At 48.9% G+C, this 86,154-nt stretch carries 70 protein-coding genes, 1 tRNA gene and 1 other RNA gene; 30 read left to right on the top strand and 42 right to left on the bottom strand.

Annotated features, from left to right (window positions below; translation table 11 throughout):
• From AC4GL5_RS06010 to AC4GL5_RS06045, 8 genes are all read right to left on the bottom strand, one after another.
• Window positions 1–1,038: Ig-like domain-containing protein (locus AC4GL5_RS06010; RefSeq protein ID WP_490381889.1), on the bottom strand; the 1,038-nt coding region annotated here is incomplete at its 3' end.
• 97 nt (window positions 1,039–1,135) lie between these two features.
• Window positions 1,136–2,524, bottom strand: a complete 1,389-nt coding sequence (locus tag AC4GL5_RS06015; protein ID WP_490381890.1) for an HlyD family type I secretion periplasmic adaptor subunit — start codon at window positions 2,522–2,524, stop codon at window positions 1,136–1,138.
• On the bottom strand, window positions 2,524–6,426 hold the full coding sequence (locus AC4GL5_RS06020; RefSeq protein ID WP_490381891.1) for a peptidase domain-containing ABC transporter: 3,903 nt from the start codon (window positions 6,424–6,426) through the stop codon (window positions 2,524–2,526). The genes AC4GL5_RS06015 and AC4GL5_RS06020 overlap by 1 nt, the downstream gene beginning before the upstream one ends.
• Window positions 6,423–8,066: a helix-turn-helix domain-containing protein gene (locus tag AC4GL5_RS06025; RefSeq protein ID WP_490381892.1), complete on the bottom strand. Its 1,644-nt coding sequence runs from the start codon at window positions 8,064–8,066 to the stop codon at window positions 6,423–6,425. The genes AC4GL5_RS06020 and AC4GL5_RS06025 overlap by 4 nt, the downstream gene beginning before the upstream one ends.
• A gap of 31 nt (window positions 8,067–8,097) precedes the next feature.
• Complete coding sequence (locus AC4GL5_RS06030) at window positions 8,098–10,524, bottom strand: efflux transporter outer membrane subunit (protein ID WP_490381893.1); 2,427 nt, start codon at window positions 10,522–10,524, stop codon at window positions 8,098–8,100.
• Window positions 10,525–10,896: 372 nt separating this feature from the next.
• Entirely contained in the window at window positions 10,897–13,398 is a 2,502-nt protein-coding gene (locus AC4GL5_RS06035; protein ID WP_490381894.1) for a putative bifunctional diguanylate cyclase/phosphodiesterase, read from the bottom strand.
• A 38-nt stretch (window positions 13,399–13,436) separates the two neighbouring features.
• A complete protein-coding gene (locus AC4GL5_RS06040) occupies window positions 13,437–14,414 on the bottom strand; it encodes a substrate-binding domain-containing protein (RefSeq protein WP_490381895.1) in 978 nt (325 codons plus the stop codon).
• Window positions 14,415–14,527: 113 nt separating this feature from the next.
• On the bottom strand, window positions 14,528–14,926 hold the full coding sequence (locus tag AC4GL5_RS06045; RefSeq protein WP_490381896.1) for a hypothetical protein: 399 nt from the start codon (window positions 14,924–14,926) through the stop codon (window positions 14,528–14,530).
• Window positions 14,927–15,200: 274 nt separating this feature from the next.
• Between AC4GL5_RS06045 and AC4GL5_RS06050 the strand changes: the two genes are divergently transcribed.
• The 5 genes from AC4GL5_RS06050 to AC4GL5_RS06070 all read left to right on the top strand — a co-directional run bounded on the left by AC4GL5_RS06050 (window position 15,201) and on the right by AC4GL5_RS06070 (window position 19,996).
• Complete coding sequence (locus AC4GL5_RS06050; protein ID WP_490381897.1) at window positions 15,201–15,905, top strand: TetR/AcrR family transcriptional regulator; 705 nt, start codon at window positions 15,201–15,203, stop codon at window positions 15,903–15,905.
• Complete coding sequence (locus tag AC4GL5_RS06055) at window positions 15,905–16,873, top strand: HlyD family secretion protein (protein WP_490381898.1); 969 nt, start codon at window positions 15,905–15,907, stop codon at window positions 16,871–16,873. Before AC4GL5_RS06050 ends, AC4GL5_RS06055 begins: the two co-directional genes overlap by 1 nt.
• Complete coding sequence (locus tag AC4GL5_RS06060) at window positions 16,870–17,823, top strand: ABC transporter ATP-binding protein (protein WP_490381899.1); 954 nt, start codon at window positions 16,870–16,872, stop codon at window positions 17,821–17,823. Before AC4GL5_RS06055 ends, AC4GL5_RS06060 begins: the two co-directional genes overlap by 4 nt.
• On the top strand, window positions 17,813–18,979 hold the full coding sequence (locus AC4GL5_RS06065; protein WP_490381900.1) for an ABC transporter permease: 1,167 nt from the start codon (window positions 17,813–17,815) through the stop codon (window positions 18,977–18,979). The genes AC4GL5_RS06060 and AC4GL5_RS06065 overlap by 11 nt, the downstream gene beginning before the upstream one ends.
• A gap of 99 nt (window positions 18,980–19,078) precedes the next feature.
• Window positions 19,079–19,996 carry a LysR family transcriptional regulator gene (locus tag AC4GL5_RS06070; protein ID WP_490381901.1) on the top strand — a complete coding sequence of 306 codons (918 nt, stop codon included), beginning with the start codon at window positions 19,079–19,081 and terminating at the stop codon, window positions 19,994–19,996.
• Window positions 19,997–20,447: 451 nt separating this feature from the next.
• Here the strand turns inward: AC4GL5_RS06070 and AC4GL5_RS06075 are convergent, their stop codons facing one another.
• The 11 genes from AC4GL5_RS06075 to glnT form a co-directional block, all read right to left on the bottom strand.
• A complete protein-coding gene (locus AC4GL5_RS06075; protein WP_490381902.1) occupies window positions 20,448–22,313 on the bottom strand; it encodes a methyl-accepting chemotaxis protein in 1,866 nt (621 codons plus the stop codon).
• A 290-nt stretch (window positions 22,314–22,603) separates the two neighbouring features.
• Window positions 22,604–23,302, bottom strand: coding sequence for a sarcosine oxidase subunit gamma (locus tag AC4GL5_RS06080; RefSeq protein ID WP_490381903.1), 699 nt, complete (start codon window positions 23,300–23,302; stop codon window positions 22,604–22,606).
• Window positions 23,303–23,304: 2 nt separating this feature from the next.
• The gene (locus AC4GL5_RS06085) at window positions 23,305–26,313 is read right to left on the bottom strand and encodes an FAD-dependent oxidoreductase (protein ID WP_490381904.1); all 3,009 of its coding nucleotides are present in this window, start codon (window positions 26,311–26,313) and stop codon (window positions 23,305–23,307) included.
• The gene (locus tag AC4GL5_RS06090; protein WP_490381905.1) at window positions 26,310–26,621 is read right to left on the bottom strand and encodes a sarcosine oxidase subunit delta; all 312 of its coding nucleotides are present in this window, start codon (window positions 26,619–26,621) and stop codon (window positions 26,310–26,312) included. The genes AC4GL5_RS06085 and AC4GL5_RS06090 overlap by 4 nt, the downstream gene beginning before the upstream one ends.
• A 51-nt stretch (window positions 26,622–26,672) precedes the next feature.
• Window positions 26,673–27,929: an FAD-dependent oxidoreductase gene (locus AC4GL5_RS06095; RefSeq protein ID WP_490381906.1), complete on the bottom strand. Its 1,257-nt coding sequence runs from the start codon at window positions 27,927–27,929 to the stop codon at window positions 26,673–26,675.
• A 72-nt stretch (window positions 27,930–28,001) separates the two neighbouring features.
• Window positions 28,002–28,862, bottom strand: coding sequence for a bifunctional methylenetetrahydrofolate dehydrogenase/methenyltetrahydrofolate cyclohydrolase FolD (gene folD / locus AC4GL5_RS06100; RefSeq protein ID WP_490381907.1), 861 nt, complete (start codon window positions 28,860–28,862; stop codon window positions 28,002–28,004).
• Between the two features lie 11 nt (window positions 28,863–28,873).
• On the bottom strand, window positions 28,874–29,752 hold the full coding sequence (gene purU / locus AC4GL5_RS06105; RefSeq protein ID WP_490381908.1) for a formyltetrahydrofolate deformylase: 879 nt from the start codon (window positions 29,750–29,752) through the stop codon (window positions 28,874–28,876).
• 137 nt (window positions 29,753–29,889) lie between these two features.
• Window positions 29,890–31,221 carry an FMN-binding glutamate synthase family protein gene (locus AC4GL5_RS06110; protein ID WP_490381909.1) on the bottom strand — a complete coding sequence of 444 codons (1,332 nt, stop codon included), beginning with the start codon at window positions 31,219–31,221 and terminating at the stop codon, window positions 29,890–29,892.
• A gap of 24 nt (window positions 31,222–31,245) precedes the next feature.
• Window positions 31,246–31,929: a protein glxC gene (locus AC4GL5_RS06115; protein ID WP_490381910.1), complete on the bottom strand. Its 684-nt coding sequence runs from the start codon at window positions 31,927–31,929 to the stop codon at window positions 31,246–31,248.
• A 40-nt stretch (window positions 31,930–31,969) separates the two neighbouring features.
• On the bottom strand, window positions 31,970–32,866 hold the full coding sequence (locus AC4GL5_RS06120; RefSeq protein WP_490381911.1) for a class II glutamine amidotransferase: 897 nt from the start codon (window positions 32,864–32,866) through the stop codon (window positions 31,970–31,972).
• A gap of 155 nt (window positions 32,867–33,021) precedes the next feature.
• On the bottom strand, window positions 33,022–34,353 hold the full coding sequence (glnT, locus tag AC4GL5_RS06125; protein ID WP_490381912.1) for a type III glutamate--ammonia ligase: 1,332 nt from the start codon (window positions 34,351–34,353) through the stop codon (window positions 33,022–33,024).
• Between the two features lie 296 nt (window positions 34,354–34,649).
• Between glnT and AC4GL5_RS06130 the strand changes: the two genes are divergently transcribed.
• Entirely contained in the window at window positions 34,650–35,240 is a 591-nt protein-coding gene (locus tag AC4GL5_RS06130; protein WP_490381913.1) for a helix-turn-helix domain-containing protein, read from the top strand.
• A gap of 126 nt (window positions 35,241–35,366) precedes the next feature.
• On the opposite strand, the gene amt is transcribed toward AC4GL5_RS06130, so the two are convergent.
• Window positions 35,367–36,620 (bottom strand): ammonium transporter, encoded by a 1,254-nt coding sequence (amt, locus tag AC4GL5_RS06135; protein WP_490381914.1) that lies wholly within the window; start codon window positions 36,618–36,620, stop codon window positions 35,367–35,369.
• 9 nt (window positions 36,621–36,629) lie between these two features.
• On the bottom strand, window positions 36,630–36,968 hold the full coding sequence (locus AC4GL5_RS06140) for a P-II family nitrogen regulator (RefSeq protein ID WP_490381915.1): 339 nt from the start codon (window positions 36,966–36,968) through the stop codon (window positions 36,630–36,632).
• Between the two features lie 192 nt (window positions 36,969–37,160).
• On the opposite strand from AC4GL5_RS06140, the gene AC4GL5_RS06145 reads away from it, so the two are divergent.
• The 4 genes from AC4GL5_RS06145 (at window position 37,161) to AC4GL5_RS06160 (ending at window position 40,547) form a co-directional block, all read left to right on the top strand.
• Window positions 37,161–38,090: a response regulator gene (locus AC4GL5_RS06145; protein ID WP_490381916.1), complete on the top strand. Its 930-nt coding sequence runs from the start codon at window positions 37,161–37,163 to the stop codon at window positions 38,088–38,090.
• Complete coding sequence (locus tag AC4GL5_RS06150; protein ID WP_490381917.1) at window positions 38,074–39,375, top strand: ATP-binding protein; 1,302 nt, start codon at window positions 38,074–38,076, stop codon at window positions 39,373–39,375. Before AC4GL5_RS06145 ends, AC4GL5_RS06150 begins: the two co-directional genes overlap by 17 nt.
• Before the next feature lie 89 nt (window positions 39,376–39,464).
• Entirely contained in the window at window positions 39,465–39,800 is a 336-nt protein-coding gene (locus tag AC4GL5_RS06155) for a YgiW/YdeI family stress tolerance OB fold protein (protein ID WP_490381918.1), read from the top strand.
• Between the two features lie 45 nt (window positions 39,801–39,845).
• Complete coding sequence (locus tag AC4GL5_RS06160; protein ID WP_490381919.1) at window positions 39,846–40,547, top strand: AcfA family outer membrane beta-barrel protein; 702 nt, start codon at window positions 39,846–39,848, stop codon at window positions 40,545–40,547.
• 57 nt (window positions 40,548–40,604) lie between these two features.
• Here the strand turns inward: AC4GL5_RS06160 and yghU are convergent, their stop codons facing one another.
• Entirely contained in the window at window positions 40,605–41,474 is an 870-nt protein-coding gene (gene yghU, locus AC4GL5_RS06165; protein WP_490381920.1) for a glutathione-dependent disulfide-bond oxidoreductase, read from the bottom strand.
• Between the two features lie 29 nt (window positions 41,475–41,503).
• Complete coding sequence (locus AC4GL5_RS06170) at window positions 41,504–42,586, bottom strand: alkene reductase (RefSeq protein ID WP_490381921.1); 1,083 nt, start codon at window positions 42,584–42,586, stop codon at window positions 41,504–41,506.
• A 301-nt stretch (window positions 42,587–42,887) separates the two neighbouring features.
• Here AC4GL5_RS06170 and AC4GL5_RS06175 point away from each other — a divergent pair, with 301 nt between their 5' ends.
• The 3 genes from AC4GL5_RS06175 (at window position 42,888) to AC4GL5_RS06185 (ending at window position 46,097) form a co-directional block, all read left to right on the top strand.
• A complete protein-coding gene (locus AC4GL5_RS06175; protein WP_490381922.1) occupies window positions 42,888–43,742 on the top strand; it encodes an alpha/beta fold hydrolase in 855 nt (284 codons plus the stop codon).
• A gap of 211 nt (window positions 43,743–43,953) precedes the next feature.
• Window positions 43,954–44,817 (top strand): HDOD domain-containing protein, encoded by an 864-nt coding sequence (locus AC4GL5_RS06180; RefSeq protein ID WP_490381923.1) that lies wholly within the window; start codon window positions 43,954–43,956, stop codon window positions 44,815–44,817.
• Between the two features lie 119 nt (window positions 44,818–44,936).
• Window positions 44,937–46,097 (top strand): amidohydrolase, encoded by a 1,161-nt coding sequence (locus AC4GL5_RS06185; RefSeq protein WP_490381924.1) that lies wholly within the window; start codon window positions 44,937–44,939, stop codon window positions 46,095–46,097.
• A gap of 113 nt (window positions 46,098–46,210) precedes the next feature.
• Here the strand turns inward: AC4GL5_RS06185 and ffs are convergent.
• Window positions 46,211–46,307, bottom strand: an RNA gene (gene ffs / locus AC4GL5_RS06190) — signal recognition particle sRNA small type.
• Window positions 46,308–46,561: 254 nt separating this feature from the next.
• Here ffs and AC4GL5_RS06195 point away from each other — a divergent pair.
• The 4 genes from AC4GL5_RS06195 to AC4GL5_RS06210 all read left to right on the top strand — a co-directional run bounded on the left by AC4GL5_RS06195 (window position 46,562) and on the right by AC4GL5_RS06210 (window position 50,713).
• Complete coding sequence (locus AC4GL5_RS06195) at window positions 46,562–47,704, top strand: GGDEF domain-containing protein (protein WP_490381925.1); 1,143 nt, start codon at window positions 46,562–46,564, stop codon at window positions 47,702–47,704.
• 258 nt (window positions 47,705–47,962) lie between these two features.
• Window positions 47,963–48,427 carry an ATP-dependent zinc protease family protein gene (locus AC4GL5_RS06200; protein WP_490381926.1) on the top strand — a complete coding sequence of 155 codons (465 nt, stop codon included), beginning with the start codon at window positions 47,963–47,965 and terminating at the stop codon, window positions 48,425–48,427.
• Window positions 48,428–48,616: 189 nt separating this feature from the next.
• Entirely contained in the window at window positions 48,617–49,522 is a 906-nt protein-coding gene (rimK, locus tag AC4GL5_RS06205; protein ID WP_490381927.1) for a 30S ribosomal protein S6--L-glutamate ligase, read from the top strand.
• Between the two features lie 126 nt (window positions 49,523–49,648).
• Window positions 49,649–50,713 carry a succinylglutamate desuccinylase/aspartoacylase family protein gene (locus tag AC4GL5_RS06210; protein WP_490381928.1) on the top strand — a complete coding sequence of 355 codons (1,065 nt, stop codon included), beginning with the start codon at window positions 49,649–49,651 and terminating at the stop codon, window positions 50,711–50,713.
• A gap of 78 nt (window positions 50,714–50,791) precedes the next feature.
• Here AC4GL5_RS06210 and AC4GL5_RS06215 read toward each other — a convergent pair whose 3' ends face one another.
• Complete coding sequence (locus AC4GL5_RS06215) at window positions 50,792–51,271, bottom strand: YbjN domain-containing protein (protein ID WP_490381929.1); 480 nt, start codon at window positions 51,269–51,271, stop codon at window positions 50,792–50,794.
• A 443-nt stretch (window positions 51,272–51,714) separates the two neighbouring features.
• On the opposite strand from AC4GL5_RS06215, the gene AC4GL5_RS06220 reads away from it, so the two are divergent.
• The 3 genes from AC4GL5_RS06220 (at window position 51,715) to AC4GL5_RS06230 (ending at window position 55,082) form a co-directional block, all read left to right on the top strand.
• On the top strand, window positions 51,715–52,734 hold the full coding sequence (locus tag AC4GL5_RS06220) for a Bug family tripartite tricarboxylate transporter substrate binding protein (RefSeq protein WP_490381930.1): 1,020 nt from the start codon (window positions 51,715–51,717) through the stop codon (window positions 52,732–52,734).
• Window positions 52,735–52,954: 220 nt separating this feature from the next.
• Window positions 52,955–53,524, top strand: a complete 570-nt coding sequence (locus AC4GL5_RS06225) for a tripartite tricarboxylate transporter TctB family protein (protein ID WP_490381931.1) — start codon at window positions 52,955–52,957, stop codon at window positions 53,522–53,524.
• A 4-nt stretch (window positions 53,525–53,528) separates the two neighbouring features.
• Window positions 53,529–55,082, top strand: coding sequence for a tripartite tricarboxylate transporter permease (locus tag AC4GL5_RS06230; protein WP_490381932.1), 1,554 nt, complete (start codon window positions 53,529–53,531; stop codon window positions 55,080–55,082).
• A gap of 248 nt (window positions 55,083–55,330) precedes the next feature.
• Here the strand turns inward: AC4GL5_RS06230 and AC4GL5_RS06235 are convergent, their stop codons facing one another.
• The 3 genes from AC4GL5_RS06235 to nhaD form a co-directional block, all read right to left on the bottom strand.
• Window positions 55,331–56,113 (bottom strand): response regulator, encoded by a 783-nt coding sequence (locus tag AC4GL5_RS06235; protein WP_490381933.1) that lies wholly within the window; start codon window positions 56,111–56,113, stop codon window positions 55,331–55,333.
• 134 nt (window positions 56,114–56,247) lie between these two features.
• Complete coding sequence (locus AC4GL5_RS06240) at window positions 56,248–57,924, bottom strand: ATP-binding protein (protein WP_490381934.1); 1,677 nt, start codon at window positions 57,922–57,924, stop codon at window positions 56,248–56,250.
• 137 nt (window positions 57,925–58,061) lie between these two features.
• Window positions 58,062–59,312 carry a sodium:proton antiporter NhaD gene (gene nhaD / locus AC4GL5_RS06245; RefSeq protein WP_490381935.1) on the bottom strand — a complete coding sequence of 417 codons (1,251 nt, stop codon included), beginning with the start codon at window positions 59,310–59,312 and terminating at the stop codon, window positions 58,062–58,064.
• Between the two features lie 339 nt (window positions 59,313–59,651).
• Between nhaD and AC4GL5_RS06250 the strand changes: the two genes are divergently transcribed.
• From AC4GL5_RS06250 to AC4GL5_RS06260, 3 genes are all read left to right on the top strand, one after another.
• Window positions 59,652–61,211: a protein adenylyltransferase SelO gene (locus AC4GL5_RS06250; protein WP_490381936.1), complete on the top strand. Its 1,560-nt coding sequence runs from the start codon at window positions 59,652–59,654 to the stop codon at window positions 61,209–61,211.
• Between the two features lie 189 nt (window positions 61,212–61,400).
• Window positions 61,401–62,003 carry a CBS domain-containing protein gene (locus AC4GL5_RS06255; RefSeq protein ID WP_490381937.1) on the top strand — a complete coding sequence of 201 codons (603 nt, stop codon included), beginning with the start codon at window positions 61,401–61,403 and terminating at the stop codon, window positions 62,001–62,003.
• Window positions 62,003–64,663 carry an EAL domain-containing protein gene (locus AC4GL5_RS06260; protein WP_490381956.1) on the top strand — a complete coding sequence of 887 codons (2,661 nt, stop codon included), beginning with the start codon at window positions 62,003–62,005 and terminating at the stop codon, window positions 64,661–64,663. The genes AC4GL5_RS06255 and AC4GL5_RS06260 overlap by 1 nt, the downstream gene beginning before the upstream one ends.
• Before the next feature lie 84 nt (window positions 64,664–64,747).
• Here AC4GL5_RS06260 and AC4GL5_RS06265 read toward each other — a convergent pair whose 3' ends face one another.
• Window positions 64,748–66,859 (bottom strand): methyl-accepting chemotaxis protein, encoded by a 2,112-nt coding sequence (locus AC4GL5_RS06265; protein ID WP_490381938.1) that lies wholly within the window; start codon window positions 66,857–66,859, stop codon window positions 64,748–64,750.
• 428 nt (window positions 66,860–67,287) lie between these two features.
• On the opposite strand from AC4GL5_RS06265, the gene AC4GL5_RS06270 reads away from it, so the two are divergent.
• Window positions 67,288–68,148, top strand: coding sequence for a cupin-like domain-containing protein (locus tag AC4GL5_RS06270; protein WP_490381939.1), 861 nt, complete (start codon window positions 67,288–67,290; stop codon window positions 68,146–68,148).
• On the opposite strand, the gene AC4GL5_RS06275 is transcribed toward AC4GL5_RS06270, so the two are convergent.
• The 5 genes from AC4GL5_RS06275 to AC4GL5_RS06295 are packed head-to-tail and all read right to left on the bottom strand — an operon-like array spanning window position 68,145 to window position 74,544.
• Window positions 68,145–68,918 carry a lysophospholipid acyltransferase family protein gene (locus AC4GL5_RS06275; protein WP_490381940.1) on the bottom strand — a complete coding sequence of 258 codons (774 nt, stop codon included), beginning with the start codon at window positions 68,916–68,918 and terminating at the stop codon, window positions 68,145–68,147. The genes AC4GL5_RS06270 and AC4GL5_RS06275 overlap by 4 nt on opposite strands.
• Window position 68,919: 1 nt before the next feature.
• On the bottom strand, window positions 68,920–70,173 hold the full coding sequence (locus tag AC4GL5_RS06280; RefSeq protein ID WP_490381941.1) for a hypothetical protein: 1,254 nt from the start codon (window positions 70,171–70,173) through the stop codon (window positions 68,920–68,922).
• Entirely contained in the window at window positions 70,170–72,923 is a 2,754-nt protein-coding gene (locus tag AC4GL5_RS06285) for an MMPL family transporter (protein WP_490381942.1), read from the bottom strand. The genes AC4GL5_RS06280 and AC4GL5_RS06285 overlap by 4 nt, the downstream gene beginning before the upstream one ends.
• Before the next feature lie 37 nt (window positions 72,924–72,960).
• Window positions 72,961–73,767 (bottom strand): outer membrane lipoprotein-sorting protein, encoded by an 807-nt coding sequence (locus AC4GL5_RS06290; RefSeq protein ID WP_490381943.1) that lies wholly within the window; start codon window positions 73,765–73,767, stop codon window positions 72,961–72,963.
• A 9-nt stretch (window positions 73,768–73,776) separates the two neighbouring features.
• Entirely contained in the window at window positions 73,777–74,544 is a 768-nt protein-coding gene (locus AC4GL5_RS06295) for a GNAT family N-acetyltransferase (protein WP_490381944.1), read from the bottom strand.
• A gap of 233 nt (window positions 74,545–74,777) precedes the next feature.
• Here AC4GL5_RS06295 and AC4GL5_RS06300 point away from each other — a divergent pair, with 233 nt between their 5' ends.
• The 3 genes from AC4GL5_RS06300 to AC4GL5_RS06310 are packed head-to-tail and all read left to right on the top strand — an operon-like array spanning window position 74,778 to window position 77,530.
• Window positions 74,778–75,050: a phosphopantetheine-binding protein gene (locus AC4GL5_RS06300; protein ID WP_490381945.1), complete on the top strand. Its 273-nt coding sequence runs from the start codon at window positions 74,778–74,780 to the stop codon at window positions 75,048–75,050.
• 4 nt (window positions 75,051–75,054) lie between these two features.
• Window positions 75,055–76,287 (top strand): beta-ketoacyl-[acyl-carrier-protein] synthase family protein, encoded by a 1,233-nt coding sequence (locus AC4GL5_RS06305; protein WP_490381946.1) that lies wholly within the window; start codon window positions 75,055–75,057, stop codon window positions 76,285–76,287.
• Window positions 76,241–77,530: a class I SAM-dependent methyltransferase gene (locus AC4GL5_RS06310; RefSeq protein WP_490381947.1), complete on the top strand. Its 1,290-nt coding sequence runs from the start codon at window positions 76,241–76,243 to the stop codon at window positions 77,528–77,530. The genes AC4GL5_RS06305 and AC4GL5_RS06310 overlap by 47 nt, the downstream gene beginning before the upstream one ends.
• A gap of 55 nt (window positions 77,531–77,585) precedes the next feature.
• Here the strand turns inward: AC4GL5_RS06310 and AC4GL5_RS06315 are convergent.
• From AC4GL5_RS06315 to AC4GL5_RS06325, 3 genes are all read right to left on the bottom strand, one after another.
• Window positions 77,586–77,673: transfer RNA gene (locus AC4GL5_RS06315), tRNA-Ser, on the bottom strand.
• A gap of 162 nt (window positions 77,674–77,835) precedes the next feature.
• On the bottom strand, window positions 77,836–78,288 hold the full coding sequence (locus tag AC4GL5_RS06320) for a YiiD C-terminal domain-containing protein (protein WP_490381948.1): 453 nt from the start codon (window positions 78,286–78,288) through the stop codon (window positions 77,836–77,838).
• Between the two features lie 66 nt (window positions 78,289–78,354).
• Window positions 78,355–78,915: a nitroreductase family protein gene (locus tag AC4GL5_RS06325; protein WP_490381949.1), complete on the bottom strand. Its 561-nt coding sequence runs from the start codon at window positions 78,913–78,915 to the stop codon at window positions 78,355–78,357.
• 199 nt (window positions 78,916–79,114) lie between these two features.
• Between AC4GL5_RS06325 and AC4GL5_RS06330 the strand changes: the two genes are divergently transcribed.
• Entirely contained in the window at window positions 79,115–79,987 is an 873-nt protein-coding gene (locus tag AC4GL5_RS06330) for a hypothetical protein (protein ID WP_490381950.1), read from the top strand.
• A 92-nt stretch (window positions 79,988–80,079) separates the two neighbouring features.
• On the opposite strand, the gene queF is transcribed toward AC4GL5_RS06330, so the two are convergent.
• From queF to AC4GL5_RS06345, 3 genes are read right to left on the bottom strand one after another with little or no spacing between them, the layout of a single operon-like run.
• Window positions 80,080–80,952, bottom strand: coding sequence for an NADPH-dependent 7-cyano-7-deazaguanine reductase QueF (gene queF / locus AC4GL5_RS06335; RefSeq protein WP_490381951.1), 873 nt, complete (start codon window positions 80,950–80,952; stop codon window positions 80,080–80,082).
• Window positions 80,953–80,954: 2 nt separating this feature from the next.
• Complete coding sequence (locus AC4GL5_RS06340) at window positions 80,955–81,728, bottom strand: ABC transporter permease (RefSeq protein ID WP_490381952.1); 774 nt, start codon at window positions 81,726–81,728, stop codon at window positions 80,955–80,957.
• A complete protein-coding gene (locus tag AC4GL5_RS06345) occupies window positions 81,729–82,706 on the bottom strand; it encodes an ABC transporter ATP-binding protein (RefSeq protein WP_490381957.1) in 978 nt (325 codons plus the stop codon).
• 674 nt (window positions 82,707–83,380) lie between these two features.
• Between AC4GL5_RS06345 and AC4GL5_RS06350 the strand changes: the two genes are divergently transcribed.
• Together AC4GL5_RS06350 and AC4GL5_RS06355 are read left to right on the top strand one after the other, a co-directional pair.
• Window positions 83,381–83,782 (top strand): hypothetical protein, encoded by a 402-nt coding sequence (locus AC4GL5_RS06350; RefSeq protein WP_490381953.1) that lies wholly within the window; start codon window positions 83,381–83,383, stop codon window positions 83,780–83,782.
• Between the two features lie 76 nt (window positions 83,783–83,858).
• The gene (locus tag AC4GL5_RS06355; protein ID WP_490381954.1) at window positions 83,859–84,587 is read left to right on the top strand and encodes a hypothetical protein; all 729 of its coding nucleotides are present in this window, start codon (window positions 83,859–83,861) and stop codon (window positions 84,585–84,587) included.
• Between the two features lie 201 nt (window positions 84,588–84,788).
• On the opposite strand, the gene AC4GL5_RS06360 is transcribed toward AC4GL5_RS06355, so the two are convergent.
• Window positions 84,789–85,334, bottom strand: coding sequence for a transposase (locus AC4GL5_RS06360; RefSeq protein ID WP_490381958.1), 546 nt, complete (start codon window positions 85,332–85,334; stop codon window positions 84,789–84,791).
• Window positions 85,335–85,458: 124 nt separating this feature from the next.
• The gene (locus AC4GL5_RS06365) at window positions 85,459–85,650 is read right to left on the bottom strand and encodes a helix-turn-helix domain-containing protein (protein WP_490381955.1); all 192 of its coding nucleotides are present in this window, start codon (window positions 85,648–85,650) and stop codon (window positions 85,459–85,461) included.
• Window positions 85,651–86,154 lie beyond the last annotated feature (504 nt).

Raw genomic sequence — 86,154 nt, forward strand, 5'->3', positions numbered from 1 at the left:
GTCACCGACTTGAACATCGCCACCGACAGTACCCGTAATAGTCGTATCAACTTGCCCTGCTTCCTGAGCATTCAGAACGTCATCACCGGCAATTACATCAATCGTGATACTGGCTTCAATCTCAGTATCGACAGAGATATCACGATCCGCTTCTGCCGTGGCTGTATTGCCCGCCGCATCGGTTGCTGTTACCGAGGCATCAATAGAATTATCGGCTTCCAGATCATCAGTTTTGACATCAATGCTATAGACCAACTCTCCGGCATCATTTTCGAATACATCACCAGTATAGGTGTTGCCATTGACCGTTAAAGTGACTTCGTCACCGACTTGAACATCGCCACCGACAGTACCCGTAATAGTCGTATCAACTTGCTCTGCCTCCTGAGCATTCAGAACATCATCACCTGCAATCACATCAATCGTGATAGATGCACTAACATCGATTTCGTCAGGTGTTTGCTCCTCAGGGACATTCAACTCGGGTTCCGGTGTCCGAGGGGTTTCCGGGTTGTCCGGGCCACCTTCTGGTTGGCTTTCAGCGGTCGCTTGCGGACTTAATGACTGCAAAGGCTCAACAAAGTCATTGATTGCAGCATTCGAGGTTCCATCAGGATTTTCTATAGAAAAGTCTGCTGGCTGGCTATCAGTATTTCGAATTGAGTCATCATTCTGTTGGAGGGATTGCTGACGGCCATTACTCTGATCTACTGGATCCAAGAGAGAACCTTCACTTTCTGATCGTTCCTCATCCTGAAGATTAAAACGCTCCTCTTCTCTCAGATTCCCGTGGCCATAACGAGTCTGATCAAGATAAATCCGATCGGATACCGAGGCTTGAATATTTTCATTGCCTGAATCCTGGGCCTTACCGCCAACTGATGCATTGTCTATACGCTGCTCTTTTTCAGCAGTATCTTCAGATCTACTGAGCACTGTAGCTTCATCAAACAGTAACGCCTCATCAGATATTCCATTATCTTGAGCTGCTCCCTTATTATCCAGGGACTCATTTGCTTTTCCGTTTTGCTCAGCCATAACCGTACGCTCCTGACAGATCCGTAGAAAACTTTCATTGCAATCAGTTTATTTGGACCAGAGCAAACTTACATCTGGTCAAAAGTTATATGTAGAATCATCGTTCATTAAAACTATTGGATAGCCCTTTAGTAATTGGATCAGCCAAGTACGCAAGAAGCGTTTTATCCCCGGTGAGAATATCAGCAGAAACAACCATCCCAGGCATTAGCGGAAAACGTTGACTCTCCTCGCCCAAGTAGTTTTTTTCCAGCGTGACCCACCCCTTAAAATAAGGTTCTTCTTTTTCATCCAGAGTACTGAAAGCAGACACACGATCCAGCGTACCCTGAGCGTATCCGTAGCGGGCAAAGTCATAACTACTGACTTTCAGTTTAACGGGCTGCCCTGCATGTACATAACCGATGTCATCAGGAGATATACGCACCTCAGCCTGTAGCTCAACCTCATCCGGTACAATCTGCATAAGAACCGATCCAGGCTGAATGACTTGGCCAGAGTTATTGACTTCAAGATTAAAAACCAAGCCACTGGCTGGTGCTCTTATCCAGAGCTCATCAAGGCGGCCTTTAATTTTAAAGTACTCTTCTTTGGTTTCTGCAATCTGACTCTTAAGCTGATCTAGCTGATCCAATGGTTCCTGCAGCATCTGATTCTGAGTTTCATAGTAACGGCTTTTGAACTCTCCTAACTCCTGCTGAATCAGATTAATCTCTTTGAGAATCCTTTGCTCTTCACCGCGGGCTGTAACTGCAGCTCTCTCAGTTTCAAGCAATGTTATCCGTGTAATCAGACGTTTTTGAGCCATCCCTTCCCGCATAGCCAACATTTCATCAGTAAGCTTACGGTGTTCTCGTGCAGACTCTAAAGATTTACTCAGCTGATCAAGACGCGACTCACGTTGCTGTATCTGTCTCTCAAGAACATCAAGCGTCGATTCGCGAACACGAATCTGATTCTTTAGTTGTTGCTTCTGAACCGCAACCATAGCAGGGTAGTCATCAGCGTATTCGGCAAAATCTGGTTCTCTCTCAACAACAAAAGCATCCTGACGTTCTTCTCGAAGCTTTAGAGAGGCCAAGCGAGCCTCAACCTGACGCAGGTCAAGCAGTACCCGAGAATCATCCAGCTTAACCAGAATATCCCCCTCTTTAACCATTGCCCGCTCCTCAACCAACACTTCAGAGACGGTTCCTCCACTTAAGTGTTGAACAACCTTTATCTGCCCGGTAGGGATCACTTCACCAGGGGCTGAGGTTACTTCTGTCAGCTCCGTCATTGAGGCCCAGGCAACGAAGCCAATAACCATAAGAATGATGAGATAAAGAACAGGTTTCGCGTAAGACGGTATTAGCTCATCTTCGACCTGAATCGTTTCGGATAACAGACGACGCTGACGGGAGCCAAGAGAGACATCCGCACCCTGAATGCCGACGTAAGTGCCTACCTGAATATCGGTATCTTTCTGTTTTGGGTTAACTGACATTAACTTAATCCCGCCATAATTTTTTCTTCAACCTCGGCATAACTGCCACGCGCTGTAATCGCACCACTTTCCATATACAAAATATGATCAGCTGTTTTCAAATGACTTGGCCTTGGAGTCACAAATACCAGAGTGACACGCCCCCGCCACCAATTGATGCAGCGTACCAGGGCCTCTTCACCAGCTTCGTCCATACCGTTGCCAGGCTCATCAAGTAAAACAATTGGAGCCGGCTTAAGCAGGGTTCTGGCTAAAGAAAGGCGCTGTCGAAAACCATTGGACATCTGATCTGAGCTACTGTTGGAAATTCGGGTATGAATGCCTCGCTCCATGAGCTCAACATCCTTGGCAAGACCAGCCATCTCTATTGCCCACAACATCTCCTCTTCTGTTGCAGCGGCATGGACAAACCTCAGATTCTGAGCAACCGTCCCATAAAAAATATCGCATGTCTGAGGCATATAACTGATAAGGGAACGCAGATAATCTGCTGCTACCTGCCGCGTATCTATCGCATCAATACGAATCGAACCTGCCTGAGGGGAGTAAAGGCGCGAAATCAAGCCTAGCAATGTTGACTTTCCGGCTCCATCCGGTCCTGTTATTCCCAACACCTTGCCAGGAGGTACTTTAAAAGTAACGCCCAACAAAACCGGGTCCAAGTGTGATGCATAACGGAAAGATACCCGGTTAAAATCCAGAGCGCCTTTATTGATAAAGCGATTCGCTTCCGGATTGTGGCCATCTGTTTCCTGAGCCAGCTTCATTAGCTGGTTCACTTGGAAAATATTGGTTGAAATCCGCGACCAGCTGGTTAGTGCCGTAAACAAATTCTGAAGCGGCGCGATCAGACGCCAGGTCAAAATCATAGTCGCCATTATCGTCCCCGGAGAGACCGCTCCAAGAATTACCATATAAGCGGTTGAAACCAGAACCGCTAACCCTGTCAAACTGCCAATTAAATGAGAAACAGCAGAAATCTTAAGCTGCGCCTGTTGCTCACGGAATCCTGCATGAGCAGCTGTACCACTAAGATCCCGAAAACGGCGCATCCAGACGTTTTGCCCCCCTAAAGTGCGCAGCGCACGCATTTTGCCAAGAGCTTCATCAATCAGCTCACTCTTCTTACCTGATGCATCCGAAGCATTGTCTCCTGCCCGATCAACAATGGGGCGTGACAAAAGTAACAGTACAAGAAAGAGCGCGATTGAGACTAACATCACAACCCCGGCCCAAGGGTTAATTAAAAAGATGACCAACAAAAGAATAGCACTGGCAGGCAGATCAAAAGTCAACGTCACCAAAGGCCCTAAAAACAAATCCCTCAATCGCTCAAGACTTTTGACACGACTAATCTGTCGACTAACAGAAACCCCATTCAATGACGATGTCGGTAACCGCAGAACACGTTCAAAAATAGCCCCTCCCAAGACATACTCAATACGACCGCCAATATAGGCAAGCAACTTGCCTCGCAAGGTATTCAGGAACCAGCCCAGACTGATCGCTAGAAAAACACCGATCAGCAGAAAACCTCCCATTGCCAGATCTCCAGTTGGCAAGACAGTATCAAATACCGAGCGCACAAAGAGAGAAGGCGCTACCGCCAGAATCGTACTAAGCACTGTTACCACAAACACAAGGCTAAGATGTTTACGGAATTTCCAGAATAACTCTCGCACCCAAGGGCGTTTGGATTCTTCGCCTTGAGACGGAATTGGCTGAAAAACATAGATATCGCCTTTGCCTGCGGGCAGTTTTTCAACAGTTTCCTCCTGGCCCGTTTCACTGTTAAAAACCCGAAAACCCCCGCTGGAAAGGACTTCCAATATCACTTTTGCAGGTTGATGCTCAGGCATAAAAATACAGGGCAACAAGCGTACATCGAATTTTTTAAAAGAGTTCCCATAGTGGCGGGCTCGATACCCCAAGTTTGCCATGGACCCAAAGAAGTAAGAGAGGTCAATGTGATCCACTAAATGTGGTAACGCTTGCGCAAATTCACGAGTACTGCCACTCCAACCCATATAGCGCACAAGAGGTAGCAGACAACGAGAAAGATCAGACTCGTTGAATACTCGTGTGCCAATCACAGATTCAAGGGAAACATCTATGGCCGGGCGACCCTCTTTTCGATTGTCATCAGCAATTTTAGAAAAGACAAACTCACCATCGTCTGCTACCAAGCGACCATCCTGAATCCGATAAATCAGATCTGCCAGCTTCACCATAGAAGGGCGATTCGCAACAATTATCATGGTAAGCTCGCCCTTTCGCGAGGCTAGGTATTGACGAAGTTTTTTATCACCTTCAAAGTCCAGAGCACTGTTGGCCTCATCAAACAGAATAATATCGGGGTCAAATGCCATAGCACGGGTAATCGCGATCAGCTGCCGAACACCCATAGGAAGAATTTCGCTTGCATTCTCCCCCAATGGCGTCTGATAGCCTTGTTTCATACCAGCCACAACCTGATCCAGACCTATCTCCTCGGAGATCTGCAGAGCTCTTGCCTCGCGGGAAGGCTCAAACATTGTCAGGTTTTCCAGTATTGATCCAACAAACACTGCACCTTCTTGAGGCAACAACGCAATTTTCTGACGGACTGTCTCTGACTGGAAATCGGTGATAGGCTCTCCATCCACGAGAATAGTGCCCGAATCAGGCTTTTCAATGCCATTCATCAGGGTTAACAAAGTACTTTTACCGCTTCCGCTACCTCCTCGGATGGCAACGCACTGACCCTTTTGGATGCTAATATTCAGGTCTTTAAAGAGATAGCTTCTATCTGCGGAACTATTATTCTCCAGAGTAATATTCTGCAGTTTCAATCCTTGGTTTACATCAGTCAGTGGCGATAAACCCAGCTCATGCTCACCAGGCATCGAAAGCACATCCGTTAGCCTACGGTCACCTGCGATAAAAGCCTGATAGCGCATCCATGTACCCAAACCTTTCTGCAAAGGTTGCAGTGCTCTCACCGAGAGCATCATGCAAGCTGCCAGAGCACCCACACTCATATCCCCATCTAACACAAGCACTGCGCCAAAGAAAATCACCAACACGATCATAATCTGGGACATCACGCTACCTAGCGTGCTGGCAAAATTATTACCAAAAAACAACCGCTCTCCCTGGTCGGCGCTATTTTCTTTCAGGCGCTCATAGCGCCGTTGCATAATGCTTTCTAAAGACATCGTTTTAACAGATAAAACGCCCGACAATACCTCTGTTAAAAAGCTGATGCGGCGCTCATCATTCAGGTCCCGAAGCATAATCTGCTGATACATCCAGCGACCAAAAAAGATTACGGCCAGCAAAAATAGCGCCATCAAAGCCATAGGGACCAATACCAAGTTGCCCGCAATCAACCAGATCACACCTAAGAAAACAAACACAAAAGGAAGATCTAGCAATATCAGTAGAGCACTTCCTGAGTAAATATCGGCTACTTTGGAAACCGTTTGCATTTTCTCGCCATAAGCGCCTGGCTCTTCTTTATTAAAAAGCTGCATCGGAATCTGAAAAAACTTATTCAATACCTGCATGCTAGCTCGGTGTTTAAATCGCGCCCCTAGCCAATTGGTAACTGTCGCATTGATGCCTTTCAAAACCTCTTCCAGGATCATCATAAGCACGATACCGATCGTGAGAACAACAAGAGTATCGACCGACTGGTTTTTTAACACTCGGTCAAAAATCTGAAGCATTCCAAGCGGTAAAGCTAATGCCAGCAAGTTTGTCATCAAGGAAGTCAACACGATAACAGGAATAAGGCGCCGCACATCTCGAGATGCCAAAACCTTTCGCAATGAGCGAATCCCTTTAACATCGATCTTCGGAATGAAACGTTTTTCCTGAGAACCTACCCTAGAGAAAGGTTTGCTTTGATTGTTACTCATGAATATCTACTTGCAGCGATGGATGGTGAATGAGGTTTAAACAGATAGTGCACAACATCTTTAACTAAGGGATGTTTAAATGATGCAAGACGATCATTGATGGACAGAACGCCTAACTTTTCAGCACGTTTTAGAGCAGATTCAATGTAAGCTTCAGAATCCTGCATCAGCTCAGAAAGGCGCTCAACGGATACAGCACTTTCATGAGCTGCGACACAATACAAAAGCTTCCAGTCCACTTTAAATTTATCGATACGGGAAGCTACTGTAATCAGCATTGCCAAAGAGATAGTATTTGCCTTACCTAACGAAAGCTCCCGGGCAAAAAGAGGTATCCCCCGACACCGCTCTAAAACATCGCGGCTAACATCCTCTTGATCGAAAAAAACAACCAGATCAGATTCACTTAACCGTTGAAGATGCAACCGTTTTACATGCAGCTCTACAGAACAGTCCAGAGAGAAATCCAATGGTTGGCGCCCGCTGACCAATACTTGCACAGGCATTGTCAGTCGATTTATGAAGGCAGTGATATCGGCCTTACCCTCAACCGAAAAGTGATGTGCATCTTCTACAATCATCAGTTGGACTGATCGCTCACGCACAAGCGATTCCACATCTTTCCAAAGGTCAAAATGACGATAATCAGCACAATCTAAGAATCCCGTAGGCAACACTCTGATATAAAGCAAAGATATGTGAGAGGCTTCTGCACAGCGCCCCGCCTCCCGGCAAAGCCGGGATTTCCCCATGCCATTCTCCCCTTCCAGCAATAGGATACGATACTGCCCATCCAAAAGCTGCCTGATAATCATCAGCTCCTCATCTCGCCCAACTAAAGGCGATGCGTCTGGAGAGTTCCAAGCATTCAGGCGAACCAATTCTGTAAACCTAACCTGTTCCGGTAAATCATTGGACATTGTCAGGTCAAAGGCTCGCATAACGCCTTTGACTGGCTGATCCAGAAACAAACAACCCGGGGCAGCTGCATCCCTCAATTCATGCCCCCATGCCAAAACATGGCTACCGACATTTTCGCCAGACCAGCCACCAAAACGGTTCTGACTGACACGAACCAAACCTGCCACAAGAGCACCCTTTATAATAGTGTCATCTGTTTGCTGATATTCATCTGCAACATAATCGGTCATCACCTCATAAAGGTGGCTGGCAACCAGAGTAGCCATGCGCATATCTTGCTCAGAAGAGCGCTTCAAGCCAAAAATAAGGTCGCCTTCTCCCGGTTCGAGGCTGATAAAAAGAGCATTACAATCGAAAGCCTTTTCCGAAAGGCAAGTATGAAAAAACTTAAGCACCGTTCGGGTAAAGCGGCCATTAAGCTTCACGCTTAAAACAATACAAGGGCGCATTGCCATAAGTGTTTCACCGTGAAAGGACTGATCCCCCTCTTGATCTTTAAAACCCGCCAGTCTGGCAACAGCCATCGTACGATTTTTAACGTCCAGCTTTTTAAAAATCGACACTAAATGCTGCTTTACAGTCCCAATACTGATACCAAGCTCACGGGCGATATCCTTATTCACTTTGCCTTGCTGCATAAGTTGCAGAATCTGCTGCTGACGCGGTGTAAGATCTTTTAACGTCTTGCTGTGCTCTTGGGCCTGAATCTTATCCGTCATAGTGCACCCACTCCATGATTCTGCATAATGCCTACTCCATGACTGGCAGAGATATCAACTGGCCCGCCCAGCGAACCTGAATACTATTTTTCGTTATCGATTCTATAATACCCTTGCCGTAAAGACGGTCACCCTCTCGATGATAGTAGACCTGACCACTTGGACCTCCCCATCTTAAGCGAGCAAAAAGCCGCCCTTGCGCGCCCTCTTCAACGCCTTCAACGCGGTATATCGGACGAAGTAAATAGTCCCGGCGATCAAAACTAACAATGGCCCGATTAGGATTTACACTCTTCAATTTACCTTCGTAAGCCAGACGATCACCAACATCAAAACGCCAAATACGGTGTGAACGATTACCAATTAACCAAGCACTACTACCCTCAATTTTAAGTAACGAATAAAGCCGCCCCAGCGCTATGCTATCCGAATTGCGAAGAGTAGCCTTCTCCGCCTCACGCTCAGCAGCATGGCGTTTTGCCAGTATTGATTCGCCTTCATCATATGACCGCCTCTCAACCTCATCGACATCAAATAATGCCACATACTCAAAGTTCTCTTCCGGGCTATAGACGACACAGCGCTGCTGTTGCTTTCTTAACTGCTGGCACCAATTCTGGGCCTCTGCTTTGTTACTGAACCCAGCAAAATTCACTGAGTACCAAACCGCATCAGTTACCTTCGGCCGTTCATCTTCTTTCCCTAGGCTTACACCAATTTTTTCCACCAAAACTCTGTCAGCCGGTTTCAGGGTTTCATAACGTCTTGGAAGATCACGCAGCAAAGCATCAATAGCAAAATAGTCATAAACTCCAGTAAGCTTCACCAACCAGGGATCATCCGTCAGAGGCTCTGGATCATTTAACCAACCTGTCTGAAGGTAACGTCGCTTAACAACTGTCTCTGGGGAGAGGATATCAGCATCCGCTGCGTCAGGTTTCTGCTGATAAACAGCTTGCTCTTGACTGATTTCTCGATAAGGGATTCCCCCACCCAGAGCAGAATAAAAGTCAACGTAAGCTTGGTAATACTCAAGCTCCAGTTGATACAGACTATCTTGGCGATCCTGGTAAGACTGCATAGAATCCAAATAAGTCAGAAAGTCGATACCGCCCACCGAGTAAGATTCAAAACCGAAATCTTGGGCAATTTTTGCCGCCTTAGCCGATTCACGCTGCATATCAAGGCGCTCACCACTGTATTCCAGTTCAGTTACAGCACTACGTGCCGCCAGCAATCCATTCATCACAGTATCGACATAGGACTCAACCAGCTCATTTCGAACAGCCTGTGCATAACGCACCTCTTGCTCCAAAGAACCGCCATCAAAAATGGTAGCACTCAGTGTCGCTAAGGCACTCCAGATAAGGGTGTTCGGCTGAAAAAGCTCGGCAGGATTATCAGAGCCTGTACTAAGATCAGCCGCTAACGTGAGACCTGGCAATAAAGCTTTGCGGGCAACATCAAGGTCAGCATCAGCAGCCAGCATACCGGATTCAATTGCACGTATGTCTGGGCGCCGCAACACATAGGCGGTAGAAACATTACTGATACTTGAAGGAAAAGAAATGCTATTAAGGCCATCTTCCGTTAGGTGAAGACCCCCTGGCGCAACACCGATCAGGCGAGCAAGTTCAAAAACAAGCTTATCCCGGTCTTTAAGAAGTGTAGGGAGCCGTACCTTTGAATTGTAAACTGCTGATCGCTGGATCTGCATCTCAACAACGGTAGCATCTCCTTGATCATAACGATCCTCCATGCCTAGTAGCATAGAAGTCAGCACCTTCTCAGTTTCCTTGGTATTGCGAATGCGGTCATTCAGGGACAGATATTGAAAGTAACGCTTGGAGATCTGAGAAACCAACTCCAGCAGGCGGGCATCATACTGGAACACAGCCTGCTTCAGCTTCAGCTGTGCCGAATTAGCCAGTGATGCATTTTGCCCCCAAAGGTCAGGGCTGTAGCGGCCACTCAAACCAATTTCAAACTCTTCACTGGTTTTAACATTACCACCGACAGGAACGGTACCCAACCCTCCTTCAGGGCCTTCTGCGCTATAACCAGCAGTTGCAGTTAAGCTTGGCATCGAACTGGCGCCGGCCTGAAGCGCTCGAGCTTTAGCCTGGACCACTCGTTGAGCTGCAATCTGAAGCAATTGACTATTAGTAATAGCCCGGTCAATCAGCCACTCTAACTCTTTATTGCCGGTATATCGCCACCAGAAATTAAAGGCAGTATCGTCAGGAACACTTATTGAAGGAGACTTTCTGGCAAAACGAGCATCATTTTCAACCGAAGACACATCATCTGCCAGCTCCGGTACAGCAACAATATCATCACTCAGTTCGTCCGGTGCACTGGCACAGCCTGCCATCACCAGAAAAAGAAAGAGTAAACAGCTACGTACGATCACTAACCAACCCCAAAACGTTTGATAAACGTGGTTCACAATCTGCATTTATATACCTGCCATCCGTTGCAGCCCCCCTATCCAGGAAGACATTCCCGGAATACTTATCTTTGATCTAGCAAAATGCGCACCAGTTGAAATCCAAAGAAAAAACTTAAAAACAATCAGTTAAATCAACCAGAAAACTAAAGGCGAAAAAAAGAGGCAAAACCTGCCCCACCAAAAAAGTCCTGTTAGTATATGCCCTAGAAGCTGATTTGTTAACAAATGTAACAAAAGGATGAAGAAAGCTGAACACCCCTATTCTGACCAAATACAACAAGAGGGCCGGATTAGCTTATAAGAAAAAGAGGGAAGTACAGCCTGAACCCGTAAACTCGTTAACAGAAAGCGTTCAGGTCCAGGCTGGCAAGTAGAGCATTAAAGATCGCTATTGAAGAGAAGCACATTGTCAGCGCAATTTTCGCGACAGTAGCCTAACAGGCCATCAAAGGTCAGGGGTTTTGAGAAGTAGTAGCCCTGAATCTCTTCACAGGCTTCAGCAGAAAGAAATGCCAGCTGGTCTGCAGTCTCTACACCTTCTGCGGTCAATGCCAACTTAAAGTTCTTGGCAAGACTGACAATAGCGCGAGCCAATGCAACGCTGTTATTGTCGAAAGGCAAACCATCAACAAAAGACTTGTCGATTTTAAGTCGGGTTACCGGCAAATTTTGTAGGGTATTCATCGCTGAGTAACCTGTGCCAAAGTCATCAATGGCCAAGCGCACCCCTCGCTCGCGGAAGTATTTCAGACGCTTACAGGCAATTTCCGGCTGCTGCGCAATATAACTTTCAGTAATCTCAAGCTCCAGTGCGTGGGCATCAATGGCAGTCTCTTTAAGGACACGATCCACAACCAATGGAAAATCATCACTATCCAGCTGAATGCTTGAAACATTGATACTGATGTGATCCAACTGAATCCCTGCGCGGGACAAGCGCATATAATCCCGACAGCCCTGCTCTAAAACCCACTCGCCGAGCGGAATAATCAGCCCAAGCTCTTCCGCAAGGGGGATAAAACGTGCCGGTGATACCAGCCCCATCTCCGGATGGTGCCATCGGATCAGAGCTTCAACAGCAACAATTTTTCCGGTAAAAGCAGACACTTTAGGTTGGTAATACAGCTCAAACTCAGACTTATCGACCAGGGCTTGCCTTAGAGCAGCGGTTAGCTCTGCTTTATCTTCCATCTGAGCAGCCAGCTCTTTGGAGAAGAACGAAAAATTGTTACGGCCATTTTCTTTGGCCTTATACATCGCTAGGTCAGCATATTTTGTCAGCGTAATACTGTCGCAACCGTCTTCCGGAAAAAGGGTAATACCGATACTGGCAGAGATAGTAATCTGTTGACCATCCACATCAAAAGGATGATCAAATAAGGCGATAATGCGGCGTGCTACCGATTCAGCATCTTCGGCTGAAGCCAGATTCTCAATCAGAAGATTAAACTCATCACCACCAATACGCGCCAGGGTCTCATGAGTTGACAGAGCAGGCTGCAGCCGACAAGCGACTGCCTGCAGCAATTTATCGCCAACATCATGCCCCTGAATATCATTCACCTGCTTGAACTGATCCAAGTCGATAAAAAGAACGGCTGCCGAGCGCTGCAAACGGTCAGCCTTCTGCAGAGCCTGATCCAAAAACCGTGACCAGAAACGACGATTAGCTAACCCCGTCAAAACATCATGATCAGAAAGATATTCCAGCTCTTTCTGAGACTTTTCCAGCGACCGTTCACGCTCACGCACGGTCTGTGCTAACGCATTAATGCTTTCCGATACTTCCTGCAGCTCATCCTGGCTTTCCAACACTTTTGTTGGAGAGTAATCCCGCTGCTGAATCTTACCAATCTGTGACATCAAAGCCTGCAAGGGCTGGCGAAGCCGCCTGACGATAATGAAGCGAATCCAGAACAAAGCAAAAAGAACCGCCAGGAGCAACAGAAACAAAAGATGCAACCGGTTCTGGCCCAGAACTTTTGTCAGCTGATCCCGCTCCATACTGACATTGAAAAAGACACGATCATTAATAGCGTCTAAATAGGTACTGCTGTAGTAATTATCAGAAGCCTCAAAAATTGAAAACCGGGGATGACCATTTCGGAGCGCACGAACCTTCTCAACACCAATCGGTGGCTTATCCGACAGAGATATATCCAGGTTCATATTCACCGACAAAGTCTGGAAGTAATCCTTGTCTAGAACACGAGACATCTCAATATGAGCAGCAGAAGAACCACCGTCAGAATCCGATAGCCTGAGATGAGACTTGATAACCAGTCCCTGCTCTGTCCGGTGTAGTGTTAATTGAGTGCCCTCCTCAATGGCTTCATCGGGATAGTAGTCCACATGCTGATAGGCGATGCCGTCAGTCGCCATACTGGAAAGCGGCACAACAGCGTATTCACTCTCATCTTCATAGCGCCGGAGCAGAACAGGCTTACCCTCAACATAAGAGACGATGTTCAGGTGATAACCACGGCTGTCACGGGCAACATACGACATCACATCCAGGTTATGACCATAAAGCACAATATCATCATTAAAAGAGAGTTTGACTTTATTCAGCAGCTCTTTGGCCAGTGCCTTTTTCTCTTCATCCAAAAGAAAACTATTGTACTGATCCCGATCTTCATAAAGATTAATCAGGCTTACCGAGGCAAGAGCCAACTCATCCTCATGCAGAAAAGCCACCCCCTCACGCAAACTTGATTCAATCTGCCCCAGGTTAAAGTTGAGCCGTTCAAAGCCATAGTTCATTCGGGTTCGGGCATTTTCCAGAAAACTGGTTCGCAGAAAACTATCAAAATAGATCCCCAGACCGGAGATCACCAGAACCGTTAATAAAGCCACCCAAAGAGCAAAACGAGTTGCCAAACCTTTGTTTCGGAATAATTCAACTAGAGAGATCATTGTCAGAATATCGGCTTCACTTGGTTAACATTGTCCTGAGTCACCAGAGTATCTACAGGGATATTGATACGATAGGGCAACGGCTTGCCGCTCTTCAGATCCAGTACAGCCTTTGCTGCCGCTATTCCTCCCAGAGGAAAACGAACAGAGCCCGTCTGATCACCGTTAAGAATTGCCTCACGAGCTTCACGGGTAAAATCACACCCAACAGAGATAATCGATGCCGGATCTATATCGCGACGAGATAATACCGCCCGAATGCCACTGAGCATACTGTCGCTTTCTGAAAAGATGGCATCCACCCGAATCCCCTCTGCCAAAAGTTTTTCCATTTCAAGCAAAGCATCTTTACGCAAATAGTTACCTGTGCGTTTTATCACTTTGATATCAGGATACTGTGTTACCACGTCCATAAAACCCTTAGTTCGATCATAAGTTACATCAGCAGCTTTCAGCCCTTCCATTAAAAGTACCTGCCCTTTACCGCCGAGCTCTTCAGCAATAAAGCGACCTGCCATACGGCCAACAAGCACATTGTCAGAATTGAGAAAACTGGTAAAGCGGGAGGTCTCAACCCCACGGTCAAGAATGAGGACTTTAATACCTCTTTCATGCGCTTTTTCAATCACAGGCACAACCAAACGCGCATCATTGGTACCCACAATCAGGACGTCCACCTGCTGATGAATAAACTGGTTGATATGATGAATCAACAGAGGGGTTTTGCCCAGAGCATCAGAGTAGAAAAACTGAATATCATGGTGCCTCGACAGCTCATGCTTTACTTCCATCAACTGCGCGCGGCGAAAATCATCTTTTAAATTATCCTGAGCAAAGGCCACGACATAAGGAGTGTGTTTTCCGGGGAGCAGACCAGAAGAGGCTATATCGACCGAAGCATACGACACCTGCATCACTGACTGGAAAGCCAATGCCACCAGCATCCAAAACACAGTTATTAATGGACGTTCAGATGCCACAGAACTCTCCTTATGTCACTTTCAGCCAGTCTGGCTAATCAATGTTGTGAATAAAAAACTTATATCTTTTAAATTTTTTAATGGGATCAGAGGCTGGCTTTGTATCGACAGGATCAGCGGCTTTTATTGTACTTGCTATAAAGACTATCCACGGTGTGATCAAAAAGATCTTTGATAAGCGCTTTGGCTTGCTCAATTGTGACTGTGTCAAAATCTTTGCGCACAGATTTACGACCGATAAACCCCAGAAAGCCGCTTTTTTGTACGACCTCCATGTCTAAAAAAGCCTGATCTTTTTCAACCGGAGTTAACTGAAAACTGGCATGTTTGTCGCCTTCATCTCTGAAAAAGTAGAAACCACCGCCTTCGCCCAATTCTTCTGTCTTTTCAATTTCCAAAGCCCATGGATACTGGTCAATAACCTCAAAAGCATCACGAAAACTCTTTAGTTCACGATGCTTGTTGACCATCTCATCACTACCTTCGCGCAAGCTATATTCCACAACAATCATAAAGACTCCCTTATTACCTTTGTTATAAACCATGTCAGCTCACAATAACGGCTAATAAGCTTGGGATACCCGCTCGTGCAATACAAAGCTGCCACATGCTACCCAGCAAACCGTCTTTAAAATAGAGTTAAAACTCAAACAAACAACACAGGCAACAAAATTAAACAAATTCCTCGCTTGAAGAAACATTGAGGAATAAAGTTGATGCCAAATCTGCCCCGCAGCGACTAGGATATTCATCAACAGATGAATACCCGCCTCAGGATGCAACGTCATGACAAAGGAAAAATCGTCAAATCCAATGACGCCCCCAAGAAAAAAACAGGGTCCCGGTCGTCCTTCACAACCCTCTGAAGCCCGACAACAACTGCTGAATGCCGGGTTGAAGCTTTTTACCGAGCAGGGCTATAAGCCAGTCTCTACCCGCATGATCGCCCGGGAAGCAGGTGTCGATGCTGCCATGATCCGCTATTACTTCGGATCAAAAGTCGGCCTGTTTGAAACCATTATCCGGGAGACCTTCACACCGATTATCGATCAGTTCCGCTATCCGGAAACTTCAAACCAAGACATGCAGCAACCACTCTCTGGTGAAGAACTGATGCAACAGCTTATGACCACTTACTATCAGGTGATGAGCCGTAATCCCGGACTACCAAGACTCGTTTTCCAGATTCTGCACCAACAGGACAGTGAAGCTTATCCTGTCTTCTATAAAACCACGCAGGAATTGGTTTACTACTCCCGCAAGTGGATTACGGATGTTCTCGTTGCCAGCGATATGCTCAGAGAAGATATTGACCCTGCCCGCGCCCAGTTCAGCTTTATCAGTCTTATGATTTTTCCATTAATCGCGCCACCAGTTATCAGTCAGCAGTTGGGAATCAGTCATTCTCCCGAGACCATCTCAGAGCACATCAAGCACACCAGCAAGCTGCTTACTCAGGGCATGCTGAAGCCAACCGGGAGGAAAGAGTGATGAAAAGAAAGCAAGTCATAAAACCCTGCACATTACTTATCAGCCTGCTGCTTCTGCCCTTGCTCAGCGCTTGTCAGGAAAGCGGTGAAAGAATCTATGGCGTTGTAGAACGTCATTCCGCCACCCTGTCTGCCCCCGCCAGTGAAAAGATCACCCAAATTCTGAAGTCTGAGGGTGACTCAATCACAGCAGGAGAAACCTTACTGCAACTGGATACCATCCAAACAAGCTTTCAGATTCAGCAGCGAAAAGCCGAACTACAACAGGCCGAAGCTCAACTTAGTCTTCTGCAGAATGGCTATCGTCCGGAGACACGGGAACAGGCAGCCGCGACACTCGCTGCAGCTAAAGCCCGCTATCAATCCGCCCTGAAAACCCTGAAACGTACCCGCGAGCTCTATCGGGATAAGATGGTGAATGATGCCGAACTGGATACCGCTGAAACTCAGACCCGGGTTGAAAAAGCTCAGGTGGAAAGCGCTCAATCCAAACTGAACGAACTCAAATCCGGCTTCCGCAATGAAGAGATTGAACAGGCAACCGCTGCAGTAACCGCCGCCAAAGCCCGTCTTGAGAGTGCGCAGTATCAGCTTGACCAACTGACGGTAAAAAGTGAAATCTCAGGCACCGTGGATCAGCTGCCCTGGCAAACCGGCGACAGAGTCGGTGCAGGCACTCTGCTGGCCAGTGTTCTGGATAACAGTAAACCCTATGTCAGAGCTTACTTACCTCAGAACCTGCTGGATAAAGTTACTCTTGGTACAGAACTTCAACTACAAAGCGGAGAAGAACCGAACCAACAGTATCGGGGACAAATCCGCATGATCCATAAACAACCGGCTTTCACCCCCTTTTATGCACTGAACGAAGCCAACCGTTCACGACTGATGGTGCTGGTGGATATCGACTTGCTGGATCAGGCGAAAAACCTGCCAACCGGACTAGCGTTGGAAGTGATACTGCCATGATGCCGGATCAGAAAACCAACGCCTCCAATTCTTCTGAGTACGCTATTTACACACAGGGCATGAGCAAGGCCTTTGGCGATAAACCTGCGGTGTCTGATCTGAACCTAAGCATTCCCAAAGGCAGTATTTACGGTTTTCTGGGGCCAAACGGCTGTGGCAAATCCACCTCAATCCGCATGCTGACCGGCCTGTTACGGCCCACCGAAGGGGAGATTCAGGTGCTTGGTGAAACCCTGCCCGGTGCAGAGGAATCCTTGCGTCTGCGCATCGGCTATATGACTCAGAAGTTTTCCCTATACGACAACCTGACGGTGAAAGAGAACCTGAACTTTGTCAGCCAGATCTACGGCATTCCGCGCAAAGCAGCCCGACAGCGCATCGAAGAACTGCTGACGGTTTACGATCTCACCGGCCAGCATAAGCAGATGGCAGGTTCCATGAGTGGCGGTCAGAAGCAGCGGCTGGCACTGGCAGCGGCCACCCTGCATAAACCTGAACTCTTATTTCTGGATGAACCGACATCTGCGGTAGACCCGGAGAACCGACGGGAATTCTGGGAGCGCCTGTTTGACCTGTCCAATGCCGGCACCACCATTCTGGTGTCCACTCACTATATGGATGAAGCGGAACGCTGCCACGGCTTGGCAATCCTTGAAAACGGCATTAAACGCGCCGACGGATCACCGGAACAGCTCATGGATAACATGGGAGCCGTGGTGATCGAGGTATCCGGTCATGACCTGAGAAGTCTGAAGACTCAACTCACCGAACAGGAAGAGGTGATCTCAGCGGCCCAGATAGGCACCCGCCTTCGGGTTCTGGTCAGACAGGAGCTGAACGATCCGGAACACTGGCTCAGCCAGCAGACCGGGCCGCGCAGCCTGAACCGCGTCCACCCCAGCCTTGAAGATGTTTTTGTCAGCTGCACCGGAGGCCGCCATGTGGGTTAAAACACTCAAGGGTTCCGCGACCAGAGTCTTCGCCGTGCTCTGGAAAGAGCTGCGCCAGCTCTCCCGGGATCGCATGACCTTTGGCATGATCGTGATGATTCCCCTCGTCCAGCTCATGCTGTTTGGCTTTGCCATCAACACCGATGCCCGCAACCTTCCTTCGGGGATCGTGGATAAGAGTAATACTCAGGCCAGCCGCATGCTGATTCAGGCCACAGAAGCCACACAGGTTGTGCGTTTTAGCCATATTTTTGATGACCTGCAGCAGGCGGAAGCCGCCATTACCGCCGGTACCGTCAAAGCGGTACTCTATCTGCCACCGGATCTCTCAACCCGCCTGAGCCAACACCCGGCCAGCGGTGCGAAAAACCCATCACCACAGCCGATAGGCGAGTGGCTGGTGGATGGCTCCGACACCGTGGTGGCCGCCAGTATCAAAGGTCTGAGACAGCTTCCTTTGAGCAGCATCCGGGAACTGCCACAAATAGCAACATCCCCCTCAGCCGCCATCCCCGCAGACACCTTTGCCGTGGCACTTTACTTCAACCCGGAGCAGCGCTCGGTGGTCAATATTATTCCCGGTTTGCTGGGGGTCATTCTCACCATGACCATGGTGCTGTTCACCTCGGCCGCCATTGTGCGGGAGCGGGAACAGGGCAATATGGAGTTTCTGATTACCACACCGGTTAAACCGCTGGAGCTGATGCTGGGTAAAATCGCCCCCTATGTGTTGGTAGGCTTTATCCAGACCGGCTTAATTCTGACCGCAGGCCGCCTGCTGTTTGATCTTCCTGTTCGTGGCAGCCTGTTGGATCTGGGAGCGGCCTCTCTGCTCTTTATCTGCGCCAGCCTGACACTGGGGCTGGTGATCTCCACTATCGCCAAAACACAGCTGCAGGCGATGCAGATGACCGTTTTCATCCTGCTGCCCTCCATTTTGCTATCCGGCTTTATGTTTCCCTACGAAGCGATGCCGGAGGCGGCACAATGGATTGCGGAAGCTCTGCCCGCCACTCACTTTATGCGTATGAGCCGGGGTATTATTCTGCGGGATGCCGGTGTCATGGATCTGCAACCGGATGCGCTCTGGCTACTGGGGTTTACCGCCCTTGGGCTTGTCGTCGCTTCCCGTCGCTTCTCTAAACATTTGGATTAAAACTGCTAGAATGCCTGCTGCGCCGTTATCCGGTGCTTAAACATCTCTCTTAAACAATTCTCTTAAATAATTCTCCAAGCGGCAAAGCGGGCAAACAGCGTGTTAAAAGATCTGAACCTGAAACACCTCTATTACTTCTGGGTTATCGCAGAGACCGGCTCTATCGCCCGGGCCAGTGATCAGCTGGATCTTGCTCCGCAAACTCTAAGTGGCCAGCTCTCCGCCTTTGAAGCCAAAACCGGCGCACTGTTCAGCCGCAAAGGCCGGGGGCTGAAACTGACCCCGCTCGGGGAAAGAGTCAGAGAGTACGCCAACAAAATTTTTGCTCTGGCAGGCGAGCTGGATCAGGTGCTACGTCATCCCAACGATGACCAGCCGATTAAGTTCTCGGTGGGTTTTGCCGCGTCCGTACACAAGATGATCGCGTATCGTCTGATTCAACCGGCACTGAACTGCGGTCAACCACTGCAACTTAAGGTTGTCAGTGGTGATCTGCCGGATCTGCTGCGCAGCCTGAAACGTCAGACACTGGATCTGGTGATCAGCGACCAGCCGATCACACAGGAGATGTCTGCCGGTGTCGGGGATCTGCACCCTAAGCACCTGCTCAGTTCACACCTGTCGATGTTTGCCGCCCCAAGGCTGGCCTGGAGTCTTCGCCGGGGCTTCCCCCATTCACTGGATGGCCACCCGCTACTGACCAACGACACCGATACTCAGTGGTTCTCGGAACTCTCGTTTTGGCTGAAACAGCAGAATATTGATATGAAGGTTCAGGCCGAGATTAACGACAGTGCACTGATCAAGATTTTTGCCCGGGAAGGTATGGGCGTTTTTACCGCCCCCACCGTCATTGTCGATGAGGTGTGCCGGCAATATCTGGTGGAAGAAGCCGGTGAGATTCAGTCCGTGTCCGTCAGTCACTATGCCGTGACCCGAACACCGGACCCGATGCATCCCGGTATCAAAGCGGTGCTGGCAGCCGCCAAACCAGCGCCGGGTGATAAAAACCTGTAATTTTTTTACTGCCAAAGATCCCGGAGACCTCAAGGTAAGGACAGCAGATCCACAAAAATCAGAAGGTTTTGCCAGTCAGGAGGGCGTAAACGGGTAAAACCGACCAATCATCGAAAAAAACAGACAATAAAAACGAAAAAACCTGTTTTTCCAGATAATTTAATCCGTCATTCTTACGGCGTTGCTGAAGCGGAAAGCGCTTTTGCTTTTAACGAGCAACAGTCTGATTTCGCAATCTGAGGTAACACAGCAAGGCACAGATCCTTCTCGCCCGCCCGCGTTACAGCTCATCTGAGCTGTTTATATGGGGATTTGTGCCTTGCTTTACCTCAGAATGAAAGCCAACTCTTAACAGACTGGTTTTCGCTTCATTCTGGATCAACAATCCCCAACCTTTATCTCTCAAGTGTTTTTCCCCATAACTGCATCTGACTTTCCCGGTTAATACCGACTATTTATAGTGTTCTACTGGCTTAGCTTCTATTTCGAATTTTGCACAATGTTTCTGATACATCAGTTCTAACTCGGCCTCTCCATTCAGGTTGCCCGGCTCATCTTTATATCCGGCACTGCCCTGCACAGGCTTACCCTGCCAGCGTTGCTCAATCTGATTCCGCTCCGGACGGCGACTAAACCAGTCAATAAATCGATTAGCCTGTGCCAATAAACGATACCCGGACGCAGAAGCCGATACTGCCATGGTGTAATAAAAAGGCTGTAGCTCTGCATGTCCCGGCAAAATCTCAATTTTCCCATACCAGGGGCTCTCTGGGTTTTCACAAGCCCAGTAGTAGATGGGCAGATCCACACCAAAGGCATCCACAATACCGTCTGCCAGACAATTATGAATACGGGACTGATCTGAGTAGGCGATCAGATTCTCCAGTGTGATTTTTCCACCCGGTTTCTTCGCATTGGCACTCCAGCGCAAGCTGTTATCTTCCAAAACCTGAATTGCCGCAGGGTCATTAATCACACCCAGTACCTTGCCATTCAGATCATCCAGTGTCCTGATACGGTCATCACCTTTCCGTCGGGCCAGTACAAAATGCAGATAGGTATAGGCATTGGAATAAGCAACATTGCCATACTCTGCCGAAGGCGGCAGCGCACTGATGACGATATCCGCCGGCGGTTCACCAAAGCTTTTTCCGGCACTCAACAGCTCAGTGCACATATCCCAGGGCGCCTCGATAAATTCACACTTAACCCCGAGATAATCCGCAAAGGCCTGGGCATAATCCACATCCAGCCCCTTCAGGGGTTCACCAAGACGCTCCCGGAAGGATAACCCGACAAAATTAGGCTCAATCGCGACCCTTAACGTGCCTCGCTGTAAGATATCATCCAGTTGATCATGACCAGGGTCTGGTACCAGATAGAGTTTCTGGCTGATCCGGTCAAAAGCATTCACTGCCTGACCGATCTCACCACTGATCAAATCTATTTTATCCAACCCCTGAGTCATCTCTCCGGCTACACTACTGATATGCTGGCTTTTATCGTTAATTCGTTCCATCGCCCCGGAACTCAGCTCCAGTGTTTCAAAGATCACACCTGTATTTTCCATTACGGTACTGATTTGCTGCTCAATAGACTGGAACAGAGTTGTCAGCTGACTGCTGGAATGTTGTATCGTTTCGACAAATTCAGATAATCGCGTCATATTGCTGACACGGACCTGATTCAGCTCATCATTAACCGAGGTAAAATCTAATTGGGAGGCTGCTTCCTGGACCCGCTCCATGGTAACGGAGGCTAAACGACGCACTTCATCCGCTACGACAGCAAACCCCCGTCCCTGCTCACCAGCTCTTGCCGCCTCGATGGACGCATTAAGTGCCAGTAAATTTATGCCCTTTCCAATATCCTCAATGCCATTGAGTACCGAAGTCACACTACTGGCCTTGGCTTCAAGGGCCGACGAGATCTGTCCAAGGGTACCGTTGAGGGTTTCATTAACCTGATGAACCTCATCATCCATAAGGCTCTGCATTGTATGTACGGTGCTATTTGATCGGTTCAGATGGTCTTTAGCCTGGTTCAGCTCGTCATCAAGCTTATTCGCCCGCTGGCTGACTTCTGACAGAAAACTTTCCTGAGCCTCCAGCGCCCGGAAAACCTGATGGGAAAGTAAAGAGGTGTGCTCGCTCACTAGCTGTACCGCACGGTAAAAGCGCTTATTTCTCTGTTCATGCTCTGATTCTGGGGTAGTCAAACCTGTGTCACCCCCTGATTCTTCCACGACCTGCAACGCCAGCTCTGCTCCATCGTTCCGGGAAAAAGATTTCAATACAGATCCGAGTCTATTCTTCATATTCTGCGTCCTATATAAGCGTTAGGTCAGGCCTGGCAACCCATTATGGATCAGGACCAATAACGGTTACGCAATAGCTATGCCAGCAACAAAAGGCGCAAATTATTGCGTTTATAAGGCATAACGGGCTTTTTAAGCCCAGGATTGCTAAAAAAATGCGCGCCACAGTTTTGCGACGCACCAATGATGAGCAGATAAAATTCAGAGGCTAAAACAGAGGAATAAGGTGCTGAAGACGTACCGGTCCCGGAGCCAGATTATTGATCCAAATCCGGGACACTGTTGAGTTTTTAAAGCAGTGCCTCAATACCGCAAAGGCCGCCACGAAACTCCGTGACCGCGTCCTGCAAGACCGAAAGCAGATACTCACCGGAAGTCGCATCACTGAGAATTGAGAAACACGACAGCTCCCTGATCCTGTGATGAACAACAATACAATTGGTTCGTGCAACAGAGGTCTGAGCCACCGCTCCCAAGGGGAAGGCTTTTTCCCGCAGATCCACCGCACAAAGCTTCGCCATCACCTGAGCGACATGCTCACCGGCCAGCACAAACCAGCTATGACTGTCTTCACAGAACAGGGGATAACAGCGTTCAGGTGTTTCCTTATGCAGCCGGGGCATTTCTGCGACCAGCGCTCCCCGGTCATTCAGGCTCCCCAGCAGCCAGAACTCACTGGGACTGAGTCGAACAGCCAGCTCACCGGTCGGCTGCATAAGCGCCTGGTTTGGGGTGTCCGGTAACCGGATCCCCTGTTCATCCAGAAAACCCTCAGCCCCTTTACCCCGATACCCCACACGGGAGATCAGCGTTAAATCCACGATACCCGCGGATTGAATTCGGGCTAAATCACCGGCATCGGCCTGAGCCAGCACAGAGCCCCCCATTGCGGTGGCAACTTCAGATGCACCGGAAACCGAGCGATAATGCAACGAACGAACAGCGGACATCTGAGAGGCAGAATCCGTTGATAAATATTGAGTGCTCATGTTTAAACCTCCTGCCGGGCTTGTTCCGGATCGTAAAAAGGTAAGGCTGCGACTTCCGCCATCACAACAGCTCCGCCATCAACACGAATCGGGAAGACCGAACCCACTTCAGACTGCTCAACCGCCACATAAGCCATACCGATAATGGCATTAACCGTTGGCGAGTATTCGCAGGACGTAACGTTGCCCGTAATCTCAGCATCAGCACCCGCACCAGACAGAACAATATGTCCCTCTTCCGGCTTCCGGTTCTGTGCCACAAGCTCTTTTGGCAGAACAAAACCCACCAGTTTTCGGGTTTGAGGGCGTTTCATCACAATATCGACCGCCCGGCAGCCGTTGAAGTAAGGCTTCTTCTTGCTGACCGCCCAACCCAAAGCAACCTCTCCGGGATGACTCATACCATCGGTATCCTGCCCGATGATGATGTGTCCTTTCTCCAGACGTAGCAGACGCTGGGTCTCGACACCAAAGGGACGGATATCAAATGGCTGTCCGGCGTCCATCAGCAGATCCCAGAGGACCTCACCAAAGCGGGCGGGAACGTGTAGCTCATACCCCAACTCACCAACAAAACCGACCCGTAGCATACGAACCGGAATTTTCTGCTCGCTGTCCGGAATAACCAGAAAGCCTTCCCGGCAGGCCAGGTAAGGGAAACCTTCCGGACTCAGATCCTGATCCGTCAGACGTTCCAGCACCTTACGGCTATCCGGGCCAGCCAGGTTGACGGCAGCATAGGCTGAACTGACATTCGTAATATCAACATCCAACTGCCATTGCGTGTTCCAGAAGGTCATCAGGCGATAGACCGTATCAACCCCTGTCGTCGTTGCCGTAACGTAGAAGTGATCCTCATCAAAGCGACAGGCTACGCCATCATCAATCACCACGCCCTGATCATTGGTCAATACGGCATAGCGGGTTTTACCCACGGGCTGTTTCAGAAAACCGAAGGTGTAGATGCGATTCATCAGCTCTGCGGCATCCGGCCCGCGCAACTCAATGCCCCCTAAAGTGGAAACATCGATCAGCCCTACTTTCTGACGCACATGACTGGACTCATTTTCGATGCAGGCATTACGGATCTGTCGGGCTTTCGGCAACAGCGGGCTGGCCTCACTGCCCTGCAGCCTCTGATCAGCTGCCGGATAAAAAGCCGGACGCATCCAGAGACCTGCCGGAATAATCTTCGCTCCCATCTCAAGATGACGATGATGCATTGCCGTCTGGCGATAAGGGTCAAAACCACGACCGGCCATGTAAGCCAGTTTTTCAGGAGTCAGAGGAGGTCTTGCGGTTGTAACACCGGTTTCGGATACCGTTCGCTGAGTTGCTTTGGCTACCAAACGCGCAGTCGGCAGTGCCGAGTGCCGACCCTGACTGGGGCCCATACCAACGGTTGAAAATCGTTTCACCAACTGAACATCGCGATAGCCCATTCGGGTCGCGTTGATAATATCTTTAGCCTGCAGATCTTCATCAAAATCGACAAAATCTTTGCCCTTAGGGTGCTTAAAGATCGGCCAGTGGAAATTCACCTTCTTGTGGCACTCAACGACAGGTACCGGCTCTGATGCCAGCTCCAGCGCATTAAGCGCCTGAATGGCTGCGCGCTCACCATCCCGCATGACCGATGCCAGAGAGTAGATACCGTTCACAGAGCCTGCGATATGCAGATTTTCCGGCAGATTTTTCAGTGAGAATGCCGCCCGCTCATCACTGTAAGAGAGCTGACCACCCGCCTGACACAGTAACTGATAGGCGGGCATATACCCGGCAGACATGCAGAGCAGATCGCAGGGAATAATTTCGTAATCGCTACCCACTTCACCGGGAGAGGTAATGGTACGTAGCTCAACAGACTTCAGGTGCAGATCACCTTTTGCTTCATAAACCGTCTGACTGAAGCGAACATCCACACCCATGCTCACCAACTGACGGACCAGATCCTGTTCTGCGGCTGAAAGTTCAGATTCCTGACGCATATCCGCCACGGCACAGACCTTAACCTGTTGTTGCTTGAGCGTCAGGGCCGTCAGATAGCCATCTTCATTGCCGGTCAGTACCACAGCCCGCTCACCGGGTTTCACCGCGTAGAGCTTCATCATGCGCATGGCAGCACTGGACAACACAACCCCCGGCAGATCATTACCCCGAAAAACCACATGTTGCTCATAAGCACCGGTCGCCATCACGCACTGTTTGGCACGAACCTTATAAAGACGCTTGGCCTTAAGCACCGGTAGCCAGTTATCCATAAACCAGGCATTACACGTCGCCTCGGTCATCACGGAGATATTAGGATGCTGTTCGACGCGGGCAACCAGATCCTGGCGCAGCTGTTCCGGATTGTCGCAGCCACTGAACTCGGAATAGGTCAAGGCACCACCCAGAACAGGATTCTCTTCCAGCAACAGAACATCCGCTCCGTTGTCTGCAGCCTTCAAAGCGGCAGAGAGCCCTGCCGGGCCGGAACCGACCACAACCAGATCATGGTGCAAAAAGGCTTTGTCGTAGTACTCCGGCTTAAACGAGAGATCTGCAACCCCCAGCCCTGCCTTAACCCGGATCTGTTTTTCCCACCAATCCCAAACGCCTTTTGGCTTGTAAAAAGCGCGGTAGTAAAAACCCACCGGCATAAAGCGGCCAAAGTGGTTCAGAATAGCGTCTTTGTCTTTTTTAAGACTACCGTTTACATTTTGCCCGCCAATGCTGATGCCGTTGCTGGCCAGATGGCGATCAGCCAGTACGTTAGGCTCATCCGGTAGCTGAACCAGACTGTTGGCATCATGTCCGGACAGCGTCAGAGGCCCTCGGGGACGATGATATTTAAATGAACGCGACCAGACCCACTGACGATTGGCCAAAAGAGCACTACCTAAAGTATCGCCTTTAACACCAAGGATACGCTCACCTTCAAACTCAAACTCGACGCTCTGCTGACGATCCAGCATCAACCCCATAGGTTCCGGTAAACGAGGACGGGAAACCGCTGCTTGCCTGCTCATGATGTTACCTCCGCGCTTGATTCACCCATGCCAAAGGCAGGTGTGCTGATCTCAGAAGCCAACTCGCTGGGGTCATAAGTTTTAATAATCTGATCACTGGTACGATCACGCTCAGCCACAAACCAATAACCGGACGCACTGTGATACCACCACTCACGAACAACACCGGTACCGTTATAGCTGTAAAAAGTATGCTCAGCCCATTCCTGATCGGGGGCCTCCAGTGCAGGCAACGGAGTGACCTCTCCACCAAAAATAAATTCATTGATATTTCTAAGCCCGTTCAAAGGGCACGTCATGAGTTTCATAATCTATCCCCGACTCTCCATAATTCATTTCGCCGTTCGACCACAAAGCCATCAGTGAGAGGCTGCGGTAGCGCCCATTTCATTGACCTGTCTGAAGTCGTTAAAACGATCCGCTCCGAAGGGCTTAATCAATGAGGGTGTTTTGCCTGTAGCGACCAGTTCCGCCATGGTCTGACCGCAGATAGGTGTCGACTTAAAGCCCCAGGTGCCCCAACCCGCATCCAGGTAGTAATTCTTCACCGGGCTTTCCCCCATAATCGGGCTGTAATCTGAGGTCATATCCGTCAGGCCCGTCCACTGACGCATCAGCTTCAGGTTGGCCATAAACGGGAATAGCTCGACAGCATGGGCCAGTAGCTGCTCTTTCAGCTCAAGGGTTGATCGGCTGTTGTAAAGCGGATAAGGGTCAGAACCGCCACCAAACACCAGCTCCCCACGCCCCGTTTGCTGGACATAACAATGAAATGCCGGAGAACTGACCAGAGGATCAAGGAAAGGCTTAACAGGCTGAGTCACCATTGCCTGCAGCGGATACGTCACAATCGGCAGGCGGAAACCCGCTTTCTCAGCCATCAAAGAGCTGTGACCGGCCACGGCCTGAACCGCCACGCCGCACTCTATGGTGTGCTCGGCACTGCCCTGACGAACTTTCACGCCTTTGACGGCACCCTCTTCAACCAGCACATCGGTTACTTCCGTCAACTGGTGCAGTTCAACGCCCCGTTGGGTAGCACCTTTCGCATATCCCCAGGCCACGGCATCATGACGGGCCGTCGCTCCATCCATATGCCAGAGTCCAGCCAAAACCGGCTGGTGACCCGGATTCATATTCAGGGTCGGTACCAGTTCACGAATCTCCTGTGGGCCGATCAGTTCGGTCTTACCACCGAAGTGTTTATTCACTTCGGTTCGCTGACGAAAGCCACGAATAGCCGCATCGGTATGCGCCAGCGTCAGCTGACCCCGCTTGGAATACATGATGTTGAAATCAAATTCGTTGGACAGATCCTGAAACAGTTTTACCGACTCACTGTAAAACTTAACCCCATCGGAGGTGAGATAGTTGGAACGGATCACCGCGGTATTTCGGGCTGTGTTACCACCCCCCAGGTATCCTTTTTCCAGAACCGCTACATTGGTAATGCCGTGATACTTGGCAAGGTAATAAGCGGTCGCAACACCATGGCCACCTCCGCCAATAATCACAACGTCATAGCGTTTTTTCAGCGAGGTTGGCGGGGGTAGGTCGGCATCTTTCTCAAAAGGAAAGTCACCGTTAAGACCGTATTTTAGAAGTGCAAAAGGCATAAACCTTCTCCTGTCTCATCAGATCAACTGATGCAATATGTTTCACCTGGCTGCTGGCGGGCGGCCAACCACTTACGACTGTTGCTGTCTTGCGGCGATCAGAGTGTTCTTCATCAGGCAGGCAATCGTCATAGGACCGACGCCTCCGGGCACCGGGGTAATGGCATGAGCAAGCGCTTCAACGGCGGTATAGTCCACATCACCGACCAGCTTGCGCTTACCATCACGCTCGATGACATTGATCCCCACATCGATGACGGTGGCACCGGGCTTAACCCATTCAGGGCCGATCATTTCAGGGATACCGACTGCCGCGACAAGAATATCGGCCTGCTGTGCCAGTTTTTCCGGCTCAGGCGTGCGCGAATGCACAACCGTCACGGTGCAGTTCGCCTTCAGTAACAGAGCGGCCATCGGTTTGCCGACAATATTGGAGCGGCCGACCACCACCGCATGCTTTCCGGATAGGTCACCCAGTGTTTTATTCAGCATGATCATGCAACCCTGAGGTGTGCAGGGCACCAGAGAGTCTTTACCAACACTCAAGGCCCCGACATTTTCCGGGTGGAAGCCATCCACATCTTTAGCGGATGAGATCGCAGCAATCACCTGCTCTTCATCCAGATGAGCGGGCAAAGGGAGCTGTACCAGAATGCCATGCACCTCAGGGTCAGCATTCAGCGCATCGATCAGGCTATTCAGAGTGTCCTGAGTCGTTTCAGCAGGCAGACGGTGTTCAATGGAGTTAATACCTGACTCGGTAGCACGGGCGATTTTGTTACGCACATAAACCTGACTGGCAGGGTCGTCTCCCACAAGTACAACCGCCAGACCCGGCTTGAGGCCAAAGGTCTGATGGAATGCTGCTGCATCCTCTGCGACCTCTTCCAGCACCTGAGCGGAGATCACTTTTCCGTCAATTCGTGTCGCCATGATCTCCCCTCCTACTTGAAGACAACCGTCTTGTTGCCATCCACAAAGACACGATGCTCGGTATGCAGTTTCACCGCCCGGGCCAAAGCAACCGTCTCGGTGTCACGGCCTGCCGTAGTCAGCATTTCCGGCCCCATGGTGTGGTCTACCGTTTGCACTGACTGCTCAATAATCGGACCTTCATCCAGATCAGCGGTGACATAATGCGCCGTAGCACCAATCAGCTTTACGCCACGGTCATAGGCCTGATAGTAAGGTCGCGCACCTTTAAAGCCCGGCAGGAAGGAGTGGTGAATATTGATCGCCTGGCCAGCCAGATGCCCACAGAGATTGTCAGAAAGGATCTGCATATAGCGGGCAAGAATGACCAGTTCAGAATCGGTCTCTTTAACGATATCCAGCAGCGCTTCTTCCTGTTGTGACTTGTTCTCTTTCGTCACCGGTAAATGTACAAAACGGATACCCTCACGCTCGGCCATCGGACGGAGATCCTGATGGTTCGACACAACAGCGGTGATCTCGATATTCAGATCGCCTTTGTTTTTGCGATACAAGAGATCACTCAGACAATGATCCGCCTTAGAAACCATAATCACCGTTTTGACCGGCGCGCAGGCATTGTGCAGCGTCCACTCCATATCAAGGCGCTTGGCCACCTCGGCAAAACCCTCTTCAATACTTTTTCCGGTATCTTCGGCTGAGCCTTCTCCCTGAAAATGAAAACGTGTACGCATAAAGAATTTGCCACTGTCCTGATCATCAAACTGCGATTGCTCGCTGATGTAACAGCCCTGCTTGGTCAGATAACCCGCAACATCGGCCACAATGCCGCTTCCAGCCGGGCAGGTTGTTCGTAGGATGTATTCGGTTTTGTTCGTTGCATGAGGCATTTTCAAAATCCTGTTTACTTTTTTCAGGGTGCAGAAACCCGCAAAGCGAAATGCTTTGAATAAAAAAACTGTTCTGGTGTTAAATTGTGCCGGAGCTACCGAAGCAGCTCCGGTCGGATAAGGATCAGACGATCGGTTTAGAAAGACTGCCCCGGAATCCAGCTGGTCCCCGCCAGAGGAACACGCGCCATAGCCGCGGCTTCTACGTTCAGTGCCACCAGATCTTCCGGTTCCAGATTTCTCAGGTCATTCTTGCCGCAGGCCCGTGCCAGGGTTTGTGCTTCCATGGTCAGAACCCGCAGGTAATTCGCCAGGCGACGACCACCTTCAACCGGGTCAAGACGCTTGCTCAACTCAGGATCCTGAGTGGAGATACCCGCAGGGTCTTTACCTTCATGGTAATCATCGTAGTAACCCGCAGCAGAGCCGATCTTTTTAAATTCGGCATCCCATTTAGGGTGGTTACAACCCAATGCCACCAGGGCTGCCGTGCCGATTGCCACAGCATCAGCCCCCAGCGCCATCGCCTTAGCCACATCAGCGCCATTGCGGATACCGCCGGACACGATAAGCTGAACTTTGCGGTGCATCCCCATCTCCTGAAGCGCCTGTACCGCCTGAGGAATAGCCGCCATCGTCGGAATACCCACGTGCTCGATAAAGACTTCCTGAGTAGCAGCCGTACCGCCCTGCATCCCATCGACTACGATCACATCTGCCCCGGCTTTAACCGCCAGTTTGACGTCGTAGTAGGTACGGGTTGCGCCCACTTTGATGTAAATAGGCACCTGCCAGTCGGTGATTTCACGCAGCTCCTGAATCTTAATCGCCAGATCATCCGGCCCGGTCCAATCCGGGTGACGACAAGCGGAACGCTGATCAACTCCCATTGGCAGTGTGCGCATTTGCGCAACACGATCGGTAATCTTCTGCCCCAGCAGCATGCCGCCGCCACCCGGTTTAGCACCCTGTCCCAGGACAACTTCAATGGCATCAGCCTTGCGCAGGTCATCCGGGTTCATACCGTAGCGGGATGGCAGATACTGATAGACCAGTTTAGTGGACTGTCCTCGCTCTTCCGGGGTCATACCACCATCACCTGTGGTCGTTGAGGTGCCAACAGCGGAAGCCCCCCGGCCCAGTGCTTCTTTAGCATTCGCCGACAATGCGCCAAAGCTCATACCCGCAATCGTGACCGGGGTTTCGATCACAATAGGTTTTTTGGCAAAACGGGTACCTAACGTCACTTGGGTGTTGCACTTCTCACGGTAACCCTCAAGCGGGTAACGGGACATGGAAGCACCCAGAAACAGCAAATCGTCAAAATGCGGCACTTTGCGTTTAGCACCAAAACCACGGATGTCGTAGATGCCACTTTCCGCAGCACGGCGGATTTCAGTCATGGTCGCCGCATCAAAGGTTGCTGACTCACGCAGACCAGCTTTTACGTTCAGATCTTGTTCACTCATCTTCTTATCCTCGTATCTGCGAAATCAGTAGGCGCTGACGTTATCGACTTTGAAGTTATACAGCTGACGGGCAGAGCCATAGCGCTTAAAATCTGCGGGATCTTCATCCATACCTGCGCGGTTCAGCAGATCGGCCAGGTAGTCCAGATGCTCCTGGCGCATCTCTTTTTCGATACAATCGGCACCCAGCGAGGCCACACTGCCTTTCACGAAAATTTTGGTTTCATAAAGAGAATCACCCAGCGCGTCTCCGGCATCACCACAGACCACCAGCGCGCCAGCCTGCGCCATAAAGCAGCTCATGTGGCCCACATCACCACCGACAACAATCTCGGCACCTTTCATGGAGATACCGCAACGGGCGCCAGCATCACCTTCAATCACCAGCAAACCACCATGGGCAGTTGCACCGGCAGACTGGGACGCCTGACCTTTAACGCGAACGATGCCGGACATCATGTTTTCTGCCACGCCCTGACCGGCGTTACCATGAACGACCACATGGGCTTTTTTATTCATACCCGCGCAGTAGTAACCCGCATGTCCCTCAATATCGACACTGAGCGCAGCATCCAGACCGCAGGCGATATTGTGGTCGCCCTTGGCACCGGTGATCTTCCATTCACGCTCAGTACACTCGCCGGACTGCTCATGCAGAGCCTGATTTACTTCGCGCAGCGAGTTTGTTGCCAAATCAAGTGTTTTCATAATCCAGTTTCCTCGTATTTAACCGTGTCAGCCGATGCGCTTAGCTGCGTTCCCAAACGTAAATTTTGGCCGCTTCCGGCTCCCAAACTTTCGCCTTTTCAATGCCCGGTAGCGTGGTCAGGGCCTGATATTCGGAGGCCATTGCCACGTAGTCGTCAGTTTCAGCCAGAACCGCTGGCTTGCAGGCAATCGGGTCACGTACCACAGCAAAACCGTCCCGTGTACCAATGGTGAAGGTAAAGAAACCATCCAGCTCCTGCAGGGCGTTCTCCAGAGCCTGTTTCAGGGTGTCGCCCTGCTGCAGTCGATGCATCAGATAACCGGCAGCCACTTCAGAGTCATTTTCTGTTTCAAAATGAATGCCCTGTCGCTTCAGCTCCAGACGCAGACGGTTGTGGTTAGAAAGGGAACCGTTGTGCACCAGACACAGGTCTTCACCGGTTGAAAACGGGTGAGAACCCGCCATAGTGACCGCGGATTCAGTCGCCATACGGGTATGACCGATGATGTGCGTGCCCTGCATCCCCTTAAGGCTGAAGTTCTCTGCGATCACTTCCGGCAGGCCGACCTCTTTCAGGATCTCAATAGAGTGGCCAGCACTCAGAATCAGCACTTCAGGCGTATGGGTTTCAATAAAGACTGTCGCTTTGTCGGCATCACAGTGCATTTTGAACACGGCGACGGTGTCATTCTGAAACCAGCTGACCTCAGCATTCAGCTCAGCACGTACCTTCTCGGCCAGCGCTTCCCAGTTGTAGTTCACATCTTCATGGCGCAGGGTCAGTTTGGTGCCATCAGCAACCTCATCACCATAAATCGCAAAACCGGCACTGTCGGGGCCACGGTCGGTCATCGCGATCAGCATGGGTTCAAACAGGGCGCCCAGCTGGCTTTCCAACGCGGGGTTCTTCAGGTAGAGACCTACGATTCCACACATCGCATCATCCTCACTTCAAAAAAGAGTCATAAAAAGTCATATCAAAGAGACAACATCCGACTCGCCCGCTGATATCAGGTCGAGCGAAGCCGTTCCGCTTAAAACAGTCTTAAGCGGGCTCTATCCATTGGAAAATAGGTAAAACTCAGATCAGATCAGAAGAACTCACCGTAACGGGCAACTTCCCAGTCACTGACATGGCGGCAGTAATCGATCCACTCATCTCGTTTCAGGCTGATAAATTCGGCCATCAGGTCTTTGCCCAAGGCCTCAGTCAACACAGTGTCTGCCTCTAGGGCATCCACTGCCTCACCCAGATTTTGGGGCAGAATCTCAATACCTTTCTCGGCCAGATCCTGGTTGCTCATGACGTAGAGGTTTTCATTCACCGGATCTCCGGCTTCCAACTCACGTTCAATACCATCCATACCGGCTGCAATCAGTGCCGCGTGTACCAGGTATGGGTTACAGCCGGAGTCCGGCAGTCGGAATTCAAGGCGACCGTAAGGGATACGCACCATGGCAGAACGGTTGTTATCGCCGTAGCAGATATAGGCCGGAGCCCAGGTGGCTCCGGATGCGGAGCCGCCCACAACCAGTCGTTTATAAGAGTTCACCGTAGGTGCAGAGATGGCACACAGCGCCTTGGCGTGGTGAAGCAAGCCGGCGGTGAAGTGATAGGCCATTTTCGATAGCCCCATACCGTGCTTGTCGCTGTCATCCCCGAACAGGTTTTTGCCACTCTCATCACAGATGGAAAGGTGGAAATGCATACCGTTACCTGTGCGGTCGGATGCGGGTTTCGGCATAAAGGAGCACACCATACCCAGGTCGTTGGCAATCTCACCGGCAGCCATACGCACAAAGGTGAAACGATCTGCCGAGGTTAGTGCATCGCTATAGGTGTAGTTGATCTCAAACTGGCCGTTGGCGTCTTCATGATCGATCTGATAAACATCCATATCGACTTTCTGCAGGCTATCAACCAGTTTTTCCAGAAACTCACGGGAGCGGGATAATCCCTTATAGTCGTAACAAGGTTTAGTCAGCGTATCGGTATCGTCTACCGGCCCGAGGGAGCCATCGCTGTTACGTTTAAACAGTGAAAATTCAGGCTCCAGACCGGTATTCAGTGTCCAGCCGCGACTGCTCAATCGTTTCAGTTGCTGCTTGAGTACAACACGACTGTCATAGGGATAAGGCTTACCCTCCACATAACCATCACAGGCGATTCGGGCGTAACCCGGCTGCCAGGGAACAATACTCAGGCTGCTCAGGTCGCCACGGGCCAGAAAGTCCGGGCCGTGCGGCTCCATCCCTAAACCCCATACAGCGAAACCAGCGAAGCCAGCGCCCTTTTCAACGACATCCATCAAACAATGGGCTGGCACGGATTTCGTTTTGGCAACGCCATGAATATCAACAAACTGTGCAAGCACATACTTGATGTCATTCTCGTCACAGAAACGCTCTACATCTATCGGCATCGGGTCACTCCTAAATCGTTTAGGTTTCTTACCTTCCCGTCAGGCGATTTAATTTCCCTTCAGGAATATTTATTTACATACAAGAAAGCAACCGTCATGCCAGAAAATTTCCTAGCAGGAATATTTTATTCTCAAAATAACTAACCCTTTGATTTTTATACAGAAGTGAAAATATATTTCCTGCCAAGAATACTGATTACGAAAAGTACAAGGTATAATGCACCAGTTGTTATTGGGGAAACTGCAGGCATTACGCGCAAATCCAGTGCACCGCCGCATTAAATTGGAGCAAAAAAATGGATCAGAACCGCACTGAGGAGTTCAGTCTCGATCAGTACATCGGCATGGTGGTTAAGAAAGCCCGAGTTGAACAGGGACTTAAAATTACCGATGTCGCCCGTATCTCCAATATCAGTCAGGGTATGATCAGCAAAATTGAGAATGCCCAGGTATCCACCAGCCTCGAGACCCTGAATCGATTGTGCAACGCCATTGGGCTGTCAATCTCAACGTTGTTTACTGACTACAACCGCCCGGAAGGCAGCGCTCAGTTCACAAAAGCGGGTGAAGGGTTAGAGGTTGTGCGACGGGGAACCGATAAGGGTCATAACTACCAGCTGCTAACGTATCAACGTGGTGGAAAGAAAAACTTTGAGGCATTTCTAATTACGATGGATGATCTGGCAGAGGTTTTTCCAACCTTCTCTCACCCGGGTCAGGAGTTTGTTTATCTTCTTTCAGGTCGTCTTCAATACCGTCATGGCAATCACCTGTATGAGATGAGCGCCGGTGACAGCCTCACCTTTGACGCAGAAGTTCCTCATGGACCGGAGCAGCTTTACGATGTACCGCTTCAGCTACTGTCGATCATCAATTACTCAGAATAAATAGGTAGGAAGTGATAGCAACCGGCTGACAGAAACAAAAAAGCGCTTACCTGGCTCTGATAAAACCGGTAAGCGCAATGGGTAAAGCATCGGAGGGTCTTTCTAGTTATTGCAAGACATTAAAAATTACTTGTCGTTAGTGAATTCCGGATAGGCTGCCATGCCACATTCGTGAACATCCATGCCTTCCATCTCTTCTTCATCACTCACACGAAGTCCCATGATCAGTTTGATAACCATTAGGGTTACGATCGTGGCACCAAACATCCAGCCGAACACAACAACCGTTCCAATCAACTGATTCATAAAGGTTGCATCAGGATTACTGATCAGCACCGCAAAGATGCCCCAGATACCTGCCGATCCGTGCACGGAGATAGCCCCAACCGGATCATCCAGCTTCAGCTTATCCAGTAACAGAACAGAGCCCACCACAACCAAACCGCCTACAGCACCAATTAAGGTCGCCATAGCAGCAGAAGGCATCAGAGGTTCCGCTGTAATAGCAACCAGCCCCGCCAGTGCGCCGTTGATCGTCATCGTCAGATCTGTCTTACCAAACAGGAATCGCGCCAGAAGTGCGGCTGCAACCATACCCGCAGCCGCAGCGGCATTGGTATTCACAAAGACTTTAGCGACCGCATTAGCTTCTTCAACATTGGCAATTTTCAGCTCTGAACCGCCGTTGAAACCGAACCAGCCCATCCAGAGAATAAACATACCTAAGGTCGCCATCGGCAGGTTAGCCCCAGGGATCGCAACAGGTTTACCCTCTTTCGTGTAGCGGCCTTTACGCGGACCAACCATAATCACCGCAGCCAGGGCTGCAGAGGCACCCGCCATATGAACCACGACAGAACCGGCAAAATCCTGAAAACCCATCTCATCCAGGAAACCACCACCCCATTTCCAGTAACCTTCAACCGGATAGATCACAGCAACCATCACAATGGCAAAAATAAGGAAAGGCCAAAGACGCATACGTTCAGCTACAGCACCGGACACAATCGACATGGTGGCTGCGGCAAAAACGGCCTGAAATATGAAATCAGACATGCTGGAGTAATACGGCGCACCTTCAGCACCCGATACCACATCAGCGGTTGCGTTATCCGCCCCCAGGAAGAAATCAATCCCCGGAATGACAGAAGAAACCGGGTTAGCCGGATACATAATGTTGTAGCCAACAAACAGGTAAACAATACAGGCGATGCCGTAGAGCAGTGCATTCTTGTTCAGAATCTCTACCGTATTCTTACTTCTTACTAAACCAGCTTCCAGCATGGCAAAACCAGCGGCCATCCACATCACCAAAGCAGCGCTTATTAAGAAATAAAACGTATCCAGGGCGTAACCAATTTCAATGACTAAGTTATCCATTTTTCACTCCTAAAGTGCCTGCTCGCCTGTTTCACCGGTACGAATCCGGACAGCCCGCTCGATATCTAAAACAAAAATCTTGCCGTCACCGACTTTGCCGCTGCTGCAGCTTTTTGTGATGGCTTCAAGCACCTGGTCAACAAAGTCATCTTTGACCGCAACTTCAATTTTCACTTTCGCCTGAAACTCCACGCTGTACTCTGCGCCCCGGTAAAGCTCGGTATGGCCTTTTTGTCGCCCATAACCATGAACCTCTGTGGTGGTAAGGCCGTTCACGCCCAGCTCTTGTAACGCTTCCCGTGCATCGTTCAATGCATGGGGTCTGATTACTGCACTCACTAGCTTCATAACATCCCCTTTCTTTTTGAGAAAATATATTTCTTACAAGGAATATTGAAGAATTGTGCCACGTTTAGGAAACCGCAATACTTTCAGAGAGTTAAAAGCAAAAAGCTTGAAAAGCGCCCACAGAAAGCCATGGCGCTCGCACCATGAAAGAACAGACGAAGCAGTAGGGTGCACCATAAGAAATGACCCGTTTTGGATACGGAGGCTGAACGAAACATAGAAAGGAAGGAAGGTCATTCAAGCCAAAAACTGAGGTTAAGACCCTGCAGTCTTAATCTCAGTCATCCGGTAAACCCGGAAGCTTTAAAAGGTCAGCCCCTCTCTGAAAAAGGCCTGCCAATGGTTAATAAAAAATTAAGTTATTATCGATACAATACAGGACAGGCTTTCAAGCTATCTTTTTCATTCTTTCTACACCATTGGCTTAACATGCACTTGTTATTGATTGAAGACGACCTACCTTTGGGCAGTGCGCTCATTAGGCTCCTTAAAAGCAGCTACCGGGTTGAGTGGGTTAGATCTCTGTCTGATGCAAAAAACCACCTTTTAGCCCAGGATTACGATCTTATCCTTCTTGACCTGGGCCTACCTGATGGCGACGGCATCACTTTTCTACAATCTATCCGCCAAAACTCAAACACAACTCCGGTTCTAATCCTAACGGCCAGGGATAGTCTTGATGACAAGGTGCTGGGACTGGATATGGGAGCCGATGATTACATGGTTAAGCCTTTTGAACCTGACGAACTTCTTGCTCGCCTGAGAGCACAACTGAGAAGGCTTGCGGGCCAGGCATCACAACTTATCATCTCAGGTAACCTTACTCTGGACCCGGTTCAGAATAGGTTCTGTCTTGATGAATGCCCAATCAGACTCCCGAAGAAAGAACATGAAATTCTAAGCGTTCTGATTCATGCCGGCGCCCAGCCTGTGAGTCGATCTAAACTCATGCAACAGCTTTACAGTCTCGGCAGTGAGGCAGAATCCAATACATTAGATGTTTATATCCACGCACTAAGAAAGATATTGGGCAAAGAACGTATCGAAACTATAAGAGGCTATGGCTTCCGACTAAAAGAGCCCTCAGATGAAAAAGAGCCTTTAGATGAAAAAGAGTATTAAGCTCAAACAGTTGGCTCTGATTCTGGGCCTAAGCATGTTGATAACAGCTGTGACAAGCATTGTCGTTACCTGGCTTGCCGTTGATGATGAGTTAAGCGAACTTCTGTACGAGGATATTCGTCAACAAACAGAGCTACTGTCACGCATGCTTCACCGAGGCCATATCGAACCTGATGAATTAAAACAGTTTCTGAGTGAATCTTTTATTGATGATGACGAAGACACTTTTCTGATCTCTGTCGAACATATCAAAGAAGGCTGGTTTGTCAGTAATCTTGAGATAGAAAGAAGTTACGGAAGTCCGGAAAGTGGTGTCACTCAACTGGTATTTCAGGGGCATACCTGGAAGGGCTACCAACTCAGAGAGGGTAACCTGCTGATCAAACTGCTAAGACGAGATGATATGGCAGCGGATATTAAGGGCGATGTAATAGAAGACACCCTGCTACCGGTACTCATTGGTAACGTTTTCAGTCTTCTGATACTCATGGCCTTGCTTAGTATCGTTACCTCCCCTCTATCCAAATTGGTACGCCAGATAGAACAACGCAAAGCCGATGACCTGACAGACTTTGAACCGTCCGGACGCCTGACAGAACTTCAGGCCATCAGTGTCAGCCTTAATCAGCTAATGCAGGGAATCAAATCAACTCTGGAAAGAGAAAAACGCTTTGCCAGTGACGTGGCTCATGAGCTACGCACCCCTTTGGCAACCTTAAAGCTTGAGCTTGCGTTACCTGATACAGACCTAGCAGCGATGCGCCAGGAAGTAGACAGGCTGATAAGGGTTGTAGAGCAGCTTATGACTCTGGCCCGCATTGAATCCGGCTACTGGCAACAACAAGCAGAAACCCTAGACCTGAAATCGACTCTGATCGATGTCTGTCAACGCCTGGAACCCCGAATCTCAGCAGCCGGGCTTAGCCTGAGTCTCAATCTTCAGGATATACCGCTAAAAGGCGACTCAACACTCCTCGGTCTTCTGGTAGAAAACCTGCTTTTAAATGTGATTAAGCATGCAAAGGGGGCAACACAGGTATCTCTGGAACTAAATCCAGAAAAAAGCGACTTTCTGGTTTTAAAAGATGATGGCCCAGGTATTTCTGACGAACAACGTCAGCTAATGCTAGAACCATTTGTCCGGCAGGATCAGAGGAAAGAAGGTCTTGGGCTAGGGCTTTCAATTTGCAAACAGATTGCGGAGCAGCATGGATTCATCCTCAAGCTGGCAGACGCCTCTCCGGGATTAAGCGTTACTCTTTCCCAAAATACAAACGTAAAGTAACACCTAACCCCCTCCTCCGGGCCTACTTAATACAAACTTAATTCTTGTTTACGGATACTGAGCCTACCGAATCACCAACGGAGCTTAGTATGCGTCCTTCTCCTCGTTTGATATCAGCATTGGCCTTACTTATTACAGCCGAAGCCTATGGTGCAGACTGCACGACCCTAATCTCTTTAGCTGAAGCTAAAAACCTTCCGGACGACAGCATTATCTGCGTTAAAGGTCATATCAGCGAACGGCTTTCTGACGATGATTACCTACTTAGAGACGCTAGCGGAACGCTTGTGGTTGAAATCGATAATCATCTTTGGCGTGGCCAGCTTGTTGCACACAAGGGCCAATTGTTACTTCAGGGAGAGCTGGATCAGGAAGACTATGAGACTGAGCTTGACGTCGATTCACTAACCATCCTTAACCCCTAATCACAAGTTCTAGTAATTAAATACATCTATCGCACGGAGCTTATTATGAAAAAGAATCTGGCACTTCCACTTCTTCTGGTGTCACCTATGCTACTGAGCACACCTCAGGCCATGGCAAACACCTACATTCAATTTGGTCTGGGTACAACTCAAATCAACAAGGATGATGATACCGTTACTTTCAAAGACAATACCCGGTTAACACCGGGCTCCAGTAGCGCTGATCAGCGCTTTACTCTGGGTTATCGTGATGAATCATTGGGGGTAGAAGTCAGTTACCGTCAAACGGTAACTGATGCCGAAAAAGAGATTCAGGCCAGAAGCCCTGGCGAGATTCCAGCACTACCGTCAGGTATCAGTGGAGGAACACCCAATGAATATGAAGAAGAATGGGAAACAGATTTAAAAACGCAACAACTGGCAGTAAAAGGCGTCTATTTTCAGGACCTGAGCAAACAATTTACGCTCAAAACAGGCCTCGGTTTGACCTATACCGAATACGAGCAGAAATCCAGCCACACTCAATCCTGGGAAGAAGACAGAGTAGGCCCAGACTGGGAATACGACAGGGTAAATCGCAGCAAAAGCTCAGATTCTGCTGTTGGTGGTATTGCCAGCATTGCTGTTGATTACACACCTGCACCGGACAGTCTGCCAAACCTCAAGGTCGGTCTTGAAGCTGCTGCCACATCCGACAAATACAGCACATCCCAGAGTCTCTATGGAACGCTTGGCTGGGTATTCTAAACCGGCCATAGGCACCGTCAGGAAGCAGTCGTCTCCAGACTGCTTCCTGAATAAAGATCACGACCTGTTAATGGCCTTCTCAATATCCTCTGAGCTATGACGCTCTCGCAACTGCTCGAAGGTTTCCCCCCAGGTGCGATTCACAATGCGGCCACGCTGAACCGCAGGGCGCAGATCGATCGCTTTTGCCCAGCGCATCACGTGGGTGTAGCTGTCAGCTTCAAGGAACTCTGCCGCGTCGTACACCCGGTTGAGTACCAGCGCACCATACCAGGGCCAGACCAGCATATCGGCGATGGAGTATTCTTCCCCCGCCAGATACGGGTTATCCGCCAGACGTTTATCCAGCACATCCAGCTGACGCTTGATCTCCATGGTGTAGCGGTTGATCGGATATTCAAACTTCTCCGGCGCGTAGGCATAGAAGTGACCAAAGCCGCCGCCCAGAATCGGGGCTGCGCCCATCTGCCAGAACACCCAGTTCATACACTCGGTTTTTGCTACAGGATCTTTCGGGATAAAAGCTCCGAACTTCTCCGCCAGATACAGCAGGATAGACCCTGACTCAAAGACACGCTGGGGCGGATTAACACTGTGATCCATCATCGCCGGAATCTTGGAGTTAGGGTTCACCTCCACAAAGCCGGAACTGAACTGATCGCCTTCCATAATATCGATCAGCCAGGCGTCGTATTCTGCTTCTTTGAAACCCAGTTCCAGTAGTTCTTCCAGCATAACGGTGACTTTGACACCGTTTGGCGTGGCCAGTGAGTAGACCTGCAGCGGATGTTCACCCACCGGCAGCGCTTTCTCATGCGTTGCGCCGGAAACGGGACGGTTAATATTGGCAAACTTGCCACCATTACCCGCTTCCCATTTCCAGACCTTGGGTGGGGTATAGCTTGTGTTCTGCGATGCTTCGCTCATATTTTTCCCTCTGTTCTGCCGTCAGGTGATTAAGCCGGAGACAGCTCTTCCAGAAATGGATAATCGTTATAACCTTCACGCCCCTGAGTGTAGAAGGTTTTCGGGTCGGCTTGGTTCAGTTCAGCGCCTTCTTTAATACGACGGGGCAGATCCGGGTTGGCGATGAAAGGCACACCAAAGGCAACCGCATCAGCGATACCCTCTGAAACCACCTGCTGCGCTTCCTGCGGGCTGTAGCCCATGTTCACAATCAGATTTCCCTGATAATGCTCGCGCACCGGTGTGACCACATCCATCTGCTGCTCACCTAAAAAGTCGGCACGCATCAGGTGGAGATACGCCAAATTGTAACCGCTCAGTTTTTCAGACAGCCAGGTCATCAGGCCAACCGGATCACTGTCTTTCATGCTGTTAAAGCTGTTCAGTGGCGACAGACGAACACCCACCCGATCAGAACCCCATACCTTGCTGACCGCTTCGATCACTTCCAGCAGAAGACGGGCGCGGTTTTCGACGGAACCACCATAAAGGCCTTCACGCAGGTTAGCACCATCACGCAGGAAGGCATCCAGCAGATAGCCGTTTGCACCGTGTACCTCTACACCATCAAAGCCAGCGCGCTTGGCGTTTTCTGCTGCTTTTACAAAACCATCAATGATGGCTGGAATTTCAGCATCGTCCAGTGCACGGGGTTCGGTATAAGCCTTTTTGCCTTCCGGCGTGTGGATATCGGAATTGGTAATCGCGATAGCACTGGGTGCAACCGGCTGTTTGCCGTCATTCAGTACCGGATGACAGGCACGGCCACCATGCCAGATCTGCAGGAAGATCTTGCCGCCCTTAGCATGTACGGCATCCGTCACCTTTTTCCAGCCTTCTACCTGAGCGTCAGAATAGATACCCGGCTCACGCCAGAAGGCAGAGTTACCTTCCATCGCCATGGTCGCTTCCGCAATCAGCAGACCGCCAGAAGCACGTTGCGCATAGTGCTCTGCAATCAGGTCGGTCGGCACATGATTCTCATCAGCACGGCAGCGGGTCAGCGGAGCCATCAGTACCCGGTTTTCTACTTCAACAGCGCCCAGTTTCAGCGGCGAAAACAGATCAGTCATAGTTGCTCCAGAAATCGTTCAAAGTTGATTTATTGACTTGGTTACTTTCCAGATGGATACGAATATTCAGATTTAAAGATCAGCGGGGCTAAAAATAGCAGGGGTTAATTAATCAATGCCTGAGAAATCAGCGATAAAGACGCGCGGTACAGCCCAAAGAGTGACTATAGAGTCTCACCTAATAGGGTGAGAGCCGAAGAAATCCAACTGAATACTTGGCATTATGGGATGCAGTATCGATTTTGCCTCTGAAAAGCACATCAGAAAACACAATAAAAACAAAATAACAGGATCGAAAATCATGACGGATTCTCCTCTGCAAACCGCACCGAAAACCGACTCAGCATCACTGGAAGCAACAGCCAGAATCGTGACAGATAGCCGCACGATTAAGACACCTTACGGCAATCTTTTTGCCCGACGCTGGCAGCCGGAAGGCGGTGATCATAAAGCCTCCCCTTTTTTGCTCTACCATGACTCTTTAGGCTCTGTCGGATTATGGCGAGACTTTCCTGAAGCTTTAGCCCTGTCAACGGGCAGAAGTGTTATCGCCTACGACCGCTTGGGCTTTGGTCTGTCGGACCCCGTGACACAAGCCATTGATCCGAACTTTATTCCCCTGGAGGCTGAGCGCTTTATTCCTCTGATCTGCGATGACTTCGGTCTGGAGCACTTTATCGCTTTCGGCCACAGCGTGGGCGGTGGAATGGCCGTGCATTCAGCCGCACAGCATCCTGAACGATGCGCCCTGCTCATCACAGAAGCCGCACAGGCCTTTGTTGAACCCCTGACCCGGGATGGCATTCGTGAAGCGGAAGCACTATTTAAAGATCAGAAACAGCTGGACCGACTGGCCCGCTATCATGGCAAGCGTACCCGCTGGGTGCTCGACTCCTGGATCAATAGCTGGCTGTCTGACGCATTCGATCACTGGTCCCTTGATGACGTTCTGCCTCAGGTCACCTGCCCGACGCTGGTGCTTCATGGCGAACAGGATGAATACGGATCAGCAGACCAGCCCAAGCGTATCGCTGAAGGGGTAACAGGTACGGTGCAAATGGAACTTTTAAAAGGACTGCATCATGTTCCCCATCGGGAAGCGCCCTCTCTGGTGCTGGAAAAAGTCAATCAGTTTATCGCGCAATATCCCGCTTGAGGCCTCAGCACTCACTCCCTCTCTGAGAAACATCAGCTCGCTGCTCCCGGTCGATTCAAAGCGATCACCGGGGTGCTGCGGCCCCTTCAAATGGACATCAATTGTTGACCTGGATAAAGATTTGACCTGCTTATTCACCGACAGCATCGTAATGTTTGATACAATGCCAAAAAGATACCCCTGCATTACCCCTTTAAACAGGACCATCCTTATGGCAGCTACAGCTCAGAATGTCACTCCCAGCCATCGCTACAAAATTCCGGCTCGCCCTGAGGCCGTTATTGCTATCGCTGAACTGATGAAAGCAAAGAATCCTTCCGCTTCTGAGATCGCAGAAATTCTGAAGCAGGATGTTTTCCTCTATACGAGCGTTCTGGCTGCTGTAAACACGCCGCTGTTTCGCCTGAGTAAAAAGATTACGGACCTGACGCACGCCATCGCACTGCTGGGTCTGGATAAACTGTTTGCCGTCATCCGGCTGGCCGCTCTGCAAAACTCCCTGGGGAAACAGGGTCGGCTGGATCGTTTTTGGGATACCGCAACCGAGGTCGCCCAACTGTCTGCCGATATTGCCCAACGGGTATCCGACCCTGATCCCCACGACAGCTATACTCTGGGCATGATGCACGACTGTGCTATCCCTCTCATGCTGGAAACCCATCCCGAATACAAAGCATTCCTGCGTAATATTAACGGATCAGATCTTTATGGCCTGAGCACTCAGGAGGAAAAGCTCTTTGGCATCAATCACTTCACGCTGGGTGCTGAGATTGCCCGACACTGGTTTATGCCGGATCGAATCGCTGACGCCATAGAAGGTCAGCGTCATTACATCGGTATTCTCGATAGCAAAGCCGGCTTGCCGGATGAAACAAAATCCCTACTCTGCATTCTCGTGTTAGCCAAAGATATCAGCTCCCGCTACCGTCGATTCTGGCGTATTTATGACTCCAAAGAGTCACCTCCGGAAATACTCAGGGTACTGAGTTATCTGGGTATTCCCGACCTTGAATACATGGATATTCGGGAAGACCTGCTACAAAACCTTGAAGAAACCGATCAGAAGGCCGGATAAGCCTTCTTGTCTTAGCCCAGACGCTTAAAATGCAGCAGCCCTCGAGAAAAAAGGGAGGGCTTCAATCAAAACCTGATTTCATCTATCCTGCCTGCATTCGCTTTAATCAGGAGTCATCCATGCTGTCCAATCACGCGCTTATCCAGTTTCGCCACACCCTGCACCAGCATCCGGAACTCTCTGATCAGGAAATAGCCACTGCAGCGCGCATCAAAAACCTCTTCACCCGCTTTTCCCCTGATGAAAGCCTCGAAAATATCGGTGGTAACGGTCTTGCCTTCTGTTTTGATGGTAAAGAATCCGGCCCCACAACGCTGATCCGCTGCGAGCTGGATGCCCTGCCTATTCAGGAGATTAACGACCTGCCCTACCGCTCCGTGTGTGATGGTGTGTCCCATAAATGCGGGCATGATGGCCACATGGCGATCGTCGCCGCGTTAGGTAGCCATCTGGCAGAAAACCGCCCCCAACGGGGTCGTGTCATCTGCCTGTTCCAGCCGGCGGAGGAAATCGGTGCCGGAGCCGTGAATATGGTTCACGATCATCAGTTTGAGCAGCTGAAACCGGATTACTGCTTTGCCCTGCACAACCTGCCCGGCAAACCTCTGGGTACGGTTTATTGCAAGCCCGGTGCCTTTAACTGCGCATCACGGGGCATGATTATCCGCCTGAAAGGCAAAACCTCCCACGCGGCCCATCCGGAAGATGGCATCAGCCCCGCACTCGCCATGAGCAATATCATTCAGCAACTGAATCAGCTGCCCCAACAGCAAGAAAAAGGACAGATGACCGGCTTTAATCTGGTCACCGTGGTTTATGCCCACCTTGGGGAGATCGCCTTCGGCACCGCACCCGGAGAAGCCACCGTCATGGCCACCCTGCGCACATCAACCAACGAAGCCATGAACCAGCTGATCGAACAGGCAACAGAACTGGTTCAGCAACAAGCCAATGAGCACCAGCTGAGTTTTTCTCTGGAGTGGGATGATGTTTTCCGCGCCAGCGTCAATAGCGACAGCGGTTATCAGAAGGTCAAAAAAGCCTGCGAAGCGACAGGTACACCATTGATCACACCCGAAGAGGGATTCAGATGGTCAGAGGATTTCGGCATCTTCACCGAAGTTGCCCAAGGCGCCATGTTCGCCCTCGGCGCAGGAGACACCAGCCCGCAGTTGCATAACCCGGATTATGACTTTCCGGATGAGCTGATCCCGGTGGGATTTAAACTGTTTCGGGAGATTGTTGAGGGGATTAATGGGTTTACGGATGAAAACAGATAGATGGGAAAATCAATAGACAGATATCCACAGCCCGCTCAAATACGAGTGCTTGTGTATAAATAGTAGATATAGGGAAACGGAGGATAGATTTCAGAGGCCTGAAATGGAGATGGCCCCGCCAGCCACACCCCGGCACACGAGTCGCTCGCTGTGGCTGCTTCCTTCCGGACCTGACCAGGTTCACGAGGTATCGTTGCGGGGGGACCGACAGGGCCACCACTAATTTTGTTTGGTAGCACCTAAACCTGTTTAAGGGCCTGTGCTTTGCCAAACAACGGGCGTAATTCTAGCACTATCAATTAGTTAGGCACAACCATAGATTTTGCTCTTTTCTGAAAAATCCCATCTATACTTGTAAAGTTTATGCGTTAGCAATTTTGGCTTATTTGGCTTCAGCCGGATCAACACCAATAACATGCCATACAGCCACCAAGGCTGACTCAAATGGCGGGCAGGATACCTGAATGGCTTTACCGGAATGGCTTCACTGGGATGATCAACAGCATCGGCTGCTCTTTTTAGGGCAGCCAGCAACCCTCTTCTGGCAACAACCTTCATTGGCCTCCATGATGGTCCCCCTCTATGAAGAGCTGGGAGAAACCTACTTCTCTCTGCTGGTTGCCTACTCAGCCAGCCATCACTCTGAAACAGACTACGAAGTCATTACCCGCTACGACGACGAATCTTTTATCAATGGTCTGCTGCATTGGGGTGAAAAGATTGCCACCGCAGGCTGGGGGGAGATTACCGGAGCCAGTTTTGACGATGCCCTGCCCTCTGCTCAGCTTATTATCAAAAACCCCTGGGAACACCAGCTGTTCCCGGATATGCAGGAAGAACATGCTTTGCCATTTCTCTGCGGTAAACTCTCCGGAATCTTTAGCCTGCATCTGCAGCGTAATATGCGGGCACGGGTTTCCAGCCTGGAAATCTTAGGGAACGAGTGTCTTGCTCGTGTGAGAATTGCGCCCTCAAACATTACCTTACAGGCCGAACTTCAGACACTGGCAGAGACAGAAGGCTTTACCCGGGTCGAAAAACTGCAGTTTATGAATCAACAGCTCACTCAAAAGAATATCGAACTGGAAGCCAGTAATCGCCGCTTATCAGAACTCGCCACCCTGGATGCTCTGACCGGTATGGCCAACCGCCGATACTTTATGGAACTGACAGAGCGCGAGTTCAACGTTTGCCGCCGTTACCGCTATACCTCCAGCATGCTGATGCTGGATATCGACTTCTTTAAAGAGATTAACGATCAATATGGCCATCTGGCGGGAGATGAGGTGCTAAAGGGCATCGCTGAGATATGCAAAGAACTACTCCGTAAAACAGACTTTTGTGGTCGCTTCGGTGGTGAGGAATTTCTGATTATGCTGCCTCATACCGATCTGGACGGCGCCTGTGTGATCGGCCAGCGTCTGGGACTACGCATCAGTCAACTGGTCACCCCCTATGAAGAGCACAAACTGCAGGTCACGATCAGTATGGGGGTCAGTTCCTACAAGTCGACTGATCAGGTATTAGACAGCTGGCTTAAGCGAGTGGACGATGCTCTTTATGACGCTAAACATCAGGGCCGTAATCAATTGATCTGCCGACCGTGATTTTCATCACAAATGCCAGACAGATCTGCTTTTTTAGCGCCACAAAGAGGGATTTTATCTTTTTTCGGTTTTCGTTGATTTTTTTATTGACGCTGGTTTTTACCGACATAGAATGCCGCATCTTTTCTGCGCCCCACCCTGTCATAAACATTTCGTATACCCGGGAATTGTTGAGACACGCTCTTTATCTGAGGCGCATTAAACCGTAGAGTCATCTAATCTGTAATTCAGGATGAACTCCCGCTGTAAGGAAAAAAAATGACAGAACATCACACCAAAAAAAGTATCGTCGGTTGGCGCGAAGCGATTGCAGTTCCCTCTTTGGGCGTGGAAGAAGTGATCGCTAAAGTGGATACCGGTGCCCGCACATCGGCAATACATGCTTTTTTTGTTGAACCCTTCACAGGCAAAGATGGCCGCGACTGGGTTCGCTTCGGGCTGCACCCGCTAAGAAAAAAGCAGGAGCCGGAACTGATTGTAGAGGCTCCGATCAAAGATCGTCGTGCTGTCAGCGATTCTGGCGGTCACACCGAAGAGCGCTATGTTATCGAAACCGAACTGCATGTAGGCGATGTTAAAGTGATGGCTGAAGTTACCCTCACCGATCGCGAAACCATGGCATACCGCATGCTGCTGGGCCGAACAGCTCTGAGAGGGCACTTTATTGTTGATTCAGATCTCTCCTACGCCTGTTCAGAGCCTAAGTTACACCCTAAGGACTAACGCGGCTGCAGATACCCTCTCTACTGATGTTGAAAGCCCTTAGCCTGACAGAACAACCAGTCTCCAGCCGGAAATAACAAGGGAAGCCCCCTGACTCGGCTGCCATTTTAAACGCCCTTTCACCCATATATACCTTGTGTCTCAAAGGGCGGTATCAAACACGATATTCAAATTGTAAAAGGAAGCCCCATGAAAATCGGCATCTTGTCCCGCAACGCAAATCTATACTCCACCCGCCGCCTGGTGGAAGCCTGTGAACAACGTGGTCATGAAGTCCAGGTCATTGACACCCTGAAGTGCTACATGGATATCACCTCATCCTCTCCGGCGGTTTGGTATCAGGGTGAAAAACTGGAAGGCTTCGATGCCATCATTCCTCGTATCGGTGCATCGGTAACCCAATATGGTCTGTCGGTCATCCGTCAGTTTGAGATGATGGGTGCTTATACCCTGACAGAATCCATCGCACTGGGTCGCTCCCGTGACAAACTACGCTCTCTGCAACTCTTGTCCCGCAAGGGCGTAGGTATGCCAAAAACCGGTTTTGCCCATAGTGTTGATAACACCAAAGAGCTGATCGATCTGGTTGGTGGTGCCCCTTTGGTGATTAAGCTGACCGAAGGTACTCAGGGTAAAGGCGTTGTGCTGGCTGAAACCCGCAAAGCGGCAGAAAGTGTGATCGACGCCTTCCGTGAACTGGAAGCTGATATTCTGGTACAGGAATTTATCAAGGAAGCCGGTGGCTCTGATGTGCGTTGTCTGGTGATCGGCAAGAAAGTAGTGGCCGCTATGGAGCGTACCGCTGCTGAAGGCGAATTCCGCTCCAACCTGCACAGAGGCGGTACCGCCCAGCTAACCAAGCTAACACCCGATGAACGCGCAACAGCAATCAAAGCGGCGCAATGCATGGGGTTGAATATCGCAGGTGTCGACCTGCTGCGTTCGAACCGTGGACCTCTGGTGATGGAAGTTAACTCTTCTCCGGGCCTTGAAGGTATCGAAAACGCCACCAAGAAGGATGTGGCCACCCTGATTATTGAATTTATCGAACTGAACGCCAAGCCCAACAGCACCAAAACCCGCGGAAAAGGCTAACAGCAAGGCTCAGGCAGTTCGCTCTGCCTGAGCCTTAATCATTCAGAAACATCAAAGCAATACCGATCTAAATAAGAAGAATCAGGCCAAAAGCCTGCCGGAAAACGCTCACTCGGAGCCTAATGCATGAAAGCGACACCTCTGGAAATCAATGGAGTGACCATTCTTCCCGGTCAACGCCGCACACTGAAAATCCCTATTGCAGCAATGGTCACCAACGCTGATGTCAACCTCACTATTCAGGTCATTCACGGTAAAAAGCCAGGCCCAGTACTGTTGGTCAGTGCCGCCATCCACGGTGATGAGATTAACGGTGTTGAGGTCATCCGCCGCCTGCTGAAACTGCGCCAGCTATCCAGCCTGTCCGGAACACTGATTGTTGTCCCTATCGTCAATATTCACGGTTTTGTCGCCCACAGTCGCTATCTGCCCGACGGCCGTGACCTGAACCGCAGCTTTCCGGGATCACCCAAAGGATCTTTGGCCGGACGCATGGCCTACAGCTTTATTGAACAGGTTGTCAGCCATGCCACCCACGGTATCGACCTGCATACCGGAGCACGTCACAGAGCTAACCTGCCTCAGATCCGCTTTGACCCCACGAATGAGACCTGCACAGAGATGGCCCGCGCCTTTGGCCTACCGGTTATTCTGCACTCCGAGTGCAAAGAAGGTACCTTCCGAAAAGCGGCAGCAGATAAAGGCATCCCGATTATTCTCTACGAAGCCGGGGAAGCGCTGCGCTTTGATGAGGTCTGCATCCGCGCCGGAATGAACGGTATCGTTAACGTGATGCGCCAGCTGGGTATGATTCGTAAAGTTCGCCGTAAAAAAGAACCACAGGAACCCACCGTTGCCCTGAACTCTATCTGGGTGCGCTCACCCACCAGCGGCATCCTGCGAACGCTGCTACCACTGGGAGCACGCACCACCAAGGGCAGTGTTATCGCTCTGGTTGCCGATCCGATGGGCGAGTTTGAGGTGGAAGTTATCGCGCCCTGCGACGGTATCGTGATTGGCCGGGTCAACCTGCCGCTGGTGCACGAAGGAGAAGCCCTGTTCCATATCGCCCGCTTTAAAGAAGACACCAGCGATATTGTGGATCAGGTAGAAGCCTGGTCAGAAGAGCTGGAACCGGACACCCCGATGGAGCCGCCTTCTCAGCCGGACATCGCACCAATTATTACCTAAAGGCAAGCGCCTAAGGTACTATGAACCAAAGACCGCAAGCCATTGGCACGCGGTTTTTTCAATCTACCTCAACCCACTTCAGTGCAAATAGCTCCCTTCCGATTCCTCATCGTCACTATCCGGGCCTTCGGGATAGGTGATGACGCCCATGTTCTGGCAATCACTCACCAGCTGCCGGGTGTACTCCATCACATTGAGCAGGAAATGACGGAACTGGCTGAAGGAAACACCGGCGCGGGTGTGCAGGGTATCCATCATGATCAGTTTTGGCAGGGCTTCGTCGCTGACTTCTACAAACACTTTCAGATGCGGAAATGCCATATTGATTCGCCCCATCTCGATGGTCAGAGGCAACAGTGCGGTTGGCCGTAGCTCGACCTCTGTAGTGAGCACTAAATGGTCCGCCTCAACAAAGATCCGGCTGTCCAGTACTCCATCCAGCTGCTGCAGATCCGTCAGATGCAGACCATCACAGTGCTCACAGATGTAGTTGGTGGTTGAACCTTCGTTTAACCAGCGCCTGACCTGGTCACTGTCAGGTACAAATAGGGGTTCCATAATATCCTCGATAAGTCTTTATAAGACCGAGTCGTTTGATCTGTTTTATCTCTTGTTTTCATTATAACGAGCTGCCCGAGCTACGCATAGGAAAGACACGGCTAAGTCATCGCTACCACTGGATTTTTCCGGTGCCTGCTATTTCCCGGCCGATCAGCTAACTGATTACTGCCCGACCATGTCATCACCCCGCTATCACAATTCTGCCCGCCGTGGTTTTTATGAACAAAATGCCCTTTAAGAAATAAAAAGCCTTTAAGTTCATAAACTTCTGCTTTGTCACCTCGTTAACTAAGGTTCATGGCATGTTCAACTTGCCATGAACAGATCTGAAGAAGGTCACTGGCGGGCAGCACCGCCGGAAACAACCAAAGCGTCCATCACATTATTAGATGCGTTAACTGAAAAGAACCCCGATAAAAATAATCAACGAGGTCACCATCATGAAAACCAATCAATCATTCACCCGTCGCTCTTTTTCACGGAGAGCGCTGCTGAAAATGGCTGCGGCCGTTGCGTTCACAGGCGCACTGTCTCTGCCTCTGTCGGTTAATGCCGCACAGGCTCAGGTTGAGAGCATTCACTTTCTGGTGCCTGGTGGCGCTGGTGGTGGCTGGGATGGCACAGCACGCGGTACCGGTGAAGCGCTGAAAAAATCCGGTCTGGTGAACAAGGTTTCCTTCCAGAACCTGTCCGGTGGCGGCGGTGGTAAAGCGATCGCTTACCTGATCGAAACCGCAGCACAGCAAAAAGATACTCTGATGGTGAACTCAACACCGATCGTTATCCGTTCTCTGACCGGTGTTTTCCCACAGTCTTTCCGTGATCTGACGCCGGTAGCCGGTACGATTGCCGACTACGGTGCTTTGGTCGTGCGTAACGACAGCCCATACAACCACTGGGATGACGTGATCGCGGATTACCGTGAAAACCCACGTAAAGTGAAATTTGCCGGTGGTTCTACCCGGGGCAGCATGGACCATCTGGTACCTGCAGCAGCGATTAAAGAAGAAGGTTTTGATCCACGCTCCCTACGCTACATCGCCTACGATGCAGGCGGTAAAGCGATGGCGGGCCTGCTGTCCGGTGAAGCGGATCTGCTGTCCACAGGTCTCGGTGAAGCACTGGAAATGGCAAAAGCCGGTCAGGTTCGTATTCTGGCGACCACGGCACCAAAACGTACACCTGATGCGCCAAACGTTCCGACTCTGAAAGAGATGGGCAACAACACCGTATTTGCCAACTGGCGTGGTTTCTTTGGTGCGCCGGGTATGAGCGATGCCAAACGTGATGAGCTGGCGAAAGTGCTGGGTGATATGTACAACACTGAAGCCTGGGAAACGGTTCGCTCCCGCAACGGCTGGGTTAACGACTACAAGCCGACCACTGAGTTTGTCACCTTCCTGGAAGCACAGGAAGAGCAGGTAGGTAGTCTGATGCGTGAACTGGGCTTCCTGAAGTAAGCACAGCACACCCTGAGCGAACAGCGGTGGTAACCGAGCCTGATCAGGTTCCGGTCACCACCGTTACCACTACGATCTCAAACACACCTCAGGTACTGCGCCAAGTACTGCACTAAGTACTACAGCCCGCTACGGCTGCAGCAACCACCTCAGGTCTGTTTCTATCTGATTTGAATTCAATATCTTTTCCGGGGGCTTTCGTCTTCGGCTGGAGTTCGTCATGTCTAACCATCAGACACCTTCAAAACCTGTGACCTCTGTATCGACGTCATCCTTATCTTTGAACAAGGATCTGATCGGCGGCCTGATTTTTCTGGCGCTGTCGATCGGCTACGGGTTATCAGCTCAGCTGATCCCGTATTTCCCCGGTGATGAATATGAACCGTTTACAGCACGTACCCTACCTTATGTTCTGTCTGTTCTGGGTACGGTGCTGTCTTTTTCGCTGGTGATCAACGCACTGCGCGAACAGCAAAAAAACAAACAACAGGCAAGCGACGAGCTGGCGGTTCCGACCCTGACGCCTGCATTGGGCTACGACTGGTCAACGGTGATCAAGCTGCTGGCCATTATGGTGATCTACGCCATGGGGCTTAAGTGGATGGGTTTTGTGATCGCCACCACCTTCTTCCTGTTTACCGGTTTCTGGGTACTGGGTGAACGACGCAAAAAGATCCTGTTTGGTGCGTCACTGCCTTTTGTACTGGTGTTCTGGTTTGCACTGACACAACTGCTGGATATCTATCTGGCTCCGGGCCAGCTGTTTGCCCTGATCGGTTTCGGAGGTTAATCCCATGTTAGACGGTATCTTAACGGGTCTGGGCACCGCCGTAATGCCCATGAATCTGCTGATGGTTTTCGTCGGCTGCTTTGTCGGTACCTTTATCGGCATGTTACCGGGTCTTGGCCCTATTTCGGCCATCGCCCTGATGATTCCTATTACCTATGGTCTGGAACCTTCCTCGGGCATCATTCTGATGGCCGGTGTTTACTACGGTGCGATCTTTGGCGGTTCAACCTCCTCCATTCTGATCAACGCACCGGGTTGTTCCAGTACCGTAGTTACCGCGTTTGACGGTTACCCGCTGGCTCAGAAGGGTCAGGCAGGTAAAGCATTAGCACTGGCGGCTTATGCGTCCTTCACCGGCGGTACTATTTCAGCCATTTTCCTTTTAGTCGCAGCACCGGCTCTGGCCAGCGTGTCCCTGAGCTTTCAGTCAGCAGATTACTTTGCCCTGATGGTTCTTGGCCTGACCGCTGTTGCGGCCTTTTCTGGCAAAGGTCAGGTGATAAAAGCGCTTTTGATGACGGTTCTGGGTCTGATGATCTCAACCGTGGGCACCGACCGCTCTACCGGTGTTGAGCGTTTCACCTTCGGCAATATCGATCTGATGGACGGTATCAGCTTCCTGCTGCTGGCGATGGCTACCTTTGCTCTGGCAGAAGTCGTGATGGCCGTACTGAAGCGTGATCACCTGAAAGAGGAAGAGAACGAAACCGATTCCAGCCAGATCGGCAGCATGGCCGTGACCAAAGAGGAAGTGAAAGAGGTTGCTCCAACGGCGCTGCGCTCTTCGGTTCTGGGCTTTATCGTGGGCGTTCTGCCGGGTGCCGGTGCGACCATCGCGGCCTTCCTGGCTTACGGTATGGAACGTAACCTCGCCAGTGCGAAAGAGAAACTGAAGTTTGGTTTTGGTTCTTTGCGCGGTCTGGTTGCCCCTGAAGCGGCTAACAACGCCTCATCATCCGGCTCTTTTGTACCGCTTCTGACACTGGGTATTCCGGGTTCCGGTACCACCGCCATCATGCTGGGTGCCCTGATCGCTTACGGTATTCAGCCGGGCCCACGCATGATGATCGACAACCCGGACGTGTTCTGGTCGGTGATTGTGTCTATGTACATCGGCAACATCGTACTGCTGATTCTGAACCTGCCGCTGATTCCGTATATCTCTAAGCTGCTGATGATTCCACGTACCGTACTGGTGCCGATGATTCTCTTCTTTGCGATTACCGGTGTGTATCTGGTCTCATTCAACACCTTCGATATCGTCATGATGGTGGCGTTCTGTATGGCGGCGATCGGTCTGCGTATGCTGAACTTCCCGATGGCACCTCTACTGCTGGGCTTTGTTCTGGGTGGTCTGATGGAGAACAATCTGCGTCGCGCTCTGATGATCTCTGACGGCAGCCTCTCCTTCCTGTGGGAACGTCCGATTACGCTGGTCATTGTCTGCATTACCGTACTGGTTCTGGCGGCTCCGATTGTTCAGATGCTGCTGCAGAAAAAACGTGACAAAGCGGCTCTTAACGCTGACACAAACAGCGGCACAGAGAAAACCGCCTGATCAGTAAAAAAGAACAGGAACGAGAGGAAACAAATCATTATTTTTCGGTGATTTAGCAAGGCTCAGGAACTTTTATCAGCCAGAGCATCTAAATGACCGTTGCCCACCTGAACGGATCTCTCATCGGGTGGGTATACATTCGGAATGGGTCGAGCATTCGTGCTCACTATTTAGCCGGTATCCTGTAGGGGAATACCGGCTTTTTTTGTTTCGGGGATTCTGAAAAGGGGATGGCCGGAGGGGGCTGCTCAGCGGTTCGATTTTCGGCGATAGCGACGCTCAGGCCGGCCCACTGTGCCGTAGCTGATATCCGCTTCCAGCTGTTCACAGCTGACCAGATATTCCAGATAACGACGGGCGGTGGTTCGGCTGACGCCCACCAGCTGCCCCAGTGTCTCGGCGTTAACCGCTTCGGTCACGTCCGTGTCAAAAGCTGCCACGATCTTATCCAAAGTCAGGGCATCAATCCCCTTGGGCAGATTCTTATGGCGGGTCCCTGAGTCCGCAGCAGGCTCAGAGGCAGAGGCATCGCCCATACCGTCAGCCGTCGGCGCAGCATCATTACGCGGCATCAGCTGATCCACATCCTGTTGTGCCAGACTGGAATCCTGCTGAACCAGTGCTTCCAGCTGCTGCCGGTGGCGGCTGTAGTTCTGCAGTGCCGCCTGTAAACGGTCAAACACCAGCGGCTTAAGGATGTAATCAAAAACCCCGCCACGCAGGGCGGCCTGCAGCGTTGACGCTTCTTTAGCCGCGGTCACCAGAATCACATCGGTAGCCTGATTACGTCCGCGCAGCTCCTGCAGTAACTCAAGGCCGGTGCCTTCCGGGAAATGAATATCCAGCAGGATCAGATCGGGCTGCAGAATCTCCGTCAGATCCCGCGCCTCATCCAGTGTCAGCGCGATGCCCTCGACCTCAAAACCCGGAATCTTTTCGATAAAACGCTGCTGAATCTCAGCGATGCGCCGGTCATCCTCTGCGATCACGATGCGGTAGGATGCTGTGGGTGTATTAGCGGCCTGTGTCATAAGTTAACCATCGCTCTGTTGTTATTTTAAAAGCGGTTCATTATATCGCTTAGGCTTGTTAATCACCTGATTTCATTCGCCAAATTCGGCATGAATCCGTATCAGTAAGACAGCCGGATAGTAAAACAGCCGGATCAACCCTTAGGCTGCTTCGGAATATAAACCACAGCACGGGTACCTTTCGGCTCAAGAGGTTCCAGGGCGATCTCCCCCTGCAGACGCTTCAGCGCCTGTGCCACCAGATAAAGTCCATAGCCATGATTCTCACCGGGTTTACTGCTCACACCTTTGCCAAACAGAGCATCGGCGGTTTGAGGATCAACGCCGTCCCCTTCATCCTCGACTTCAAAGATCAGATCATTGCCCAGATCCGTCATCGACAGACGGATATGCTTGGCATGTCCGGCATCCAGCGAGGCATCCATGGCGTTATCCAGCAGATTAGCCAAAATCGTCACCAGCAGTTCCCGGGGCAGATGATCCGGCAGATCCTGCATCTCACTTTCCGGGTCGATCTCCAGCGTCAGCCCCAACTCCCGGGCGCGGTTATATTTACCCAGAATACAGCCGGACAGCACCGGATCCGGCACGGCGGTGAGCAAAAAGTGCAGCAGGGTCTGATGATCCCGGGTTTCCTGCCCGATCAGGTCTATCGCCTGATCGGTTGCGCCAATCTGAATCAGACCGGCAATGGTATGCAGCTTGTTGGAGTATTCATGTGCCTGACTGCGCAGGGTATCCGCGTAGATCTGCATACGGTTCAGCTGATCGGTCAGTCGATCCAGCTCATCTTTACGCCGGAAACTGGATACCGCGCCGATCACCTTCCTGGGATAGCCCCGGACACCACTCTGAAACAGAGGGATCCGGTTCACCAGAACCCGGTGACCACCAATAATATCTTCTTTATCCAGCAAGGGTTTGCCGGATTGCATCACCTGCAGCAGGTCACTGTTAGGCTGAAACTCACGGATATTGCGCCCCTGCATACTCTCGTTAGGATCTAAACCAAAGATATTAAGCGCGGCTTCATTAAAAGTCGTGACATTGCCTTTGGGATTAATCGCAATGATCCCCTCGCGAACCGATTGCAGGGTCGCATTTCGCTCCTGATAGAGACGGGCGATCTCTTCCGGCTCAAAGCCAAAAATGGCCCGCTTAAAGTAGTCACTGATCAGCTTGGCCAGAAAGAGACTCACCAGAACCGTTGCCGCTGAAAACCACCAGATTCCGGTCTGATAATGCCCGACGACCTGATCGATCTGGTTGAGCATATAGCCAACGGAGATGATGCCGATCACCTTCTGATGCCCATCTTCACGGTCTGAGTCTGCGGTAGAAAAAACAGGCACCTTACCCCGCACCGAGGGCCCAAGACTGCCGACAGCTTTAGAGACATACTCCTCCCCCAACTCCAACGCCCGGGCGTTGTCGCCACCAACCATCTTCTTACCGATCCGGTCTGGCAAGGGGTGAGCATACCGGACACCCTGTTCATCACCCACCACAATAAAACGCGCCCCGATCGCTGAGCGTATCTCTTCCACCAGTGGCTGTATCTTACGGCTGTCGCCCTGCTCAAGCCCCTCGCGTATCTGAGGTAGCCGGGCAACGGCACGGGCAACATCCAGCGCCTGCTGTCCCATTTGAGCTTCCAGTGTACGGGCAATAAAGTTAAGGGATACAGCCCCCATCGCCAGCGTCAGCAGCAGGGCAAAACCACCCAGCAGAATCAGCATCCTGGCTTGCAGATTCAGCCGGAACGAGAAGCTCAGGGATCGGGACAGAGAAAGACGGGCGATGGAAGACACAGATGGCTCCTGTCATTCAAGGGTTAGGTTGAGCCAATAGGGGGCTCTGAATAATCCAAGTATGACAGAAAGTTAACCGGAAAGGCGGACAACAAAAAGGCCAGCAATGCTGGCCTTTCCGGGATCTTTAAGCGAGATCAGAACATCCAGTGACCCAGCGCCCAGGCACCAGCATAACCCAGGGTATAAGCGATCAGCAGCGGCAAAATAAAGCGCACATAGCGACCAAAGGTCAGGGCACCGATTTTGCTCATCATCACGATACCCGCCGCGGAACCGATCACCAGCAGCGAACCGCCGACACCCACGGCGTAGGTCAGCCCCATCCACTCCTGCGTGCTCATCTCGATACCCGCTTTCAGTACTGCGGCCGTCAGGGGGACGTTATCAATACCGGCAGACAATACCCCCATCAGATAGTTAGCCAGCAAAGGCGGCATGATCTCATAGAGTGTGACCAGACTTTCCAGAACACCAATTTCTTTCAGCATGCCAACCAGTAGCAGAATACCCAGGAAGAACAACAGGGTTTCAAATTCAATCACCCGGATGTAATCCATAATGGGATCTTCGTTGTCATCATCGAAGAAACGCGCCACCAGAAACATCAGCGACATACCCGCCAGGAAGGTCAGCATTGGCGGAATGTGGAACAAGGCATTAAAGGCGATCGTCAGCAGAATAGTGCTCAGAAAGACGACCGCGATAATCAGGTCCACCCGACGAATCGGCGTGATCTTCTTCTCAATCACCACATCCCCTTTCAGACCGAAAGAGAGCATCAGCGTCAGGGACACAACACCGATCAGCGCCGGCAGGGAAAGATACAGCAGCTGTAGTACACCGACATGTCCCGACAGGAAAATCATCAGGGTGGTCACATCACCGGTAATCAGCGCGACACCCCCGGAGTTAACCGCAAAAACCACCAGAGCAGCAAAGCGCAGCGTCTTTTTAGCTTCAAGATTAAGGGAGAGAATCAGCGCGGCAGATACCAGCGTCGCGGTGATGTTATCGGCAATAGAGGAGAAGATGAAACAGAACAGGCCGGTCAGCACCAGCAGCATCTTCTCGGAGATCCGCGAGGGCAGGAAGAGATAGATCAGGTTCTGAATCAGCCCTTTTTTGTTCAGGTAGGCAACAAAGGTCATCGCTGCGACCAGAAACAGCCAGAGTTCGGCGATCTCAGAGATACTCTCCGACAGGCCTTCTTCAATGCGGACAAGTCCGGCATCGCTCTCCGGGAAAATAAACATCAAAAGCCAGGAAACCGTTCCCAGAAACAGGGTCACTTTGGCTTTGTTAATATGGATTACTTCTTCAAAAACAACACCTAACAGCGCTAAAAAAGCCAGCGCCAGCAGGACAGTATGCAGCAGTTCGGTCATTGGGGGGCCTTCTTGATTGTTATCTTATTATAACTGCAGGCAAGACCGCCGATTGCGCGCATCCTGAATCGGATGTCTGTAAGACAGGCTCAACAGCGGTCTATGATGCAGTGCGGCAAAATTTTAGGATCCCGATTATAGGCCCAAACACCCGCCAACAGGTATAGGCCTTGCGAGGTATTTTTTAACTGAGGCGACTTTAGGTCCTTTGGATGAAAAATATGAGACTTAAGGATCTGTTTTTAACCCCGCAACGACCCCGTCATAAAACGGCTCCCATGGACAATTCCGACTAAAAAACTATGATATAGACTCAGCCCGTTCAGAGAGAGCTACATTTTGAGCCTTCCCGCAAACTCTCAACCGATCAAGCCCACTGCGTTAGATCAGCTTCAGCTGATCAATCATTATCGGCAACTACCGGAACATCACTACCAGTCTCTGACACCATCACCACTGAAGGCCCCCTGGCTGGTCAGCGCCAATCACGATGTCGCTAAAAAACTGGGGTTGGACCTGAACACCCTGGATCCCCGGAGACTGGCAGAATATGTCGGTGGTCAGAGACTGTTCAGCGGCAGTAAGCCTTTGGCGATGAAATACACGGGACACCAGTTTGGCGTCTACAACCCTCAACTGGGGGATGGTCGCGGCCTGTTGCTGGGCGAACATAAAGGCCCGGATGGCATACTGCGGGACCTTCACCTCAAAGGTGCCGGAAAAACAGCCTACTCACGCTTTGGCGATGGCCGGGCCGTTTTGCACTCCAGCATTCGGGAATATCTGGCCAGTGCAGCGATGACCGGCCTGGGGATTCCGACGACTGAAGCGCTCTGTGTGGTCGGTTCCCCGGAGACGGTATTACGGGAGGGCTTTCCGGAACCTTGCGCAACGCTGTTACGAGTAACCCCCTGCCATATCCGGTTCGGCCACTTTGAACATCTTTACCACAAGCGTCGATTCGACGAACTCGCTCAGCTCACTGACTATGTCATCAAGCGCTATTTCCCTGAATTAGTAAAAACCGATAACCCACCTTTGGGGCTGATACGCAACGTGATCCGGCTCAGCGCTACCTTGGTTGCTCGATGGCAGGCCTACGGTTTTGTTCACGGCGTCATGAATACCGACAATATGTCGATCATTGGTGAGACCTTTGATTATGGACCCTTCCAGTTTATGGACCACTTTAAAGCGGATCAGGTCAGCAACCACTCTGACCATCAGGGTCGCTACGCCTTTAAACATCAGCCTGAGGTGATGCACTGGAATCTGATTTGTCTGGCACAGTGCTTTATGCCATTGGTATCCCGTGAGGAAAAAGTTGCTCAGTCATTACTGGAAAAAGAGCTGGAAGGCTTCACAGAGATCTATGAGCAGGAATACCTGACACTGATGCGTCGGCGTTTGGGCTTACGCAGTTATTCACAACAGTCCGAAGATGAAACCGACAAGCAACTGATCAAAGACCTCTGGCAACTATTAGAAGTGCAAAAAACTGACATCATCCTCTTCTTCCGACTTTTGAGTGAAACCCCAGCCATAAAACAAGGTGAAAAACTGGCAGGTATCTGCACCTATCCCTCAGCCTTTGAGCTTTGGCTAAAGCAGTATCATCAGCGCCTTGTACAAGAACAAGAACAAGAACAAGAACAAGAACAAGAACAAGAATTAGAAAAACAGCGCCTGTCTGAGATGCAAAACGTGAACCCGGTTTACCTGTTGCGTAATTATATGGCGCAGGAAGCGATCACACAGGCTCATCAGGGTGACATAACGCGGATAAATGAACTTCTGATCCTGCTGAGAGAGCCTTTTCGCTACCATCCGCAACGGCCTGAATATGCAGGACAGCCTCCTGACCGGGCAGCGAAAGTCTGCCTGAGCTGCTCCTCCTGAGGGCAGTCTTCTACCTTGCTAACCTGCCTCAAAAAAGGAACCGGCCATATTTTGATACATTAATAATAAATGTTAATCTTTCGTCCAAGAGGATGCGTTATTATTATGCTCAGTTCCTGTTATGGGAGTCTTCCGGTGTTTAACCCGCAGCACCATCACTTCGGTCTTCAGAAATAGCCAGGAGAAGCAATGGAATCCCCGAAAGTCAGCCAGATGCTGTCTCCTCAACTGATCACGGTTTCACCGCAAGAAGATATCTCCGCCGTACTCCAGCTAATGCAGCAGGAAAAAAGCAGCTGCGTCGTTGTCATCTCGAAAGATCAGAAGCCACTCGGAATCTTTACCGAACATCATCTGATTCATCAGCTGGCCCAAAGCCAGCAGCTCAAAGGCTCAATTCAAGAGTATGCCCATGATGCCATTGTCATCAGTGAGCAGATGCATCGCAACGATGCCTTTATTCTGATGAATGATCATCAGGTTAGTCACCTGGTCGTCGTTAATGACGCTGGAGATATCATGGGTGTTGTCTGCAACAAAGATTTCACCAACCACTTTCTGCATATGCCCGTGGCAATCAACCTGAAAGTTCAACAGGTGATGAACCGCCAAGTGGTTACTCTTGCTGCTAAAGACAGCCTGCAACAAGCTTTGTACGCCATGGACAAAGCGCATATCAGTTCTATTGTGGTGACTGAAGACGATCGGGCTATTGGCATTATCAGTGAAAGAGATCTGGTACAGCTGGCACTGGAACACACGCAACTATCCCATACCCGCTTTATGATGTGATGCACACCCCTGTGCTGAGCGTTGAAAGTGACTGCCTTATTCTGACCGCTCTGCAGCGTATGGATCAGTATAAAGTGCGCCGCTTTATCGTGACGGATACAGACCAAAAGATCTGCGGCATCATCACACATCATGATATCAGTCGCGCGATTCAGATGAGCTACGTGGACTATCTCGAAGCTGAACTACAGAGTCGCGAGGACAAGTTCAGTTTATTAAAAAGCCAGCTAGAAAAAGTCGATCAGAAATCGCTGCTCACAACACTGATGGATCAGGTAAGAGATGGTATTTACATTCTGTCGGCCAATAGTCTGAATGTAGTGGATGTCAACCGGCAAGCCTGCCAGCAAACCGGATTCAGCCGGGAAGAGCTTATCGGTAAGCATCTGACAGATATATCCAGCTATGCGGTAAATATTAGCCCTGAAGGCATGAAAGAGCAGTTGAAAGCCCATCAATCACTATTCTTTCACACTGAACATAAAATCAAGCATGGCGGTATGCTCCCGGTAGAGGTCAACACCAATCTGGTTCAGCTGGGTGATGATGATTACTTTGTCGCCTCTGCCCGGGATATTTCCGAGCGACTTCGTATAGAAGAAAACCTGAGGGAACGGGAGGAAACCTACCGCAGTGTGATTGAAACCTCGATGGATGGTTTCTGGATCGTCGACGCAGAAGGCAAAATTCTGGAAGTGAATCAGGCCTACTGCGATATGGTGGGCTATAGCGAAAACGAAATTCTGCAAATGACTATTTATGATCTGAGCAATGAAGACACAGATCAAATCAAAAAGCACATTGCAGAAATATCTCGTCAGGGACGGGGGTTATTTGAGACCTCTCATCGCTGTAAAGATGGCCACCTCATTGATGTCGAAGTCAAAACCTCATATTGGCCCCATCGGGGTGGTCGCTTTTTTGTTCATCTGAAAGATATCACTCAAAGCAAACAGAACGAACTTCGCCTAAAACAGGCTGCTGCTGTTTTTGAAAATACAAACGAAGCCGTCATGGTTGTCAGTGCCCGTTTAAAAATTCAACGGGTGAATAAAGCCTTCTGCAATATGACAGGTTATACCGAGGAACAGGTTCTGGGACTCTCCCCGGCCATTCTTCAGTCTGAAGAGCAGGATCGTCGCTTCTATAAAGCGATGTGGCACAGTATCAGAACCTATGGCCACTGGCAGGGTGAACTCATCAGTCGACGGGCCGATGGCAGCACCTACCCGGAGCTACTTAACATCAGTGTCGTTTGGGACCACAAGGGTCAAATTAATCACTACGTAGGCGTTTTTGCTGACCTTTCCGAGCAACGGGAATCCGAAAGCCGACTGATGTTTTTGGATTATCACGATCCTCTGACGGGCCTGGCTAACCGTAAAAACCTAATGATGCGCACTGATCACGCTATCCGACAGCTACCTAAAGAGAAACATCAGGTCGCTCTGATTGTGATCGGGCTCGACCGTTTCAAGAATGTTAACGACAGTTACGGCCATAGCAGCGGAGACGAACTACTACGCCATATAGCTCGCATGCTGAATCAGAAAGTGCCCGAGGCGGATACCGTCTGTCGCTTGGGTGGCGATGAGTTCGCACTGCTGTTTGATCATCTCTCCGATACCGATGAACTTATTCGTATTGCGAACAACCTGATTCGACACATTAGCCAACTCTGGAAGTTGTCTGATAACCGTACGGTGAAACTAGGTGCCAGCATGGGTATCAGCCTGGCACCTCAAAACGGGATGGATGCCGATACGCTTTTACAACATGCGGACGCAGCCCTTTTTCAGGCGAAAAATGAGGGGCGCTCAAGGCTACGCTTCTTCTCTGATGAGCTGACAGAAAATGCCCGTAAACGTCTTGAGCTGGAAACCAGCATGCATACGGCACTGCTTCAGAATCAGCTTGAGGTTTATTATCAGCCCCAGGTGGATATTCTCAGTCAGGAGATCATGGGCGCAGAAGCTCTGGTACGTTGGCACCATCCGATTGACGGCCTGATTCCACCAACCAATTTTATCCCTCAGTGCGAAGAAAACGGCCTGATTCATGAGATCGGCCTAAAGGTACTGGAACAAACCTGTCGTCAGGGCAAAGCCTGGCTCGATGCCGGTTTTGAACCGCTTCAACTGGCTGTTAACCTCTCACCGGTTCAACTGCGCAACCCGGAACTGTATGTCCACATTACCCGAATATTACTGGAAACAGGCTTCCCACCGCAGCATCTGGAACTGGAGCTGACGGAAAGCAGCCTGATGGGCAATCCGGAGCAGCCGATGAAACTGCTGAACCAACTGAAAGATATCGGCATTAAGCTTGCCATCGATGATTTTGGTACCGGTTACTCCTCCTTCACTCAGCTGAAACAGTTGCCCCTAGATCTGTTAAAGATTGATAAAAGCTTTATTGATGAGATCGATCAGAATCAGGATGATTTTGAAATTGTCGCAGCGATCACAGCGATGGGTCAGGCGCTGGGTTTAAAAGTGTTAGCCGAAGGGGTGGAAACAAAACATCAGCTTCATGCTCTGGCAGATCTAAAGTGTGACCGCTATCAGGGTTACCTGCTCAGTAAACCTGTCCCGGCAGACATATTTACGGCTCTGAGACTGCGCCATAAAACAGAGCACGGTATTAACTTTTCGATTTAGCCTATCTCATTCAAATCAGCTAAAACAAAAAAACGGAACGCCAGGTTCCGTTTTTTGTACTCACACGCTTTCCATTGCTATTGATTAAACCTTCAGGCGACTTAGCTGGTCATCCAGTAATCCCACAACCAGCGTTAACTCCTGACGCACGCCATCAATGGTCTGAGCCTGATCATGAAGATCTTTAGCGGTATCACCAATGCCCACAACGCTCCGACTGATTTCAGCATTAACCTGGCTCTGCTCTTCAGCCGCTGATGCAACCTGCACCGTATTATCAGCAATCAGATTCACCTGAGCCGCCAGCTCTTTCAGGCTCTCAACACTATCGGCAATACTCCGCGTTGTCTCTTCAGAACGGCTGCGGTTGGCTTCGATCTGCTCTACCGCCTCACTCACATTGCTTTGCAGCCGTTTTACCAGCTCGTTGATCTCTTCTGTAGACTTCTGAGTGTTTGCTGCAAGAGTTCGCACTTCATCAGCAACCACTGCAAAACCCCGGCCCTGATCACCTGCCCGAGCGGCTTCAATAGCGGCATTCAGTGCCAACAGATTCGTTTGTTCTGCAATATCAGAGATCGTGCTGACAATCTGATTAATATCTTCACTGCGTGCCGATACGCGGGTAATGCGCTCGCTGTTTTCAGCCATCGCCTGAGCAATTGTCTGCACCTGCAGTACACTGTGATCAAAGCTGGACTGGGTGTTCTGCAGAATTTTCTCAGAAACCTGAGTCCCTTCAGCACTGGTCGATGCCAGGCGAGCAACTTCAGCACTGGTCGATGCCATCTCTTCCATGGCCGTGGCCACACTGTCGGTTTCTGCGGTCTGCCGGGCGATCGTCTCTGTGGTTATCGTAGTTGCTTCACTCAACAGGTTTGTCTGTTTCTGTACCTGCAGACTTTGCTCCTGCAGTGCAAGGATCATCTCACGCAAGCGAGCGATAAACTGATTAATACCCTGGCTGATTTCGATCAGCTCTCGATGATTTTCAATGTTCAGTGTCTGGGTCAGATCACCATCAGCACTGCTCAGATTAAATACCCGCTCCCGCATCTGGTTAAGAGGTCGGGTAATACTGCCCACAAAAATAATGATAGCGGCAGCAGCAACGCCAAGAATCACAAAAGAAAGTATCAACTGAGTGCCGAGTGTATTACGGACATCTTCTTTGAGTTCCGCCTTAAGCTGGTTAACGCCGGCAAAAGCAACCGATTCCGGAACCGTCAATACGAGATGCCAGTCGATATCCGGTGCCTCAATATGAATAGGCTGATCAATAACCAGCAACTGATTAAATTCAAAAACACCGTCATTTTTATTTTCTAAGATCTGCGCAAAGCTCTGATCAGCTTCACTTAATGGACGGGATAGTTTCTGAGCATACTGGCTACTGGCTACGATTCTTTTCTTTCCTGTAATCAGGTGCAGCTGAGCCTTACCGTCAAACAGCTTAGCGGACATCTCTTTCATCAGTTTCTGCAACACAGGCAGGTTGATATCAGAACCTGCAACACCGACAAAGCGCCCATCACGCTTCAGGGCTGTTACCAGACTTGTCATCAGCACCTCATTGCCCGGCTCGATCTCATACAGGTACGGCTCAACAATGCAACTCTTACCTGTCTCATAACTGCAGAGATACCACTCAGACTCACGATCACCCAGCTCATTAGGAGTCGTGGAATATTTTGCCTGAGGATCTTCTGTTACATAGTGAGTCAGGGTGTCGCCTTCACGAACCCAATAAGTTTCCAGTGTGCCGATATGTGTCGTGTGATCACCGGTCCCCATCATCGTCTCATCACTTCCGTCATAACCATTTTTTTCAAACTGAATATAAGCGGAACTGACCAAAGGATTAGCCTCGAGAGACTGTCGGGCTAACACCTGCACTTCATCGCGACTCAGGCGCTTATCGGGGTCATTCAAACCTGCAGATACAATACGATTCATCGTAACCGCCGTATCAAAAGCCCGGTTCATATAACTGCCAACATCACTGGCTACGCGAAAAGATGCCTGCTCAAGAATGTCATGAACACGTTCACGACTGGATATGGATATCTGACCAATAACTTCCTGTGAGGTATGCTTCATCGCATTCGTACCAACCCAGGACATACCACCAAGTGCGATCATCAGAAGCAAGAGAGAGAACAGAAGAAGCTTATTACGCAATGACCATGTTTTCATAGATTAAAATCTCATCAATTATCAAATTGAGCAGTCCATGCACCAAGGCTGCATAAGCGGCTCTGAACCCGAATAATCCTGCCCGGATTGCTTTTATGGTTGTTCAACACCCAATTAAACAGGCTAATCAAGTTAACTGTAGCTGGATAATCCTAAGATACATAATCTTACATAAGACAAGCAAGATATAAATCATGCCAACATGTTTTAAAGCAACCCAAGCTAACGCCAGCAACTCAATCAGTCGGATGCCTGAGGTTTCATGGACTCACTGATGCTTGAAAGTTGCTGAAAATCAGTTAGCTCAAGACTATTCGAAAAATTTCCACATTATATTAAGACAAAATTATTAATCTTTTGTGACATCGTTCATGGCACCGAAAAATATAAAATGCTAGTTTCTAAAAAGTTTAGTGAGGCTAATAAAAATGGACAAAATAAGACTTAAACCAATCGATATAGAACATGAAATATCAAAAGAATATTTCAAGAAAAACTATCTGAAAGCGAACAAGCCCGTTATATTGAAAGATTTCAGTCGCAATTGGGACGCCTTAGATAAATGGGATTACGAATACCTTAAGAAAGGGTGCGGTCAGGTCGAGGTTCCCCTATACGATGAAGCCTTTGCGAATAGTGATAACGATTATTTGCAGGAATCAAAAAAAATGAAATTCGGGGAATATCTAAATTTAATTGAAAATAAACCGACAAAGCTAAGAATGTTTCTTTTCAATGTCATAAAGTACATGCCCTGTTTAAAAAATGACTTCAGCTTCCCTGACCTTGGTGTGAAATATATTAAATCACATCCATTTTTATTTGTTGGCGGGCGTGATGCATATGTGGACATACATTACGATCTGGATCATAGCCATGTATTTCTGACTCAAATAAAGGGTAAAAAAAAGGTGATTCTTTATTCCAGTGAAGACTCGAAGAATCTATATCAACACCCTTTTACAGTATCGTGCAATATCGACTTTCGAAACCCAGACCTAAACAGGTACCCAAAATTAAAAAATCTCCAAGGCTTTACACACACGCTTGAACCGGGAGAAACAATCTTCATTCCCAGCTGCTGGTGGCACTATATCGAGTACTCAACAGATGGAATAAGCCTGACTTTGCGGGCGATGCCTGATGGAATAATGGCAAAAGCAAAAGGACTGATCAGCATTTTTAAGCTTAAGATAATTGATCACTATGTTGGTAAATTATTGGGCTCAAAGAAATGGTATGACATCAAAGAAAAATGGGCTCACAACCGAGCCCAACAGGGCAGTTAACTGGACTGTAAAATCTGTTTGTGGCCGCTCTCAACATGCTGCTGCGCCCAATTGGCAAGTTCCTTTCGGCCCTGAAAGAAACTTGCCCTTTCAGGAGCATGAAAAAAAACATTCACATGGGTTCTTTTTCTCATTAGCAACCTGAAAAAATGCACACCTAAAGATGTTTCATCGTACCAGGGGTAAAACGCATCTAAGCTGGTTTTACTACTGGAACAGGATAAGTCAGGGCAAAGAATGGTTACCGGCTGAATATGGAACTCATCGACAATCCCTTCCGTAAAGACAAATTCAAGAAGAGAAGATTTAAATGGCAAAACCTTACTACCATCGCTAGTGGTGCCTTCAGCAAAAAGAACAAGCTTCCGGTCCCCCAGAACACAATGTCTTAACTGAGAAACCTGCTCACGCGATTTTATGGGTCGTCTTTCAACAAACACGGTATCACACATTTTAGCCAGCCACCCAATAACCGGCCAAGTCATGACTTCCTTTTTCGATATAAAAGAAAAATTACAAATCGAGCCAAGCACAGGTATATCCAGATAAGATGTATGATTGGATATTATAAGTAACGGTTTATTATGAGAAAAACCACCAAAAGAATTAATCTTTAAACCAACAATATAACAGGCACCTTTGTTCCAAAGTTTTGCAATTCCCTTTGCCGCTTCAGGATAAAGCCAACGAGCCAATAAAAATGGAATTATCAGTATAGAAAACCAAACAATAAAAGATAAAATCCTAAAAACAAAACGAACCAAAGTCATGCTAAAAATCCTTCTCAAGCTCTAAGCTTACATTATCATTATCCTTCCAACTTCCGAAAAGGCTTTTACCTTCTTCACCATTATAATCAATATAACTAACAGATAATTTGGAAGAATCATCAAATGAGTAAGTAAACCCGGTAATCGACATTGAGTCATCATTTTTGAAACCATAAGAGAGTTCCTGATTGACCTGCCATGACTCATCAATTTTAATTTTAGCAATACTGTAAACAGAATCCTGATAGGGCCTAGAATCTTTACTCGAAATATCGTAACCAGCGGCTGACTGTTTTTCTAATGTATGATCACTCATATACTCAATCGTCAAGGTCAGATCATCCCAACCAAGATAGTCACCATAATCAAAAAGATTAAAGCGCAACCCCGTGCTTAAACGAAGAAAATCATCATCTTTGTTTTGTAATGTCTTTTGATAATGCCCCTCCATATAGAACTTCATCTGCTCTATAGGCCATGAGATTCCACCCAACAAACTGACAGCATCAGGGTACTCAATATCAAAACTTCTAGTCTCAGGATTTACTTTAACGACCGAATATTGAGATCTGGCTCGGGAAATCCCTAACAAATAATCGAATCTCTCCGCCTGACCTTCCCAGATCAAAGATATATCAGGTGTATCAGTCTCCAGAGGTATGCCATTAGTATCTCCTTGTATAATAATGCCATTGCTATTGACTCCCCCCCATCGGGTATCATCTGCAGGTTCTCCTGCCGCAGGATGAAAGGGCATTACTGTCAAGGACAAGCTGCCTCCATCCATAAATTGCTGCCACTGGGCAAGCCAATTTCCTACAGAAATAACCTTTAAGGGAAAAGTGTTATCATCCAGACTGGACTGATTAAGAAGAATGAGACGCTCAGCAAATTCATAGTTTTGCTTCCATTTACCAATTTTGTACGTTGTCTCATCCAAGTCCCATCTAAGACCAAACTCGGTAAAATCGATATAGGGTGATTCCGATTCTTTCTCGCCAAGGGTAATAAAATAATCCTGCATCTGATCAGGGTCGGATAGATGCACGTAGAATGAACTAACAAGAGTCGCTGTGTCAGACAGGTAGTACGAACCATCCAGGCTGTAAACGACACTTGTTTCACTGGACTGATAGTCCTGATCGTCATCAGAAACAAAAATACTGCTGACAGAGCGAACCTCATGCTTCAACTGGTAATCGGCAGCAAGTACAACAGAGGGCAGAAAAAACAAAAAAGGTATTATTTTTTTCATTTTTTTCCGGCCTCGCTATTAGCATTGAGTAACCTTACAGACAGTATCCGAACAATATTTTGGTACAACCTACCTGATAGATAAGGCTGTGTTATCTGTAAACTCTCTAAAGTTTCGATATCAATCTCAATAAGCCAACAGTCATCATCTGCAATAATTGTTGCTGACCGTGGCGTATCGACTAACAAGGAAACCTCACCGACCGTATCACCCTCAAGCATGTCAGCAACGTGGCGGAATTTCATATTCTCATCAGTCAAGTAAATTCCCGCACGGCCCCGGAGCAGCACTAGAAGGCTTTTATCGGATGTACCAATTTTAATAATTTCGTCGCCTTTTTTATAATTCCTCTGGACAGAGGAAAGAATTATTTTCCTGATATATCTGGGCTTCATTCCAGAAAACAGTGGAAATGACTTTAAGTTATCAACAGGAATCTTCTGACTAATAAGATCGAAAACCCCCACAAAATTTAGCCGCGTCATTAATAACGGTGTAAAAATTATGTCAATAACCAGCGCAAATATAAGAGCTACGGCCATCAAAAAACCGAACATTTGCGTATAATAGAGACTCGAAACCGTCTGAGAGAAAAAGGCAATACACAGTGCCAGCGTGGTCGTTAATACAGCTGCAGATTCCTGTCGGATTGTGTATCGGGCAGCAAACCTGGGATTAGATATTTTCTTACAACTTTCCTTATAGCTACTCAACATATGTATCGTATCGTCAACAGCAATACCGATTGATACAACAATAACAATAACTAGAGGAGGGTTAATATCAAGACCAATCAAACCCATAAAGCCTAAAGTAAATACCGGAACAAAAATATTAGGTAAGACAGCCCCAAGACCAGCTTTAAATGATGAGAATATTAATGCCATGACAACATATATTGTCAAAATCAGGAAAAGAATACTCTGCCCCTGAGATGAAATCAGGCCTGTTGCGGTATAGGCAGCAAGTGGCGACTCACCAGTGACCTCAGCCTTGAGCCATATGGGCAAACGTTCATTCAAAATGGAATCAATACGGTTGATCAGTAATAGCAATTCTTTCGTATTACTGATTGTATGCTTAACCTTGATACTCGCATATCGAAAATCCCGGGTAACATAACTTTCGATATCCGAAAACTGCAGTAACAGCAGAAACTGGGCAACCTCTTCCTTCGTGGTAGGTGGGGTAACCTCAGGAGCCCCCCATACATGATTAATGTGTGCAAGTTGATCCGCCAGCGAAGTTGATTTAACAACACCAGGCAGAGACTCAACCTCCCTGCTAACCTCGAATATCGCAGCTAGCGCTTCAGGGTCTCTGAACTGCTCAGTTCGTCGACTATCAACAACTATCGTTAAGCCTTCCATCCCCCCCAACCTGTCTTCTGAAAAGTTATAGTCAACTTTGAACGGATGGTCATCTGTAAGAGCATCCAGCGGGTTATTGGAGACATTGACATTAAATCCACTAACAATCGCACTGATAAAAAGAACTACAAAGACAACTAAGTATGGCAAAGGTTTTTTATAAATCCTGTCAAATAGTTTGGCAAGCGCTAATGATATTTTCCTTAAAACCTTTAAGGGTTTTCTCTTTTTCAGACTTTCTTTGTCGCCAAAAAAATAAAAAAATGTTGGTGCCAGTAAAATCGTTATAAATCCATTTGCAAAAATTGCAAAGCTGGCCATGATACCAAAGTCTCTGATTGCCGGAACATCACTAATAGCACTGACAGCAAAGCCTAATGTTGATGTTACCGCAGTCAAAATTGTTGGAATACCGACATGGCGAACCATAAATTTTCTTGCGAACTCTTTTGCAGCTTTATCTGTTGCCGGTTTACTCTTATCCGCTCTCCTCAAACCTTCCATATATGCCGCAAAATAATGCATATCTTCGGTTGAACCCAAGGCCAATAAAATAACAGGTGCAAGACCTCCCAACATGTTTAAAGGAATGCCACTAAGCCCAAGGAATCCGAAAGTCACTAATGTAGAGATCGTTGCCGTTATTAAAGGCAGGAAAGCAGCCTGAGGACGCTTTGTTGCTAACCACATTCCCCCTAATAGCATAAAGATCAAAAAAGTGAACATAACTGGCATTTCTGCGATGAGAACATCGTTGGTTTCTGAGTTGAGGCGGGCACCACCGATGGAGGTTATTCTTTCGAAATATTGATTAAAATTTTCAATGGTTTCGACAAGCTCCTGATTCACAGCAACATCATCAACTTCCCCAGTAACATAAGAAGGAGTTGTCACTATAATAACTAAACCCTTACCATCCGGTGTTATGTATTGACCATCGAACAAGCTGTTATTTCTGGCGTGAAATTTTGCTTTGTCTACTTCTTCCTGATTTGACGGTATAGGATCTAATAGGGCTCCTGAGGCCACATCACCGTCTTCATCATGAACATCACTGACATTAATTAAACTTTCTACTTTTAAAACACTGGGTAAGTCACTAATTTCATAATGAAATTCTTCAAAAATCTCTAGTTTTTCAGGTGACCAGAGTGTCTCATCTTCAACCAGAATAATGGTGGTTCGATCCGAGCCAAAATTATTCACGTAGTCAACATAGATATCTTTTCTCGGATCACTGCTACTGATTAAGCTTTGAATACTGGTATCAACAGTTACTTTGGGAATACCAAAAGCAAAAACAACAACTAAAGCCAACAAAGAGAGAAGACACCAATAAGGATGCCTCAGTAAGGACTCTAAAAAACTAGAAATTTTCATAAATTTAACTCACAACGAAAAATTAAAGGCTGGCGAATTAACGCATATACCTTCCTGATTTTATCCAGCGATGTTTAAACATTTGTTCTTTCACCGCTTCAGGGTCAATTTTCCTTTGTTGAACCAACATCTCGGTACTTGTCTTCTCTTTATGGTTTACCATAAGAGTCCGCATTGGCCGCATTGACTCATTAATTACCACCACAGGGTCATAGTTGTACTGTGTTTTTTCATGCTTTTCTCTTCTGTTGTAAAAATCCACTTTCACGACAAACCATGTTTTTTTAGAAATATAAAACACTCGCCAGGAATACCCAGTTTCTTTCTTAACATCTTCAGCAAAGGGAATTGCTTTTACAGCATAAACATCTTCTTCATCGACACGGGTATCATCCATTCTCTCATATAGAAAATCATCTCTATCATCAGATGTCATATCCTCATAGGTGAAATCTGTACCCAGAAATGGCTTTCTCTTAGATGAGCCGGCTGTTCTTTTAAGTTTCTTACTCACGGCAGGAAGATAAGTCCATTGATCATCTGACCGCCCTTTGTTCTGCCAGCTCAATAGTGCAACACCCTCGACACCAGCTGGACCGTCGAAAACAGTCAGATATTTAAAGAGACCATCACTCCCCTCCAGAGAAAAACGTCTTAACTCCCTTTTCTCAAAGATTTTATCTCTATCAAACAAATTCATCTTTAAATCTTCATACTCACGGGGTAAGTCATGTATCTCAGATGACTTGTCCATGATTTGCCGTCCTGTGAGCTCATCAGCATTAACCCCAAAGGAAAAAACCAATAAAAACACATATGAAAATGCTATTTTTTTTAAAGTCATAACCCACCTTTAATCGGAAATTATTTTTATCTTTGAAAAAAAGTTCAAAAACTTTCTAGGTATCAAATCCACTTCAACAACCACTAAAACATCAATGGTATTAACTTCCCTATCAACATATATTTGTGGACCAATGACGCCACCTAACTTTGCATAAGCCTTTATCAATGTAGGAATACGCTGCACAGCAACGTTCTCATCGATTTCATTTATATCTTTATAAACAACAGTCTCATTAACCAAAGATCTAGACTGGTATTTTTTCGGTGCCGGATACTTGGCCATCAAATATGATATTTCATTCAGGTGCTCATCAATATCCACGCCATGGAAACTGGCGCACCCGAAGATAACCCTAACGTCATAATCTAAAGCAAATTTAGCGACTCCCTGCCATAACAACTGGATTGCGACTCCGTCTCGATATTCCGGATGCACGCAAGAGCGTCCGACCTCCATTGAAGCTTTACGAGTCTCAGGAACTCTTTCTCTCAGGAAGGGAATTTCAAACTCATCTTCAGCAATGTAATTTTCCCCATCAGGTAGCCATGAACCAAGCAAAACTCGTGTTGTTGCGACCACAACCCCTTCCCGCTCCGTATCTAACACCAGGAGGTGCTTACAAAAAGCATCGTATCGATCAATATCCAAGCCCGTAGGCTCATCATTATCGACGGCTTGTTTTTCACTTTGGTGATGATTAAAAAAAATTTCGTATCTTAGCCTTTGTGCTTTTCTCAGCTCTTCTGAGCTTCCTGCCACTTTCAGAAAAAGCATAACCACACCATTAAAATAAATTAATTACATCTTATTAAAAAAAGACTATTCGCTGGATCTAATTTTATCTCAAAAAGATGAGGACAAAATCTGACTTACCTCTCAAAAATAAGATTCCTAAACGCTAAATCTTTACAATTTTTTTTATTAGATTAACGTACCCTATATCACCAATCTCTCCAACCTAGTACAAACCCTAGTTAATCATATATTTAATTTTCGTGGAGATTAAAATGCCTGCAACAGAATTAAAAGATGAAAAAAAAATCTTTAAAGACAGTGTGAGAGAATTAATTCTCTCACAGCCATTAGGGGAGAGCCTAATAAGCAAAGGCTTCGATACATCCACCCCGTTTACTGAGGCAGGGCTGGATTCCATGGATTTAGTCACCGCCATAGTTGATATTGAAGAAGAATTTGATATCGATATTCCACTAGAGTCTATACAAAAGCTTAATAATATTGATGATGTAATTGAGCTTATATTCAATCTCAAGAATCAGTAATATCATGAAACCAAGTAGTATTGTTATTACAGGCATAGGCGTTACTTCTGCATTAGGTAATGATGTTGGAACATTTGAGTCTGCCATTTTCAGCTCGTTAAGTGCGATCCATAAAATTGAAGATATCAATAACAACCTTGTCTTCAAAATGGGGGCTCCACTTCGTAACTGGGATCCGTCAGATTTAGTTGCCAAAAAAGATCTGCAGACAATGGATCTCTTCTCTCAGTTTGCTTTTTGCGCTGCAATTGAAGCTATAAAAAATGCAAAACTCGATGCTGGCCACACAGTCAATTCGCACCGAGTAGGCGTCGTTATTGGAACAGCTGGTGGCGGCACGCATACTTTTGAAACCCAGTACGAAAGGTTATACCTGCAAGGCAAAAGAAAGGTCTCGCCTATGACGGTACCTATGATTATGGCAAGCGCACCTGCCAGCCACATTGCTCGACTGGCTGGTGCTAAAGGACCTGTATTCTCTGTGACCAGTGCCTGTGCCAGTGCAAACCACGCCCTGGCAACTGCATCCTCACTGATTCGCGATGGGCAGGCCGATATTGTTATTTGCGGGGGAACCGACGCCAATTTTGCCCACGGTAATCTAAAGGGCTGGGAAGCATTGCATGCCGTATCCCAGGATACCTGCCGACCCTTTTCTGCAGATCGAAGTGGACTTATTTTAGGAGAGGGTGCCGGTATATTTGTGCTGGAAAAGAAAGAACATGCAGCGCGTAGAAATGCTCCTATACTGGGTGAGCTCCTCAGCGTTGGCATGAGTAGTGATGCCGGAAACCTTGTATCGCCCGATCCGGATGGCATGTATGCAGCAATGCGAAATGCTTTGGAAATCGCCGGGATTGCTGCTTCCGACATTGATTACATCAATGCTCATGGTACTGGTACAAAAGCCAATGATGCGGCCGAAGCCTCTGCAATCAGTAAATTGCTGGGTGATAACGTTAGCAATACTCCTGTTTCCTCTACAAAATCCCAGCTCGGCCACGCTTTAGGTGCATCGGGCGCTCTGGAACTGGCCGCGACTCTCGGCGGTATAAAACGAAGCCTGACTCCGCCGACACTTAACCTGACACACCTTGATCCGGAATGCCCTATTGCTGTCGTGGGCGAACGCCCGGCTACTAAAACAATAAAAGTCGCCATGAGTAATTCATTTGCTTTTGGGGGCCTAAATGCAAGTGTCATTATCACTGGCCCTGAGGCTTCTAAAAGAAGATAGGTATTCAACCATGTGCGAAAGAAAAGAACCCGATAACCCGGCTCCTGGTACGTTCAGTACATTCTCTGAGAGAGTTTATTTTACGTTCCTAACCAAGTTGATAAACGCTTTTTTTAAGGTTGGAAATTTAACAATATCTTTTAAAGACCTGCCTTCTATGAAGCTTGGGGATGGTTCTGGCGAAGCCTTTCTTTTACATTTTCGCGATAAATCAGACCTTGTCAGAATGCTATATAAACCAAGCCTCAATATTGGCGAAGTTTTCATGGATGGGGGTTGGTCCCTTGAACAAGGCGACCTTGGAAGGTTTATGGGGGTCTTACTTAAAAATGAAGAACTGATGGAAGAGGGGCTTGTTTTCAGGACGTTTGATAAATTCTCCAGTTTTATTGGGCACACACTAACAGTCAATAGCATCAAACAAAGCCACCAAAACGTTCAGCATCACTACGATATTGGAAATGATCTTTATAAGTCATTTCTTGATGAAAAAATGCTCTACTCCTGTGCTTTTTTTGATGACGACACTAAAACTCTGGAAGACGCACAGGACAATAAGATAAGCACGACGCTATCCCGCTTGAACGTATCGTCAGGCATGGCTGTTTTGGAAATAGGCTGTGGCTGGGGTGCTATGTCCAAAGCCATTGCAGATACCGGAGCCAAAGCCACAGGCATTACACTTTCCCAGGAACAAATCGCTTATGCTAATCAGCATAACAAAGAGCAAAACTCGACTTTTCTTTTGGAAGACTATCGGGACCATGCCCAAAATAACCCGGAATCATATGATCGTATTGTTTCTATCGGGATGTTTGAGCATGTAGGTCGGCGCCATTATCAGGATTTTTTTGATGCCATAAAAAATCTTTTAAAGCCCGGTGGTCGTGCTGTCATTCACTCCATTGTTAAAGACACAACCACACAGACCAACCCATGGCTCAGAAAGTACATCTTTCCGGGAGGCCAGGCACCTCGCATCCTTGATATGACCGAAGCCGCTTTAGCATCAGGGTTAAAACTACCCCATGCGCCCTATGAACATGCAGGCTTTAATTATGCTGAAACATTGCGGCACTGGCGAAAGCGATTTATTGAATCCTGGCCTGAACTCAGCAAAAACGGCTACGACGAAAGATTCAAAAGGATGTGGCTTTTCTATCTGGCAGGCTCTGAAGCTTCATTTGAAGCCCTAGGGACAAGAGTTGCACAGGTTATCGTAGAAAAACCTCTCTCAAGCTAAACTCTTTAAACGAAAAAGCCCGCTAACTCAGTGAGTTAGCGGGCTTTAGAATTCGTGGCGGAGAGGGAGGGATTCGAACCCTCGATACCTTTCGATATACACACTTTCCAGGCGTGCGCCTTCGACCACTCGGCCACCTCTCCGCGATATCTGACCTGAACAACGCTTGCTGCTCAACAGATGGCGCGTATTATATGGAGAGGTTTTATTCAGGGCAAGTCTTTTTTAGACTTTTTTCTAACTTTTTTAGAATTCTCAAGCACTTACCCTGAGACCAACCGGAAAGAGCATAGCTTCAGTCCTCGTTAAACATCCAACGCGACATAATCACCGCTATAACGAACAGCGACCTTCTCGCCCTGACTGATCTCAGCAACGATGGGTAAACGCCCCCGCCCTTTGGTACGAACTTTATCGATCAGAGCCGCTTCACCGCCCTCTTCCGGACAGAAGCAACGAACCACAAAATCAGCGCTCACCGGTGCAAAAAAGTCGATAGTGCCGGTTTTAACTACGGCGCTGCGCTCCAGATCTTCTTCGATCAACAGCAGGGTTGTCAGTGCCCAGCCCGCCAAAGTACACAGACCACTGATAGAGCCGCCAAAACCTGTGCCCTTATCATTGAGGTTAGGCGCTAAAGAAACATGAAAACGAACTTCATTGTTCTCAAAAGTAACCCGATCCAGCCCCATATGATTTACCAGAGGAATAGACGCTTTAACGTGCTCTAGAAACTGATCAACCCGTGCCTGTTGCACAACCGACTCCTTAAAACTAATTATTCCGGTTTGTTTACTTCGTTATCACCGTGATGGAAACAGCAATTATGCCCAGCGTTGAACAAAGTCTTCGCTGTTATGTTCCGGCAGCGGCTTGTTACGGCCTTCAACATCACCGATATAGAGGAAACCGACAATCTGATCTTCGCCTTCCAGACCCAGCTCCTGATTAACTACAGGGTCAAACGCCACATCGCCGGTACGCCAGATCGCTCCCAAGCCTTTAGCGTGAGCAGCCAGCATCATATTCTGAGCGGCAGCACCTGCGGACAGATATTGCTCAAGCACAGGCACTTTCGGGTGGTCTTCGGTAACCTTGGCAATAACAGCAATCACCAGAGGTGCCCGCAGAGTCATGATGCGCATTTTCTTTTGCTGGGTTTCATCAGCATCCGGCTTACGGGACATCAGGCCTTTGTAAAAGATCTCACCCAGACGCTCACGACCCGCACCAGTAAATTCAATAAACCGCCACGGACGAATGCAACCATGATCCGGCGCACGCAAGGCAGCCTGATAAATAAACTCTAGAGTGTTGTTATCGGGTGTATCGCCGGATAGTTTCGGATGTGAATTACGGTTTAACAATAACGCTTCAGCTTGCATATCAACTCCGTTTATTAACTGAATCAGGATACCAGGCTGACCTGGAAAAAGTGCGAACCACTATTAAAGAGTGGAGACTCTTTAAAGCCCCTCTCATTAGTATGTTTAAAAGCCGTTTTTACCGCTTCTATTAAGCAATAGAGATCAGATCGCTTAAAGGTTATGATGCCTAAACTTGGGTCTTTAAGGAAATAACGACATGGTTTTGTCTACACTGGCACTGGTAGGTATTATACAGCTCTTCCTGTTATTAGCAGGCGGTATCTTTTTTCTCTTTTTACACACACGCTTTTTGAAAAAGCAGATCCGCAAACTCAGAGGCGACAGTGATGATACCACTGATACAGCCCCTCCTGCCGTTGCAGCTATGACAGAGTCCAGTGAAGCGGAATCAGATAACAAGCCGGAGACTGCAGCTGATTCACCATTATCAGAAGCCAGCTCGTCTGATAGCGCCCGGGATAAAACCGCATCAGAAACCAGCAAGAAGCCTCATCATGCTGCATCACCGATAGAAGGCAAAGGCTTTATCCCGGCGGCTAAAGCCCTTAACGAAGATGATGCAGTCAAAGTAACGGGCGAAATTGCTGAACTTCGTAAGATGCTGAATGAAAAGCTTCTGTTAACAGCAAATCTTCGCAAACTGATTGAAGCGCTGACCGATAATCTGGACAACCCCGACAATACAGCGGAAATAGCCTCGCAACAGACCAGCTCACTGCTACACCTTGAAGAATATATTAAGCTGAGTCGTAAAGAAGCAGCGGCTGTTGAAGAGAAGATCACGCATTATCGGGAACAGTTAGCGAAGGCCAAAAAGCTGCTGAATCGATACAAAGAACAACACGAACATGATCTCAAGCAACTTGAAGAAGATAATAAAGCGCATGAGGCTGCACAGGTGCCTACCGAGCAGCCTGTCACTTCTGAAGAATCCGTTACCGATCAGATCAAAACACCCACATCAGAAACGCCTGACTCACCTGCAACAAGTACTGAACGTATTGAAACAACCGCTGCAGATTCTGATAAAGAGGACAACGTAAAACCGGAAACGCCCAAGCCCGAATAAACGTCATCCCTGCCAACATTAAAACGCCGGTAAACACACCTCTAGTGGGCTGTCTTTACCGGCGTTTTGATACATCCTTTAAAACTTAAATTCTACTGACGTACAAAACGTCGGTTTTCCAGATCCGGGCGATTGGAAGAGCGCCATGGGTTAATATCCAGGCCGCCCCGTCGGGTATAACGCGCAACAACCGTCAGTTCTTCCGGCTGACACCGCTGACTGATATCGACAAACATACGCTCAACACATTGTTCGTGGAAATCATTATGCTGACGGAACGAGATGATATAGGCCAGCAGGCCAGCTTTATCAATCTTCTTACCGGTATAGCTGATCTCCACTGTCGCCCAATCCGGCTGTCCGGTAACCGGACAGTTCGAACGCAGCAGATGGCTGTAAAGTGTCTCCTCTACAATCAGTTCGTTCTGATTTTTCAGCAAGGCGGGTTCCGGATGGTAGTGAGTGACATCAATATCCAGTTCATCGATACAACGTCCTTTTGACTCTACAATCTGGAGCTCTGTTGCACCATCCAGACGGTGTAACTCCACTATTACGGGAGCACCTGCAGCCGCTGACAGGTCTTTTTCCAGTGTCGCCCGAAGCTCCTGACGGTCTGATAATCGGGTCTGATTAAAGGAGTTCAGATAAAGCTTAAAGGATTTGGATTCAATGATGTTTTCTGAATCTGCCGGAATACGAAACACTGCCACGGCGACTTCCGGCTTGCCTTTCGGGTTCAGCCAGGAGAGTTCAAAGGCGTTCCAGATATCCTGACCGAAGAAAGGCAAACGCCCCGCTTCCGCTCCCAGTTGTTCCAGACCTATCTCGTCACGCTTAGGCTGACGGGGAATCGGAAACAGCAGACTGGCATCATACTGGTCAACATATTGTGTCTCTTTACCCAGCTGAGAAGTCTCTGCGCTGGCTTGCTCCTGTACGGGCATTTGCTTTGAATCACTCATATTCAGCTCCGGATTCCTTTACCTTTATTCAGTAGGGTCAGGCAGAGGGTAAACATCGCAATAATAAAGACTGCAACAGCCGAAAGCGCATATACCACATCAATATCCGACACACCCAAGATGCCATAACGGAAGGTATTCACCATATACAGAATCGGGTTCAGCATAGACACGCCCTGCCAGAAATCCGGCAGCAGCGAGATCGAATAAAATACACCACCCAAATAAGTCAGCGGGGTCAGGATAAAGGTCGGTACGATAGAAATATCATCAAAACTGCGGGCGAACATGGCATTAACAAAGCCACCCAGTGCAAACAGGATTGAAGTCATCAGCACCACCAGAATGGTAATCCCTAGGTTGTGCAGGTGCAGATCGGTGAAGAAAAGCGATAGCATCGTCACAATAAAGCCCACGGTCAGGCCGCGGGCAACACCGCCCAGAACAAAACCACTCAAAATAATCCAGTTTGGCGTAGGTGAAACCAGTAGCTCTTCAATACTCTTCTGAAAACGGGCACCGTAAAACGATGACACTACGTTAGAGTAGGAGTTAGTGATCACTGACATCATGATCAGGCCCGGCACAATAAACTGCATATAGGTAAAGCCCCCCATCTCACCGATCCGGCTGCCGATCAGGTTGCCGAAGATGACAAAATAGAGCGTCATGGTAATGGCCGGTGGTAATAGGGTCTGGGCCCAGATTCGGGTAAAGCGGTTAATCTCTTTATAGATGATCGTAGTAAACGCAACCCAATATTCCTGAACACTCATTTATGCACCCACCTTATCATTCTGATCCGATTTCCTTTTAGCCGCATCGGCATTTTTACGATCCTGATCCACCAGCTCAACAAAAAGCTCTTCAAGGCGGTTCGATTTGGTCCGCATTGAACTGATATTGACACCCACATTATTAAGTTGAGTGAACACTTCATTCAGATGCTGGCCACGCTGCAGCACAACTTCAAAACTGTGCTCGTCAATCTGATGGGTTTCAAAGCCTTCAATTTTTGGCGCTTCTGACAAAGAGTCTGCCGTATCCATAACAAAAACTTCAGTATTCAACTGCTGCAGTAGCGCTTTGATCGTTGTGTTCTTAACGATGTCACCCTGATCAATAATGGCAATATTGCGGCACAGACTTTCAGCTTCTTCCAGATAATGGGTCGTAAGGATAATCGTCGTGCCCTCCTCACGGTTAATTTTCTTGATAAACTCCCACATGGAACGACGCAACTCGATATCAACACCTGCAGTTGGCTCATCAAGAATCAGCAGGCGCGGTTTATGAATCAGTGCACGGGCGATCATCAGACGGCGCTTCATACCACCAGACAATGTACGGGCCGCGTTGTCACGTTTATCCCACAGCCCTAACTCTTTCAGAAATTGCTCGGTCCGGGTCTTAGCCTCTGCGCGGGGAATACCGTAGTAACCTGCCTGGCTCAGGACAATATCTTTTACTTTCTCAAACTGATTAAAGTTAAATTCCTGTGGAACAACCCCCAGAAAATGCTTCGCTCTTGAAAAGTCTTTATCGATATCGACCCCAAAGACAGAGACGCTGCCTTCGGATTTATTTACCAGAGAGCTGACGATACCCAGAGTGGTCGATTTTCCGGCACCATTAGGGCCCAGAAGAGCAAAAAAATCTCCCTGCTCAACATCAAGGTCAATGCCTTTTAGGGCAACAAAACCATTCGCGTAGACCTTTTTCAGGCCCCGGATAGACAAGGCTTTCTCGGGCAGCCCCTGATTGGAGAGTGCTTCGGTCATTAAGGACACCTTTTGAATATTCAGTGCAGCTGATCGTTAAAATAGGGTTAACAATCAGACAGGATACGGCAAGGCCGCAAAGAGGATGGCAGAGATATAGGGGCATTAAGCCCGATTACAACCACAGAATGGAAGAAAAGACTGCGCTTACTTCTGAAACTTAATTTCTCATCAGATAAAAACGAAAAAAGCCAGTCGCGTTAACGACTGGCTTTTCAGAATCTGGAGCGGGAAACGAGACAACTGCTTCCCGCGCAACACCCTGATTCAAAAAAATTTTTCTGCCCCCTCTGCTTGACGGACTGGGTTGTGTACTACCCTGGCTATCTTGGAAGCGCTTTCTCACGACACCGCTTCAAGCGCTTGTTTTTTTGGTCAGTTCGCTACTTCATCTTACCCAACACAGCCTACATCTTGTCGGCATCCAGGTTGAAATCCCTATTGGTGACCTCAGCACGCGCCAGGACGAGGTACAGGCCCAGGTCAACGTGCGCAATCAGAAAATCCAGTTGGCCGAGGCACGCCAAACAGTCAAGAAAAGCTAAAGAATTTTCATTCCCAGCCGTTATAGAAGTTACCCTTCACCAGCTTTCCGTGCCGAACGAGGGCGAAGGGGATTCAGCTATTTCATCTACAAGGAATGTTGTATGAAAAAACTGTTCTTCTCGCTGTTCGCGGCATTGTTGCTGAGTATCAGCAATATGGCTGCTGCATGCGCTTATATGAACATCACCAGCAGCGGGGCAAGCCTTTCTGCAGGTGATTCTCAGAACGTGTATGAGCTCAGTATCTCGTGCATTGGCTCGGTGACGTTCAAGTTTGAAGACCTTTCCGGCAACAACCCGACGAGCAAGATCGCCCATATCATTGAGCGACGTTCTGGTTGGTCGTGGTCTCTCGTGTCTTCGACCACCAGCACTGTTAATCGGAGCTTCTTCCCCAGCGCTACCGGCCAATACCGTTATCGCATCAAGAACGTAGGTACATCTCAAGTACGTAACTGGCGCATGGAAGGTCGTATGCCACTGTTCACAATTCCTGGCACCTGATAGTCAAAGGACGACTGGGGAGCTAATAGCTCTCCAGTTCTTATGACATTTCATAATCAATAAAGGAACCGTAAGAATGCCATCCATTAACCCATTATCTAACGCACTGAGCAACATCTCGGCCAATATGAACCGTTCGTTGCTTGACCCTAAGCAATACGAAGGTTTCACAGTCAAAGTGGGCAAGGAAACCAGCCCCGAAGGCATACTCGGCGGGACTCTCAGCCAGAAAGACTACGACAAATTTAAAGAGGTCGTAAAAGATGTCAATGTTAAAGATGCCAGCCGCAATGATATGCTCACTCTTTACAGAGGACTTATTGACGCAAAACTTCTGACTTACGACCAAGTCAATTTCGGAGATATATCTGGCTCTATAGAGTTTGGTCCCGATGGAAAAGGGATAAATCAGGACGCAAAATATAATCAGTGGGATTATCAGCAAAAACAGCTTCCCACATATGCCGGCAGTGAATTTAACGGGAGTCGAGGGGGTGCAATCAATGCCATGAAGCTCATCGCTGCTGTTGCAAATACCTCACCAGTTACCGGGGCTACTGTAGCGAAAGAAACCTATTCTCCGCAAGACCTTAACTATTCAAGCGGGAATACATCAAGCTACCAGGTCAATTTCTCTGCACTGGCACAGCGTCTATCTCGCGGAGAGAAGGTTGAAGAACTGGATGCTCCAAAAGATGTGGACATTGCTGAACTGATCAAGCAACTTGAACAAATGGCCCAGGCGCAACGTGCGGCAAAAGCCGTAGAGTCACAGGACTCAGAGGCTGCCGACTCACAAGGGTGACCGACAGAAAAGCCGCCTGCCGGGCAAGATGGCCGTTACATGGCTAGCCACCCCGAAGACGGCTTATTTATCGGCCCTGCTGCAATTTTCTGTATTTTTATGGCTCTTCACTTATCCGTGTGGGTTAGGAGTCATAGGCAGCCCGCCATAGCGAAACAGTACCGCCCGCTTGAACCTTTCTTTGCTCCGGAATCCTCTGGATCAAACCTTTAAAGTTCTTATCTGTTCGTTGATGGCTTCCGCTAGTCCATTTGGGGCTCGAAATCGCATGGCGTTGAGAATGCCAAACAACTTGGTTTTGATCTGATTTGCCGCTGACGCCAAGGCCCGAATTTCTGTTAGCCGAGCCATCTGAACCCATTCCAGCCAAGCCGAACGAGCACCTTTGACGCGATACCCTTGCCAGATTTCTCGAGCCTTTTCCTTGAGGTACCACACCAGACTGGTGTCTTTAAGCGCATCCGACAAGTTCCGGATTTGCCGAACCTGCTGCCCCTCAAGGCTCTTGCGGTGACGTAAACAGGTATATCGGCTTCGGAGGATCTCCTGACGCATCGAACGATCCGCCCACGCCATGTCAGCTTTGCGAGTGGCATCAAGCGTCCGAGTCAGCATCTGTACGACATGAAAGTGATCGAAGGCAATCTTCCGGTGGGCTTTCTCGATATGGTCAAACGTGGCCTTCTGGCAGGCCGGGCTCATGTCCATGGAAATCGAGATAATCGACTGTTTGCACGACTCTTTCAGGCTTTCGTAAAACGGCCAAGACTATCTGAAGACTGGCCGTCTTCCACCGCGAGGACTTGCCCCTCGGCATTGGAAACGATCGTCACATAGTCGCACCCCTTACGGAATGCCGTCTCATCGACCTTCAGCCGAGTAGTATCCCGGTTGGGCGTATTAGCCAGACCCGACGCACGGCTCGATCCATGATGTTGTCGATGGCGGTACAACTCAGATGCAACTGCTTGCTGACAGCAGAGATCGAAGCTACCTTGAGCCAACTAATCACAAAGGCTTCAAACAGCAATGTGTATCGGCTGTTCTGTTCAGCCCAAGGCACGATAGCGATTCCCGGCCCAGTGCCCGAACTTCAACGCTGCGCTGGGCTTTCCTGCTGTGTCATGACGCATGATGGATACCTCGCTGGCTCAGTGCCGAACCGGTGTCGCCCACTGCCTCAAAAGGACAGGGCTAAACGGCATAAGGGTCGCCTCAAGGGAAGAGGGTTAAGGGTCAAAGGCCCTACTCTGAAAAGGCTAAAAGGCCGAAAAAGCACCTTCCCACAGATCTGTTAACGCCATAGGTACGCCTCCTTCGGGTTGAGGAGAGGTGTACCGCGCTCATGGGTAGTGCTTCAGCAAACAATCCGCACTGCAAGCTGCCCGGATTTCATGTACTGATCAGGCGTGGTTGACAGTGGAATTAAGCAGCTTTCGCTGGACAATCCCCAGGGCTAAAACCCTGATGAATCAAGAAACTATAGACCTTGGTGGACGTCTATAGATGAAGAATTGGAGCGGGAAACGAGACTCGAACTCGCGACCCCAACCTTGGCAAGGTTGTG

Source organism: Oceanospirillum sp., assembly GCF_982874595.1.

Coding starts and splice junctions, on each gene's coding strand:
- AC4GL5_RS06015 (WP_490381890.1), bottom strand. CDS start 2,524: ATGTCAGTTAACCCAAAACAGAAAGATACCGATATTCAGGTAGGCACT.
- AC4GL5_RS06020 (WP_490381891.1), bottom strand. CDS start 6,426: ATGAGTAACAATCAAAGCAAACCTTTCTCTAGGGTAGGTTCTCAGGAA.
- AC4GL5_RS06025 (WP_490381892.1), bottom strand. CDS start 8,066: ATGACGGATAAGATTCAGGCCCAAGAGCACAGCAAGACGTTAAAAGAT.
- AC4GL5_RS06030 (WP_490381893.1), bottom strand. CDS start 10,524: ATGCAGATTGTGAACCACGTTTATCAAACGTTTTGGGGTTGGTTAGTG.
- AC4GL5_RS06045 (WP_490381896.1), bottom strand. CDS start 14,926: ATGATTGTTGTGGAATATAGCTTGCGCGAAGGTAGTGATGAGATGGTC.
- AC4GL5_RS06050 (WP_490381897.1), top strand. CDS start 15,201: ATGACAAAGGAAAAATCGTCAAATCCAATGACGCCCCCAAGAAAAAAA.
- AC4GL5_RS06055 (WP_490381898.1), top strand. CDS start 15,905: ATGAAAAGAAAGCAAGTCATAAAACCCTGCACATTACTTATCAGCCTG.
- AC4GL5_RS06060 (WP_490381899.1), top strand. CDS start 16,870: ATGATGCCGGATCAGAAAACCAACGCCTCCAATTCTTCTGAGTACGCT.
- AC4GL5_RS06065 (WP_490381900.1), top strand. CDS start 17,813: ATGTGGGTTAAAACACTCAAGGGTTCCGCGACCAGAGTCTTCGCCGTG.
- AC4GL5_RS06075 (WP_490381902.1), bottom strand. CDS start 22,313: ATGAAGAATAGACTCGGATCTGTATTGAAATCTTTTTCCCGGAACGAT.
- AC4GL5_RS06080 (WP_490381903.1), bottom strand. CDS start 23,302: ATGAGCACTCAATATTTATCAACGGATTCTGCCTCTCAGATGTCCGCT.
- AC4GL5_RS06085 (WP_490381904.1), bottom strand. CDS start 26,313: ATGAGCAGGCAAGCAGCGGTTTCCCGTCCTCGTTTACCGGAACCTATG.
- AC4GL5_RS06090 (WP_490381905.1), bottom strand. CDS start 26,621: ATGAAACTCATGACGTGCCCTTTGAACGGGCTTAGAAATATCAATGAA.
- AC4GL5_RS06095 (WP_490381906.1), bottom strand. CDS start 27,929: ATGCCTTTTGCACTTCTAAAATACGGTCTTAACGGTGACTTTCCTTTT.
- folD (WP_490381907.1), bottom strand. CDS start 28,862: ATGGCGACACGAATTGACGGAAAAGTGATCTCCGCTCAGGTGCTGGAA.
- purU (WP_490381908.1), bottom strand. CDS start 29,752: ATGCCTCATGCAACGAACAAAACCGAATACATCCTACGAACAACCTGC.
- AC4GL5_RS06110 (WP_490381909.1), bottom strand. CDS start 31,221: ATGAGTGAACAAGATCTGAACGTAAAAGCTGGTCTGCGTGAGTCAGCA.
- AC4GL5_RS06115 (WP_490381910.1), bottom strand. CDS start 31,929: ATGAAAACACTTGATTTGGCAACAAACTCGCTGCGCGAAGTAAATCAG.
- AC4GL5_RS06120 (WP_490381911.1), bottom strand. CDS start 32,866: ATGTGTGGAATCGTAGGTCTCTACCTGAAGAACCCCGCGTTGGAAAGC.
- glnT (WP_490381912.1), bottom strand. CDS start 34,353: ATGCCGATAGATGTAGAGCGTTTCTGTGACGAGAATGACATCAAGTAT.
- AC4GL5_RS06130 (WP_490381913.1), top strand. CDS start 34,650: ATGGATCAGAACCGCACTGAGGAGTTCAGTCTCGATCAGTACATCGGC.
- amt (WP_490381914.1), bottom strand. CDS start 36,620: ATGGATAACTTAGTCATTGAAATTGGTTACGCCCTGGATACGTTTTAT.
- AC4GL5_RS06140 (WP_490381915.1), bottom strand. CDS start 36,968: ATGAAGCTAGTGAGTGCAGTAATCAGACCCCATGCATTGAACGATGCA.
- AC4GL5_RS06150 (WP_490381917.1), top strand. CDS start 38,074: ATGAAAAAGAGTATTAAGCTCAAACAGTTGGCTCTGATTCTGGGCCTA.
- AC4GL5_RS06155 (WP_490381918.1), top strand. CDS start 39,465: ATGCGTCCTTCTCCTCGTTTGATATCAGCATTGGCCTTACTTATTACA.
- AC4GL5_RS06160 (WP_490381919.1), top strand. CDS start 39,846: ATGAAAAAGAATCTGGCACTTCCACTTCTTCTGGTGTCACCTATGCTA.
- yghU (WP_490381920.1), bottom strand. CDS start 41,474: ATGAGCGAAGCATCGCAGAACACAAGCTATACCCCACCCAAGGTCTGG.
- AC4GL5_RS06170 (WP_490381921.1), bottom strand. CDS start 42,586: ATGACTGATCTGTTTTCGCCGCTGAAACTGGGCGCTGTTGAAGTAGAA.
- AC4GL5_RS06175 (WP_490381922.1), top strand. CDS start 42,888: ATGACGGATTCTCCTCTGCAAACCGCACCGAAAACCGACTCAGCATCA.
- AC4GL5_RS06180 (WP_490381923.1), top strand. CDS start 43,954: ATGGCAGCTACAGCTCAGAATGTCACTCCCAGCCATCGCTACAAAATT.
- AC4GL5_RS06185 (WP_490381924.1), top strand. CDS start 44,937: ATGCTGTCCAATCACGCGCTTATCCAGTTTCGCCACACCCTGCACCAG.
- AC4GL5_RS06195 (WP_490381925.1), top strand. CDS start 46,562: ATGGCTTTACCGGAATGGCTTCACTGGGATGATCAACAGCATCGGCTG.
- AC4GL5_RS06200 (WP_490381926.1), top strand. CDS start 47,963: ATGACAGAACATCACACCAAAAAAAGTATCGTCGGTTGGCGCGAAGCG.
- rimK (WP_490381927.1), top strand. CDS start 48,617: ATGAAAATCGGCATCTTGTCCCGCAACGCAAATCTATACTCCACCCGC.
- AC4GL5_RS06210 (WP_490381928.1), top strand. CDS start 49,649: ATGAAAGCGACACCTCTGGAAATCAATGGAGTGACCATTCTTCCCGGT.
- AC4GL5_RS06215 (WP_490381929.1), bottom strand. CDS start 51,271: ATGGAACCCCTATTTGTACCTGACAGTGACCAGGTCAGGCGCTGGTTA.
- AC4GL5_RS06220 (WP_490381930.1), top strand. CDS start 51,715: ATGAAAACCAATCAATCATTCACCCGTCGCTCTTTTTCACGGAGAGCG.
- AC4GL5_RS06225 (WP_490381931.1), top strand. CDS start 52,955: ATGTCTAACCATCAGACACCTTCAAAACCTGTGACCTCTGTATCGACG.
- AC4GL5_RS06230 (WP_490381932.1), top strand. CDS start 53,529: ATGTTAGACGGTATCTTAACGGGTCTGGGCACCGCCGTAATGCCCATG.
- AC4GL5_RS06235 (WP_490381933.1), bottom strand. CDS start 56,113: ATGACACAGGCCGCTAATACACCCACAGCATCCTACCGCATCGTGATC.
- nhaD (WP_490381935.1), bottom strand. CDS start 59,312: ATGACCGAACTGCTGCATACTGTCCTGCTGGCGCTGGCTTTTTTAGCG.
- AC4GL5_RS06255 (WP_490381937.1), top strand. CDS start 61,401: ATGGAATCCCCGAAAGTCAGCCAGATGCTGTCTCCTCAACTGATCACG.
- AC4GL5_RS06260 (WP_490381956.1), top strand. CDS start 62,003: ATGCACACCCCTGTGCTGAGCGTTGAAAGTGACTGCCTTATTCTGACC.
- AC4GL5_RS06265 (WP_490381938.1), bottom strand. CDS start 66,859: ATGAAAACATGGTCATTGCGTAATAAGCTTCTTCTGTTCTCTCTCTTG.
- AC4GL5_RS06270 (WP_490381939.1), top strand. CDS start 67,288: ATGGACAAAATAAGACTTAAACCAATCGATATAGAACATGAAATATCA.
- AC4GL5_RS06275 (WP_490381940.1), bottom strand. CDS start 68,918: ATGACTTTGGTTCGTTTTGTTTTTAGGATTTTATCTTTTATTGTTTGG.
- AC4GL5_RS06280 (WP_490381941.1), bottom strand. CDS start 70,173: ATGAAAAAAATAATACCTTTTTTGTTTTTTCTGCCCTCTGTTGTACTT.
- AC4GL5_RS06285 (WP_490381942.1), bottom strand. CDS start 72,923: ATGAAAATTTCTAGTTTTTTAGAGTCCTTACTGAGGCATCCTTATTGG.
- AC4GL5_RS06290 (WP_490381943.1), bottom strand. CDS start 73,767: ATGACTTTAAAAAAAATAGCATTTTCATATGTGTTTTTATTGGTTTTT.
- AC4GL5_RS06295 (WP_490381944.1), bottom strand. CDS start 74,544: ATGCTTTTTCTGAAAGTGGCAGGAAGCTCAGAAGAGCTGAGAAAAGCA.
- AC4GL5_RS06300 (WP_490381945.1), top strand. CDS start 74,778: ATGCCTGCAACAGAATTAAAAGATGAAAAAAAAATCTTTAAAGACAGT.
- AC4GL5_RS06305 (WP_490381946.1), top strand. CDS start 75,055: ATGAAACCAAGTAGTATTGTTATTACAGGCATAGGCGTTACTTCTGCA.
- AC4GL5_RS06310 (WP_490381947.1), top strand. CDS start 76,241: ATGCAAGTGTCATTATCACTGGCCCTGAGGCTTCTAAAAGAAGATAGG.
- AC4GL5_RS06325 (WP_490381949.1), bottom strand. CDS start 78,915: ATGCAAGCTGAAGCGTTATTGTTAAACCGTAATTCACATCCGAAACTA.
- AC4GL5_RS06330 (WP_490381950.1), top strand. CDS start 79,115: ATGGTTTTGTCTACACTGGCACTGGTAGGTATTATACAGCTCTTCCTG.
- queF (WP_490381951.1), bottom strand. CDS start 80,952: ATGAGTGATTCAAAGCAAATGCCCGTACAGGAGCAAGCCAGCGCAGAG.
- AC4GL5_RS06340 (WP_490381952.1), bottom strand. CDS start 81,728: ATGAGTGTTCAGGAATATTGGGTTGCGTTTACTACGATCATCTATAAA.
- AC4GL5_RS06350 (WP_490381953.1), top strand. CDS start 83,381: ATGAAAAAACTGTTCTTCTCGCTGTTCGCGGCATTGTTGCTGAGTATC.
- AC4GL5_RS06355 (WP_490381954.1), top strand. CDS start 83,859: ATGCCATCCATTAACCCATTATCTAACGCACTGAGCAACATCTCGGCC.